Raw genomic sequence first — 114630 nt, 5'->3', positions numbered from 1 at the left:
GGTCCCGGTCCATGCCCAGTGTCTTTGCCGGCATGACCGTCGCTGCTTGCAGCGCCTGCAGCGGCGTCCAGCCGCCCTTCGCGAAGCTCCACATCTCCCAGTGCGCGGCGATGCCGTCCTGCTGGCCATGGGCGCCGATGTTCACCTGAATGCCTCGGTCCGCCAGCTTGCGCGCCTCCCGCGCTGACCACGTGTCCGCATAATCCTCCTCGGGTGCGATCTCACGTCTGGCATTGGCAGCCGCCAGGGTGCCTGGCGGGATATGGGCCTGCAGCAGTGGATGTTCCCAGACGTTCGTGTGGGCGCGCCAATAGGGGTCGCCGCCCGGACCGCCATAGGTCACGACCAGCGTCGGCGTGTAGTTGGTCTTCGTCTGCGACCACATCTGCAGCACGTCCTCGTAGAAGGTGCTGCCCGGCACGTTGTGCTCGACCGTGGCATTGCCATCCTGGATCAGGCTCATGTCCATGTTGAACAGCGAGCCGCCTTCCGGGACGACGAGCATGTTCTCGGCTTGGGCGGCGGCAACCACCATCTGGCGCTGCTCGCGCCGCGGCTGGTTGTAATTCTTCACGCTCCAAGCGCCCTGCGCCTTCAGGCGGCGGACGTGCGCCATCGCGTCGTCGAGCTTTCCGATGTCGGCAAACGCACCGGCTGCCTTGGCGCCGTAGATGATCTCTCCAGTGGAGAAGATTCGGGGCGCGAGGATCAGGCCGGCCCGCTGCAGCTCGCTTGCCGCGAAAACCTCGGACGCGGTGTTGGACGGATCGTGAATGGTCGTCGTGCCAAGTGCCAGGTTGGCCATGGTCGACCAGTTCTGCTGCGGGACGAAGCCCTTTTCGCCTTGGGGGCCATGGGCGTGGGCGTCGATGAAGCCGGGGACGATCGTCTTGCCGGAGAGGTCGACAGTCGGCGTTCCGGCCGGCACCGCGACTTGCCCGCGCGGCCCTACCGCAACGATCCGGTCGCCGCGCACGAGGATAACGCCGTCGTCGATGACTCCGCCATCCTCCCCGCGCATGGTGACGATGCGCGCGCCGGTGAGCGCGACGGTCCCGGTCGGCTTGGCCGCACGCACCGTCTGCGACAGGCTCACGCCGCTCGCCGGAGTCTTGTAGCCACCCGAATAGATGCTGCGGGTATCGGCCATGTAGAGCGTCGGGCCGATGCTCCAGTGAACGCGGTCACCGCCAGCCGAGAAGTGCATGTAGTCGCCACCGCCCACGCTCAGGCGAACGGCGGGCAGCGCCCCCTTGTCGGTGGCTGCCGTAACGTCCTGCGCGCCCGGAAGTAGCGGCATCAGGAACGCTTCATAGTTCTCGCGGAAGGCGACAGAGCGGCCGTCCGGCGAGACTTCGAAATCGCTGGTCAGGTCGCCCGAGGCGTGCACGCGGCGGCGCTCGCCGTTGAGGTCGGCGCTGACCAACTGCAGCTTGTCTTCGGCTTGCACCGTCATGAACAGCCGGTCGTTCGCGGCTCCGAACTGCGGTTTGCTTGCGTCCCGCTCGACCAGCATCGGCTTTCCGCCGCTCGCCGGAACCATGTAGATACCGGCATCGCGGCTCCACTTGTCGGAGGTCAGCCCTCCGCCGCTTCCGGCCTCGAAGGCGATGGTGCGTCCATCCGGCGAGAAATGCGGCAGGGAGTAATGGCCGGGCTCCGTCGTGGCGGCACGAGGCGAGCCGCCCTTCGCCGGCACCACCATCACTCGGCCAAGATCACCGTCCGTCCAGCTGACGAAGGTGACGGAGCGGCCATCGCGCGACCAGCTCGGCCAAGCCTCGAAGGCAAGGTCGTTTCCGCGGGTGAGCCGCCTCGGGGCGCCGCCCCCGGCCGGCCTCAGCCAGAGCTTGCCGAGGCTTTCGTACACGATCTGCCGGCCGTCCGGAGAGGTCTGGGCCCAGCGCACCATCTTGGTCTGGAAGCTGTCCGGCGCGACGTCCACCTTGGGGTGGAGCGACTCCGCCACGACCCGGTCGTCCGAGATCCTGAACGGAATCTCGCGGGCAGCTCCGCCAGCCACCGGTAGACGGCGGATCTTGCCGCCAGCCCAGAACACGATCTCGCGACTATCGGCCGTCCAGTCCATGTTCGGATAGACGCCGGTCACCGCCCAGGTCTCCTGCATGTCCTGGTCGGGCAGGTCATAGAGCTTGCGCTCGTTGCCATTCCGAAGGTCGCGAACGTAGAGCTTGGACTTGGCCCGCTCTCGCCGGACGAAGGCGAGATAGTTGCCGTCGGGTGACGGCGTCGGGCGCACCGCACCGCCGTTGCCGGCCGTCACCCGGTGGGTCTCCCCGGTGTCCAGCTCGTAGCGTTCGATCGCGAACAGCTCGCCGTTGGAGTCCTGGGCGTACTGGAAAGTGCCGCCCGGCGTGATGTTGCGGGTGAAGTAGACGTGCTTGCCATCGGGCGCGAAGGTCGGCTCGCCGAGCTCCTTCTGGTGCTTCTCGTTGACCCGCTTGACCAGCAGCACACCGCCACCGCCATCCACATGGTACAGCCACACCTCGCCCGTCCCGAGGGAGCGAGTGGTGGTGAAATGCTTCTTGGCGACGATGTAGCGGCCGTCCGGGCTCCAGCTCGGCTGGTTGAGGAGGCGGAAGTCTTCCTTGGTCAGCTGCTTCTTGTCGGAGCCGTCCGCCCGCATGATCCAGATATTGTCGCCGCCGCCACGGTCCGAGACGAACGCAATACGGGTGCCGTCGGGCGACCAGCGCGGCTGCTGTTCATAGGACAGGCCTTCCGCGATTCGGGTCGGAGTGCCACCGGCGATAGGCATGACGTAGATGTCGCCCAGCATGTCGAACGCGACGCGCGTGCCGTCCGGCGACACGTCGACGTTCATCCAGGTACCCTCGTCCGTGTTGATCGGCACCTTGCGCAGCGTCAGCCCGCGCGGATGCTCGACGTCCCACTTGGGCGCGTCCGCCTCGGCACGGGAGGCCTGCGCCGGAGCTGAGGGGGCCGTGTGCTGCGCCGCGGCCTGGCTGGGCTGATCCGTGGGGGGCGCGTCCTGGGCAGAAGCGAGGGCGCTCGAGGCAAGCAGGAGGCAGGTGAGGGGAAGCTTGGCGCGCATGCGGAACCCTGTGCTGGAGAAACGGCCAGTCGGTGGACTGCGCCGACGACCGGCAGCCACCGTGGCTCGACGAACGTGCCTGTGCAAGCGACGAAACCGCCGCGCAGCCCCTTCGCTTAGCTGGCCAGCGGCACTGCCTCGCGGAGCAGCGCATAGCTGCGCAGTCGCGCAGCATGGTCGTGGATCTGCGAGGTGACCATCAATTCGTCCGGCTTGGTGCGTGCAACGAACTCTTCGACCCTCGCGCGAATGGTGTCCACCGAGCCGATGGCCGAGCAGGAGAGCACATGCTCCAGTGTCGCCCGGGCCTGCAGCGGCAACTGCTCGAAATATCCCGCCCGAGGTGGCGGAAGGGGCGTCGGCTGACCCGCACGCAAGTTGACGAAGGCCTGCTGGATCGAGGTCGCCAAAAGTTGCGCTTCCTCATCCGTGTCCGCTGCAATGCAGTTGTAGCCGAGCATGACATACGGATGGTCCAGTTGCTCCGAGGGCTGGAACCGCTCGCGGTACACCTGGATCGCTTCCATCATCTGCGCCGGCGCGAAATGGGATGCGAAGGCGTAAGGAAGCCCAAGCATGGCCGCGAGCTGCGCCCCGAACAAGCTGGAACCGAGAATCCAGACTGGAACGCTCAGGCCCTCACCGGGAATGGCGCGCACCCGGCCGTTGGCTCCGGAAAAGTAGCCCATCAACTCGACGACATCACGGGGGAACTGGTTCTCGTGGGAGGCCAGGTTGCGCCGTAGCGCATAGGCTGTTGCCTGGTCCGTCCCCGGGGCCCTGCCGAGCCCCAGGTCAACGCGCCCGGGAAAGAGGGACTCCAGCGTGCCGAACTGCTCGGCGACGGTCAGGGGCGAATGGTTCGGCAGCATGATGCCACCGGCCCCAATCCGGATGCTGCTCGTCTGCGATCCCACGTAAGCCAGCGCCACGGCCGTTGCTGCGCTCGCGATCCCGGGCATCGAATGGTGTTCCGCCATCCAGTAGCGGCGGAAGCCGAGCTGCTCTGCCGTACGGGCCAGCTCCGCCGAATGACGCAGTGCGTCACCTGCGGTGGACCCTTCGGGAATGGGGGCGAGGTCGAGAACGGAAAGCGGAACCATCGACCCAAGCTGGGGTGTGGCTTTCCGCAAACAAGCGCTTAATCTTGCGCGTTCTGAGCCGATTGTGCGTCGGAAAGGTTCGCGTCGATCGCCTGGGCGCGCGCGGAAATTTCACTCGACGTGTCATTGAACCGCTCGTCGAAGTCGCGGCGGTCCCCGCAGCCGGCAACCAGCAAAAAGGCAACTAAGAACAACGCCAAGCGCATCAGTACGTCTTCCGATAGCGAACGCTCACATTGGTATTTCCAGATCCACCAGCCTGGCTCAGGATCGACAAGCTCCGGCTCAGGGTCACCTCCAGCTGCGTGGCGGTGAAGCCGCGGGCGTCCGTAACCACCTCCAGATAGATGTCGTCACTGATGTACTTGCCAGCAGCCAGGGCCGCGCCGCGGCCGCTCGCATCGTCCGGTCCCAGGATGCGCAGCCGGTCAAAGCCGGTCGCCGACCGCAGCTTGCCGAGCGGATTGAGCCCGCCCCCTGAACCCCGAAGGGCGTTGAGCGAAGCTGCCAGCTGCACTGCCTGAATTGCGGATAGGCTTCCGACCGAGTTGCCGAACAGGATACGGGAGACAATCTCGTCCTGCGGCAGACCAGGCGTGCTCGAAAAGGCGATCTGCGGATTGAAGGCCGAACCGGTGACATTCACCGTCACCACCACGTCCTCGATCTCCTCGGATGCCGCGATGGTGATCTGGGCACTTTCCGTGCCGCCGCCCGGAAAGCGGATGCGTCCTTCCTGCAGCTCGAAGGAACGGCCGGCGAAGCCGAGCGTGCCTCGGATGAGGTCAATGGAACCGGCGATCCGCGGATTGCTGCTGGTGCCCGTCAGGCGCAGGTCCGCACGCCACTCCGACTCGAGGCCCATGCCGCTGACGAACAGCTCGTTCGGCGCCACGATGCGCAGATCGAGGTTGACATCCCCGAACCCGGACGGTGCGGGTGGCGGAGCATCGCCCGTGACCCTCGGCCGACCCCGCGGCGGCTTGAACCGCACGCCCGTGAGTTCCGGGACTTGCGCGGAACCCTGTCGGATGATCTGGTAGCGCGTCTCGGGCAGGCGCACCGTGCCGGTCAGCGTCGGGTTTTGGTTCGCGGCCTTGATCAGCCGAACATTGCCCGTCGTGGTGACGCGCAAGTCCTCGCTGTTCGCCAGCCGCGCATTGTTGAGGGTGAGCTCGAAGTTGGCCGGGTAGCCGCTCGCGGCCGCAAGGCTGACGTACCCGCTGCCCGCGACTGTCCCGCTTCCCGCATTGGCGCTGAGTTGGTCGATCTGCAGCCGCTCGCCGGTGAAGCGGCCAGCAAGGGTCATGTTGGTCAGGCGCGTGCCATAGGTCGCATTGTCGTAGGTGAGCCCCCGGCCGCGAACGACGCCAGTGAGGCTCGGCCGCGACACACGTCCGCCGAAGTCCGCCGCGACGCCAAGCGTTCCGGTCAGCCGTTGATCTGCCAGCCCAGCCAGCGAGAAGAGCGAGTCCGCCGGCCCGATGTAGCGGATGCCGCCGCTCACCGGAGCCCCGGAGATGCGCTCGGCCCACGACCCGGCCCCGGGCCCCAGCGGCTGGATGGCAGCCTGCACCCGGCCAACGACCGTTCCGCGTGTCCGCATCACGGCACGCAGGGTGCCACTGCCTGGCTGGAGATTGGCGACCAGATTGACATTCAGGGGCCGGCTGACCGTGGCGGCGGTGGTTCGGGTGAAGTTGCGGATGGCAAGGCTCGCGTCCACGCGCGGGAGGCTGCTGCCTGCCTGCACGAAATCGATGCTGCCGGTCGCCTGTCCACCAACGCCGAGACCTGGTACCAGCGCGTTGATCAGGGATAGGTCGAGCCGATCGATGCGGCTCTGCAGGCGCAGTTCCTTGCCGTAATTGCCCGCAAGCCGGACGCTGCCCTGATCCAGCACAAGCCGTGTCGGCAGCAATTCGTAGCTGCCGTTTCGCGGAATGATCCGGGCGGGCGACTCGGTCCGGACATCGATGCCGTTCACGCGGCCACGTAGCGCGGCACGCCACAAGCTCGGCTGAAGTTCGCTGTTGAAAGCGAAACGGAAGGGCACGCCTGACGTGCCTTCAGCGATGCCGCGCGCGAAGCCTTGGCCACCGCGATGATTCACCTGCGCGCGGAAGGCCGTGAGGTCGGTGGAGCCGAACCGGGCTTGGGCCAGTTGCACGTCGGCGACGACCTCAGGTCGGTCATAAAGGATCACGCGAGCATCGACGATGGCGGCGCCCACCGCGATGTTCGCGGGTGCGGGCAGGACCGTGTTGCTGGCCCGCAAATTAACGATCGCCTGCTGAAAGCGACCGGTAGCATCGAGGCGGACCACGCCGGCCAGGCCTTGCCCGCTCGCGTCGAGGCGCCCGACGAACGGACCGGCAGCGGACTGCCGAACTCGGCCACGGACGCCGATCCCGGCCAGGGTTGCCCGCCGGATATCGATGATCAACGGACCCGCGGCAGTTTGGACCGCAACATCTGCCGTAAATGGACCGTAGTTGCTCTGTCCGCTCGCTTGGACCAGATAAGCGTTGCCGACGCTGCGGATTTCGGCGCGGAGCCCGGCGATCCCCACCCCCAAGCCGGGCCGCTGCGCCGTGACGATCGCGCGGGGGCTCGCAACCGTGCCTGCAACCTGCACGCCGACCGGGCCGTACTGGCGTGAGACGCCGCGGGCGCGAAGGTCAATCCGACCATCGGGCGAGTAGCTTCCACTCCCGTCCGTGACCCGCAGCTCCGGCGCCGTCAGGCGGAGGTTGGCGAACCGGATCACGCCGTCGGAGCCGTAGCGGACGTCGCTCGAGGCCACGAGATTTCCGCCGAGGAAGCTGCGCACACCGTCGTTGAACAGCCTGGTGGATTGGGCTCGGATGCGGCCGACGAGGCTGATGCCGCCGTCAACTTCCCGACGAAGGTCGGCGTTGGTTTCGAGGTTGAAGATGCCCACGCTGTTCACGCGGTAGTCGTTGATCCGACCCTCGATCGCGCCGGTGTACAGGCCGGTCCCGACATCGGCGAGGACGATGGCGGTGGCGTCGATCCGGTCGGAGCGGATGCGGAGATTTTCGGACAGGATGCGGGGCCAGTCGACCGCTAGATCGCCGTCCATGCGCACGTTGGTGATGGTCCCGCCCGCCACCGTGTCGAGCCCGGTGATGGCTCGCGCCCGCGCCGTAACGGGTACGGCGATGAAGTCGCGACGGAAGCGGGCAATGCCGCGCGCATCTAGGCCCTGCACGGCCATGTCGTTGAAGGCGAGGGTGGTCGCGGTCAGGCGGTAGTCTACGGTCGGCCGGCGGAGTTCGCCATTCAACGTCACCAACGCCCGCAGGTCGCGCCCCGCGAGATTCGGTGCGAGCGCGCCGGGCTTTAACAGCGCAAAGTTGAGACGCAGGTCCTGGAGGCGGTTGCGGCCGAGGTCGGCAACGCCGTTCGCCACCAGGGTGAAGGCATCGCTCCCGATGCGCCCGTTTAGCTCTGCCCGCCGGTTCTCCCAGGTGGACTGGAGCGCGACGTTGGTGATGGGGCCAAGGAGGGCGGCGGTGGGACCCTCCACCAGCCGAGCAACCCGGGTCGGCCCGCTGACACCGAAGGTGCCGTTGCGAGCCGTCAGCCGGAGCCGGGCGAAGGCGGCGTTGTCGAGATCGGCGAGCAGCCGCCCGTTCCAGCGTTGCCAGTCGCCGGCGCCGTCCACCTGGACCTTGATCGGTGCGTTCAGGCCGGCCAGCTTGGCGACGAGCCCGTTCGCTGGACCGCTGAGAAAGGCCTTCAGGGCTAGCCGGTTCTCTTCTGGCACCGCGTCGAGCTGCAGCGCCAGTCGGTCGCCGCCGGCACGGCCTTCACCGCCGATCACAGCCGCTTGAACTGCGACCTGAGCCCGCTGGTCCGCAATCCGCGCACGGCCATCGACGGAACCGACCCGCCGCTCGCCCGTGACGGCTGCTTCCAGCACCAGCCGGTCGATCTTCAGCCGCCCGATGCTGATGTCGAGATCGGGAAGCAGCGGTCCCTCGCTCGGCGGCGTTGCGCGGAATTCGGGCAAGCGGCGCAGCGTCGCGGTCGGCGCGAGCAGGCTGCGGATGTCGACGTGGTTGTTGAGGTAGTCGAACGGCCGCCAGTCGAGGCGGACGAGCGGAGCGGCGAAGAACACTCCGCGCGGGTCTGACAGGGTGAAGCCACGGATGGTCATGGCCCCGTAGAGCGAGCCTTCGATCCGGCCCACGCCGATCTTCATCCCGTTTGCGAACTCGAGACCCTCGATCCGCTCGGCCACGAAGCGGCGGCCCGGATCGGTGTTGATGGCGACGATGCCGAGCCCCACCAGCACTAGCAGGCCTAGGACAAGTCCAAGCACCCACTTCGCGATGCGCAGCGGCCAGTTGACGTGGCGGCGAACAATGACGGTCTGATCGCCGTCATCACGCGGCACTTCACCGCCAGGGACCGCGACGTCGCTCATCAGAAGGCTTGCCCGATCGAGACGTAGACGTTGATGCGGCTTTCGCCTTCGCGGCGGCCGAGCGGCGTTGCGATATCTACGCGCAGGGGGCCGAAGTTCGTGTAATAACGGGCGCCAATCCCGACGCCCGCGCGCAGGCCCTGGAAGGTCGGCAGCCGTTTCTCGTAGACCTGCCCGACGTCGACGAAACCGACGACGCCATAATCGCCGAACCGATAGCGGACCTCGGCCGAGCCCTCGACGAGGCTGATACCGCCGATGGGGTCCCCGTTGGGGTCCTTGGGACTGAGCTGCTGGTAGCCGAAGCCGCGCACCGACCCGCCGCCACCGGCGTAGAAGCGCCGCGATGGAGCAAGCTCGAACCGTTCGATGCCGAGAGTCGTGCCGACCCGCGTACGGCCCGCGAGTACCATGCTATCGCCGACCGGATAGTAGGCGCTGGCGTCGAGCTGGCTGCGCAGATACGGCTGGAAGCCGTCGCTCAAGGCCCCTTCCGGCTGCGCCAGGATCTGAGCCCGGAAGCCCCGCGTCGGATCGAGCAGGCTGTCTGTCCGGTCGAACCCGACCTGCCCACTGAGCCCGCCGATGAGAAACTTGCGCTTGTTACGCTCGCCAAGGGTGAAATCGTAATCCTCCTCGACCGTGCCCAGGATCTCCGCGCCCACCGCCCAGGTGAAGGTCTTGCGCCAGATCGGTGTGCTGTCGCGGCTGAGGCGGGCAAAGAGCCGCCCGGTCAGCGCATCGAATGCGTCCAGTCGGCTGCGGAGCGCTTCGAGGCCGACCTGGAAAGTCCGATCGCGCCTGCCCGCGTTGGAACGGCGGAAGGTAACTCCCGCGCCCTGTTGCCGGCTGCCGAGCACGGCATTGGCGATCAGCGCCCCCTCAGGTGGAAACAGGTTGCGATGGGTCCAGCTGCCCTCGAGCCGGAAGCCCTCACCAGTGCCGTAACCGGCGCTCGCCGCCAAGGTCCGCGGCGGTCCAGCGTCCTGCGTCACGACCATGGTGACATATTCGGTGCCGTCCCCAACCGCCTGCCCGGTGCGCTCCGGCTGCACCGCAACGGTGGAGAAAAGTCCCGTGGCAACGAGCGCCTGGCGGAGGTCGTCGACCTTGCGGCTGTCGTACAACTCGCCCCGCTCGAAGCGCGCAATGACGTCGACATGCTCGGCCCCGAAGGCCAGGTCGCCGGTGGTCCGGAAGCCGCCGAACCGGGCGCGGGGCCCCACGGTGATCGGGAGCGTGTAATCTCCCAGGTGGGTGTCGGGATCGAGCAAGACGTCCCGCTGTCCCACCTCGGCAAACGGGTAGCCCTCCTGCGGCAGGACGACGGCGACATTCGCTTCGGCACCCTGGATCCGCTGCGCCACGATGGGCTCGCCGATGTTCAGCGCCAGGCTCTTGTCGACAAGCCCGGGGGGCACGGTCGCATCCGCCTGCAGGGTAATCGTGCCCAGCTTGTAGCGCTCACCAGGCGCAACCAGCAGCACCGCGGTGACCGGCTGGCCGCTGGCGGCCGGAGAGCGGTCGATGCGGGTCGTGACCTGGGCATCGTACCAGCCCTCGGCATGGAGGATGCGCTCGATGAGCTTGCTGTCCTCGGTCAGCCTTGCGGACAGCTGCGCCTCGTTGGCGACGTCACCTTTGCCCTCGCGGAGCGCGGAAAGATCGCGGAACTGGGCGGCAAGATCGGCATCCGTCTGAGCGTCCGCGAGCTCCAGTCCTTCCACGCGAGTCTTGTACTCAATCTCGACCGGACCTTCGTTCGGGTCGGGCTGGGCGAACTCCACTTCGCGGACGTCGAACTGGTTGAGCGGCGGCAGCGGCTGGCTGAGTTCGGGGTCCGTGCTGGGTGCGACGGTCGGATTGGTCTCGCCCGCGATGATGCGCTGCTCGAAATCCGCGACACTTTCCAGCGGGCCTTGTAGCGCTGGGTCGTCCGCGCCGAGCGGGGGAACCTGGGTATTGAGCTCCTGGTCGGTCACGATGGGTTCGATCGCCGGCAAGCTGGCACCGGGTGGCGGAGGGGGTACCGGAACGGGCTGGGATCCCCCTGCCGTCTGAGCGAGCGCGGGGGTGGCCGAAACGAGGGTCAGCAGGGCAGAGCAGGCGAGCAGGCGACCTCGGTCGAGGGGCCGCCGCCCGCAGGACACGAGCAACTTCATCCACCACGAAACTCTTGTGGTTCCGAAACGATGCTTCGGCTTTGTTGCTGCACCGCCGGCTGTGTTCTTGCTGCAACAGCGAGTGTACGGCTGCGGCGATCGGATCTGAAGATTGAGCGCCCGCTCGCCTCTGGGCGATGACCCGCACTTCATCATCATTACCGGCGGGGCATAGTCCCTGCTGAAGGACCGGCCGGGTACCTTTCGGCTGTAGGCGTCGATGAACTTCTTGCGGGTGAATCAGTCAACATGGGCGGCGCTCCAAGGAAGCGCCGCCCACTTCCACGATGCCCTCCGACCTTAGGCCGGGCGGCGGGCGTAGATGCCGTAGCCGGCGATCACCGCATAGCAGAGCGCCGGCAGCAGCAGGGCAATGCCGAGGCTTCCGCTGACGTCCGCCAGCATTCCGGTGAGCAGCGGCACGACGGCCCCACCGAAGATGGCGATGTTGATGATCCCCGACCCATCCGCCGCGCGCGCTCCCAGCTTCTCGCAGGCGAGGCTGAAGATGGTCGGGAACATGATCGAGTTCATCAGGCCGATCGCGAGCAGGCTGTAGGCGGACACCGCGCCCTGCGTGTTGGTCGAGACGAGGATGAGCGCGATTGCGCCGCACGCCACGGTGGCAAGGATCTTGCCCGGGCTCATGATGCGCAGGAAGTAGGAGCCGATGAAGCGACCGATCATCGCGCCGCCCCAATAGTAGAAGATCATGTCGCCCGCGCCCCGCTCGGTAAGGCCCAGCACGTGCGACTGCATGAGGTAGTTCACGATCAGCGAGCCGATCGCGACCTCCGCGCCGACGTAGAGGAAGATGCAGAGCGCACCGAGGCCGAAGCGGGAGCGCCTGAGCAGCGAAAAGCCGGCCAGCGGCGAGCTCGCCTCGTGCTGCTCGCCCTTGAGGCGATTGCGGAACAGGAACACCGCGGCCGCGATGACCGCCAGCGCGACGGCAAGGCCCAGATAGGTGTTCACGATCGCCCGCGTCTCCGCCGTGCGATAGGCCTCCAGCGCGTCGCCGCTCAACTGGCTGGCGCTGAGACCGGCAAGGCTGCCGAGGATCAGGGCCGAGCCGACGATCGGGAAAACGGTCGTGCCGAGGCTGTTGAACGCCTGGGCGAAGGTCAGCCGGCTGTGCACCGTGCGCGAGGGCCCGAGCAGGCTGATCAGGGGGTTGGACACGACCTGCACCACCACGATGCCGCTGCCGAGCACGAACAGGGCAAGCAGGAACAGGCCGTAGGTCGCGGTCTGGGAGGCGGGGATGAACAGCAGGCAGCCAACCATCATGATCAGGAGACCTGCGATTGCGCCGCGCATGTAGCCGATCTTCTTGACCAGCTGCGCACCGGGGATGCCGATGACGAGGTAGGCCGTGAAGAAGCAGAACTGCACCAGCATGGCCTGGGTGTAGTTGAGCGTGAACAGCTCCTTCAGCTTGGGGAGGATCACGTCGTTGAGGCTGGTGATACCGCCGAAGATGAAGAACAGCGCAAAGACAAAGGTGCTGAGCTGGCCGGCATTCTCCGGCACCTGTTCGGTGGCGGCGCCGTCCAGAGGAGAGACCGTCGCCTCGTCGCGCGCCGCGGAAATGTTGACCATGCCTTGCCCCTATCTGCCCGAACGTCCTTGGTTAGCCGGAAAGACCCCGGTGGCAAGCCCCGTTGTAACCGGTTACCTGCGAACGCGGGGCTTCGAGCCCTCCTTCTGGGCGTTTCGACACTGACGGTGGCGACGGCCGTCGCGGTCCCCGCCGCGGCCCAGACCATCACCGCGACGCTGAGCGGGCAGGTCCGTGATGCCCAGGGTGCTGCCGTGGCGGGAGCCGTGATCACCGCCCGCAACGAGGGGACGAACCAGACCGTCACGACCCGCACGGACGCGAACGGCCAATACACTCTGCCGGGGCTGCGTCCGGCGCCTTACACCATCACTGCTACGATCGGCGAAACCACGGTCACCGACCGGGTCACCATCGCGATCGGGCAAAGTGCGACGCTCGACCTTGCGCCGGCCGCGCCCACTGCGACGCCCACGGATCAGGCCGCCGCGGCAGGCGGTGACGCCATCGTCGTGACGGGTCGCCGGCTGGTGGAGACGCGGACCAGCGAAGTCGCGACCAATGTCAGCGAGCAGCAGATTCGCCGCTTGCCGCAGACGGACCGCAACTTCTTGGCGTTCACCCAACTTGCCCCTGGCGTGAAGTACAACGACGGCGACACCACTAAGGGGTTCCAGAGCGGCGCTTCAACGGTTGCGGGCGTCAACGTGTTCATCGACGGCGTGAACCTGAAGAACACCGTCCTCGATCAAGGAGTCGCCGGCCAGCAGGACAGCCGTGGCAATCCTTTCGCCCAGTTGGCGGTGCAGGAATTCCGCGTCATCACGCAGAACTACAAGGCCGAATACGAGCAAGCGTCCGCGGCGATCGTGACCTCAGTCACCAAGTCCGGAACCAACGAGTTCCACGGCGACGCTTTCGTGTCTCATACAGGCAAGAACCTGAGTGCGAAGAGCATCTTCGACAAGCGCGCCGACCGTTCCAAGCCCGCGTTCAAGCGCACACAATATGGATTATCGCTCGGTGGGCCAATCATTCGCGACAGACTGTTCTTCTTCGGCGCTTACGAGGGTAACGATCAGGACCGTGCAAGCACGGTAACCCTTGGCACGAACGACCCCTTCTTCGTTGACCAATTCGGTGACTTGGAGGGTAACTTCATCAGCCCGTTCCGAGGCGACCTGTATTTCGGCAAGCTGACCTTCCTGCCCGACGACGCGAACACAATCGACGTGTCGGCAAGCCGCCGCAAGGAAACCGATGTCACTGGCTTCGGCTGCAACTTCAACTGCATTGCCAGCTACGAGGCGGCCGAGAACAAGCGCAACACGATCGACACCTACCTCGGCAAGTGGACGTATCGCGGCAACGGGCTGCTGAACGAGGCGTCGATCGATTACCTCAACTACAACTACAATCCGACCTCGCTGTCCCCGGAAAGCCCGACCTTCGAGTATGAAGGCATCATCATCTTCGGCGGGAAGGACGGGAGCCAGGATATCAAGCAGCGGAACCTGACGTTCCGTAACGACCTGACGATCCCCGAGGTGGAGTTTGCCGGCAGTCACACCTTCAAGGTCGGCATCAAGTACTCGCGCCAGCGCTACGAGTTCAACAAGCTCTTCAATGTGCAGCCGAAGTACGTGTTCCGGGGGCCGGACTACAGCTTCCCGCAGCAGGCGTTCCTGGGGCTCGGCGATCCGACCATCAAGGCGAAGAACAACGTCTTCGGCATCTACGCGCAGGACGACTGGGACGTCACGGACAAGCTCCAGCTCAATCTCGGCATCCGCTGGGATCGCGAGAGCAACATGTTCAACAACAACTACGTGACTCCGGCGAACGCCGCCGCGCTGCTTCGGCAGCTGCCGCAGACCGATTACTTCGATGCCGACGACTACATCACGGACGGGAACGATCGGCCCGTCTTCAACATGATCCAACCGCGCATCGGCTTCAGCTACGACTTCTTCGACAACCAGAGCACCGTGCTGTTCGGTGGTTTCGGCCGCTATTACGATCGCAACGTCTTCAACAACACGCTCGATGAGCGTTTCCGCCTCCAGTACACGATTGGGCGGTTCGAGTTCTCCGAGGATGGCAGTCCGCGCAACGGAATCCCGACGGTCGCGTGGGATCCGGCTTATCTCACTCGCGAGGGGTTGATCGCGCTGCAGGCCACCGCAATCACGGGCCTGCCTGAATTGTTCGCGGTCAAGAACAACGCCAAGCCGCCCCGGACCGACCAGTTCAGCTTGGGTGTTCGCCAGCGCCTCGGCAAGTCCTGGACCGCGTCGGTGACCGGAAGTTATATCCGCGGCAAGAACGGCTACACGCACCTGTTCGCGACGCGGCAGAATGGCGGCACCGGCAACTGCTGCGACGTCGCGCTCGCCAACTCCTTCGGCTACGCGAACGTCCTGATCGGCAGCGACAGCCTGGATACGCGTTACAAGGCGCTCTTCGTAACCTTGGACAAGCCTTATACCGTCGCGTCCGGTTGGGGCCTCAATGTCGCCTACACGCTGCAGAAGGCGGAGCAGAACGGAAACGACCTGTTCAGCCTCGATCGCGTGACGCCGGATGACTTCGGCTTCCGAGACAAGGCGGGCATCGAACGGCATACGCTGGTGATCGGCGGCCTTGTCGACCTGCCCTGGGGCTTGAAGGCGTCCACCCTCACCAAGCTGGGCAGCGGACAGGCTTACCAGACGTTCTTCACGACGGATTTCGCCGTCCAGAACAACGTCATCGGGGCGGCCTTCCCCGACAAGAACTGCCTCGGCCTGTTCGCCCGGTGCGAGGTCGACGTGACCCTGGAGAAGGAGTTCGCGCTGTTTGGGTCGCATCGCGCGACGCTTGCGCTCGACGTGTTCAACCTGTTCAACAACAAGAATTACACGTCGTTCAACAGCTTCGTGTGCTGCGGCCAGCCGCCGGAGAACTTCAACTTCGGCGAGCCGAATGCGTTGCTCACGCTGCCGCGCAGGTTGCAGCTGCGCGCCGCTTACCGGTTCTAATGCGGGAGAGCGCTGCGTCGGGGTCTATGGATCGGCGACGCAGCGCTTCCGGTTTTTTGAGAGCGTAAGAGACCAGATGTTGAAGCGAGCTCTGCTGGTCCTTGCACTGGCGCCATTGCCTGCTGCAGCCGCCGCGGAGCAGCGCACGACCATCAACCCGGTCGACATCGACTATCGATACAATTTCGAGCAGATCTACACCGACGCTTCCTACCGGACAGGCGCGGACCCGGCGATCGTCAACCATCGGGGCGTCTTCTACATGTTCGCCACACTGGCGGACGGCTACTGGCGCTCGACGGACCTCGCGCACTGGAGCTTCGTGACGCCAAGCCGCTGGCCGTTCGACAGTATCGTCGCGCCAGCCGCCTGGTCCGATGGCGAGAAGATCATCCTCCAGCCGTCGATGATGGAGCCGGAGGCCATCCTGTCCACGACCGACCCGGACAGCGGAAAGCTCGATTTCCTGGTCCGCCGGATGCCGCCGTTGCCCGGCTCCGTCGACAAGGCGCCCGAGGAGATGAAGCCCGGCGAGATCCCGCCCGGTCCGTGGGATCCGGCGTTGTTCAAGGACGACGACGGCAAGTGGTACATGTACTGGGGCTCGTCGAATGTCTTCCCGCTCTACGGCAGCGAGATTGCGTGGGAACCGGCGAAACTCATCTACAAGACGCATCCCAAGCCGATGTTGGGGATGGACCCCGAGAAGCACGGGTGGGAGCGGTTCGGACAGGACCATTGCGCCTGCTGGGAACCGGGCCGGCCCAGCCCCTCGTACATGGAAGGGGCGTGGATGACGAAGGTCGGCGGCCGCTACTACCTCCAGTACGGCGCGCCCGGGTCCGAGTTTAACGCCTACGCCAACGGAACCTACGTCTCGGACAAGCCGCTAGGCCCTTTCACTTACGCGCCTTGGAACCCGGTCGCCTATCGGCCCGGAGGGTTTGCGGAAGGGGTGGGCCATGGCTCCACCGTGCAGGACAATCACGGCAACTGGTTCAACAGCGGCACGTCCTGGATCGGCTACAATTGGGGGATGGAGCGGCGGATCGCCATCTATCCGGCGCGCTTCTACCCGGACGGGCAATTCAACGCCTCGACGCGGTTCGGTGACTGGCCGCGGCTGGTGCCGACGGGCAAGTTCACCGACCCCGACAGCCTCTTCGCGGGGTGGATGCTGCTGTCCTACCGCAAGCCGCTGAGCGCATCCTCGACGCTTGGCGAGTTCGCGGCGAACCGCGCGAGCGACGAGGACCCGCGGACCTTCTGGGTGGCGGCGAAGAACGCCTCGGGCGAGTCGCTGACCATGGACCTGGGCGGTTCCCGCGAGGTGCGGGCGGTGCAGGTCAACTTCGCTGACTACAAGGCGGGGCGCTACGCCGATGCGCCGGACATCTACACCGAGTTCGAGCTGCAACATTCGGCGGACGGGCGGGTCTGGCAGCCGCTCGCCCGCACCGAGCCGCCGCGCCGGGACCGGCCGAACGCCTACTTCGAGCTGCCCGAGCCGGTGCGTACGCGCTTCATCCGATACGTGCACGGGCACGTCGGCGCGGCGCACCTGGCGATCAGCGACCTGCGCGTGTTCGGGCGGGCTGACGGGCGGGCGCCTTCCATTCCGGCGAGCGTGACCGGCAGGCGGCACCAGGATGAGCGCGACGCCACCATCGCCTGGCGCCGGGTGCCGGGTGCGGTCGGCTACAACATCCGCTGGGGCATCCGGCCGGATCGGCTGACGCAGACCTACCAGCTGTGGGCAGGCGAGCTCGAGGGAGGCGCGGCGCTGCAGAAGGAGCTGAAGGCCCTGAACGTTGGCGTGCCCTACTGGGTCGCTGTGGAGGCGTTCAACGAGAGCGGCGTGTCCCGGCTGAGCCGCCCGGTTCGCGTGCGCTAGGAACGCAGCCAGCCGCCCGTGAAGCCCGCCCGTTCGAGGCCGAGCCGGATCGCCGGCACTTCCCGCATCACGCGCCAGACGAACTCGCTTCGGTGGTTTGCCGCCTGGAGCAGGATGGGGCCCTGGTCGATGCCGAGGTAATCGCGGGCGACCCAGCCGCGTTCCGGATCGACGCTGCCGGTTTCAGTCTGCAGGCCCTGGTAGCGGAAGCTCGGATTGAAGCTATCGCGGAATCCGTAGCGGCCGTAAAGTTGCGCGCCGTGCTCGCGCAGCATGGCCTCCGCGCAGGGGATGACGATCTCCGGCGCGAACGGCAGGGAGCCGAGCGCAGCGGTTGGTGCGAGGGTGCCATCGTCCAGTCCGTCCGGCTGACTCACCGGTCCGCGCGCGGCATAGTCGTGGAAACGCCGCTGTTCGCCCTTGAATGGCAGGGTGAAGCCGCCCGGCCCGTCGCAGGCGGTAAGGCCCCAGATGCGATCCGAATAGCCTTCCCAGCGCATTGAGTTTGCGGCGCAATAGGCACGGTTGGCGTAGGTCGCGCGGCGGCTGTTCTCGAAATAGTCGAGCCCGGCTGCTCGCATGGGCTGATCCTGGATGCCGCGGAAGTCGATCCAGATGTGGCTGTACTGGTGCCCGAAGAGCGGTGCGAAAGCGAGGTGGCGTGTCGCACCTTCGCCACGCCAGTGCTTCGGATAGGGAGCGGTCCAGGCGCTCCACAGGTTCTCCGGTACACGATGTACTGGCGCGCCAAGGGCCAGGATGTTGACCGCCATGCCTTCATTGTAGCCGGTCCAATTGGCCTTGATCAGGCCCGTTTCCGGGTGCCAGCCCATGGAGATTGGCAGGCGCCCGTCGCTGCGGAAGAAGTTCCAGTCCGCTCGGGCGTAGATGGCTTCGGCAAGGAAGCGGATCTCGCGCTCGGCGGGATGGGTGCCGTCATAGAAACGGCTTGCGAAAAGGACACCGAGCAGCAGCAGCGTGGTGTCGACGCTGGACAGCTCGATGCGCTCGAACCGCAGGCCGGTCTGCATGTCGAGGAAGTGGTAGAAGAAGCCGCGATGTCCGCTGACGCCGGTTGCCTGCGGACCCTGTGGGGCGTTCCAGAAGAAGCGCAGCGTCGTCAGGGTCAGGTCGCGCGCCGCGGCACGGCTGCACCAGCCTCGCTCGACCCCGACGCCGTAAGCGGTCAGCGCAAATCCGACCGCGGCGATGCTGGAGAAGCTTGGGGTGGGCCAACGGTCGGGCACCAGGCCGTTGGCGCGGTTCACGGTCTCCCAGAAGAAGTTGAAGGTTCGCCGCTCGAGGTCGTCATAGAAGCGCGGCAGAGTTCGGATGCGTGGGGTTGCGAGGCTGGCAGCGCAGCCGGGCAGCATGGCCGCGCCAACCGCAGCCGCGCCGCTGCCGAGGAATTCGCGGCGGTGCAGGATCACCGAGGCTCGCCGGTAGTGGCGCGGACGACCAGTTCGACAGGATGCAGCATGTGGGAGGGGGCCCCTCTGCCCTCGATCCGATCGAGCAGCGCCGTCAGCCCATGCTCGCCAAGTTGCGCGATCCGGACCTGGACGGTGGTCAGGCCGAGGTGGCGGGCCATAGGAACGTCGTCGAACCCTGCCACCCCCACGTCCTCGGGAACCTTGAGGCCAGCTTCGCGCAAGGTCTGGAGCGCACCGATGGCCATGTTGTCGTTGGCGGCGAAAACCGCGTCGAACTCCCGCCCCGCCTGCAGCAAGGCCGCGATGGCGGCACCTCCGGAGTCTTCGGAGAAGTCGCCCTGAACCGTTTCCACCAGAACGTCCGAGTAGCCATGGAGAACCCGGCAGAAGGCGTCGGCCCGCTCCTGGGCATCGGCGTTGCCGGCCGGACCCGCGATGTGCACGAGGCGCTTTCGACCGATCGCGACCAGGTGCCGGGCCACGGCTTCCGCTCCGCTGGCATTGTCGAGGGTGATGACCGGGCAGTCGTGGGCTCCGCCGCGGGTGTTCAGCAGCACCACCTCGAAGCCCTTCGGCAGGATGTCCGAAAGCTCCTGCTCGTTCAGGTGGGGAGCCATGACGATCGCGCCATCGACCCGTCCGCGCAGCGCGCTGAGTGGTGAGAAGCCGATCCGGTTGCCAGGATGGAGGCTCGACAGCAGCAGGAGGTAGCCGCGATCATTGGCAACCCGGTCCATGCCGCGGACGAGTTCGGAAAAGAACTCGCCATGGAGATCGGGCAGGACGATCCCGATGGAATGGGTCCGGGCCATGCTGAGGCTGCGAGCGGCGGCGTGGGGGACATAGCTGAGCGCCGTTACCGCCTCGATGACGCGCTCGCGGGTCGCATCGCTGACCCTCTCGAATCCGTTCAGAACGCGCGACACGGAAGCGACGGAGACCTGAGCCCGCCGGGCAACGTCGCGAATGGTGGCTTCGGCCATGGGATCCCTTCATGCGCAGCCGCTGAGCGCCTTCGCAACCGACAAAAGTCCAGTTGCTTTCATTTCCGGCCTAGGACATGTAACCGGTTACACGGTCCGTCAAGCTTGCCTGTGAGCCGGACCGCAGCAACGGGGGTGCCGACCCGATTGCGCCAAGCGAAGCGAAGGGGAGGCCATGTTCGAAACCCGTATTTCCCGCCGTGCGGCGCTGATGGGCGCTGGTGCTGTTGCAGCTTGGGCGGCAAGCCCCGCACGTGCGCTGCTTCAAGCGACCGAGCGGGTGAAGGCGCCAGCTTTTGTCGGCGACCTGATCGCGCGCATGACGCTCGAAGAGAAAGCGGGCCAGTTGAGCCTGATGGCCTCGGCCTGGGGCGGGACATCGGCAGCGTCGCTCAATCCCCCGAGTAACGGCGACTTCCCCCGCCAACTTGACGAAGCCCGGCGGGGACTCCTCACCGGTGTGTTCAATGGCAATGGCGCCCGCATGCACCGGATGCTGCAGACCGCAGCGGTGAAGGAGTCGCGGATGAAGATCCCGCTGATCTTCGGCGCGGACATCATTCACGGTCACCGCACGATCTTCCCGGTGCCGCTGGCGGAGGTTGCCAGCTTCGAGCCGGACCTAGCCCGACGCACCGCGGAAATGGCAGCCTTTGAGGCGGCGGGGACCGGAATCGACTGGAACTTCGCGCCGATGGTCGACGTCGCGCGGGACCAACGCTGGGGGCGCGGCGTCGAAGGGGGCGGCGAGGACGTCCTGCTGAACGAGCTGTTCGCCATTGCCCGGGTGAAGGGTTTCCAAGGCCGTGACCTCAAGTCCGACGCGCATATGCTTGCAACCGCGAAGCATTTCGCGGCTTACGGCGCGGCGGAAGCGGGCCTCGACTACAATACGGTGGACGTGTCCGAGCGGACGCTGCGGGAGGTCTACCTGCCGCCGTTCAAGGCCGCGTTCGACGCGGGCGCCCTGTCGGTCATGGCTTCCTTCAACGAGCTCAGCGGGATCCCCTCGACCGGGAACCCGTGGCTGATGACGCAGCTGCTGCGCGGCGAGTGGGGCTTCGAGGGCTTTGTCGTATCGGATTATACGGGCGACGAGGAGATGATCGCCCACGGCTTCGCTAAGGATGCGCGCGAGGCAACCAGGCTCGCCTTCCTTGCTGGCGTGGACATGAGCATGCAGAGCGGCTTCTACAGGACGCATCTGCCTGACCTCGTTCGAAGCGGAGAAGTGCCGCAGGCGCGGGTCGACGAATCCGTTCGCCGGGTGCTGGCCATGAAGGCAATGCTCGGCCTGTTCGAGGATCCGTTCCGTCGCATCGACGAGCGACGGGAGCAGCGCCGGTCGATGACTCGCCCGGCCCTGTCGCTGGCGCGCGAAGCAGGACGCAAGTCGATCGTGCTGCTTAAGAATGAGGGCGATCTCCTGCCGCTTCCAAGGTCTGGCAAGCGGATCGCGCTTATCGGCCCATTCGCCGCTGGGCAGCATGACCTGATCGGTCCCTGGTGCGTCTATGGCGATGACGCCAAGGCTGTCGACCTTGCGACCGGCGTTCGTGAGGCGATCGCCGACAAGAGCAGCATCATCGTTGCGGAGGGCTCCGGCATCGAGGAACCGCTGGCCGGCGGGATAGAGGCCGCGGTTGCGGCTGCTCGGCAGGCGGACATCGTGGTGCTGGCGATTGGTGAATCCCAGAACATGTCCGGCGAGGCACAGTCGCGAACCGAGATCGTGGTTCCGAGGCCGCAGCAGCAACTGGCCGAAGCCGTGGCTGCCGTCGGCAAGCCGATGGTCGTTGTCCTGAAGAATGGTAGGGCACTGGCGCTCGAAGGGGCGGTCGCCAACGCCTCTGCAATCCTTGTGACCTGGTTCCTCGGTACGGAGACCGGTCACTCGATCGCGGACGTGTTATTCGGCGCCTATTCACCCTCCGGCAGGCTGCCCGTCAGCTTCCCGCGGGAGTCGGGCCAGCAGCCCTATTATTATTCCCACAAGCCGACCGGGCGGCCCAACCCGGAAGGCAAGCTGGAGGCCTACAAGGCACGCTTTCGCGGGCTGACCAACACGGCCCTGTACCCGTTTGGCCATGGCCTGACTTACGGCAAGATCGGCTATTCCGACCTGGCGCTCAGCAGTCGCAGCATGGCGATGGCAGGCGGCGAGATCGCTGTCACCGCGCGGGTTGGCAACACGGGCACGCGCGCGGCCGAAGAGGTGGTCCAGCTCTACATTCGCGATCGTGCCGCCAGTATCACCCGACCCGTTCGCCTGCTGAAGGCCTTCCGCAAGGTCACGCTCGCGCCTGGCAGCTCGGAAGTGGTGCGTTTCGTGCTGCGGCCGGCGGACCTTGCCTTCGTCGGGCTGCAGAACAAGCCGGTGGTCGAGCCTGGCACCTTCGATGTCTGGATCGCACCTTCCGCCGAGGCCGACGGACTTCACGCGACGTTCGAACTGACCGCCTGAGCGCGAACGGGGCGCCGACCGAGCGGGCTCACCAGCATCGCGGCACACGAGAGGACTAGAAATAGCAGCGGCACGGTTGCGATCGTCGCGCGCATGCCGGCGAGCGTTCCGCTGCTCTGCTGGACGTTGGCAACGAAGCCAGCCTCACTGTAGGACCAACCGAGAATGGCCGTCGCCACTCCGATCGCGATGCGCTGGAGCAAGGCGGCTAGGCCGAACACGGTTCCTTCCACGTGCAAGCCGGTCGTCTGCTCGCCATATTCGATGGTGTTTGGCAGCAAGGCCCAGAAGACGAAGTGCAGACCGACGATCGCCGCCTGCATTCCCATCAGGAACAGTTGCATGGCGCCGGCGCGGTGCACGTCCAGCGCGGCAAACAGGCACAGGCCGACCGTTGCGGCCCCCGAGGCGACGAGCCACAGGGTGCGCAGGCCCAGGAAGCGGCCCAGGAGCATCCAGGCTGGGACGGCGGCGGCGCTGACCACGCCCATGGACGCAAGCGCCAGCTGCCCCGCGCTCTCATCCCCGACTATGTACTTGAAATAGTAGAGGACGGACTTGTTCAGCACCGTGACGGCGATGATCATCGCCATCATCGCAAGGTTGAGGAGCACGAACGCCCGGTTTCTTGCGAGGCTCATCAGCGCGTCGCGGATGGTGGCGGGCGGACGGCAAGCTCCGGACGATGCTTCGCGATACGTGGCGCCGACGAGAACCAGGATGACCGTGCCAATAAGCGCAAACAGGATTGCTGCGCCAAGGTAGGCCTGCGCCGCATCCCGGCTGCCGGTCAGCCAGCCTCCGACCGGAACCGTACTTAGCGCGACGAAGACCGCCGCGGCCGTGCCGAACAGCATGCGCACTCCGGCGACGAAGGCGCGATCGTCCGGCTCCGAACTCACCCGAGCGGACATGGCGAGATAGGGCACGTTGACCGCCGCGTAAGCAGTCCGGAACAGCAGGTGGCCCACAAACACCGTGGCCACCGCCCACCCGCCGGGAAGCGGTGGGGGCAAGTAGGCAAGCGCGAAGCTCAATCCCAGGGGCAGGCTGCCGACCACCAGCAAGGCCCTGTAGGAGCGGAAGGTCTTGCGGCGGTCCACCAGTGCGCCCGCTGCGAAGTTGGCGATGCCGTCCCAGATGGATGCGACCATGTAGGTGGTCGCCGCGAGCGCCACCGGAAGTTCCAGGGCTTCCGTGTAGTAGAACAACAGGAAGAGCATGACGCTCTGCCAGTAGAGGTTGAAGGCAAAGTCGCCGAAGGCGAACAGGATGAGGCGGGGCTTCGACGCTGTCTGGTCCGAGGCGGCCGCCATCAGCGGCGGCAGCCAAATAGTGTTTCGCTGATCGCATCGTTGGGGAGATGGTGCGGTAATCGGCGGCTCACGTCCGGTGCATAGCGAGCCATCGCCTGTGCCCGCAACACGCCAAGGAAGGTCTCGCCTATCTGAAGGAGGCAGCTTTCCCGCTCAAAGGTTTGAGACTGGTGACCCCTACGGGACTCGAACCCGTGTTTTCGCCGTGAGAGGGCGACGTCCTAGACCGCTAGACGAAGGGGCCGTTAGCGGGAGAGCGGCGCATATGGCGGGGAGGATGGCGCTAGTCAATCAGGCGATCAGCCGTTCTTCCGCCTGCAAATGCCGTTCCAGCCAGTCCTCTATCGCTGCCGCGATGCGGGGTCCGGCGTGCCCGTCGCCATAAGGCAGGGTGGGGCTGGACATCGCCGCATACGCCACCGCGTCTGTGAGAAGGCGCGTGACCTCCCCGACGATCTCCTCGCGGACGGTTCCGGCCAGGCGCATGTTGCCGGACGCAATGCCTTCCGGTCGTTCCGTCCGCTCGCGCAGAACCAGGAGCGGCACTCCGAGCGCCGGAGCCTCCTCCTGCACGCCGCCGGAATCGCTAAGGATCACCGTTGCCCTGCGCATGGCGGCGATCATCTCGCCGTGCGGCAGGGGCGGCAGCAGCGTCACCCCTGGCTCCTCGGCCAGGAAGAGGCGCACTGCGTCGGCCATGGCCGGGTTCGGGTGAAGCACCACCTCGACCTGCGCCAGCCCGGAGCGCGCGATGTCGAGCAGGGCGAGCGCGATCGGGGTCAGCTTCGTGCCCCAGTTCTCGCGGCGGTGACAGGTGACCAGCAGCTTGGGCTTGTCGGGTCGGCGATCGCTACGCTGCGGCAAGGGACCCACCACGCGCTGGAGCGCATCGATCGCAGTGTTTCCAGTCACGTGGATCTCACCGCTCAATCCCTCGCGGACGAGGTTGGCGGCGCTGGTATCGGTCGGCGCGAACAGCAGGGACGCGTATGCGTCTATGGTCACTCGGTTGTCCTCTTCCGGCCAGGGATTGGCGCGATCGAAGCTGCGCAGCCCTGCCTCGACGTGACCTAGGGGAACGCCGAGGTCGAATGCCGCCATCGCCCCGCCCAGGGCGCTGGAGGTATCGCCATGCACCAGCAGCAGGTCGCAGTTTGTCGCAAGCAGCGGAGCCACAGTTTCCGCGACGAGGCCCGCATGGGCACGCGGGTCCGGCATGCCCTGGCATTGCAGCCGATGGACCGGTTCGCCCGTCAGGCCATAGGCTGCGGGGTCAAGGTCCGGATGCTGGCCAGTGACGATCAGGGCCGGGGTCAGGCCGCGCGCGATCAGCGCGTCGGTCACGGGTGCCATCTTGATGGCTTCGGGACGCGTCCCGACGAGCGCCATGATACGCATGGGGGCTCACAAGCTCCTCAGGCGATCCGGCGTGGCGGTCTCTGGAGGTCAACGGCTCGCTTGGCAAGCGGGCGAGGCAATTGGGCCAGCCTTGTTGCATGCCGGCCACGCGGCTGAGCCAAGCCCTAGCGGAAATTGTCCGCGTAAGCCTGGATCTTCAGCTTCACCGGCGGCGCGGGAATCACATGGTAGTCGAACCCATGCTTCTGCGCATAGGCGATCGCCGCGTCCTTGGTTTCGAAGCCCAGGCGAACCTGCGTGCGGGTGTCGGCCGACCCGACCCAGCCTGTCAGCGGATCATGCTTCTGGGGTTCGGAGCTCTCAAACTCGAGCGTCCAGCCTCCCGCCTTCGCCCGTCCCGACTGGGTGGTCTTGCGGTCCTGCTCGATGATGCGCGCCCTGGTCATGCGCGGCGGAGTGGCGGATGCGGGCCGGGAAATCAAGCGGACGCGCGCTTGGTCCGGAGCGTTGGAACTGCCGACGCAGGGTCGTCCGGCCAGGGGTGTCGGGGGTAGCGGCCGCGCATTTCCTTGGCGACCTCGCGCCACGAACCGGCCCAGAAGCTCGGCAGGTCGCGACTGGTCTGGATCGGTCGACCTGCGGGCGAGGTGATGGCCAGGGTCAGCGGCACGCGGCCGTTGGCCAGCATCGGGTGGCTGTTCAGCCCATAAAGGGCCTGGGCCCGGACCTCGACAGCGGGGGCACCCTGGGCCGAGTAATCGATGGCGTGCCGGCTTCCCGCGGGCGAGGCGAACTCGGCGGGAGCAAGCTGATCCAGCCGGCGCCGCGCCTCGTAGCCGAGCAGATTGTCGAGGCTCTGACGGAGGGCCGATGGGTCGATGTCGCCCAACCGCCGCTTGCCGGCCAATAGGGGTGCCAGCCATTCGTCAAGGCGGTCGAGCAGAGCCTCGTCGGAGAGCGGCGGAACCTGTTCGTCGTGACTGGCCGCAAAGGCTGCGCGAAGCCGAAGCTGTTGGGCCGCTTCATTCCAGGGAAGAAGCCCCAAGCCATGCTCCCGTAGCCCCTCCAGCAGCGCGGCCTCGATCGCGGCGGGGTCGGGGTTCGGGTCGGGTCCGTGGGCGAGCCGGATCGCCCCGAGCCGACGGCTTCGGGTAGGAGTCACCGCGCCTGTCGCGGGGTCGAAGGCGCCGTCGTGCCGGATCGTGATCCGGTCCTCGAACAGGGCAAGGACATTGGCCTCTTCGAAGGCGGCTGCGGCGAGGATGCGAGCACCAGAAGCCGCGCCCGCGACTTCGGCGACCGCCAACCATTCAGCGCGGGCCAGCGGAGATGCCGGGTCCAGCCGGAAGCCACGCCCGCCGACGCTCTGCCAATGTTCCCCGGACGCACCCCTGCGCCGGGACACCCGGTCCGGAAAAGCAAGGGCGATGGATTGAGCAAGCAGCTCTCCCGTTCGGTCCGAGCAAAGTCGAGGACCCTCGCCGAGCGTAGCCGAGGCTTCATGAAGCGAATTCTCCTGGGGTTCCCTCGGAGGCGCATCTCGACCTCGCTCGATGCCAACGGACCGGGTGAGGCGCTTCGAGAATGCTCTTGCAGCCTCCGCCCGCGAACCCCGATCGGCCCGCCAACGCCGCCAGCGCGATTCCAGGTCCGGGTCGTTGCCGCCGAGCCCACGCTCTGTCAGCAGCACGGCGGCTTCCGCTGCAGCGGGGCCGAAGCCACGCGCGCCTGCCTCCACGAGCATGTGGGCCAGCCGCGGTTCGAGAGCGATGGAGGCGATCGCGCGGCCGTGCGCAGTGACCCGGCCGTCGGCATCGATGGCGCCAAGGGAGACCAGCCGCTGCCGAGCTTCCTCGAGCGCGGCCGATGGCGGAGCGTCAAGGAATGGAAGGGAGGCGGGATCTGCCGCTCCCCACAGCAGGCAAGTGAGGAGGAGGCTGGACAGGTCGGCCTCGAGGATCTCGGGTGGCTCGTGCGGGGGCAGGCTGGCGTTTGCCGCCACTTCCCAGAGCCGGATGGCAACCCCGGGTGCCTGGCGCGCGGCCCGGCCCGCTCGCTGAGTCACGGCGGCACGACTGGCCCGTTCCGTCACAAGGCGCGTGAGCCCTGCTCCGCGGTCGTAGCGCGGCCGGCGCGCCAGTCCGCTGTCCACCACGATGCGGACGTCCTGAAGGGTGACGCTGGTCTCCGCGATGCTGGTGGCGAGGACCAGCTTGCGGGTGCCGGGCGGCGGCGAGGCAAGGGCAGCCCGTTGCGCGCGCGGATCGATGCCCCCGTGCAGCCGATGCAGCCGGACATCCGGCGGCAGTGCGCCGAGGGCCTCAGCGGTGCGCTCGATCTCGGCCACCCCCGGAAGAAATGCGAGCAGCGAGCCTGTATGCTCGCCCAGCGCCCGCCTGCACGCCGCGGCGACCTGCGGCTCGATCCGGCTCGCCGGGTCGCGTCCGATATGACAAAGCTTGAGGGGGTAGCTCTTTCCCTCGCTTTCGATCCGGGGCGGGTCACCAAGCAAGCGGCCGAACCACTCGCCATCGAGGGTTGCGGACATCGCCACCAGCCGAAGGTCGGGCCTCAACCCGTCTGCCGCATCAAGGGTCAGCGCGAGGGCAAGGTCATTATCGAGGCTGCGCTCGTGGACTTCGTCGAACAGCACGGCGGACACGCCGCTGAGTTCCGGGTCCTTCTCGAGGCGGGACAGGTACACGCCGTGAGTCATGGCGATCACCCGCGTATCCTTGCCCACCCGACTGTCCAGCCGGGTCTGGTACCCGATGGTTGCGCCGGGAGCCTCCCCGCGCTCCGCAGCCATGAACTCGGCGGCTGCGCGCGCGGCAAGGCGGCGTGGCACGAGGAGCAGCACCTGGCCGTCGCACCATCGCTCGTCGAGCAACGCCGGCGCGACCAGGGTGGTCTTGCCCGCGCCCGGAGGAGCGATCAGCAGCGCTCTCGGCCCTGAGTCCAGCGCGGCCAGCAGGTCCGGCAGCACCGCATGGATCGGCAGGTGCGGCGGCTTCATCGATCAGGATTGTGAGGGCGATTTGGGAGCCCGGCTGACCGCCAGCGTCAGGTCATCGTCGCCGGAAAGGAAGGAGCGGACCGGCCGTCGGCTCCAGGCCTGCGCCAGTCGGACCAGCTGGATCAGCGCGGACGAGACACTCCATGCCGCCGCGAGCAGGAACGATTCCAGCAACAAGCCCGAGATCAGTCCCACGGTGATGATGAGAAGGATGATGTTGCGCCGGGCAACGATCAGGCGGAACCACGCGTCCATTGGCTCCCAGATGAACTGGTTGAAGCCGAGTTGCGACTTGAAGACGGTCTCCACCACCCGCCCGGCAACGTAGCTGCCGAGCATCGCAACCACCGCCGGCTGCACCATAGTCGTATTGCCTTCACGCAGCACCACCCCGTAGGCGAGGCACAGCCACCAGATCGGCGGGTGGATGATGTCCATCCCATGATCCAGGGTATTGCCGATCGGACTGGACCGGATCGTCACCCGCGCCAGCTTGCCGTCGACCGTGTCCAGGAACGTCATGACCCAGGCCGGCACGAGCGCGAGCGCGATCTGTCCCCGCGCGAACAGCACCGCTGCGAGCAGCATGCAGAGAAAGCCGACGGCGGTGACGATGTTCGGTGTGACCCGGGCGGCGGCCAGCAAGCGTGTCACCCAATAAGCCGGCGCAGGCCAGACGAACTTGGTAACCAGGTCTGTGACGCCCTTGTAGACGCTGTTGAACAAAGTTCGGTGCAGCGCGTCCCCGTCCACCTCGTCGAGGCTGACCCCGAACAGCGCCTCCCGCCGGCGAAGTTTCCGGTTGAAGTAGTGGAAGGTGTCGGCAGTCACGGTCTTGGCGGCGCTGTCGAGCAGGTCGCGGGTCGGCGTTCCGTCCACCGCTGCCACGGCCAGCCGCTTGCCGCTCGTACTGACGAGCGCAATGCCGGGGTTCTGCTCCAGCCACTGCAGCGTACCTTCACTGATCACCGCCGAGGCATCCGCAACGAGCCGCAGGCCGGGCATGCCTGCCACCTGCCGGCGGAGGCGCTCTGCGGGACTCAATCCGAAGATCAGCCGGTCACAGTGTCCGGTAACGAGAAGGGGCATGCAGGCTCCAGCAGGGGGCGGCTGGATACCCTAGCCGAGGCAGGCCCGCCGGTGGAAGCACCCTGCAAGTCTCCCGCATCAATAAGCGCGCGCGACCGCGAACTCCACCGCTTCGGTCAGTGCCGCCTTGGCCTTGCTCGACGGGAAGGGTGCCAACGCATCGAGCGCGCGCCGGGCATACTGCCGTGCACGCTCCAGCGTGTCGCTGATCGCCTCGCTGCTGCGGAGAAGGCGGACCGCGTGCGCGAGGTCGTCGTCGCCGACCCGGTCTCCAGCCATCGCCTCGCGCCAGAACTGGCGATCCGGTTCGCTGCCGCGTGCGTAAGCGAGGATGATCGGCAAGGTCATCTTGCCGTCGCGGAAATCGTCGCCGAGGTCCTTGCCGCTGGTCGCCTCGTCGCTGGTATAATCGATCGCGTCATCCACCAGCTGGAAGGCAATGCCCAGGTTGCGGCCATAAGCCTCCAGCGCTTCCTCGGCTTCCTCGCCCGCCTCCGCGACGACCGGCGCGATGCGGCAGGCTGCGGCGAACAGCGCCGCGGTCTTGGCCTGGATGATCCGGAGATACTTGTCCTCGTCCGTGCCGATCTGGCGCTGGGCGGTGAGCTGGTCGACCTCTCCCTCCGCGATCACGGCGGACGCGTGGCTCAGGATCCGCAAGACCTTCAGGGACCCGTCTTCGACCATCAACTCGAAGGCGCGGGAGAAGAGGAAGTCGCCGACCAGGACGCTCGCCGGATTGCCCCAGATGAGGTTCGCCGTCTGCTTGCCCCGGCGCATTCCGCTGCCGTCCACCACATCGTCGTGCAGCAGGGTCGCCGTATGGATGAACTCCACCGCCGCGGCGAGCTTGTGGTGCCGGCTGCCGGGATAGTCCAGCAGTGCGGCACTCGCGAGGGTCAGCATCGGCCGCATGCGCTTGCCGCCGCCCGCAATCAGATGACCCGCCAGAGCCGGAATGAGCGCCACCTCCGACTGCATGCGCTCTAGGATCACCGCGTTCACGGCGGCCATGTCCTGCGCGATGAGGTTCATCATCGGCTCCAGTGAGGGCGCACGATGGGGGCGGAGGGGAAGAACGGAAGCGGTCACGAGGGGCACCTAGGAGCGCGAAGGGAGAGGGGCAAGGTCCGGGATTTCCCCTATCCTGCAGGAAGGCTCAGGCGGGCCAGCAGACCGCCAAGATCCTCGCTCTCCTCCAGGATGATCCGGCCACCATAGATTTCCGCCACGTCGCGGACGATCGCCAGACCGAGCCCGGTTCCGGGCTTGCCGGTGGTGTCGAGCCGCTTGCCGCGGGTGAAGAGCTCCTGGCGCTGCTCCTCGGGAATACCGGGACCGTCATCCTCGACCAGGATGTCGATCCAGGGCGCGCTCTTCTCCACCGTGACGAATACCCGGCCGTTACCGTACTTGGCGGCATTCTCGACGAGGTTGCCGAGCATCTCGTCGAGGTCCTGCCGCTCCACCCGCGCCTCGGCCGTCTTGTCCCCGGCAATGTCGACGGTCACCTCCTCGTACATCCGGCTGACCGCCCGTTCCACGGCCTGCAGGCTCTCCCAGACGCAGGCGCGCGACTGGGCGGAGGCTCGCCGCCCGATGGCGCGCGCCCGGGCAAGGTGGTGGTCGACCTGGCGGCGCATCGTCGTCGCCTCCCGGCAGACCGTGTCGGCCAGGTCGGGCGCCTCCGCGGTCGCGGCGTTGGTGATGACGGTGAGCGGCGTCTTGAGCGCATGGGCCAGGTTGCCGGCATGACGCCGCGCTTCCTCCGCCTGCGCCTCATTGTGGGCGAGCAGCTGGTTGATCTCGTCGGCGAGCGGGCGAATTTCATTGGGCAGCCGGTCCTCGATCCGCGTCTTCGCGCCGGAGCGAATGGCGACCACCTCGCTCCGCACGCGGCGCAGGGGCCAGAGCCCGTAGACGGTCTGAAGCGCCGCCATGATGATGAGGCCGAGGCCCAGCACCGCGAAGCTCCAGAACAGGGTCGAGCGATATTCGCGGATCTGCTGATCGATAAGCTGCCGGCTTTGGGCCACCTGGAACCGCCAGCGGACCTTGGACGCGGGCAGGATCACGTCTCGCTCGACGACCCGCAGCGGCTCGCCATCAAACTCCGTGCTGTCATAGAAGTGCGGCTCGACATGGAAGTAGCTGTCGCTCACGCGTAGCCGCCGGTCCCACAGGGAACGCGACGGGAATGGCTCCGCTCCGTCACCGGAAATCTGATAATAGACGCCGCTGTACGGCTCGATGAAGCGCTGGTCTGCGGGCGGGCGGTTGAAGCGGACCTCCCCGTCAGGTCCGATTTCCGACGCGACCACCATCGAGTTCAGCACGTTCTCGAGCTGCGCGTCGAAGTTGCGGACGATGCTGCTGGTGAGAACGCGGTCGAGTGCAAAACCGCCGGCGAACAGCAAGACGCTGATCCAGATCGCCGCGACAACGATCATGCGCCGGGTCAGCGATCCAGTCCCGCCGTCCTCCACGGGCAAGGCGTGACTGACCAGGCCCGCCTGGGTCTCGGGTTCGCCGGCGTGGGCGCCACCGGCAGGGGCCGGTGCCTCCAGGTTCAAGCCGCCGGATCCTCCAGGCTGTAGCCGAGGCCGCGGATCGTGGTGATGACGTCGGCGCCCAGCTTCTTGCGGATGCGGGTCACGAACACCTCGATGGTGTTCGAATCGCGATCAAAGTCCTGGTCATAGATGTGCTCGATGAGCTCGGTGCGGCTGACGACCTTGCCCTTGTGGTGCATGAGGTAGCTCAGGAGCTTATACTCCTGCGCGGTCAGCTTGACCGGCTCGCCATCCTTGGTGACCCGGCCCGAGCGCGTGTCGAGCCGGATGTCGCCGGCGATCAGCTCCGACGAGGCATTGCCGGAGGAACGGCGGATCAGCGCACGCAGCCGGGCGATGAGCTCCTCGGTCTGGAACGGTTTGGCGAGATAATCGTCGGCGCCCGCGTCCAGGCCGGCCACCTTGTCGGACCAGCTGTCCCGCGCGGTCAACACGAGCACCGGCATCTTGCGGCCTTCGCGGCGCCAGCGGTCGAGCACGGTCAGACCGTCGACCTCCGGCAGTCCCAGGTCGAGCACCACGGCGTCATAGCTTTCGGTCGCGCCGAGATAGTGGCCGTCCTCGCCGTCCGTCGCCAGGTCGACTGCATAGCCGGCACCCTCCAGCGTGGAACGGAGCTGGCGCCCCAGATTGGGTTCGTCCTCGACGATCAGAACGCGCATGTGTGTCAGTCCTTTGCATTCAGCTTCGCCGGTTAACCCGCGCGAAGCTGAACGGTTGCTTAGACGGAACGATTGAGGAGGGGGAGAGGGCACGCTCAGGCAAGCCAGCCTGACCGGACGGCGCTCACCCTGAGCCTGTCGAAGGATGATGCCAGACGCTTCGACAGGCTCAGCGTGAGCGCATGGTAGTCACACGCTTTAACAGGCTGAGTGTGAGCGCGCGGGGGCGGTGCGTTTTCCGTGGCGCTCACCCTGAGCTTGTCGAAGGGTAGCTCGACGTTTGACACACTTACCGCGAGGGCAAGAGGAGGAGAAGACTTAGTCCCCCGACCGGCCGATGATCCGGCCCGTCGCCGCGTCCACGTCGACCCAGATCACCCGCCCGCCGCGCATGAACTTGAGGCGGTAGGTCCGCCCGTTGAATTCAGGTCCCAGATAGTCCGCCCCGCCCATGTGCGGACGTACCCGCCGCTCGATCTGCGGCAGCGGCATGGAGCGACCTTCGCGGAATGCCTCGAACGCGCGGTCCTGGTCCCGGCCGCGGTCGCGTTTGCGGTCCGCCAGCGCAGGGGTGGCGATCAGGCCGGTCGCAACGACGGCGGCAAGGAGGGTACGAAACAGGCTCATGTCGAATCTCTTGGACGGCTGTGTACCACAAGGCATTGAATGTCTTATGAACCGTGGCACATGGCTGTGTTCATGTGGCCGTGACGACACGCCTTCGGGCCGCTAGAGAGCCGGCCCATGGTGGCACCGATCCTTTCCTATGAAGACCTTGGCCTTGTTCAGGGCGAAGGCTGGCTGTTCCGGAACCTCGACATTCACATCGGCCCCCGCGACCGGCTGGCGCTGATCGGACGGAACGGCGCGGGCAAGACGACGCTGCTCAAGTGCCTGGCCGGGCAGATCGATACGGACGAGGGCCGGCGTACCATCGTCCCGGGCAAGAAGGTGGTGCTGCTGGAGCAGGACTCGAGAATGGGTGACCACCGGACGCTGGAGGACTGGGTGCTCGCCGGCGCGGACTCGCCTGCTGCCCACGACGCTGCCGCGATCGCGACGCAGCTTGGGATCGACCTCGGCCGGGAGACTGCAACGGCATCGGGTGGTGAGCGGCGGCGGGCAGCCATCGTCCGGGCGCTGGCGCAGGAGCCGGACGTGCTGATGCTCGATGAGCCCACCAACCACCTCGACCTGGCGGCGATCGACTGGCTGGAGGACTGGCTCAGCCGCTTCAACGGCGCGTTCGTGGTGATCAGTCACGACCGGACCTTCCTCACGCGCCTCACCAAGAGCTGCCTGTGGCTGGACCGGGGCACGCTGCGGCGGGCGGAGATCGGCTTTGGCGGCTTCGATGCTTGGACCGAGCGGGTCTATGACGAGGAGATACGCGCCGCCGAGAAGCTCGACGCGAAACTCAAGCTGGAGCTCCATTGGCTCCAGCGCGGCGTCACCGCCCGCCGGCGGCGAAACCAAGGGCGGCTCGCGAAGCTGAACGAGATGCGGGCTCAGCGCGCATCCATGATCGGTGGGCCGGGCGTGGCGAAGCTGGGGCTGGTCAAGGATGATACCAAGACCAAGACGGTGATCGATGCCGAAAGGGTGTGGAAGAGCTATCCTCTTCGACCCGCCCTCACCGGCGCTCACGCTGAGCCTGACGAAGCGTCTCTCCACACCCTTCGACAGGCTCAGGGTGAGCGCGAGGGGGCTGCGCTCGGCGAGCGGGACGAACGCCGCACCATCATTCGCGACTTCACCCTGCGCATCCAGCGCGGGGACCGGATCGGCATCGTCGGCGCAAACGGCGCGGGAAAAACTACGCTGTTGAAGCTGCTCACCGGCGAGATCGAGCCGGACCATGGCACGATCACGCGCGCCAAGACCCTGTCCGGCATCGTCATCGACCAGCAGCGCAAGCTCATGGCTCCCGACAAGCGCGTGCGCGACGTGCTGGCGGATGGCGGCGACTGGATTGAGGTGCGCGGGGTCAAGAAGCACATCAAGGGCTACCTCAAGGAATTCCTGTTCAGCCCCGAGCTGACCGAGGCGCCTGTGGGCTCCCTCTCCGGCGGCGAGCGCTCACGCCTGCTGCTGGCCCGCGAGTTTGCCCGCGCCTCGAACCTGCTGGTGCTGGACGAACCGACCAACGACCTCGACCTTGAGACACTCGACCTGCTGCAGGAGGTCATCGCCGACTATGAGGGCACGGTGCTGCTCGTCAGCCACGACCGCGACTTCCTCGACCGCACGGTGACGATCACGCTGGGGCTCGACGGCTCCGGCAAGGTCGACGTGGTCGCCGGCGGGTATGAGGACTGGGCGAAGCGGCGATCCTCCCCGGCCCGGGGAGGTGGTGGCCGCAGGTCGCCGGAGGGGTCAGTCACGGTGGCCGCCAACGCGCCGCCTGCCGCTGCCCGCAAGCTTTCCTACAAAGACCAGCGCGACCTCGACCGCCTGCCGGCCGAAATCGAGAAGCTCGAAGCTGCCATCGCCGCCGATGAAGCTTCGCTCGCCGACCCCGACCTTTATACCCGCGATCCCAAGAAGTTCGCAGCCCTCATGGACCACATCGCCAAGCTCCGCACCGACAAGGAAGCGGCGGAGCTGCGTTGGCTCGAGGTGGCGGAGATGGCGGAGGGACTGGGCCAGTGACCCTCTCGCGCCGCTCGGCATGATCATCCAAAAGGATTACTCCTTCCGAACTCTGAAACTCTAGCTGCCGACTAGAGTATAAGCTCCTGAGCAGTGAAGGAGCTGTCTATGTTGACTCAGGTTTCGGTGGATCAGCGCGGACCTGGCCACCTCGCATTCGACAGTCTGCATGACGTTTCTGACGCTGCTCTCGTGATCGAGAACACGATCAGCGGCGGGATCTTGCAAGTCGGCTCACTGACTGTGCGAGTATTGCGACCGGGCGAATATGGGCTGGCCTCCGAGATCATCGAGGCGCTCAACGCGTCCGGATACAAGATCTGCCGCGCGTAAAACCGGCGGGCCATCGACGATCGCGCGGGGGCTGAGTTTCCCGGGCGGTCGACCGGCCCCTGGCTTCCTGCTTCAAGGGTTCTTGAACGATAGGATTGTGCCTGCTTCAACGTCGAGGCGGTCCGCCGCAGGATCTTTCCAATAGAGGATCGCTGAGGCGCACGGGCCGCTCACGACCGTGAACGTTGTGAACATTCGCGCCGTGGCTCAAGTCCCCAGCTGATACTGCTTCAACAGGTCGTAGAGCGTCGGCCGGCTGATCCCGAGCAGCTTGGCGGCGCCGCTGATGTTGTTCTCGGTGCGGATCAGGGCCTGGTGGATCGCGCGCCGGTCAGCGATTTCGCGAGCCGCACGGAGGTTGATGAGCTGGGGCTCGTCGGGCGTGGTGCCGGGAAGGTCGAGGTCGGCGGCGCTGACCGTCTTGCCGTCGGCCATGATGACCGCGCGCTTGAGGCGGTTTTCCAACTCGCGGACGTTGCCGGGCCAGGCGTAGGCGTCGATCGCTGCCAGCGCATCGGGGGCGAGGCCGGTCACGCGCGGGTTCATCTCGCGGGCGAAGCGGTGGGCGAAGTGTCGGGCGAGGAGGACGGCGTCGCCGGGCCGCTCGGCAAGGCTCGGGATCTTCACCACGATCTCGGCGAGGCGATAGTAAAGGTCCTCGCGGAAGCGGCCGTCCGCCGTCATGGCGTCGAGGTCCTGGTGGGTGGCGCAGACGATGCGGGTGTCGACGCTGATCGGCGCCCGACCACCGATACGTTCAATGACACGTTCCTGCAAAAATCGCAGCAATTTCACCTGCAAAGGCAGCGGAATGTCGCCCACTTCGTCGAGGAACAATGTCCCGCCCTGCGCGAGTTCGATCTTGCCCGGCGTCGTCTTGACCGCCCCGGTGAAGGCACCGCGCTCGTAGCCGAACAGCTCGGCTTCGAGCAGGTTCTCCGGGATGGCGGCGCAGTTGATGGCGACGAACTGGCCCTTGGCCCGGCGACTCTTCTCGTGGACCGCGCGGGCGAGCAGTTCCTTGCCCGTGCCGCTGGCACCCAGCAGCATGACGGAGACGTCCGCCGTGGCAACGCGCTCAATGGTGCGGGCGACCTTGAGCATCTCGGGCGCGGCCGAGATGATCGAGCCGAGCACGGTCGAACCCTCACCGGTCGCGCTCTCCAGGCGGCGGTTCTCCGCCTCGATGCCGTGGAGGTGGAATGCCCGGGCGACGATCAGGCCGAGCTCGTCGATGTCCACCGGCTTGCGGTAGAAATCGTAGGCGCCGAGCGCGATGGCCTTGAGCGCGCTCTCCCGGGCGCCGTGGCCGGACGCGACGATGACCTTGGTGTCCGGTTTGATCGCGAGGATCTCGGTCAGAGTGGCGAACCCCTCGCTGGTGCCGTCGGGGTCTGGCGGCAGGCCGAGGTCTAGCGTGACGACGGCGGGCTCGTGCAAGCGCATGAGGTCGATGGCCGATGCTCGGTCGCCGGCGATCACCACCTGGTAGCCATCATACGCCCACTTGAGCTGGCGCTGCAGGCCCTCGTCATCCTCGACGATCAGCAGGACGGGGAGAGAGGCGTCGGCGGTCATGCGGATTTCCTCAGGGGTGCCGCAGTGGCGGCAGGCAGGTGGATGGTGAAACAGGTGCCCTCGCCTGGGCGGCTGTCGACGTGGAGGGTGCCGCCCATGGCCAGGATCAGGGATCGAGCTTCGTAGGCACCGATGCCGAACCCGCCGGCCTTGGTGGAGGCGAAAGGCTGGAACAGCCGCGCCCGGACGAACTCGGCATCCATGCCGGTGCCCTTGTCCGAAATCTCGATCGTCACGTGCGTTTCGCCTGGATGGACGCGGACGGTCACCGGCTCTCCCGACGGACTGGCATCGACGGCATTCTGCAGCAGATGGCCGACCGCCTGCTCGAGGCTCAGGGCGTTGGCGAGCACCTCCGCCGAAGTGTCTCCGAGCAGGCGCACCTCATGGTCGCGGCGCTTTGCCGCGATCGCCGAGGTCAGGGTTTGGCGCAGCGGCACCGGCGCGACTGCGTTCGCCGCGCCGCTGCCAGCTCCGGGCGACAGCCGAGCCAGTAGGTCGTTCATCTTGCCGACCGAGCTCTTGAGGGTGGCCACCATATCCGCGCGGAACTCGGGATTGTCAGCGTGTCGCTCCGCGTTTCGGCTGAGCAGCGAGAGCTGGCTGACCAGGTTCTTCACGTCGTGAAGAATGAAGGCGAACCGCCGGTTGAATTCCTCGAAGCGCTGAGCATTCATCAGCGCCTGCTGGCCGTGAGCCTCGGCAAGGGAGGATGCCGCCTGCCTCCCCGCGGTTCGGAGCAGATCGAAGTCCTCCCAGTCCAGCGGACGGCGGAGGTCTGGAGCGGCCAAGAGCACTAGGCCGACCATGCGCTCGTTGTGGACCAGCGGAATCCCCGCCCACAGACGCGAGTCGCCAATCAACTCCTCGGGAATCGGCAGGGCCAAGTCCCGTGACGAGCCCCAACGGTGGCGGTGCGCGTCGAACTCCAGCACCCGCGCTTCCGCCTCCAGCTGCGGCCAGACGGGTCCCAAGCCGGACGCGGGCGGGAGCTTTCCGTGCCAGTTCCAACTGCCCGCGGCTTCGGGCACGCCGCCATCGTCTGCCACGATCAGCACACCTCCGGGAGCGTCGACGATTTCGGCAAGCGCCTTGACGATGCGTTCCGACAGGGGTGGCGCGTCAGGGCCGGAGCGTCCTAGCGTTGCCGCAAACCGCAGCCACTCGGCACGATAGTCGTAGCGGTGCTCGAACAGGTGCTTGGCGAGCTTGACCTTGGTCCAGCTGCGTGCCCGGGGGCTCGGCAGAAGCACCATCGCGGCGACCGTCATCGCCGCCAGGATGGCCACGGTAATTCCGCGCGCCAAGTTCCAGTCGCTGTCCCTCAGAACGGTGGCAAGCACCGCCATGACGGCGAAGTAGGAGCAGATGGCGAGCAGGGACAAAGACTGGAACGTCGCCGCACGGGACAGCTTGACCCGCCATCCGTCGGCTTGATGCCCGCCGAGCGCGAACAGGGGTGCAGTGGCGAAGACCAGCGCTCCGCGCCACTCCATCAGACTGCCCGACAGGCGCCCGTCGACATAAGCGATGGTGTAGAGGTTGAGGTCGTAAGTCCACGTCAGCGCCAGCGCCAACATGACGAGACGGATCGATCCGCGGCTGCCGGGAGCGGCTTGTCCGTAAAGGTTGTGCACCAGCACAAGCGCGCCCGCGGCCGCGGTGATCCGCAGGATCGTCGCTGTAGTCGTAAGCGCGGCGCCAGCCTCACCCGGCGTGAGGCTCAGCAGGCCATCGGCGAGAAACTGGAGACCGAGCACCCCGCTGACCGCACCATATACCAGGCGCACGCCGTGCTGGCGCATGCCGTCTTCCTGGCTGCTCTGCGAGAGGACGTAGAGCAGCCCGATCCAGAGCAGGTTCCGGGCGGTTTCCGCTTGCGCGGACAGACCGCCGCCCGGCTGCACCGCGCTGAACCAGGCCCAGACCGCCGTCATCAGGAGCCCTGCGAGCAGCAGGCGACGACCGGCGCCGCGCGCCCCCGAACGCAACTGCCACAGGAGCAGGGTGGCAAACATCACCGCGGCGAGCGCGTGGCTCCAGAAGGTGATGAGCACGCTCACGCGGGCTGCGGTGTAAAGCCGGCCGACATGAGGCGGGTGTCGGCGAAGTTTACAAAGGAATGGTTAATTCGACCGTCATTCCCGCGAAGGAGGGAATCCATCTCCTGTGCGTTGTGCGCGTCGTGAGGTCGGGAGATGGATCCCCGCCTTCGCGGGGATGACGGCGCTTATCCCTTCTTCAGCACGTCGAGCGCCGCCACCGTCATCGCCTCCGTCGCCGTGGAGATCACCGCTTCCGCATCCGGGGCCCAGAACGGCGAGTGGAGCGAGGGCAGCTTGGCGGGGTCCCCCCTCGCCGCGTCATACTGCGCCTTTGGCGTGCCGCCGACCCAGAAGATCAGGCTTTCGACGCTTTTGTCGGCGAGCCAAAAGCGGCTGAAGTCCTCGCCGCCCATTACCGCGGGGACCTTGCGGACGCGATCTTGCCCGAACGCCTGGGTGAACAATTCCAGCGCCCGATTGCTGATCTTCTCCGTGTTGAAGGTCGAAGGCGTGTACATCTCCTCGCGCACGGTCACGACGGGCATCCGATCGTCCGGCATTCCGGCGGCGATCGCCTCCCCACGAGAGATGCGGCGGATGCCGTCCAGCAGGAGCTTGCGGACTTCCGGTGTATAGCTGCGGACCGTCAGTTGAAGTCGGGCTTCGTCCGAGATGATGTTGTGCTTGGCGCCGGCCTGGAAGCTGCCGACCGTCACGACCGCCGGATCGGCGGGGTTGTTCTCCCGGCTCACGAGCGTCTGGAGCGAGGTCACGATGCGCGAGGCGAGGACGATCGGGTCCTTGGTCGTGTGCGGGTAGGCACCGTGCCCACCGACTCCCTTCACGAGGATGTCCACACTATCGACGTTGGCGAGCGCATAGCCGGGCGTCACGCCGATTGTCCCTGCTGGTAGGGCCGCCGCGTCGTGGAACGCGAGCACCGTGCTGGGCTTGGGAAAGCGCGTGTAAAGCCCGTCGTCGAGCATCGCCTTGGCGCCTTCGCCGGTCTCCTCACCCGGTTGCAGGATCATGACGAGGGTACCGGACCACCGGTCCTTCATGGCAGCAAGGCGCTTGGCGGTGCCCAGCCACGCCGTCATGTGAGTATCGTGGCCGCACGCGTGCATCACCCCTGTCTCCACCCCCGAACGGGCAGTGGCACGGATCCTGGATGCGAAGGGCAGGCCGGTTTGCTCGACGACCGGCAGGCCATCCATGTCGGCACGGAGCATCAGCACCGGTCCAGGACCGTTCTTCATGACGGCCACGACACCCGTCTTCCCGACCTTTTCGGTTACAGTGAAGCCGAGCTTCCGCGCCTCCGCGGCGAGCTTCGCGGGGCTGCGGACTTCCTGCATCGAAAGTTCGGGATTGGCGTGAAGGTCGCGGTAGACCGCCATTAACTGGGACATGTCCCCCGCCACCGCGGAGCGGATGTCCTGCGCCATAGCTGGGGTGGACAAGAGGGCGGATGCGATAAGGAGCAGGCGCTTCATTCCGATTTCCTTACGGTGCGGGGGTCAGTTCGATGACGTCGACGAGGCTTTCGAACCGCGGATAAGGCATGACGAGACGCCACCGGCCGGGGCCGATCCGCTCGACATAGGCGGCGACGTCGCGCTCCCGGTCTGCGCCATACTGCATCGCGCGCGCCTCGTCGCCAAGCACCAGCGAGCCGAGGAAGACGGATCGAAGCTGGTCCTGAGGGAAGATAAGACCGACGGGACGCTGCGAGCCGGTCAGCTTGGCGAAACCTTGCAGGTCCCGCTCCTGCTGAACCCGGCACGTGAAATAGGGGTAGGCGACATAGTCGAGCAGTCCCTCGGACTTCGCGCCGATCTTGATCGTCCGGCAGCGGTAGCGGCCGTTCGGAAGTGCCGGGTCGGGCAGGGCGGCATCGGGCTGGAGCAGCGGGCCTTCCCGTGCGACTTCCGCACTGTGACCGCCCCGCTCCGCCGCTTGCAATGCGCGAGTCCAGGCGGTGCGCCATTCGCGCAGCCGCTCCCGATCGTCGCGGGTGACGACCTGCCGCCAGTCCCGGGTCTGGTGAGTGATGATGGTCGGCTGGAGACTGGCACAGCCCGCGAGCGGAGCAAGTGCAGCGAGGAAGAGGGCAGGACGCATCGGGGGCAGCCTATTGTGCCGTCCAGCCCCCGTCCATGCTGATATTGGCCCCAGTGATGGAGCCGGCCTCCGGGCGGCAAAGATAGAGGGCGAGACCCGCGACCTCTACCGGAGTCACGAACCGCTTGGTCGGTTGAGCAGCAAGGAGAACATCGTTCATCACCTGCTCGCGCGTGAGTCCTCGGGCCTTCATCGTATCGGGGATCTGGTTCTCGACCAGCGGGGTCCAGACATAACCGGGCGAGATGCAGTTCACCGTGACGCCGTCCTTTGCCGCCTCGAGCGCAACTGTCTTGGTGAAGCCGGCGACACCATGCTTGGCGGCGACATAGGCGCTCTTGTTAGGGCTGGCGACGAGGCTGTGCGCCGACGCCGTGTTGATGATCCGCCCCCAGCCGCGCTGGCGCATGGAGGGCAGGCAAAGCCGCGTGGTATGGAAGACAGCCGTGAGGTTGATCGCGAGGATCGCGTCCCACTTCTCCGGGGGAAAGCTCTCGACCGGCGCGACGTGCTGGATGCCCGCGTTGTTCACAAGGACGGAAGGCGACCCAAGCTCGTCCGTGCAGCGGGCGATCATGGCGTCGATCGCCTGGGGGTCGGCCAGATTGGCGTCCGAATAGGCGGCAAGATCACCGCTGAGCTCCGCCAGTTCCTTGCGGATCGTCTCAATCTCGTGCTCATCCCCAAAGCCGTTGAGCATGACGCGGGCGCCTTCGGCCGCGAGGCTCCGCGCGATGGCGAGCCCGATCCCGCTGGTGGAGCCGGTAACGAGTGCAACCTTGTCCTTGAGAAGCATGCCACTATCCTCCGTCCGTCGGCCTGTCGCGTGCCGCCGCCCGCTTTGCAACCGTTACGGTCTGCAAAGCATTTGGGTCTGCACGAGGGAGATCAGGATGCGGCTTGGCGACGGTGGCGACAGCGATAACTTCTTCGACCGGACCGGGTCGAGTGGCGGTGGGCCCGTGCTCGGCGGCGGTGGCTTGGGCCTGCTGCTGCCTCTCATCGCGAGCCGGTTCGGCATAGTCGGCATGCTGATCCTGCTGCTGGGCTATTGTGCCTTGTCGAGCCTTGGCGGGGGCGGTGGCATGCTCGGTGGCGGAAGTCCCGCGACTCAGCAGACCGCGTCAGGGCAATCCCGGCTGACGCCCGAAAGCCGCCGTCTGCTCACGGGTGTGCTGGAGTCCACCGACCAGATCTGGGGGCAGCTGTTTGCGGCATCGGGCCAGCGGTACGTCGAGCCGAAGCTGGTCGCCTACACTCGCGGCACTCAGACTGCATGCGGGATGGGGCAGGCGGCCATGGGCCCGTTCTACTGCCCGGGCGATCAAAGCATCTACATCGACCCGCAATTCTTCAATGAACTCAGCCAGCGCTTCGGTGCTCCTGGCGATTTCGCACAGGCCTATGTCATCGCGCATGAGGTCGGACATCACATCCAGAACCTCGAAGGCACTCTTGATCGTGCAAGCTCAGCCCAGTCGCGCGCCGACCAGGTGACCGGAAACCAGGTGCAGGTCGGGGTTGAACTCCAGGCCGACTGCTATGCAGGCGTCTGGGCCGCCAACGCCAAGGCGCCGGACGGAAGCCGTGCGCTGGAGCCCGGTGACGTGGAAGAGGGCATGCGCGCAGCCGAGGCCATCGGCGACGACACGCTCCAGCAGCAGACGCAGGGCCGCGTCGTGCCGGAGAGCTTCACCCATGGGACGTCCGCCCAGCGGATGGAGGCTCTTCGTCGGGGCCTCAGCACCGGCAATCCCGCTGCCTGCAACTACACGCGGGTATGACGGTCCGACCGCGCTCACCCTGAGCCTGTCGAAGGGGTGACGGGAGCCCCGCTCCGACCGGCTCGGCGTGAGCGCAGTCGGAGCTACAGCCTGACCAGCATCTTGCCGGTGTTCTTGCCGGTGAACAGGCCGAGGAACGCGTCGGGCGTGTTCTCCAGTCCGTCCACGATGGTGTCGCGCTCCTTGACCTGACCGCTGGCGACCATCTGGCCCATGTCGGCGATGAACTCGCCCATTCGGGGCATGTAGTCGGTGAAGATGAAGCCCTTGAGCATGATCCGCATCGCGATCACCCGCATGATGTAGCGGAAGGCCATGGGCTCGCCGGAGTTGTACCCGTCGATCATCCCGCAGATGGCGAAGCGAGCGTCCTTGCGGGCGTGGGCGAAGGCTGCGTCCAGGTGATCCCCGCCGACATTGTCGAAGTAGACATCGATGCCTTTGGGCGCCGCTTCGGCGAGGCTCTTCACCAGCGGGCCGGCCTTGTAATCGATCACCGCATCCGCGCCGAGCGACTTCACGAAGTCGCACTTTTCCGGGCCGCGGGCGGAGCCAATCACCGTCATGCCCTTGGCCTTGGCGATCTGGACCACGGCCGAACCGACGGCTCCGGCCGCCGCGGACACGAACACGATGTCGCCTGCCTTAGCCTGCGCCGCATCGAGCAGACCCCAATAGGCCGTGCCGCCGGTCAGGCCGAGGTTGCCAAGGAAGGCCTGCTCCCCGATCCCGGGGATGCTCGGAAGCTTGTTGAGGCCGGCCGTAGGCACGACCGCCTCTTCCCGCCAGCCCGCCATGTGCATGACAAGATCCCCGGGCGCGAAGCCGTCGGCGCGGCTCTCGACCACTTCTCCAACTGCGCCGCCCTCGAGCGGCTCGCCGACCTGGAATGGAGGAACGTAGCTCTTCACGTCGTTCATCCGACCGCGCATGTAGGGGTCAACCGAGAGCCAGCGGTTGCGAACGCGCACCTGCCCGTCGGCAAGGTCCGCCAGCGTGACCTCCTTCAGTTCGAAGTTGTCGGAAGTGGGCATGCCGTTGGGTCGGCTCTTGAGGTGCCAGGCGCGGGGCATAGACAGATCCTTTCGCGTCACTCCTTACGCAGCGGCGGCATGCAAAGAAAGCCCGGCCACCTTGCGGCAGCCGGGCCTTCCCGCTTCCTTGATGGAGCTTACTTCTTCTCGTCGTCGTACGTGCCGGAGAAGCTGCGGTCGAGCACGTGCGGGCCCTCGCCCTCGGGCCGATTGGTGGTTGTGGAACGCTCGTCCCGACGATCCTCATCCGACCGCCCGCCACCGAACAGGCCGCTGAAGATCCCGCCGCCGCCGCGATTGTCGCTGTCGCGATCCTCGCGCTCCTCGTGGAGCTGGCTGCGAATGCTGGCCGCCGTGCCGCTGAGGTAGACCTTGTCTTCGACGCGATCGAGCAGCGAACAGCTGAAGCTCCGGTGGACGCCGCCGGCAGACGGGTCGTTGCGAGTCAGGATGATCGTGTCTCCACGAACCTTATCGATCGTGCCGATATGCTCACCGGACTGATCGACCACTTCCATGTGCTCGCGTATGGCCTGGAGCATCTGGCGCTTGGTCTGCCGCTGCTGACGCCAGCCTGAGAATTCATTCTCGAACTTGCTCTGGTGCTCGCGGCGATAGTCGTCGTAATCGCGGTCGAGATCCTGGATCTGCCGCTGGCGCCACTGACTATAATGGTCGTCGACGCCCGATCCGCGGGAGCTCTGGCGCTGGCTGTCGCGATCGCCCCAGCCACCGTAATTGTAGGTCCGCTCGCCATACTCGCGATCACGGTCCTGGTCCTGGCTGAAGTCCTGCCGGCCATATTGAGAGCGGGCGAAGTCCTGGGACCCCATGCCGCTGCGGTACGTCTCACGACCGCCGCCGCCGCCCCGCCCGTAGTCGCCCGTCATTGGCCGATAGCCGTCGTCCCGTCCAGAAAAGCCGCGACCTCCGTCTTGGCTCTGGTCGCGATCGCGGTGGATGGACTGCCCGAGGGTCCCCGGATAGCCGCGATCCCGCTCGCGTCCGCCACTCCGCCCAAAGCCGCTCTCGCCGAAGCTGCCCTGCTCGTAGCCGCTGCGCCCGTACTCGCGCTGCTGGCGGCTCTGCTGGCGGTAATCGCGGTCATGGTCGTCGTCATGGCTGAACATGCCGCCGGGAGACCGGCCACTCTCGCGGCCGGACATTCCGCCGCGGCTCTGTTCGCGCCCGTACCGTTCCTCCTCGCGGCCGCGGCCCCAAGGCTCGTTGCGCGAGCCGAACATGCCCTGGTTGCGATCGGAGGGGCTATGATGCTCCTCGCGCCCACGGCTGTAGCGTTCATGGTCGGGATTGCGATCACCGCCGCGGCTCCAGTTCATGTTGTCCCGCCCGCGTGAGCGGTCGTCTTCCATCCGGCGATGGTGAGAGTCATCGTCGCCAAACCAGCTTGAGAACTCGTCACGCGCACGCTCGAAGAAACCGCGCTCGTCGCGATCATGGGGCCGCATCCCGCCACCGCCGTTCGGTCCTCCGCGCCAGTTGTGATCCTCGTCAGGCCTGCGGCCTCGATTGCCGCCGCGATCGTCATATCGGTCGTAAGCCATTCCCACTCCTCCATAGAAGTCGTCCGGGTGGGCGGGGGTAGAGCCCGTGGGACGTCAAAAGGAAACGAGCGGCTGGAGTGGTCTGTTCCGGTTCCGCAAGGCAAAGGGAGAGGCCGTCGAGGCGGATTGCAAGCAGCTTGGAGAAGCGCGTTGCAAGGGGCCAAAACCGCCGCTAAAGGGCCCGGACCGAAGGCGCGGGGCTGTAGCTCAGATGGGAGAGCGCTGCAATCGCACTGCAGAGGTCAGGGGTTCGATTCCCCTCAGCTCCACCAGCCGCGCCGGTTCATCGACATTGACCGCGGCTCTCCATTGATGAGGTCGCTTCCGTCGCATGTTTCGCCAATGTGTTGGGATGATCCTGCTCTCCTGGACTGAGATAAGCTTCAGGCCATCATCGTGTGTGAGGCAAGTGCGCGGTGCGCTCCAATGGCCTTGCAGGGGACCGATCGAATGAGCGGCAAGAAACTCAAGGTGGTCCTCGCTTACTCCGGCGGGCTCGATACTTCGATCATCCTCAAGTGGTTGCAGACGGAATATGACGCGGAGGTCATCACCTTCACGGCCGATTTGGGGCAGGAGGACGAGGTCGAGCCGGCGCGGCGCAAGGCCGAGATGCTGGGTGTCCGTCCGGAGAACATCTTCATCGAGGACCTGCGGGAGGAGTTCGTCCGGGACTTCGTGTTCCCGATGTTCCGCGCAAACACCGTCTATGAGGGTCAGTATCTGCTCGGCACCTCCATTGCCCGCCCGTTGATCGCCAAGCGGCAGATCGAAATCGCGCGGAAGCTTGGTGCCGACGCGGTCTGTCATGGCGCAACCGGCAAGGGAAACGACCAGGTTCGCTTTGAGCTCGGCTATTACGCGCTGGAGCCGAACATCCGGGTTATCGCGCCGTGGCGGGAGTGGCGGTTCGCCAGCCGCGAACAGCTGCTGCGGTTCGCGGAGGAGCACCAGATTCCGGTTACGAAAGACAAGCTTGGGGACGCGCCATTCTCCGTAGACGCCAACCTGCTGCACTCGTCTTCGGAGGGGAAGGTGCTGGAAGACCCGCGCCAGGAAGCTCCGGAGTTCGTGCACCAGCGGACGATCTCGCCGGAGGACGCGCCCGACCAGCCGACGCTGATCAGCATCGACTTCGAGAGGGGCGACCCGGTTGCAATTGACGCTCAGCGCCTGTCTCCGGCTTCGCTCCTGGAACGGCTCAATCAGCTCGGTCACGACAATGGCATCGGCCGTCTCGACCTGGTCGAGAACCGCTTCGTGGGAATGAAGTCGCGCGGGGTCTATGAAACGCCGGGAGGCACGATCCTGCTCGCAGCGCATCGGGGCATCGAGAGCATCACGCTGGACGGCGGTGCGATGCACCTCAAGGACGAACTGATGCCTCGCTATGCCACCCTCATCTACAACGGCTTCTGGTTCTCACCGGAGCGGGACATGCTGCAGGCGCTGATCGACCGTAGCCAGGAACATGTGACCGGGCGCGTGACGATGAAGCTGTACAAGGGGAACGCTACGGTGGTCGGCCGGGAGAGCGATCATTCGCTTTATGACGAGGACCTCGTCACCTTCGAGGAGGGCAGTGGCAGCTACGACCAGCGGGATGCAGCCGGCTTCATCCGGCTGAACGCCCTTCGACTGCGTATCTCGGCCGAGCGGGATCGCAAGCTCCGCGGCTAGTCGAGGCTCGCCCGCGCTGCCTCGATCTGCTCCCGCACGCGCTCGGGCGCGGTTCCGCCATAGCTGGTCCGGCTGCGCACCGAGGCTTCCACCGTCAGGACTTCGAACACGCGAGCGTCGATCCGAGGATCGATCTCCTGCAGCAACGACAGGGGGAGGTCGGCAAGATCGCAGGCCCGCTCCTCGGCTGCTTTGACCGCCTGTCCCGTGACGTGATGCGCCTCGCGGAAGGGCACGTCTGCCTCGCGCACCAACCAGTCGGCAAGGTCGGTAGCGGTCGAGAAGCCCCCCGCGGCAGCGGCGCGCATCCGCTTGGGATTGAACTGACAGGTCCCGAGCATCCCGGCCAGCGCCGCCAGGCTCAGCATCAGCAGGTCGTGAGCTTCGAAGACGGGCGCCTTGTCGTCCTGCATGTCCTTGGCATAGGCGAGCGGAAGTCCCTTCATCGTGACCATGAGCGATGTCATCGCGCCCATGATCCGGCCCGAATGGCCACGGACGAGCTCGGCGGCATCGGGATTGCGCTTCTGTGGCATGATTGACGAGCCGGTCGAGAAATCGTCGGACAGAATCAGGAACCCGAACGGTGGGCTGGCCCAGATGATCAGCTCCTCGGCGAGCCGGGACAGATGCAGGCTGCACTGAACGGCTGCCGACAGGTAATCGAGCGCGAAGTCGCGGTCCGACACGCTGTCCAGGCTGTTCGCGGTCGGGCGAGCAAAGCCGAGGGCGGAAGCCGTCTGATGCCGGTCGATCGGGAAGCCCGTCCCAGCCAAGGCGGCCGCTCCGAGCGGGCACTCGTCCATCCGCTCACGGGCCGCGAGGAAGCGGGAGCGGTCGCGGGTCAGCATCTCCAAGTAGGCGAGCAGGTGGTGCCCCAGCGTGACCGGCTGAGCGATCTGCAGGTGGGTGAAGCCTGGCATGATCGTTTCCGCATTCTCTTCGGCGACGTCGAGGAGAACGCGTCGCATGGCTTCGATCCCGCCGATCACCTCGGAGCAAGCCTCTCGCACCCATAGGCGGAAGTCAGTGGCGACCTGATCGTTGCGGGATCGAGCCGTGTGCAGGCGACCGGCGGCGGGTCCGATGATCTCAGCGAGCCGAGTTTCGATCGTCATGTGGATGTCCTCGAGCTCTAGCCGCTCGGGCACGCCGTCGCGCTCATATTCGGCGGCAATCTGGTCCAACCCGGCGAGGATGGCGCCTGCATCCGCCGTAGACAGGATGCCACAGTCGCGAAGCATGGCCGCGTGGGCCTTGGAGGCGCGAATGTCCTGGCGCCACAGTCGCTTATCGACCGAGATGGACGCGTTAATCTGCTGCATCAGCTTGGAAGGGCCTGCGCCGAAACGGCCGCCCCACACGCCGCTGCTCCGGGTGTTTTCGCTCATGCCTTGCGGCTTGCCATGCCGCCGACGGGCTGACTAGCGCTCCGCGCTTTTCCTCGCCGGGCAACGAAGAAGGAAATACTGCCGCTTGAGGTCGATGGCCTCACGCCGCATGCCCTCAAGCCGGCGCAGATCATCAAGCGCGCGCTGACGATCGTCGAGGGCTTGCTGCACCCGGGCAAGCTCTCGTTGCGCCTTCGCCAAGGCGTCCTTCCCCAGTGCTCTGTCGTCTGACCCGTCCGGAGCGTTCCGCCGCGCCGCAATTTCGGCGCGCTCCTGATTGATCCCCTGCTGCTCCTCGTAGGCGGCTGTGGCGGTGACGCTGCGCCGGCGCATCTCGTCCGTGAAGACCGGAAGCGCCGCCTCCCGATTGCAAGTCTCGATCGCGCCATCCAGCGCACGCATGTCGTCTGCGCTCATGAGCGCGGCGGCGGAAGTCAGAAGGACCAGCAGCATGACAGCGGCCAGTGTCATCTCCTGGCGCGCGTATCAACCGTCCAGGCGAACGCGCATTGGTCCAAAGCCCTATCGGAACAAAGCGCCCCACCGCCCGCTTGAACGGGCAAATGGTTAATAAGGCTCAATCCATGGCGACGAGATTTCGCGCGTCTCATCACGCGCGCTCACAATTCCTCAACGGTCCGTTCCAGCAATCGCTGGCTCATTGGAACCGACAGCGTCTCGCACCGGCTTTCCCGGACGAGGACGCGGTGGCGGCTATCGACCGGGACGCCCGCATGCTGCGGCTGGAACTTGGCTTCCTTGAAGAGCTTCGGGATGAAATTCGGCAGGAGGCGGAGGTTGTACCAACCACTCCGCGCGAGTTCATGGCCTGGTTCGAACATCTCGAGAAAGTCGGGCCGGGACAGCATGACAGCCTCTTCGAATGGATCGAGGAAGAGGCCACACTCGAGGAGCTCTGCTGGTACCTGACCCAGGAAGCCGCCGGCGAAGCGGGGTTCGATGACCTTGTGGCCATGACGCAGGTCCGCGTGCCGGAACGCGCCAAGCTGGAGCTCGCGCGCAACTACTGGGACGAGATGGGACGCGGCAATCCAAAGGGCATGCACGGTCCGATGCTGCACTTCGTGGTGGAGTCGCTCGGGCTCGACCCGCAGATCGAGACAACCGTCTGGGAAAGCCTCGCCCTCGCCAACACGATGACGGCCATGGCCACGAACCGGCGATTTGCCTGGCATTCGATCGGGGCCCTTGGAGTCGTCGAACTCACTGCGCCGGCGCGGTCCGCGGCAGTGAGCAAGGGCATGCGTCGGCTCGGCCTCGAAGCGAAGCAGCGCCGCTACTTCGACCTTCACGCCGTGCTCGACGTGAAGCATAGCGAAGAATGGAACAAGGAAGCGATCGAGCCGCTCGTTTCCGATCCGCGGGACGGCGCGCGCCGGGCGACCGCCATGGCGGAAGGCGCGCTGATGCGGCTCAAGGCCGGAGAGCGCTGCTTCGAACGCTATCGTCGCGAGCTCTGGTAAAGGGGCAGGGGGGGGGAACATGGACGACGGCACTTCGAGGGACGACCGCCACCAGGCGCTGGTTGCACTTCTAAAGACACTCGACGATGTCGGGTACAGCTTCACGGCAATCACGCCGGCCAGCCACGCGCGCATCCTGGGTCGGCGTGGGAACGAGCCCGCACGGGATCTTCGTGACGTGTTCGGGTGGAGCCTTCCATTCAAGCCTGACCTTCTGCCGGAGCCAATTCACCGTTGCCTGCAGGAAGCCGAGCTACTGGAAGAGGACGGCGGGCTGTGCCGCAGCCGCGTGCGGGTCGCGGAGCTGGGCGGCCGGTTGTTCCTCCACTCCGCCTTTCCGACCACCGAAGATAACTCGGTGTTCTTTGGCCCCGATACCTATCGGTTCGTGCGCTTCCTCGAGCAGACGCTCGACGGCCGTGCTGTCCGGCAGCTGGTCGACATGGGCGCCGGCAGTGGGGTCGGCGGCGTGAGCGCTTCTGCCCTGGTGGAAGCCGAGCAGGTCACGCTGGTCGACACCAATCCCCTCGCCAACGTCTTCGCCGCCGCCAACGCGGAAATAGCGGGCGTTGACCTGAGCATTGTAGCCGCCCGCAGTCTCGAGTCGGTCGAAGGTCCAATCGACTGCGTGATCGCGAATCCACCGTTCATCATCGACGATCTTGGTCGCACCTATCGGGACGGGGGGCATGCACTTGGCACCGCGGTCGCTGCGCGATGGGCCCGCGAGGCCATGCAGCGGCTTGAGGTGGGAGGAACCCTGCTACTCTACACGGGCTCTCCCGTTGTCGGAGGCGACGACTTGCTGTTGCAGACCTTGTCCGCAGACGCAGACGAGTTCGACTGCACGCTCCGCTACGAAGAGATCGATCCGGATATCTTCGGGGAAGAGCTGGAAAAGCCCGCCTACGCGGACGCGGGTGTGGAGCGTATTGCAGCAGTCGGAGCGCTCGTCACGCGTAGCTAGTGCGTCGTGAGCAGCGCCACGGGCGATGACGACAGCAACGTCCGAGTCACGCCGCCGAAGAGATACTCACCGATGCGGCTGTGGCTGTAGCTTCCGAGCACGAGCGTGGATGCGCCGAACTCGTGCACCTCGCCTAGAAGTGCGGTTGCAACCATGTCCTGCTGCATGGCGGTGCAGCGAAGCTCTGCATGGATCCCGTGCCGGCTGAGGAACTCGACCAGCCTCGTGCTCGGGAAGCTGTCCGGCTTCTCCGCCTGCTCATCAACCGTGATCACCCGCACGTCCGAAGCCTTGGCCAGAAGGCTCAGGGACGCACGCACGGCATTGGCCGCTTCGTAACTGCCGTCCCAGGCGATCAGCACGGGTCCGCACGGGTCATAGGGCACCGTCCCGTCGCCGGGGATCAGAAGCGGCGTTCGCGAGCGGTGCAGGAGATCGCCGAGGAGCGCGAGTCCCGCCTGATAGTGGCGGTGGTCCGAGGAGCTCCGTCCCGTCACGATGATGTCCGTCAGTGCCGCATGGCTGATCACCGAATTGGCCACATGGCCGGTCACATGAGCATAATCCCAGCTCACGTCCTCATGCGACAGCGCAGTCTCGAACAATTGCCTCAGCTCATTCTCTCGCTGGGCGATCGCGCCGAGGACGTCGGACATCACGAAGACTCCGCCGAAGCTGTCGAACGCCACATAGGCTTCGATCGGCGTGACCTGCAGGCAGGAGAGGTGGGCGTTGCAGCAGCGGGCAATCGAAAGGGCCGCCTGGAGAGGGGCTTTGAGGCTGGATTCCTCCTGCACGTGAAGGAGAATGGTCTTCATGCTTCAATCTCCGAAGCTGGATATGGCAGCGCGGAGTATAGGGCCCGCCCGGTCGCGGCGAATTGATCTAGGTTCGCGATGGTCACTTCGGCGATGCGGGTCATGGCCTCGTGCGTGAAGAAGCCCTGGTGTCCGGTGATGAGCACGTTCGGGAAGGTCAGCAGCCGGGCGAACAGGTCGTCGGCGAGTGTCTGGTCCGAGCGATCCTCGAAGAACAGGCTGGCCTCTTCCTCATAGACGTCGATACCGAGACCGCCGAGCTTTTCCTGTTTCAAGGCGGCGATGACGGCCCGCGTGTCCAGCACTGCACCCCGGCTCGTGTTGATCAGGATTGCTCCTGGCTTCATTCGTTCGATGGCCCGATCATCGATCATATGGCGAGTAGTCGGCGTTAGTGGACAGTGCAGCGTCACCACGTCGGACCGGGCGAGTAAGTCTGGCAGCGCAACCATGGGCACTCCGAGCGCGATCGCTTCGGCGGACGGGTCGGGATCCGAGCCAAGCACGGCCATTCCGAAGCCATGCCCGATGCGGGCCGTTGCGGTTCCGATTTCCCCGAGACCTACAACGCCGAGCGTCTTGCCCTGGAGGTTGAAGCCCATGAGCCCTTCCAAGGAAAAATTGCACTCACGAACGCGATTGTAGGCGCGGTGGATCTTTCGATTGAGGGCGAGCAGCAGCGCGAAGCCATGTTCCGCCACGGCCGCAGGCGAGTAGGAGGGGACTCGCGCAACCTCGATGCCAGCGGCTCGAGCAGCCGCCAAGTCCACGTTGTTGAATCCGGAGCAACGCAAGGCGATCAGCCGCACTCCCAGACCTGCCAGGATCTCGATGGCCGCCGCGTCGGCTCGGTCATTCACGAATAGGCAGATGGCGTCCGAGCCTGCGGCGAGGACGGCGGTGCCGGTGTCCAGGGCAGGCTCGAGATAAATGAATTGATGGCCGCTCGTGTTTGCCGCCTCGAGGAACTCTCGATCATAACGCTTCGCACTGAACACAGCGACACGCATGCAATCACCTCCGGCGGGACACTCTTACCAGCCAGGACGAAGAGCGTCAGGAGTTCCCGGGCCTTATCGGCTGCAATCCAAAAAAGAAGGCCCCGCAGTCTCCTGCAGGGCCTTCTGGCTCTTGATGCAAAGCAGCGACTTAGTCGTCGTTGTTGCCGCCGGTCAGGAACGCGGGTGCGAACTCGGGCGCAGGGCCGTTGTCGTCACGATCGCTGCGCTCGCGGCGCGGACCGCGATCACCGCGATCACCGCGGGGTCCACGATCACCACCGTCACGACGGGGACCGCGGTCGCGGTCTCCGCCGCCCCGACGACGATCGCCGTCCCGGCCGCCGCGGTCTCCGCGGTCTCCGCGATCACCGCGCGGACCCCGATCCTCGCGGGGAGGACGGGTGTCCTCCAGCTCGGCGCCGGTTTCCTGATCGACGACGCGCATCGACAGGCGGACCTTGCCGCGCTGGTCGACTTCGAGAAGCTTGACCTTGACCTCCTGGCCTTCGGACAGGACGTCCCGGACGTTCTCGACCCGCTCGTTCTTGATTTCGGACACGTGCACCAGCCCGTCCTTGCCGGGCATGAAGGTGACGAACGCGCCGAAGTCGACGATGCTGGCGACCTTGCCGGTGTAAATTGTGCCGACTTCCGGCTCCGCGACGATGCCGCGGATCCAGTTGCGGGCAGCCTCGATCTGCGACAGGTCCGACGAGCTGATCTTGATCACGCCCTCGTCGTCGATGTCGACCTTGGCGCCGGTCGTCGCGACGATCTCGCGGATGACCTTGCCACCCGTGCCGATCACTTCGCGGATCTTGTCCTTGGGGATCGACATGGTCTCGATGCGAGGCGCGTGAGCCGAAAGCTCACCACGCGTCGAGGAAAGGGCCTTCGCCATTTCGCCGAGGATGTGCGCGCGGCCGTCCTTCGCCTGAGCGAGGGCGACCTTCATGATCTCCTCGGTGATGCCCGCGACCTTGATGTCCATCTGCAGCGCAGTGACGCCATTCTCGGTGCCGGCGACCTTGAAGTCCATGTCGCCGAGGTGATCCTCGTCGCCAAGGATGTCGCTGATGACCGCGAAGTCATTGCCTTCCAGGATCAGGCCCATGGCGATGCCCGCTACCGGAGCCTTCAGCGGAACGCCGGCATCCATCATGGCCAGCGAGCCGCCGCATACGGTCGCCATCGACGAGGAGCCGTTGCTCTCCGTGATGTCGGACAGGACGCGGATCGTGTAGGGGAATTCCTCCACGCTCGGCAGCATCGGGTGCAGCGCACGCCATGCCAGCTTGCCGTGTCCAACCTCGCGGCGGCCCGGCGCGCCGAAACGGCCCACTTCACCGACCGAGTAAGGCGGGAAGTTATAGTGCAGCATGAAGCGCTGGTAGGAGAGCCCTTCCAGGCCGTCGATCATCTGCTCGGCGTCCTTGGTGCCGAGCGTCGTGGTCACGATCGCCTGCGTCTCGCCACGGGTGAACAGCGCGGAGCCATGGGTGCGCGGCAGGAAGCCTACCATGGATTCGATCGGGCGCACCGTCTTGGTGTCGCGGCCGTCGATGCGGCGGCCTTCCTTCAGGATCGCACCACGGACGACGTCCGCTTCCAGCTTCTTCACCAGCTTCAGCGTGGCGAGATACTGGGCCGGATCGGACTCCTCGAGATCCTTGAAGGCTTCGCGGGCCTTGGCCCGGGCCTCGTTGATCGCAGTCTGGCGCTCCTGCTTGCTGGTCAGCTTGTAGGCGGCTTCCAGATCCGCGCCGATGACGTCGCGGAGCTTCGCGAGAGTGGCCGACTTGTCGTCGATCAGGTTCAGCTCCCAGGGCTCCTTGGCGGCCTGCTCGGCGAGCTGGATGATCGCGTCGCAGACCTTCTGGCTGGCCCGGTGCGCGAACATGACGGCGCCGAGCATCTGCTCTTCCGTCAGTTCCTTCGCCTCGGATTCCACCATCATCACGGCGTTCGGAGTGCCGGCGACAACCAGGTCGAGCGCGCTCTCCTTGATCTGCTCCGGCGACGGGTTGAGCACATACTCACCGTCGATGAAGCCGACTCGGGCTGCGCCGATCGGACCCATGAAGGGAACGCCCGAGATGGTGAGGGCGGCCGAAGCAGCGATCATCGCCACGATGTCCGGCTCGTTCTCGCCGTCGTAGGACATGACGTGCGCGATCACGAGGACCTCGTTGTAGAAGCCCTCCGGGAACAGCGGGCGGATCGGGCGGTCGATCAGGCGGGAGACCAGCGTCTCCTTCTCGGTCGCGCCACGCTCACGCTTGAAGAAGCCACCCGGAATACGGCCGGCGGCCGAGAACTTTTCCTGGTAGTGGACGGTGAGCGGGAAGAAATCCTGGCCCGGCTTCACGTTCTTGGCGGCGGTCACGGCGCAGAGCACGACGGTTTCGCCGAGGGTGGCAAGGACGGCTCCGTCCGCCTGACGGGCGATGCGCCCGGTTTCGAGCTTCAGCGTCTTGCCGCCGAGATCGATTTCTACAGTCTTGATGTCAAACATACTTGTTCCTTCACCCGGCGGGCGGATCCCGGCGGGGCAGCTAGTTCGCGGGCTGTCCGGCTCGCGGGCGGTCGGGGCACTTGGTCTGGCCCCATGAGCACCTCGCCGGATTGCGGGATGCCCGGATAGTCAAAGGGCGCCGCGAGGGCGCCCTTCGGTGTTACTTGCGGAGACCCAGCTTCGCGATGAGCGCGGTGTAGGCCGGGGTGTCCTTGCGCTTCAGATAGTCCAGCAGCGAGCGCCGCTTGTTCACCATCATCAGCAGACCACGGCGGGAATGGTTGTCCTTCGCGTGGGTCTTGAAGTGCTCGGTCAGCGTGTTGATGCGGTCGGTGAGGATCGCGATCTGGACCTCGGGCGAACCGGTGTCCTTGGCGTCACGGGCATGCTCCTGGATGAGCGCCTGCTTGCGCTCTGCAGTAATCGACATCGTTCCACTCCTTGTTTCTAGATGTTGAACCCGCGGACGACCTTGCAGACGCCTTCCGAGACCTCCACCAGAGCCACGGGACGACCAGCGTCGGTGGCAAGGTAGGGACCCGGGCTTACGGGTAAGCCGAACAGGACCTGGCCGTGTTGGAGCCTCCGGCACTGTTCGGGATCGATGGGGAGGGCCGGGATGTCGTCCAGCCCCGCGATGAGCGGGAGTACCGCCCCATCAAGCCGCCGCGACTTAGCGGCTTCGTTCAGAAAGTCCAGCGAAATCGCTTGTTCGAGGGTGAATGGTCCGGCCTTGGTGCGCCGCAGCATGGTGACGTGGCCGACCGTGCCGAGGACCCAGGCAATGTCTCGCGCAAGAGACCGGATGTATGTGCCTTTGCTGACGGTCGCTGAGAGGGTCACATCACTAAGGCCGTTCGCCTCGAGCGAAGTCGAGAGGCCTTGCGGAGCGGAGCCGAGGCCTTCCTCGCCCTCGCTCGAATTGGGTCCGCGACTTCGCCCGGACTGAACGGAAAGGGAATGCACGACGATCCTGCGGCTCTTCAGCGCCACGTCCTCGCCTGCCCGAGCGAGGTCGTATGCCCTTCGCCCATCCACCTTCAGCGCAGAATAGGCGGGCGGCATCTGTTCGATCTCACCCGTGAACTGCGGCAACACGCCCAGGACCTGCTCCATCGAAGGCCGCACGTCGCTGCGCGCGATGACCTCACTCTCAGCGTCCAGCGTGCTGGTTTCCTCGCCGAAGCGAATGGTGAAGTCGTAGGCTTTGGTGGCGTCCAGCATCCGTCCGCACAGTTTGGTTGCCTCGCCAAGGGCAATGGGAAGGACTCCGCTTGCCAGCGGATCAAGGGTCCCGCCATGTCCGACCTTGGTCTTGGATAGGCCCGCTTCCCTCACGGCCCGCTTGACGGCGCCGACCGCCTGCGTGGACCCGAGGCCGACCGGCTTGTCCAGGATGATCCAGCCGCTCAGCGGTAGCGAGCCATGGACGAGCGGGGATCCGGAAGTCATAAGCGCGCCGATAGGACCGCTAAGCCGGCTGGCAAAGGAAAAGCGTTGCTGAACATCGTGGACCTTGCTGGGAGGGCGCCGTCCTGATCCGCGTCACGGTTCCTCCGCTGCTCCTGCGGCTCACCACGCGAGAGTATATTCCGCTGGCGCTGTGGCTCGCGACCTGGGCGCTGCTCGGATTGCACCTGGGTCATGCCGACGCGGTTCGGCTGCTCGCGGCCAACGCGTTCCTCACCGCCGCGCGCTCGATCGCAACCATGGAAGCGATGCAGGTGCTCGCCGGGCATACTGGCAGCCCGAAGGCGGTTCGGCGCGCATCCAAGCGACTGGCATGGCGGATCGACCTGACGTCCCTTGCCGGCACCGCGGCCCTCCTTGCTCTGCTCGCCGCCTTCCTCTGGTGGCGAGACATGGCGGCGGCCGCGCTGATGGTCGGGCTGGTCAGCATCGGGCTGCCGGCCCGCCACCCCGGCTCCCTGCTGATCGCCTGGAAGGATCGGACCGTCGCGTGGAAGATGGGTGCCGCCATCACCGGCCTGGCCGCTGCTGCCCTGGTCTATCTGTTGGGAGGAGGGATCGTCGGAGCCGCCCTGGCGCTTGCTGCACGCGAGTGGGGCGGCCTGGCGGCAACAGCGCTGTTCGCGCCCCGCCGCACCCCGCGAGATCCACTGCCAGAGGAGCCGCTTACCTTCGCCGACTTCGCGAGCCGGACCGAAGCGAGCAGCCGGCGGCGGTTGACATATCGCATCGGCAAGAGCGCGCTGGTCGCGATGTTCGGTCCCTTCGGCAACATCATCGCGCGAACCGGAAGAGGGGCCCACCTGGACCGGAGGATCGCGCGCTTCGTGCCCCGCCATCGTGGCAGCATGGCCCTGCTCGCGCTCGGCACGGTGGTTGGCGCTGTGATGCTTTTGCTGGTCACCACCGAACCCGCCGCACTTCTCGGCGCGGCAGCCCTGGCTCGGATCGGCGCGTCGGCGGGCAGTGCCCTCCTGTGGTGGAACTATGCGCGGTCGTCGGTCGGCGAAGAGGACGATGACGACGAGTAGGGCAGGTCGAGACTGAGCTGCCGGGCCTCGCTCTCTCGTAGCCGGGCGAAGAAGTGGCGACGGCACAAGGCGATGTAGCGATCGTTGCCGCCGATCTCCGTCTGCTCGCCGGAAGTGACGGCGTGTCCTTCTTCATCGACCCGTAGGTTCATCGTCGCCTTGCGACCGCATTCGCAGACCGCCTTCAGTTCCACCAGCACGTCGGCGAGCGCCAGCAATGCGGCACTTCCGGGGAACAGCTCCCCCTGGAAGTCGGTCCGCAGGCCGTAGCAGAGCACCGGCAGGTCTCCATCGTCGCACAGGCGGCATAGCTGCAGGACTTGCTCGCGGGTCAGGAACTGCGCCTCGTCGACTAGCACGCAATGCAGGTCGCGCTTGGCCGCTTCTTCGCCCACAGCGCTGAGCAGGTTGGTGTCCGCATGGTAGGCATGCGCATTGGCGCCGATCTCGAGCCGGGACGCGATCCGGCCGTAGCCCGACCGCTCGTCATGAGCGGCGGTCCACAGCATGGTCTGCATGCCGCGCTCCCGATAGTTGAAGTCCGCCTGCAGCAGCGTGGTCGATTTTCCCGCGTTCATCGCGGCGTAGTAGAAGTAGAGCTTGGCCAACGCGTCCCCCGAAGCGCTGTCTTAGACGGCGGGTGCGTTACCGAGCAATCACCGGCCGTGCTCCAGGTCCCGCACGATGTACTCGCGCAGGCGCTGAGCGGGCGCGGAAAGGGTGGCTGCCGCAATCAAGGCCATCTCGGTGTCGGCAAGGTTTGGCAGGCCGTTATCCCCCTCGTTCAGGATGACGAGATCGTGGGGAACCATGTCGAGCGGGAGTACGGCAATGCCGAGACCCGCCCGGAGCGCCGCATGGTTCCCGGAGAGCGACTGGCAGGAATAAGCGATACGCCACGGCCGCCCGATCGCATCGAGCGCGGAGGTCGCACGCTTGCGGTGCAGGCACGGACGCGGCGAGCAGATGAGGGGAAGCGGCTCGTCGCCCACCGCCGCGTCATGGTGGGCCGCGACCCATACCAATGGCTCGCGCCAGACGCGCGTGCCCTGGTCGGGGCCGGACGGTTCACGCTTGATCAGCGCCAGATCCAAGCCGCCCCCGTGAAACCGGTCGAGCAGCTCGAGGGTCAGCTCGCAGGTGACCTCCAGCGCGACCCGGGGGAAGGTGCGCGTGAAGCTGGCAAGGATCGCTGGCAGCCGGGTGGTTGCGAAATCCTCCGGAGCGCCGAGCCGGACCATCCCGGCCATTTCCGGCTCGCGTGCCCGCGCGGCGAGCTCCTCGTTCAGCGCCAGGATGCGGCGGGCGCTCTCCAGGATAGCCTCGCCTTCTCCGGTCAGGCTGAGGTGACGGGGACCACGGTCCAGCAGGCGCGCACCCAGCCGCTCTTCGAGACGCTTCACCTGCAGCGATATCGCGGATTGCCCACGCAGCAGCCGCTGCGCTGCGGCCGAGAAGCCGCCCGTATCAACAACCGTCACAAACGCGCGAAGCAGCTCGGAATCGATCGTCGGGGTGCCAGGCATTATTGCGCTCCGCAATGACTGGCATCAAAACTATCAAATTCTAGTATGCACGTCGATGCTCCATAAGGCCTCTGAAGTTGAGATCAGGAGCGACCACATGACCCTCGAGAATCTGTCGTTCACCCGCCAATCCACCCAACAGCTCACCGCCGTGCCGGTCAGTGTGGCCTACGGCGATGGGATCGGTCCGGAAATCATGGAGGCAAGCCTGCGAGTCCTGGCGGCGGCGGGTGCCCGCCTCGACATCGAGGAGGTCTCGCTGGGCGAGCAGGTCTACCTCGCGGGGCACGGCGCCGGGATCCCGCCGGAAAGCTGGGACAGCCTGAGGCGCACCAAGGTCTTCTACAAGGCACCGATCACGACCCCGCAGGGGGGCGGGTTCAAGAGTCTCAACGTCACGGTTCGCAAGAGCCTGGGACTGTTCGCCAACGTCCGGCCCTGCCGCGGCCTGGCTCCTGCGATTGCGACCAAGCATCCCGACATGGATCTCGTGATCATCCGGGAGAATGAAGAGGACCTCTACGCCGGTATCGAGCATCGCCAGACTGACGATGTCTATCAATGCCTCAAACTGATCACCCGACCCGGCTGCGAGAAGATCGTTCGATACGCCTTCGACTACGCCCGCGCGCACGGCCGCCGGAAGGTCAGCTGCTTCACCAAGGACAACATCATGAAGCTGACGGATGGCCTGTTCCATCGCGTCTTCGATGAGGTCCGGACCGAGTATCCGGAGATCGAAAGCGACCACTGGATTGTCGACATCGGTGCGGCGCGTCTCGCGACCGTTCCCGAGCAGTTCGACGTTGTGGTCATGCCTAACCTCTACGGCGACATCCTGTCCGACGTTGCGCTTGAACTCACCGGATCCGTCGGGCTCGGTGCAAGCAGCAACATCGGCGCGCATGGCGCCATGTTCGAGGCGATCCACGGCTCCGCACCAACACTTGCGGGACAGGACAAGGCCAACCCGACGGGTCTGCTCATCGCTGGCGCCATGATGCTGGACCACGTCGGGCAGGGCGACGTTGCCGCCCGGGTTCGCAATGCCTGGTTGCGGACGCTGGAGGACGGCGTTCACACCGCGGATGTTCACGGGGAGGCGAGCGTGGGCCCTGCGGTGGGCACCCGCGCCTTTGCCGACGCGGTCATTGCTCGCCTCGGTGAGGAACCCCGCCGCTTCAAGCCGGTCCGAGCGTCTAGCGCAGTCGTTCCGGTGTATGCGCCCAAGCCTGCGCCAAAGGCGGACAAGCAGATGGTGGGCGTCGATGTCTTCGTCCACTTCGATGGAACGACCGACGCGCTTGTGCAGCGAGTGGAAGCGGCTGCTGGCAATCCGCTGCTGCGCTTGCAGATGATCACCAATCGGGGGGTCAAGGTCTGGCCGAACGGCTTGCCGGAAACCTCTTGCACGGACCACTGGCGCTGCCGCTTCATCTGCAGGGAGGGCGCGTGCTTCAATCGTGTGATGATGCTCGAGCTACTTCGGCACCTGCACTATGCGGGGGTCGACTTCGTCAAGACGGAGGGGCTGTATACCTTCGACGGCGAACCGGGATTCAGCCTGGGGCAGGGGCAGTAGCCTCGGATCAGACCGGCCATTCGTCCTTGAGGATTGCGAACAGTACCGTATCCCGGACATGACCGGTCCACGTGATCCGGTCCGCGCGCATGACGCCTTCACGCACGGCACCAAGCTTCTTCATTGCGGCTTGCGAACGAAGGTTGCGCTTGTCCACGCGGAACTCCACCCGCCGGAATCCCGCTTCGAATGCCCGCGCCAACATCATATCCTTGGCCCGGCGATTGAAACCGCTGCCGCGCAAGCTTGGGCGGTAATAGGTACCGCCGATTTCCAGCACTCCCCGGGCTTCGTCTATGCCTAAGAAACTGGACATACCCGCTAGTTCCTCACCCTCGAACAGCACGAACACGCAGTTCGCGGGGCCGGCTGCAAGCTTGTCGATGCTCGTGTCGAAATGGTCCGGGTCGAAGGGTGTCGAGTAGATCGCCCAGATCTCGCCATCCTCGGCGCACGCGGCCTTGAGACCGGCCCGATGCTCTTCCGTGAAGGGGACAGCCCGGCAGCCGTCACCTGTCATCGCATCGCAGAGCGCCGTCATTCCTCGCCGAGGTCCTGCGCGACCTTAGGGCTGCGCAGGATGGAGTCGATGTGCGTTCCCTCGTCAAAGCTTTCGTCCGCGATGAACTTCAGCCTGGCCGCGTACTTCATGCGAACCCGAGTTGCGACTTCCCGCTGGAGGTAGGCGGTATTGGTCCGCAGAGCCTTGAGCACGACCTCTTCGTCCTGCCCGAGTAGCGGCTTCACGAACACGGTAGCGTGGCGCAGGTCGGGGGACATACGTACTTCGGTGACGCTGACGAGGTGGCTCTGCAGCGTCTCATCATGCACGTCTCCGCGCTGCAGGATCTCGCTCAGCACGTGGCGCACCTGCTCGCCCACCCGCAGCAGGCGGACGGAGCGGCCTTCCTGACTTTCCTGTTTCCTCATCTCGCTCTCCGCGCCAGCGGCGCGGGAGTGGATCCCGCGCATTCGTTACTGTCGCTCCGCGCGGGCCGTTCGCTGCCACCTGTGACGCGCGTAAGCCGCACTCGCTGTGCTCCGTTCAGCTTACGCTCGATTCACAGCGTGCGGGCGCGTTCCTCCACCTCGAACACCTCGAGGCTGTCGCCCGGCTTGATGTCGTTGGTGTCGGCCAGCAGCACGCCGCATTCCAGACCTGCCACGACCTGCGCAACGTCGTCCTTGAAACGACGAAGGGAGGCAATCGTCGTCTTGGACACGATGACATCCTGACGAGTGAGGCGGGCATTGAGGCCCTTACGGATGACGCCCTCCAGCACCAGCAGACCCGCGGCCTTGTCCTTCTTCCCGGCGGGGAACACCTCGCGAACCTCGGCGCGGCCAACGACAGTCTCGATGATCTCCGGACCCAGCTCTCCAGCCATGGCGCCCTTGGCCCAGTCGGTCAGGTGATAGATGACGTCATAGTAGCGCAGCTCGACCTTGTTGCGCTCCGCCACCTCGCGGGCCTTGGCGTTCGGACGGACGTTGAAGCCGATGATCGGCGCGCCCGTGGAGCTGGCCAGCGTGACATCGCTCTCCGTGATCGCGCCCACGCCCGAGTGAAGGATGCGAACCTTGATCTCGTCGGTGGACAGCCGATTCAACGCGTTGACGATCGCCTCGGTCGAACCCTGCACGTCGGCCTTGACCACAAGCGGGAACTCGATGGTTGTCGAGGCGCGGTTGGCGAACATGTTCTCGAGGCTGAGCGGCGCGGCCGTCGTGCGCTTCCGGTCCAGTACGCCCTGGCGATAGGCCGCGACCTCGCGCGCACGGGCTTCGTTTTCGACAACGCTGAGCTGATCGCCGGCTGACGGTACGGACGCGAGGCCAAGAACCTCGACCGGCATCGACGGACCGGCCTCCTTCACCTGGCGGCCATGATCGTCGATCATCGCCCGGACCTTGCCACTCGCGGCGCCGACCACGAACACGTCCCCGACCCGCAGCGTTCCGCGCTGCACGAGCACGGTTGCGAGCGGACCGCGGCCCTTGTCGAGCTTGGCCTCGATCACCGTACCCTCTGCCGCACGTTCCGGATTGGCCTTGAGTTCCAGGATCTCGGCCTGCAGGGCAATGGCGTCCAGCAATCCGTCGAGGTTGGTTCCCTTCAGCGCCGACACTTCAACGTCCTGCACGTCGCCGCCGAGTTGCTCGACCACGATCTCGTGTTGCAGCAATTCCTCGCGAACCCGCTGCGGCTTGGCCTCGGGCTTGTCGATCTTGTTGATCGCAACGATCATCGGCACGCCCGCAGCCTTGGTGTGATTGATCGCCTCGATCGTCTGCGGGCGCAATCCGTCGTCCGCAGCGACCACAAGAACGACAATATCGGTAACATTTGCGCCGCGAGCGCGCATTTCGGTGAAAGCTTCGTGGCCTGGTGTGTCGAGGAACGTGACTCTGTCGCCCGATGGCACCTTCACCTGGTAGGCGCCGATGTGCTGGGTGATGCCACCGGCCTCACCCGAAACCACATTCGCACCGCGGATCGCGTCGAGCAGCGACGTCTTGCCATGGTCGACGTGACCCATGATGGTCACGACGGGAGGACGGGGCTTCAAGCTCTCAGGCGCATCCACGTCGATGGTCGTGTCTATATCGACATCGCTCTCGCTCACGCGCTTGATGTTGTGGCCGAATTCGGTGACCAGCAGCTCGGCGGTGTCCTGGTCGATCGTCTGGTTGACCGTGACCATGACGCCCATCTTGAAGAGCGCCTTGACGAGATCGGCAGCCTTCTCCGCCATGCGGTTGGCGAGCTCACCCACCGTAATGCTCTCTGGCACCACCACGTCGCGCACCTGCTTCTCACGCGGGCCGCTCATCTGGTGAGCGCGCTTCTCCTTCTCGCGGGCGCGCTTCAGCGCGGCGAGGGAACGGGCGCGGCTGCCCTCGTCATCCGATAGAGCGCGAGTGACGGTGAGCTTGCCGGAGTGACGGCGGTCGTCCCCGCGTCCACGGGCCGGACGGGCCGGTTCGGGCCTGCGCGGCGGAGCGGCGGGCTCCGGTCGACGCACGGGCGTGAACTGCTGCCCCGAGGGTCGCGCGGACGTGGGCGCAGCGGCGGGCGCGGGTTCAGCCGGTTGTTCGGTCGGACGAGCATCTACCGCCGCTTCCTCGGCAGCGCGCTGACGAGCCTCTTCCTCGGCCCTCCGTGCGGCCTCTTCTTCGGCGCGGCGATTGTCCTCCGCGCGGCGGCGCTCTTCCTCCGACTGGTTCTGCTTGGCCTGCTCCTCGCGGCGGCGCGCTTCCTCGAGCGAAGCCATGCGCGCTTCCTCAGCCTCGCGCAGCAGTCGAGCCTGCATCTCCTTGCGAGCGGTGATGTCGTCCACCGGACGGCGCGCGGGAGCCGCCGCCGGACGTGCGGGAGCGGCAGCCGGTGCGGGCGTGGGCGCTGCAGCCGCGGGAGCTGCCGCCTCGGCTTGGGCCGGCGCCTCGCCAGGCTTGCCGAGGATGCGGCGCTTCTTGACCTCGACCACGACCGTGTTCGAGCGCCCATGGCTGAAGCTCTGCTTGACCTTGCCGGTCTCGACCGTGCGCTTGATGCCCAGCGGTGGCCGGGTGCCCAGCTTCGGCTTGTCGGTCTGGTCGCTCATTCTGTTCCTTCGTTCGTCAAGTCAGCCGAGCCGGTGGCCAGGGCAGCGTCGCCGCCCTCTAGCCCACGTCCCACTCCAATGAAAGCGCGCCACCGTGACAGCGCGTGCAAGACACGCGCTGCGGCGGCTGGGTCGATCAGCGCGACATGTACCACATTCTCGCGCCCGAGTGCCATGGACAAGATGGTGCGTTCGACCGGAATTTCCAGCCCGCGCGAGAGGCCACGCTCTTCCGCGCCGCCCACTCGCCAAGCCTGGTCCAGCCTCCTGCGACCGTCCAAACCCGCATCGGCGGCGTGAAGCAGCAGGCGCACCTTGCCCATGCGTGCAGCCTGTTCAACCCGGTCAGCCCCGTTGATCAGGTTGCCGGAGCGGGCTTCCATGCCGAGCCGATCAAGGACTGCCTGCCGAAGAGCGGCTTCGATCTTCTCGCCGAGGTCGGAAGGGACGGTCAGTTCCCCGGTCTTGAACGCCCGCGAGAGCGCGCCTTTGAGCTTGCCCTTGACGATGGCGGAGTCGAGCTCCGGCCGGGGAACGCCGATCCAGGCTCCGCGGCCGGGCGCCTTGGCACGCACGTCGGGGAGCACCTGGCCGTCCGGACCCAGTGCGAGGCGGATGAGCTCATCACGGGAGCCCGTCCGTCGCGACAGGACGCAGGTGCGCTCAGGTGTCTGGGCATTTCCACCACCCGATCGCGTAGAGCGCAATCGAGATGCGTCAAAGACCGGAGCCGAGACATGTGCCTCGGCTTCATTCGGCTGTGGTCCTCGACTGCGCTCGGACCGAACGGCCTTGGGTGGCCTTACCGACGGATCATTGCGAGGATTCCGCATCGGCGGCCTCCTCGGTCTGGGGCTCGTCCTCGAACCAATGGGCACGCGCGGCCATGATGATCTCGTTGCCCTGCTCTTCGGTGAGGCCGTATTCGGCAAGGATGCCGCCCTTGTCCTCGGTCCGCTGCGGCGCATTCTCTGCCCGACGGCGCGGCTCGGGCCGCTTCTTCTGGATGAGCTCGTCGGTGGCGAGGTCCGCAAGGTCGTCCAACGTGCGGACGCCGGCCTTGCCGAGCGTGACCAGCATCGCTTCGGTCAGGTGCGGCAGCTCGGCCAGCGCATCATCGACACCCAGCGCCCGGCGCTCCTCGCGCGAGGCGGCCTCGCGCCGCTCCAGTGCTTCGCCAGCGCGGCTCTGCAGCTCGGAGGCAATGTCCTCATCGAGCCCCTCGATCGAGGCAATCTCGTCCGCATCGACGTAAGCAACTTCCTCCAGGCTGGTGAAGCCCTCGGCGACCAGCAGCTGCGCCAGCGTCTCGTCCACGTCCAGCTCGTTCTGGAACATCTCGGACCGCTCGATGAACTCGCGCTGCCGTTTCTCGCTGGCGTCAGCCTCGGTCAGGATGTCGATCTGCGAGTTGGTGAGCTGCGAGGCGAGGCGCACGTTCTGGCCGCGACGGCCGATCGCGAGCGACAGCTGGTCATCGGGAACCACCACCTCGATCCGGCTCTCTTCCTCGTCAATCACCACGCGGCTGACCGTCGCCGGCTGAAGCGCGTTGACCACGAAGGTCGCCGTGTCCTCGCTCCAGGGAATGATGTCGATCTTCTCGCCCTGCAGTTCCTGCACGACTGCCTGCACGCGGCTGCCCTTCATGCCGACGCAGGCGCCGACCGGGTCGATCGAGCTGTCGCGACTGATCACGCCGATCTTCGCGCGGCTGCCCGGGTCGCGGGCGGCGGCCTTGATCTCGATGATGCCGTCGTAGATTTCCGGCACTTCCTGCGCGAACAGCTTCTTCATGAAATCAGGGGCAGCGCGCGACAGGAAGATCTGCGGCCCGCGGGTCTCGCGAGCAACCCGCAGGATGAGCGACCGGACACGGTCGCCGACGCGGACCATCTCGCGCGGAATCTGCTGGTCGCGGCGGATGACTCCCTCGGCCCGGCCCAGGTCGACCACCACGTGCCCAAACTCGACGCGCTTGACGACACCGGTGATGACCTCTCCGACGCGGTCCTTGAATTCCTCGTACTGCCGCTCGCGCTCGGCATCGCGGACCTTCTGAAAGATGACCTGCTTGGCAGCCTGTGCCGCGATGCGGCCGAATTCGATCGGGGGCAGGGGGTCGACGATGAAGTCACCGACCGAGGCGCCGGGCTGCAGCTTCTGCGCGCCCTTTACGTCGACCTGCTTGAAATAGTCCTCAACCTCTTCGACCACCTCGAGCACGCGCCACAGCCGGAGGTCGCCGGTGGTTCCGTCGAGCTTGGCGCGGATGTCGTTCTCGGCACCATAGCGGGCGCGGGCGGCGCGCTGGATGGCGTCCTCCATCGCCTCAATTACGATGCCCCGATCGATCAGCTTCTCGCGGGCAACGCTGTCGGCAATGGCGAGCAGCTCGGCCTTGTTGGCGGTCGGTGCTGCGGGCGCGGCAGTGGCCATTTCAGTCAGTCCTCTACAGTCAGGATGGAATCGGCGCCTTCGGTGCTGATCGGCGCGGTGGCGTGGATGAGCTTGTCGGTCAACAGGAGCTTGGCCGACTGGATTGCGGAATAGGGGATCTCACGGACGCCCTTCGGCGAGGCGATGCGCACGGTATCGCCCTCTATGCCGGCGATGGTGCCGGACACCTGCTTGGCGCCCTCAACCTCGTGAGCGAGCTTGAGACGCGCCTCGTGGCCGGTCCAGTCGGCATAATCCTGTCGCCTCGTCAGAGGCCGGTCGATGCCGGGCGAAGAGACTTCCAGCCGATAGCCGCCCTGGATCGGATCCTCGCCCTCTGACTCCAGCCGATCGAGCAAGTCGGACAAGCGACGGGACAGGGCTTCACAATCGGTGAGGTCTAGTTGGCGCGTGTCCGGCCGTTCGGCCATGACCTGCAGCGTCGGGTCCGACTTGCCGCCGATCATCGCCACGCGCACGAGATCGTAGCCGAGGGCCTTTGCCTCGGTCTCGATCATCTGTGTGAGCGCGGTCAGGTCCATGGGCCCTCATTCGAAACGTCCAAGCCCCCTCGTGCCGCCCGGAAGTCCGAAGCAGCCTCGCCAGCATCAGCGATGTGAGGAGGAACCGTGCATATAGGCCAGTGGCCAGCATCACGCAACCGCGCGCAAAGCCTCGTTCTCGGCGCGAATGCGGATGAATAGCACGACCGCATTCAGCAGACTGAAGACGAGCGCCACCTGCCACAGCCCGAAGACGAGCGGCAGCACGGCGATCTCTCCGATCACCACAAGGTAATTGGGGTGGCTTACGAAGCGGAATGGCCCGCCCTTCACCAGCGGCGCGCCGGGCAGCACGATGATCCGCGTCGTCCAGCGCGGCCCAAGAGTTCTCAGCACCCAGACGCGCCCGAGCTGCAGCAAGATGAATAGGAGCAGGAAGGCCCAGTGGATCGGACGACCGGGCGCCAGCCAGAACAGAGTTCCCAACCACATTGCATGCACTGCGACAATCAAGGGATAGTGCCCAGGCGCATGCTCCCGGGCTCCCAGTGACAGAAGCCGGCGCGTGTTCTGCCGAGCGAGCACGAGCTCGGACAAGCGTTGCAGCGTGACAAAGGCGAGAATGGCAATCGGTGGCCACATCATGCGGAGCGCTCCAGCAGCAGGGTCGCGCAGGTGAACCCCGGCCCGAAAGCCGTCATCAGCGTGCGCTCCGGCGCCCCTCGTGCAAGCAGCCGCTCCAGCACGAACAGCACGGTCGGAGCGCTCATGTTGCCGAAGTCGCGCAACACCTCGCGCTCAAGATCGAGGCTACCTGATCCCAGGTCCATTGCGGTTTCGATAGCCTCGACGACCTTCGCACCGCCTGGATGCGAGCACAAACGGCCAATGTCTGAACGTCGGATCCCATAGCTCTCCAGCATCCCGTCAAGCGCGCTTGCGAGTTGTTCCGTGACGAAGGGCGGGATGGCTCGATCGAATACCACCGCAAAGCCTGGATCCTCGACGCGCCAGCCCATGATGCCCAGCGTGTCTGGCCAGAGTTTCTCGGCCGCATCGACGATGGTGCCAATGCCCTCACCGTCCCCTCCGACCACAGCCGATGCGGCTCCGTCTCCGAACAGCGCGGTAGCCACAAGGGCGGCTGGATCGTCGCTGTCGAGCCGGATGGAGATGGAGCAGGTCTCCACGCAGACGAACAGCCACCGGCTTCCGGGTTCGGACCCCGCGAGGCGGGCCGCCGTTGCGAGTCCCGTCACGCCACCCGCGCATCCCAGTCCGAACAGGGGAACCCGCTGGACATCGTCCCTCAAGCCGAGCTTGCCACTGCACCGCGCCTCCAGGCTTGGCGTCGCGATGCCGGTCGTCGAGACCGAAACCACGCCGTCAATCTCCGCGGGGTCGCAGCCGGCGGCGGCAATCGCCTTCTCGGCGACTTCGATGAACAAGGCCTCGGAAGCTTGCAGATACAGCTGGTTGCGGGACTCCCATCCATGGTCCTCCGCGTACCATTCCACCGGAGCGACAATGGCCCGGCGATCGATGCCCGCGTTGTCGAACACACCCGCCAGCCGGTCGAATAACGGCTTGCGGCGGAAGAACTGGCGGGCCGTGGCCTTGGCGTCCGCTTGAGTAACGGCATAAGGCGGTATTGCGGTTGCGAGGCTCAAAAGTGGAACAGGACGCAAGGAAAATCTTTCAAACGGGCGGCGCCCCCACGCTCTATTGCAGAAGGTGAATAGCGAACCATGCGAATTCAAGGACTAACCGGACTCGCCACACTCCTGCTTGCAAACAGCGCGTGCAGCGCGGCTCCGGGGAACGCTCCCGCGGCCGTTGCGAACCAGCCCTTCAGGAGCGAGGTTGTAGCAGACTTCGAGGCGCCCTGGGCAATGACCTTTCTGCCGGGTAGCGGTCGCCCGCTGACCAGCCAGGCGCTGGTGACGGAGAAGGCTGGCAAGCTCTGGCTGGTGGACGTCGCAAGCGGTCAGCGACAGGAAGTGATGGGAGTTCCGACCAACATCCGCGTCGAGGGGCAGGGCGGTCTCGGGGACGTAGTCGTAGCGCCTGACTTCGCCGGGAGCCAGAGGGTCTACCTGAGCTATGTCGAGCCGGAAGGCGAACTCAGCGGAGCGGTAGTCGGCACTGGGAGGCTGATCCTCGGGCAAGAGGCGCCGCGGCTCGAAGACTTCCGGGTCATCTGGCGGCAGCAGCCGAAGGTGACTGGCGGAGGTCACTTTTCCCACCGGATCGCCTTTGGACCGGACGGGAAGCTCTACATCAGCTCGGGCGAGCGGCAGAAGTTTGACCCTGCGCAGGATCCGAATGCGAACCTCGGCCGCATCGTGCGGCTGAACGCAGATGGCACGGTTCCTGGCGACAATCCGTGGTCGTCTCGCGGCGGTGTGGGTGCGCAGGCCTGGACGATGGGCAACCGCAATGTGCTCGGCCTTGCTTTCGGCCCCGATGGACGGCTCTGGGGCGCGGAAATGGGGCCGGCGGGGGGCGACGAGCTCAACCATCTCGAGCGGGGATCCAACTACGGGTACCCGATCGTCTCGGACGGCGATCATTACGACGGGCGCGTGATCCCGGACCACTCAACCCGGCCGGAGTTCAACGGACCGGAGATCGTCTGGACGCCGGTGATCTCTCCTTCCAGCATGATCTTTTATTCCGGTGACGATTTCCCGGCCTGGCGTGGCAACGCGCTGATTGGGGGGCTGTCGGCCCAAGGGATCGTGCGGGTCGCAATCGACGGCAACACGGCGCGCGAAGTGGAACGCCTTCCCATGAGCGCACGCATCCGTGAGGTGGAGCAGGGGCCCGACGGCGAGCTCTACGTGCTCGAAGACGAGCGCGACGGAAGCCAGGGCCGGCTGCTCCGGCTTACGCCGGGCGCTCAGACGCGGCGATAGCGGAGGTAGTAGGGCCGTCGTCCTTCACGGCGGCTCTTGGCCCCATAGCGGGTTTCGATCCACCCGCCGACGGGTTCCAGAAAGTCCCTGGGCTTCTCGGCAAGCCACTCGAACTGGTGCTGGTGGCGTTGCATGACCATCAGCGTCCACTCCAGGTAGACAGGGTGGTCGGTGGCGATCCGCATTTCGCCGCCGGGCCGGACTTTGCTTGCGAACAGGTCGAGCGGTCGGTCATTGGCCATCCGGCGCTTGGCATGCCGGGCCTTGGGCCACGGGTCGGGATGGAGCAGGTAGAGCATTAACAAGCTTGCGTCCGGCACCCGGCGCAGCACCTCCAGCGCATCGCCCATGTGCAGGCGGACGTTTCGCAGCGCCCGTTCCCGGACATGCCCCAACGCGGTCGCGACGCCGTTCAGGAACGGCTCTGCTCCCACGAAGCCATGGTCCGGCAGCAAGTCGGCGCGATACGCAAGGTGCTCGCCTGAACCGAAGCCGATCTCGAAGTGCAACGGTCGAGCGTCGCCGAACAGGGATCGAGACGTGATCTCGCCCTCATCCGGAACCGCGATCTGGGGAAGGAGCGTGTCGAGCAGCTCTTGCTGCCCCTTGCGCAGCTTGTGCCCACTGGATCGGCCGTAAAGACGGTTGAGCGTGAGAGGGTCGCCGGACTTGAACGCGGTCATGACGGGGCGCCCTAGGCTTTGGGTCAGTGTTCAGCAACCCGCGGCACACTTTGACGATCCTCGCGTTTCCTTGCCTGAGAAGACAGGGAGAAGCGTGTCCATGTACGGCAGGAATCCTCGCAGCACCGCACAGATTGGCGGTCATCCGCTGCACCCCATGCTGATCCCATTCCCCATCGTCAGTTTCGTCGGAGCGTTCGTCGCTGACCTCATGTTCCTGTGGACCGGTGAGGGCGGCTGGGCGACGGCCGCCAACTGGCTGTTGGGGATCGGGCTCGGGACGGCGGTGCTGGCGGCGATCACCGGACTGACCGACTATATGGGAGACGATCGGATCCGGCGCCTTGGAGCGGCGCTACAGCACATGATCGCGAACGTGGCAGTGGTGGTGATCGAGATCATCAACCTGGTGCTGAGGCTCAGCGGGGACGAGGGTTTCATCGGGAGCCTCGGCGTGTGGCTGTCGGGCGCTGCGACCTTGATCCTGCTGTACTCGGGCTGGCTCGGCGGGGAGCTGGTCTATCGCCACCGCGTCGGCGTTCAGGAGACGCGGGACGACTTCAGCGGCTACGATGATGGTCACCCAGAAGCCGGCGGACACATTGCTCGCGGCCCCGCGCGGGAAGAGCGCTAGTCAGCGACGGCAGGGCTTGCTTTTGTAAGCAAAGCGGTGACGGGCGTAGCTCTCCCCGTTCCAGCGAACGACGGGGAAGCAGAAGCCCGGACCCCCAAGGCTGATGTCAGGCCAGCCGCCGAGGAGAGCATTGGCACCTCCGATCAGAGATCGAAGGTGCCTTAGCATAATCAGGCGGCCAAAGCGTCCTTCAGCTCTGAGACGAGGTCCGTCTTCTCCCAGGGGAAGAGGTCACCCTCCGCCTTGCGGCCGAAGTGACCATAAGCCGCAGTCGGGCCGTAGATCGGCTTGTTAAGCCCAAGATGCGTCCGGATGCCGCGCGGGGTCAGCCCACCCAGCTTCCCGATCTTGCCGATCGCTGCTTCCAGCTGGTCATCTGCAACCGTGCCCGTGCCATGGGTGTCGACATAGAGCGAGAGCGGCTGGGGAACGCCGATGGCATAGCTCAGCTGAATGGTGCAGCGCTTGGCAAGACCGGCCGCGACGATGTTCTTGGCGAGGTAGCGCGCGGCGTAGGCAGCCGAGCGATCGACCTTGGTCGGGTCCTTGCCACTGAAGGCACCGCCGCCGTGCGGGGCTGCCCCGCCGTAAGTGTCGACGATGATCTTCCGCCCGGTCAGGCCCGCGTCACCGTCGGGCCCGCCAATCTCGAACGCGCCGGTCGGGTTGATGTGGTAGACCGTGGCATCGGAAAGCAGGTTGGCCGGAAGCACGTCCGCCACCACGGATTTCACGTAGGACTTGAGTTCAGCTTCCTTGTCGCCCTGGTCGTAGCCCTTGGCATGCTGGGTCGAAACCACGATGGCCGTCGCAGCGACCGGAACGCCATTTTCGTAGCGCAGCGTGACTTGGCTCTTGGCGTCAGGCTCCAGAAACGGAGCCTTGCCGGAATGTCGGTCGGCCGAAAGCCGCTCCAGGATCTTGTGGCTGTAGTAGAGGGTCGCGGGAAGGTAGTCGGGCGTTTCGTCCGTCGCGTAGCCGAACATGATGCCTTGATCCCCGGCGCCTTCATCCTTGTTGCCGCTTGCGTCCACGCCCTGCGCGATGTGGGCGGACTGGCCGTGCAGATGGTTCTCAAAGCTGGCGGTTTGCCAGTGGAAGCCCTCCTGCTCATAGCCGATGCGCTGAACGACGTGGCGGACAGCCTGCTCGATCTCGTCGCGCGTGCCCGGTGCCCAGCCGTGCGTGTCGGGAAACTGTGCTTCGTCGTAGGTTCCCTTGCACCGGATTTCACCACCGATAACGATGCGCTGGGTCGTCACGAGGGTCTCGCAGGCGACACGTGCTTCCGGGTCCTTGGACAGGAAGAGATCGACGATCGCATCGCTGATCTGGTCCGCGACCTTGTCCGGGTGGCCTTCGGAAACTGACTCGGAGGTGAAGAGGTAAGAGCTGCGCACGCTAAGTTCCTGATTTTGTGTCCAACAATCGGACATAAGGATATAAGGAAATCTTTATATCTCGGCCCTGTAGCGCCGCCGAGCGTCCAGAACAATGGCCGTGATGAGGAGGCCGAACGCCAGCAGCATCGGCAGCCAGTTGCCGAGGCGCGCGAACGGAGTTGCCTCGGCCGAGGGCGGCAGGCGCGCGTCGATCACCCCGGCGGTGCCCAGCGGAAGGGACGCCAGCAGCTTGCCGCGGGCGTCGATGAGAGCGCTGATCCCCGTCGGCGTCGAACGGACGACCGGCAGCCCTTCCTCGGCCGCGCGGAGGCGCGCCTGGGCCAGATGTTGCGGTGGGCCCCAGGCGCCAAACCACGCGTCGTTCGACGGGTTGAAGATGAATCGGGGCCGCTCGCGCGGGTCGACAACCTGGCCAGAGAAGATGATCTCGTAGCAGACCTGCAAGCCAACCTTGCCCCAGCCGGGCAGATCGAAGCTCCGCGGGCCGGGGCCGGGGTTGAAGTCGACGTCGCCGGGCACCAAGCGCGACAGGCCGATGGCCGACAGGAGCGGGCGCATCGGCAGGTACTCGCCGTACGGAACGAGGTGGGACTTGTCGTATCGGCCACGCACGGTCCCCGCACCGTCCAGGGCGAACACGCTGTTCGCCGCACCGGTGACCCGGCGGCCGTCCGGCGAATGGACCGCGATGCCCCCTGTCAGCAGATATTCGCCCGGACCGATGACGCTGGCGGCCCGGGTGCGCTCGAATCGCGCGAACGCCTGGTGCTCGCCAGTGCGGGCGTCTTCCAATGGTTCGGTAATTGCCGCCTCGGGCCAGAAAATCAGGCGTGGGCGCTCGCCGCCTGCGCGGGAGGATAGTCCGGCAAGGCGCCGCGCCGCTTCCTCGCTCGCTCCGGGCCGATACTTGTCCTGCTGTCCAATGTTCGGTTGAATGATGCGGATTGCGGCACCCTCAGCCCGCCCGTTCGGCGGCCCGAAGTTCGTGAGGTACCCCGACTCCTCGGCCGGCGGAAGGATGAGCAGCAGCAGGGCAGGGATCAGCAGGGCGGCACCGCGCCTCCAGCGCCGGTGGGCGAGCAGGAAGAGGCCGCCACCGAGAAGCACCACAAGAGCCGACAAGGCGTAGGTTCCAGCGAAGCGGGCGCTATTCAGCCAAGCCGTTTCGACCAGAACCACGCCCACCGGGTTCCAGGCAAATCCCGTGAAAACCAAGGCCCGCAGATATTCGGTTACGGCCCAGCCGCCCGCCAGCGAAAGCACGAGAGCCATGCGACTGCGCTGGCCGAAACGCCAGGCCAACCCCGTCGCCATGGCCGGATATATGGCAAGGTACAGGCTCAGCAGCACCACGGCGATCCAGCCCAGCCAGGCGGGCATGGCAGCCTGGTAGGTGAAGGCTGTCGCAATCCAGTTAAGACCAAGCACGAATTGGCCGACGCCGAAACTCCAGCCGACGAACAGGGCAGCCTTCAGGGAGCGGGTGCGGCCGATCAGTTCCGCGAGCGCAGCGAAGGCGAGCGGCATCAGCGGCCACATGCCTACGGGCTGGAAGGCGAACGCCGAGATCAGGCCGAGCAGAAGCGCGAGAGCGGCATTCAGGCGGCCGCGAGACCCGCGCGAATGTTCCCAATGTTCACGCTCGTGCGCGTGCGTCCCCTCTGGCGCAGGCCCGTTGGCAGCGCGCGTCAAGGGCTCAGGATGGCTAAGGTCGCTGCGCTGCACCGTGTTCCTATGCGCCTAAGGGGGCCGTGTAGGACAGTCGTTTCATCCCGCTCACTCGACAGGCTCCGAGCCGTCCGGCGCATGAAGGCGCAGCCGCGTCATGCGCCGGGCGTCGGCGTCCACGCATTCCAGACGCCAACCACTGGGATGGGCAATCGATTCTCCAGGCTGTAGGATGCGTCCAGCCAGCACGAAAGCTAGCCCGCCAAGCGTGTCCACATCGTCGTCTTCGGCGATCAGGCTGCCGTCGACGGTCTTGGCGACGTCCTCCAGCTCCACCCGGGCATCGGCCTCCCAGATGCCATCCTCCAGAGGCACGAGCATCTGCTCCTCTTCTTCATCATGCTCGTCCTCGATCTCGCCGACGATCTCCTCGACGACATCCTCGATCGTGACCAGGCCTTCGGTGCCGCCGAACTCATCGACGACGATAGCCAGGTGAACGCGGGCCGCGCGCATGCGGGCGAGCAGGTCGAGAACGCCCATGGACTCCGGCACGAACAAGGGGGTCCGCAGCAGGTCGTCGATGGTCCGGCTCCGGCTCTCGTCCGTCAGGGCCATGAAGACGTCCTTGATGTGGACCATGCCGATCACCTCGTCGAGGCTCTCGCCGGTCACTGGGAGCCGGCTGTGGCCTGCATCGGCAAAGGCGTGGACCAGGCCATCGAAGGTGATCGTGTGCGCGACAGAGATGATCTCGCCCCGGGGAACGCAGATGTCGCCGGCGGTCTGGTCACCGAAGTGCAGCAGGTTGCGGAGCATCTGCCGCTCGTGGGTGGTGAGGTCGCCCTGCGCAACGGCGCTACCCTCCGCTTCGTCGATGGCTTCCTCGATCTGGTCGCGAAGCGTCTGCTCGCCGTCGTCTCCGAATAGCAGGTGCCGCATGCCCCGCCACAATCGGGAGCCGTTTTCGGGTTGGGTCGCCATCAGGCGGCATCCTCGTAAGGATTGGCGATGCCGATCCGGGCGAGCGCACGGGTTTCGCGCGCTTCCATGTCGGTCGCTGCATCGTCGTCGTGGTGGTCGTAGCCGAGCAGGTGGAGGGTGCCGTGAACCATCAGGTGCGCGGCATGATGCTCGAGCGGGAGGGCTTTCTCCTCGGCCTCGCGGGCGCAAACGCCGCGCGCGAGGACGATGTCGCCGAGCATCAGCTCGGGGCCTTCCGCATCCGCCTCCTCCAACTCCTCGCTTTCGGCGAGCGGGAAGGAGAGAACATTCGTCGGCTTGTCCTTGCCCCGCCATTGAGAGTTAAGCGCCCGCACCTCCGCATCGCTGGTAAGGCGAACGGACAATTCGACCATGCGCGCCGTGTCGATCAGTTCGGGGAAGCAGCTTTCGGCGATTGCGGCCTGGGCGGCGGCTTCGGCAAGCGCCTCCCAGTTGGTGCTACTATCCCAATCCTCGTCGGCCTCGAGGGCAATCTCCAGCATCATGAGCCGGGACCCTCGTAAGCCTCGACGATCTTGCCAACCAGGGGATGGCGAACAACGTCGGCTGCGCCGAATCGGACCGTCGCGATACGGGGAATGCCCTCAAGCTTGCCGACGGCATCGGCGAGACCGCTCTCGACACCGCGCGGGAGATCGGTCTGGTTGGGATCACCGCAGATGACCATGCGCGCGCGCATGCCGAAGCGGGTGAGGAACATCTTCATCTGCTGCGGCGTGGTGTTCTGCGCCTCGTCCAGGATAATGAAGGCGTCGTTCAAGGTGCGTCCACGCATGAACGCGATGGGCGCGATCTCGATCTCACCGCTGGCGATGCGCCGCTCGACCTGTTCGGTGGGGAGCATGTCGTAGAGCGCATCATAGAGAGGGCGAAGGTAAGGGTCGACCTTCTCCTTCATGTCGCCGGGGAGGAAGCCGAGCCGCTCGCCAGCCTCGACCGCCGGCCGCGAGAGGATCAGGCGATCGACCTGGCCGCCGATCAGCATGGCGACAGCTTGAGCGACCGCGAGATAGGTCTTGCCGGTGCCGGCCGGGCCGAGCGCGAAGATCATGTCCTCGGACGCCAGCGCTTCCATGTAGGTCGTCTGCACCGTGGAGCGCGGAACGATGGTCTTCTTGCGCGTGCGGATCATGACCCTCGGCGGGGCGGAGACCTCGTCCGTGATGATGTCGTCGAAGCGGCGCTGCGCGGCCATGCCGATGACGCTCTCGACGGCGGCCATGTCCACGTCGTGGCCCTGGTCCAAGCGATTGTAGAGGCCGACCAGCACGTCGCGGGCGCGGGCTGCACTGTCCGGCTCGCCCTCGATCTGGACGCGATTTCCGCGCGCGGCGATGTTGACACCGAGCCGGTCCTCGATCGCCACTAGGTGACGGTCATATTCGCCGAACAGCGGTCCAAGCAGGTATGGCTGCTCGAACTCGATCTCCAGGCGGGCGCGGTCGGGTAGGGCGGCGAGGTCGCGCTTCGGCATCAGGCGGCCTCCGCCCGGACGAGCAGGTCGCCAAACAGGCTGTTCGGCCCGGAGCCCGTGATCGCCACATCCAGCAGGCTGCCGATTGGGGCGTCCGTTTCGACCACCACCGACTGCAGCCATGGTGACTTGCCGATCATCTGGCCGGACTTGCGGCCGACCCGATCGATGAGGATGCGAATGGTCTTGCCAACGGTTGCGCAATTGAAGGCACTGCTGTGCTCGGCAATGCGGGCCTGGAGCCGCTGCAGGCGCTCATCCATGACAGGTGCGGGAATTTGGTTCTCCATCGTTGCCGCGGGCGTTCCCGGCCGCGGCGAATATTTGAAGCTGAAGGCCGACGCGTAACGCACATGGTCGACGATTTGCAGCGTGGCCTCGAAGTCCGCGTCGGTTTCGCCGGGAAAGCCCACGATGAAATCGCCGGAGATGGCAATATCCGGGCGAACGGCGCGGACGCGTTCGATTGTGCGAAGATAACTCTCCACCGTATGGTGGCGGTTCATGGACTTGAGGATGGCGTCGGACCCGGATTGCACGGGCAGGTGCAGGTAGGGCATGAGTTCCTCGACCTCCGCATGTGCGGTGATCAGGTCCTCGTCCATGTTGATGGGGTGGCTGGTCGTGTAGCGGATGCGCTCCACCCCATCGATGCGGGCAAGGCTGCGGATGAGGGTGGCGAGGCCACCGAAGCTGGCATCGGTCCAGCCGTTGACGTTCTGGCCGAGCAGCGTGATCTCTCGCGCGCCGCCCTCCACAAGCTGCTGCGCCTCGGCCAGGATGTCCCTGGCAGGCCGGCTGATCTCAGCGCCGCGGGTGTAGGGGACCACGCAATAGGTACAGAATTTGTCGCAGCCTTCCTGGACGGACAGGAAGGCCGAAACGCCGGTACGGCGGCGCCGCGGCAGGGCATCGAACTTGCTGATCGCCGGCATGTCCGTGTCCACGGCGGGTCGCCCTGCCGCGGCCTGCCGGATCATCTGCGGGAGCCGATGGTAGGCCTGCGGGCCCACGACCATGTCGATCATCTTCGAACGGGAGCGGGCTTCCTCGCCCTCGGCCTGAGCGACGCACCCGGCGAGCGCGACCAGCGGCTTGCTCCCGTCATCCCGGCGGAGGCGACCGACGTCGGAGTAGGCCTTCTCGACGGCTTTCTCACGGATATGACAGGTATTGAGCACTACGAGGTCGGCGTCGTCCTTGTCGCCCACGGCGCGCATGCCCTGCGCGGCAAGCAGCTCGGCCATGCGCTCGCCGTCATAGACATTCATCTGGCAGCCGAACGACTTGATTCGGAAAGTCTGGGGGGAGGTCATTGGCACGGCCCTATACGGCAGCCGGGGCGACGCCGCTAGGCGCGAGCGCGTCCGCAATGGCATCATGGGTCAAGCGGGCAAGTTGCTTGCGATCCGTGAGTTGCGGGACGGTCGGCAACAGGTGGAGCGTGACGGTTGCGGTGCCGCGTCGACCGAGCAGCCGGAGGAAGTTGGCCTTGCCACTCTCGCCGGGCGGCCACCCGAACTCGCGCGCCGCCGGGCCGTAATCGATTGCAACAGGCCGGATCGCAACGTGGGGGGGAGGCGGGGCGAAGGCCGAGAGCAGGGGCGGGCGGAAGGTCAGTAACTGCCTGCCGTCGCTGACGGTGCCCTCGGGAAAGAGGGCCAATGGCATCGGGCCCTCGAGAGCGCGCAACATGGCGGCAGTCTGCTCCGCGATCCCGCGCTTGTGGTCCCGGTTCACGAAGACCGTGCGGTTCTGCTCGCAGAGCCAGTGCATTACGGGATGGCCGCGCAAATCGTCCTTGGCGACGAAGGCACAGCCGCTGGCGGCGGCAAGGATCGGGATGTCCAGCCAGCTGACATGGTTGGCAACGATCAAGGTGTGCGGGGCGATCGGCTCTCCCGATTGGCGCACCCGGATACCGGAAAGCCAGGCAACTCCTGCGAGGAACCGGCGTGGCCAGTGAGACGAGCCGCCAAGGCGGCTCACGAGGTGAAGAGGAACGCACAAGGCAAGCCACAGCACGATGGCCTGCAGCCGGAAGAAAGCGAGCAGGGGAGAATGTGGCCTAGCGGCTGCGGTCGAGAGCGACGCCGTAAAGCTCCATGCGATGGTCGACCAGGCGGAAGCCGAGGCGCTCGGCGACCTTCTTCTTCAGGTTCTCGAGCTCTTCGTCATGGAATTCGATGACCTGTCCGGTTTCGACGTCGATAAGATGATCATGATGATCGTCCGTCACCGCTTCGTAGCGGGATCGGCCGTCCCCGAACTCGTGCCGCTCGAGGATGCCGGCTTCCTCGAACAGGCGAACCGTCCGATAAACCGTTGCAATGGAGATCTTGGGGTCCACGGCCGAGGCCCGCTCATGCAGTGTCTCGACATCGGGATGATCTTCGGCTTCCGAGATGATGCGCGCAATGGTCTTGCGCTGCTCGGTGATCCGCAGCCCTTTCTCGGCGCAGAGGGCTTCGATGTCGATGGTGCGATGCATGGGCACGAAGGTAGGGCGCTGTTCAGCCGAGGTCAAAGAGGAAGATGCGGCGCGGAGGCGCTTCCGGGCTCGGAGCTGTCAGCCATCTTCCCGATCGGGAGAGCCGACGTGCCGAGCCCGGGATTTGCAATGCTTCTACGAGCGGGCCCGGCCGCCCGTGCGCTTCCGCTTTGTTCCGAGGCCAATCGACTTGGCCAGCGTGCGGCGCTGCTCCGCATAGTTCGGAGCAACCATCGGGTAATCGGCCGATAGACCCCATTTCTGCCGGTATTGATCCGGCGTCATGTTGTAGTGGGTCATGAGATGCCGCTTCAGCATCTTCAGCTTTTTCCCGTCTTCCAGGCAGACGATATAATCCGGCTTCACCGACGAGCGGATCGGAACCTTGGGCTCCGGCTTGGCTTCGGGTGCAGCAGGTTGAGCACCAAGACCAGACAGTGCGGAATGCACATTCTGGATCAGTTGGGGAAGGTCGTTGACCGCTACGCTATTGTTGCTGACGTGAGCGGCAACGATGTCGGCCGTCAGCGTAATCAGGGTTTCCTGAGAATTTTCGTTGTCATTCATTGAAGTTGTCCCGAGCAAAAGTAGCGGGGTTGGTGACACAACTCCCCCACCACTTCGCTCTAGAACTGCAACAGTGCCGGTGCAAGCTCCAGCGGTCAGCCGGCCGTATTCGACACAATGGAGCGTGCCATGGTCAACGCATCATGAAATTGGCCGTCGGCCCCCCGATAATATTTCGGGCGGCGTCCTTCGACGATGAAAAGATGACGGGAATAAAGGGACACTGCGGGATTGCTTTCACGGACCTCAAGATGGAGACGGTGCAGTCCCGCTTCCCGGCCTTGACGGATGAACTGCGTCAACAAGGCGCTGCCCACGCCGCGTCCGCGCCCATCCGGATGGACGGCAAGCAGCAGCAGCTCTGCTTCAGCTGCAACCTGGCGGGTCAACGCGAAGCCGACGGCCTTTCCCTCGTGTTTCGCGAGCGTGAGTTCAACCCCGCTCATCGGAAGGATCCCAGCGCATTGGGCTCGCGTCCAGGCTTCGCCAAAGGACGGCTCGAAAGCGGCCGCCATGACCTGCATGACGTCGTCGAGGTCCTCGCCGCTGGCTCTCGTCAGCCCGATCGATATGGAGGACTCTACCGTCCTCATGCGGCGGCTCTGGGTCGCGCATCGGGGGCGCGAGCATAGGCCGGCTGAGGGCGGAGCGACCGGAGGTGATCCGGCACGGCCATTGCCACGGATGCACTGGGCAGGAGATCGATGGCCTCGCCATAGCCGCGTGCTTCGACCAGCGCCCTGGCACCCGACCCGACCACGAGGTGTGTCTGGATGGCTGTTGCAGCGCGCTGCGGAGGCAAGTTCATCAAGGGCCCTGAGACGCCTGACGGATCACGATTGAACTCCTGTACGAACAGCTCTCCATGACCTCCGTTGACCGCGGTTGCGACCGGACCGGTGCCCGGCGCAGCGGCAGCGAGCAGGGCCAGTGACGACATGCCGTGCAACTCGGCGCTCCACCCGATCGCCAGCCCCTGGGCAGCGGCAATCCCGACCCGAAGGCCCGTGAAGCTGCCGGGACCACAACCGACAAGGATGACCTCGGCCGTGCGCCCCTGGAGCAGGTCCTCGATCATCGGGACAAGGCGTTCCGCGTGCCCGCGCCCAATCACCTCGTCGCGTGAGTCGACGAGCGCGCCCCCTGCGTCGAACAGGGCGGCCGTGCAGGCGGCGGTGGACGTGTCCAGCGCGAGGATCATCGGCTCTCCCAGCGGACGAAGTCGATAGTGGTGCACAGGTTGAAGGCCGGGGCAAGGCCCGCGTTCACTTGTGGCGGCGGCCTAGATGGCCTCGACCGATTCCACCTCGGGCACGTAGTGACGGATCAGGCCTTCGATGCCGCGCTTCAGGGTAATCGTGGAGGAGGGGCAACCCGAGCAGGCCCCCTGCATCTGCAGGTAAAGCGTGCGGTCCTTGTAGCCACGATAGATGATGTCGCCGCCATCTTGGGCGACGGCCGGCCTTACGCGGGTTTCGATCAGTTCCTTGATCTGGTCGATGATGTCAGCATCCTCGGGATCCTCCGCGAACGCCGGTGCGTCGGCGATGTGAATGCCCTCGGCGGTGCCGGCGCGGAACAGCGGTGCTCCGCTGGAGAAATGGTCGAGCAGGATTTGAAGAACGTCGACCTCCAGGCCACGCCAGTCGACGTTCGGCTGAGCGGTCACGCTGATGAAGTCACGCCCGAAGAAAACTCCTTCGACCTCGCCCGTGGCGAACAGCGCTTCGGCGAGCGGGGAGGCGGTGGCGGTCTCCGCCGACGGGAAGTCGCGGCTGCCCGCTTCCATGACGGTGGTGCCCGGCAGGAACTTGCGGGTGGACGGGTTTGGGGTCGGTTCGACTTCGATCAGCATGCGCGGCATGTGGCGCCGCCGCAGCGAAGACTCAAGGGCTGAGCGGCGGCAGGCCTGCGACGATCCATAAGGTGAGGGCTCCCGCAATCGCCACGCTGATGACCAGCCGGCCTGCATCGGCTGGTACCATGCCCTCCGTTCCTGCGGGCAGCGCGGCCGTGCCCCGGATCATGGCACCAACCAGGCGCTTTCCGCGGAGCCGATAGAAGATGATGGCAGCGACATGCAGCGCGACGAGGGCGAGCAGCACGTTGAACAGCGCCTCGTGCAGGTCGTGGGCGGCCTCCGCCGTATCGAAGCTGACAAACCGATTAAGCGGCGCAGAGATGATGCCGTCCTCATCGGACAGGAGGAGCCCGAGGCCGACCTGGACCAGCACCAGAGACAGGAGCGCGATGACGCTCAGCGCACCCAGCGGCGTATGGCCAACAGCCCGCCAGCTGCCGGGCTCGCGCAAGTAGTGCAGCAACGTGCCCGGACCGCGGACGAAGGAAGAGAAGCGCGCGGTGGAACTGCCGAGGAACCCCCATGTAATGCGGAACAGCAGGAGAAACAGCACGGCGTAGCCGGACCACAGGTGCCAGGCGATGGCGTCATTCTCTGCCGACCACCAGCTGAAAACGATCAGGACGACCAGGCTCCAGTGCACCAACCGTACCGGCCAGTCCCAGACGGGCACCGCCAGCGCAGTATCCGCAACCTGTACCTCAGTCTTCGAGGCGGAATCGGTCATGGCAGCTCTTGCAAGTCTTGCCGAGATTCGCGTGAGCGGCCTTGATGGCGTTCACGTCGCTGCCTGCTGCAACCTGGTTGAACTGCGCCGCCGCGCGGCGGAACTCGGCCATGCCAGCGGCAAATTCCCGCGGCTGCTGCCAGATCTCGGCGCGAGCCTCGGTCTTGCCTACATCCGGACCCGTGCCGGCCGGGAACCAGCTTTCGGCCTTTGGAGCGAGCTCATCGATGGTGGCGGCAGCCTCTCGAACAGCCTGGAGGTTGTTCGTGTCCAGCCCCTGCTTGGCCTGGCGCATCGCCTTGCCGATCCGCTCGTAATTGTCGTGTCGCTCCTTCATCAACGCGAGGGCCTGCTCCTTCTGGAGCGGTGTCGCGTTCGACTGCTTGATCGCATTCTCGACTGCGGCGGTCGCCTCGTTTCCACTGCTGTTCGCGTCCGCCAACGCCTGGTTGGAGTCCCCTTCCTGACTGCAGGCAGCAAGGGCGGTCATGGCGGCAACGAGCAACAGCTTCTTCATGGTGGCTCCTGATTGAGGACGGTGTGAACCATCCGGACTCGCCTAGGTTGCCAAGTCAGGCCGGCGGCGTCCAGCTATCGTCGATCATCTTGATGAGCGCGGAAAAGTCCTTGGCAGCGCCGCCACGCTCGACGAAGCGCTGGTAGAGCTCCTCCGCCTCGCCCCCCATGGGCGTGTAGGCGCCGACCGATTGGGCGGCCTCCATTGCCAGCTTCAAGTCCTTCAACATTAGTGCGGCCGCGAAGCCGCCGTCGTAGTTGCGGTCTGCCGGTGTCTCCGGACCGACCCCTGGCAAGGGGCAGTAGGAGGTCATGGACCAGCTCTGGCCCGATGCCTTGGAAGAAATGTCGAAGAAGACCTGCGGGTCGAGCCCTAGCTTCTGGGCGAGGACAAACGCCTCGCATGTGCCTGCCATGGTGACGCCGAGCAGCATGTTGTTGACGATCTTGGCCGCCTGGCCCGCGCCGCTGTCCCCGGCATGGATGACCGCCTTGCCCATCTGCTCGAGATAGGAGCGAGCACGTTCGAAGCCGTCCGTGTTTCCGCCGACCATGAAGGTGAGGGTGCCCGCTTCCGCCGCCGCAATGCCGCCGGAGACGGGCGCGTCGACCATGGTGTAGCCCTGCTGCTGGGCCTCCGCCTCGATCTTGCGAGCGGTGTCGACGTCGATGGTCGAGCAGTCGATCAGGATCGCACTGGCTGGGGCCTTGCCGAAGACGGAGGAGCGGAAGACCTCAGCGACATGCTTGCCCGCCGGGAGCATGGCGATGACGGCGTCGGCGTCCTGCACCGCAGCAGCGGCGTCCTCAGCGCGAGAGCAGCCACGTTCCTCGGCCTTGGTGAGGGCGGTTTCTGAAAGATCGAAGGCGCGGACCTCATTCCCAGCCTTCGCCAGGTTCGCGGCCATCCCGCCGCCCATGTTTCCGAGTCCGATGAACGCTACGCGTGGCATAGTACCTCCGTGATGCTGGACCTGGTCCGGCATCTTCCTTTTCTGCCGAAGTGAAAGAAGGAAGGCTGACCCCGGGTCAAGCCCGGGGTGCCGGATGTTCTATCTGCCCTTCCACTGCCCAGGCCGCTTGTCGACGAATGCAGCCATGCCTTCCTTCTGGTCCTCGGTTCCGAACAGCCCGTGGAACAGGCGGCGTTCGAAGCGGATGCCTTGGGCCAGGCTCTGTTCGAAGGCGCCATTCACCATTTCCTTGACAGCGATGGCGGCGAGCGGGGGCATTGCAGCGATATCGGCCGCGGTCTTGAGCGCTTCGTTGAGCAGGCTCGCGGCGGGCACGATGCGGGCCACCAGACCGGTCTTTTCGGCCTCCTCGGCACCCATCATCCGGCCGGTCAGGCACATCTCCATCGCCTTCGCCTTGCCGATCGCAAGGGTCAGCCGCTGTGAGCCGCCCATGCCGGGAGTGACGCCAAGCTTGATCTCGGGCTGTCCGAACCTGGCCGTGTCCGCCGCGATGATGAAGTCGGCCATCATCGCCACCTCGCACCCGCCGCCGAGCGCGAAGCCGCTCACGGCCGCGATCCAGGGTTTGCGGGTGGCGGTGACTTTCTCCCAGCCGGCGAAGAAGTCGCTGGCGTACATGTCGGCGAAGTTCTGGCTCGACATCTCCTTGATGTCGGCGCCCGCGGCAAAGGCCTTCTCGGAGCCGGTCAGGACCAGGCAGCGCTGAGAGACGTCCGCGTCATAGGCGGCAAAGGCAGCGATGAGCTCGCGTAGAACTTCGCTGTTGAGGGCGTTCAGCGCCTGCGGGCGGTCGAGCGTCACGAGCGTGACGGCCTCGCGCTGTTCGACGAGGATGGTGTTGAAGGTGGTCATTGTGTCTCCAGCAGGGAGGTCAGCTCTAGCGCACGGTTCGACAGGCTCAACGTGAGCGCAGATGGCGCGCTCACGCCCGTCCTGAGTTGCTTTGAAGGAGCTTGTCGAAGAATGCTCAACGGGAAACGTCCGGAAACGCCGTCCACTCCTCGCCGGGCGGTAGGGGCGCGAAAAGCTGGTCGAGCGTCTCATCGAGCACCGCTTCCGGCACGGCCGGCATCCAGCGGGGCGCGTTGTCCTTGTCGATCAGCAGCGCGCGAACACCCTCGATGAAGTCGTGGGTCTGCACGACGTGGCTGGCGAGCGCATATTCGGCGCGCATCTCGTCCTCGAAGGACGCGCGCGCCGCCCCTTCGGCGAGCAGGCGCAGCGAGACCTTGCAGGACAAGGGGCTCTTGGATTTGAGCGTGGCAAGCTCCGTCTGCGCCCAGTCCGTTTCTTCAGCTTCGAGAGCCGCGACCACGTCCTCGAGTTGGTCGGACGCGAACAGCTTGGCGATGGCAGGAAGGTTCTTCTCGATCCGGGCTTCTGGCGTGGTGCCTCCGAAGGCGCCGACCGCACCCGCGGCGCGGCCCGGCGTCTTGGCGAGCCGGTCCAGCAAGTCGGGCAGGCTCGCCTGTTCGACATAGTGGGTCGCAAGGCCGAGATACTTGCACTCGGCCCCGTCCAGGCGCGCACCGGTCAGCGCCATGAATTGGCCCACGCGGCCGGGCAGGCGCGAGAGGTACCAGCCCCCACCGACGTCGGGGAATAGGCCGATGCCTGTCTCCGGCATGGCCAGTCGAGTGTTTTCCGTCGCGACCCGGACCTGGCAGGGCAGGGAGATACCGACCCCGCCGCCCATCGTGATGCCGTCCATGATGGCGACGGTCGGCTTGTCGTAAGTGAATAGTAGGTGATTGAGGCGGTATTCCGCATGGAAGAAGGCACGCGCGTCGGCACCATCGGCCGCTCCGCTGCGGGCGAGCATCACCACATCACCGCCGGCGCAGAAGCCGCGGCCCTCGGCATGATCGATGACCACGGCCTGGATGGCCTCGTCCGTGCGCCAGGCGAGCAGCGCTTCGCTCATTGCCTCGCACATCTCGCGGGTGAGCGCATGGATCGCCTTGGGCCGATTCAGCCGGATCCGGCCGAGCCCGCCGTCGCGGGTGATGAGGACGTCGGAGGTCATCAAGCCACATCACTCCCGCGCAGGTGGGGGGGCAACTCCGAACCGCCTTGCGAGATCATCAGGTTGGGAGATGGATCCCCGCCTTTGCGGGAATGACGGCGAAAGTGGATCATTGCCTCAGCATCTCGCGAGCGGTGATGACGCGCATGATCTGGTTGGTGCCTTCCAGGATCGAGTGGACGCGGAGGTCGCGCCAGAAACGCTCGATCGGATAGTCTTGCAGGTAGCCGTAGCCTCCGTGCAGCTGCAGCGCGCGGTCGACCACCGAGGAGCCAGTATCCGTTGCGAGGCGCTTGGCCATGGCCGCGAACTTGGTCTTGTCGGGCGCGTTGGCGGTGACTTTGGCAGCGGCGACGTAGAGCAGCCAGCGGGCGGCCTGCAGTTCCGTCTCCATATCGGCGAGAGTGAATTGCGTGTTCTGGAAGTCGGCGAGCTGCTGCCCGAACTGGCTGCGTGTTTTGGTGTAGCCGATCGCCTCGTCCAAGCAGCGCTGCGCACCGCCGAGCGAGCAGGCGCCGATGTTGAGGCGGCCGCCATCCAGGCCCATCATCGCGATGCGGAAGCCTTCGCCCTCCGCGCCGACGCGGTTTGCCACGGGCACGCGGACCTCGTCGAAGTTGACCTGGGCCGTAGGTTGCGAATGCCAGCCCAGCTTCTTCTCCTGCGCGCCAAAGCTGACGCCGGGCATGTCTTTCTCGATCACCAGCGCGGTGATGCCTTTTGGGCCCTCGGCACCGGTGCGGACCATCGTGACATAGATGTCGTTCTCGCCGCCGCCGGAGATGAACGCCTTGGAGCCGCTGACTACATAATGGTCGCCGTCCAGAACCGCCTTGGTCTTGAGAGCTGCGGCGTCTGATCCGCTCGACGGTTCGGTGAGGCAATAGCTGCCCATTCGCTCCATCGGGATCATAGACGGAAGATACTTCTGCTTGACGGAGTCCGACCCGAACCGGTCAATCATCCACGCCGCCATGTTGTGGATCGAGATGAACGCGCTGGTGGAGGGGCAGCCGTAGGCCATGGCTTCCATGATCAGTGCGGCCTCGAGCCGGCCGAGCCCAATGCCGCCGCTTTCCTCCGACACGTAGATGGCGCCAAAGCCGAGCTCCGCCGCTTTGCGGATCGTGTCCTTGGGGAAGATGTGCTTCTCGTCCCACTCGCCCGCGTTGGGCGTGATTTCGGCAGCGGTAAACTGCCGCGCCATCTCCTGAATCTGGAGTTGGTCGTCGGTAAGCTCGAATTGATGCATGAGCGCGCGTTAGCGAGACTGCGTCCGGGTTTCCAGTGACTATGATAGGGGAGGCGCAATGGCGACACGCGGAACAGCTCAGGACGATAAAGCTCGGCTGATCTTCGTCTACAACGCCGACAGCGGGATGATGAGAGCCGCGCTCGACGCCTTGCACAAGCTCGTCTCGCCGGAGACCTATGAGTGCTCCTTATGCGCGATCACCCACGGCGCCGTGTCCATGCGGGCCGAGTGGAAGGTCTATATCCGTCGGCTGCCTTACCGACCGGAGTTCCTGCATCGGGACGAGTTTCGAGAGCAGTTCCCGGATGTATCCAATGCGCTGCCTGCAATCCTGCTCAAGCGACCTGCGGAGGCGCCGCGCGTGCTCGTCGGCCCTGAACAGATGAGCCGCAAGCAGGAGGTCAGGGACCTGATCCTGATGCTGGATCATGCGCTCGAGCGAGAGACGGGACAGCGCGTGTAGGTGAGGTCGACCGGACCCTGCTCACTTGCCGATTCCGTCCGGCGAAGCTGTTCGCCGCTCCTTTGCAGCGTGATCGTCCGCTGCCAGCTCATGCCCTCGCCGGTGAAATCGAATACCCCCGTGAAGCCGTTCGCGGACGAGGGCTGCCGTTCACGCAAGGTGCCGACGGATTCATAGAAGCGAAGGGTTCGCCCGTCGATGACCAGCAGTCCCTTGGCGTCGCCGCGAGTCGAGGTACAGTCCGCCGCGACCAAGCCCCAGCGACCCTGGTACGTTCGCGGAATGGCCAGGTCCGCGACCGCGGGAGGCGGCGCCACGGCATTCCCGGGTAACGTTTCGACCGTGTTGCCGACGGCGATTTCTGCCGGCAGCGTCTCGGGCGTGATCTGTTCGGCCCCGGGCTGGACCGGATTACCGGCTTGCTGCGATGTGCGTGCAGTGCCGCCGGGAGCCGCCTCGGCGCCGGCTTCACGCGCTTCGGTGCGATCGGTCGTTGGACGGCAGCCAGCGACCACGAGGAGACCCACTGCGCACAGGGCTGCGAAAGCTTTATTCATGATGCACCAACGCTTCTGCCTCGATCTCGACCCGCCATTCGTCGCGAAGGAGCGCGTTCACGACTACCATGGTGGCAGCCGGACGAACCACGCGAAAAACCTCCCCGTGAACCGCGCCGATGGCATTCGCGTCCCGCGGGTCGGTGATGAACATGCGGGTGCGCACCACGTGCTCGGCCGAGCCGCCGAGATCCTCGACGGCTCGCAGGATGATGTCGAAGCATCGCCGTGCCTGCACGGCCGCGTCGCCGGGCGTGGAAGAGCCATCATCCTCGACCGGCGCCGTGCCCGACACGATGATGCGATCGCCGACGCGGACAGCACGCGAGAAGCCGTAGAGTGTCTCATACGGAGAGGAGCCAGAGGTTCGCTGCTTATTCACCTCGAACTCCCTAACCGCATCAACCCATCGTTGGGATGATGAAGGCGTTAGCTGCGTCTCCCACGCCGCCATCCGGCCAGCGCTGGGTCACGACCTTGGTCTTGGTCCAGAACCTCAGCCCCTCCTGCCCATACTGACCGATGTCGCCGAAACCGGAGCGCTTCCAGCCGCCGAAGCTGTGGTAGCTGACCGGCACGGGGATCGGCACGTTGACGCCTACCATCCCGACATTGACGCGGCTGACGAACTCGCGCGCGGCGTGTCCGTTGCGGGTGAAGATGGCGACACCGTTTCCATAATCGTGATCGCTGGGCAGGCGGACCGCTTCCTCAAATTCGCGGGCGCGGACCATCTGCAGCACCGGGCCGAAGATTTCCTCCTGGTAAGAGCGGAACGTCGGCTTCACGTGATCAAAGAAGGTCGGGCCGATAAAGAAGCCTTCCTCATTGCCCTGCAGCGTGAAGCCGCGGCCATCCACCACCAACTCGCCGCCTTCGTCGACGCACATCTGGATGTAGCCCTCGACCCGCTCCTTGTGGGCCTTGGTGACCACCGGGCCATAATGAGCGTCGGGGTCGGTCGACACGCCGACGCGGAGTGCCTCGATGGCAGGGATGAGCTTCTCGCGCAGTCGATCCGCGGTTTCGTCGCCAACCGGCACAACGACCGGCAGCGCCATGCAACGCTCGCCGGCCGAGCCGAAGGCGGCTCCGGTCAAGTCGGTGACGACCTGGTCGAGGTCGGCGTCGGGCATGACGATGCCGTGGTTCTTGGCCCCGCCGAACGCCTGCACGCGCTTCCCGTTCGCGGTGCCGCGCGAGTAAATGTACTGGGCGATGTCGGACGAGCCCACGAAGCTGATGGCGGCGATGTCGCGGTGGTCGAGGATGGCGTCGACCATTTCCTTGTCGCCATGCACGACGTTGAGGATGCCGTCGGGCAGACCGGCTTCCTGCATCAGTTCGGCCAGCCGCACCGGAACGGTTGGATCGCGCTCGGACGGCTTGAGGATGAAGGCGTTGCCGCAGGCGATGGCCATGCCGAACATCCACATCGGGATCATCGCGGGGAAGTTGAACGGCGTGATGCCCGCGCCGATGCCGAGCGGCTGGCGCATGGAATAGACGTCGATACCCGGACCGGCGCCCTGTGTGTACTCGCCCTTCAGCGCTTGCGGAATGCCGCAGGTATATTCAATGACCTCTAGGCCGCGCTGGATGTCGCCTTTGGCGTCCGCGATGACCTTGCCGTGTTCGCTCGACAGGGTCCGCGCAAGGTCGTCCATGTTCTGCTCGATCAATTCCTTGAAGCGGAACATGACCCTCGCCCGGCGCTGCGGATTGGTGGCGGCCCAGGCGGGCTGTGCGGCCTTGGCGGCGTCAACCGCGCGCTGGAGGTCGGCAGAGGTGCCGAGGCAGACGGTGGCCTGCACCTGTCCTTCGCTCGGATTGAAGATGTCGCCCTGCCGCTCTCCGCTCGCAAAGCTGCTGCCGCCGATGAAATGGTCGATCTGACGCATGGTGATGGTCCCGCTTGAGTCTGTCGCGGAGCGCTCTAGCCAGCGAAGGCTGGGAATGCCAGTTGATCGGGCCTCGTCAAGAACATGTTTCGACAGGGCAACGTAAGCGCTTTTCATCGCGGTAACTACTTGCGCTCACCCGGAGCTTGTCGAAGGGTGCTCTCAAACAGCTCGGAGTAACCATGCGTCACCTCCTTCTTGCCTCCGCCATGCTCCTCCCGACCACTGCGGCGGCCCAGCAATCGCCAAAGCCGGAGGTCCTGCTGAACCAGGTTGTTTCCGAAGTCAGCCAGCAGCGAATCCATCGTGATATCGAAAAGCTGGTCAGCTTCGGCACCCGCCATACTTTGTCGTCGCAGACTGATCCCAAGCGGGGTATCGGGGCCTCGGTGCGCTGGGCCGACGCGGAGATGAAAAGGCTTGGCCTCACGACCCTTCAGATCTGCGATACCGTGACGGGTCGGCGAGTCCCTACTCCGACCAAGGTCTGCAATGCGGTGGCGATTCAGCGCGGGACGGAGCGGTTGAACGATGTGGTGATCATCACCGGGCACATCGACTCACGCGTGACGGACGTCATGGATTTCACCAAGGACGCACCGGGAGCGAACGACGATGGATCCGGCACGGCGGCGGTGCTGGAGGCGGCGCGGGTGCTGAGCAAGCGCAAGTTCCCCGGGACCATCGTCTACGCAGCGCTGAGCGGGGAGGAGCAGGGGCTGCTCGGCGGGAAGATCCTGGCGGACTATGCCAAGGCGCAGGGCTGGAACGTCGTCGCCAACCTCAACAACGACATCATTGGAAACAGCTGCGGATCGGACGGGGTGTGCAACGACAGGCAAGTGCGCGTCTTTTCCGAAGGGCCGCGCTGGCAAGGGCGAGAGGAACTGGCGGCGCAGCAGCGCAGTCTTGGCGGCGAGAACGATGCGCCCTCCCGCAACCTGTCGCGGTTTCTCGACTCTCTTGCCGAACGGCTGCCCGCGATTGGGCTCGACGTCATGCAGGTGTGGCGCAATGACCGCTTCGGACGTGGCGGTGATCACACAGAGTTCCTCAACGCCGGCTACCCGGCGGTCCGCTTCTCGGTCGCTGTGGAAAATTACAACCACCAGCACCAGGATCTTCGGACCGAGAACGGAGTCGAGTACGGCGACACCATAGACAAGATGGACTTTCCCTACCTGACCAAGGTCGTGAAGCTGAACGTCTCCGCCCTGGCCGCCCTGGCGAGCGCTCCACCGCCGCCAGAGCCGACGGTTGAGGGAGCGGTGAGTACGAATACTATGGTTAGCTGGCTTCCGGCGGAGGGTGCCAAAACCGTGGTGGTTCGGTGGCGACGAACCGATAGCAACCAGTGGCAGCACGCGATGTCTGGTGAAGGCGGATGCACGAGAGGCAATGACGGAATCTGCCGCGGCTTCGTAAGCCTGCGCGGTATCCGCGTCGATGACTGGGTGTTCGGCGTCTCTTCAGTTAGCGCGAACGGCTTCGAGAGCCCCGTCGCCTCGGCCGTGCCTGGCGGTGCGTTCAAGCCTTACATCGCGCCACCGCCTGCGCCGGCTCAGCGATAAGCGTCACCCCGGCCTTGAGCGGGGCCTGCCTTCTTCAACGATGATGCAAGGAAAGGCGGACGCCGGGTCAAGCCCGGCATGACGAAGTGAAAGCAAGGAGCCACGACACCGACCGCCCGGCCGAGCAACGCCCGCGGCTCGCCATCGGCCTGCGCCTGCTCACGGCCGTCCTGCTTGCCCTGATGTTTGCGGGTGTGAAGCTTGCTGCCGAGCAGGGCGTGCATGTGATCGAAAGCTTGTTCTACCGACAGATCGGCTCGGCGCTCTGCGCGCTCGGGCTGGTTGCCGTGGGCCCCGGCTTCCCCTCGTTGCGCACGCGGCGCGTGGGGGCGCATGTCGGGCGGATGGCCCTGGGCGTCACCGCCATGGGGCTAAACTTCGTGGCCGTGGCCCTCCTTCCGCTGGCTGAGGCGACGGCGATTGGTTTCACGGTCCCGATCTTCTCCACGGTGCTGGCCGCGCTCGTGCTGGGTGAGCCGACGGGCAAGTGGAGATGGGGCGCCGTTGCGGCCGGGTTCGTCGGCGTGCTGCTCATTGTACAGCCAGGCTCGGGCGAAGTGCCTCTGGTGGGCGCGGCGGTCGCGATCGTGGCCGCCCTCCTGACCGCGTCGGTAACGATCGTCATCCGCCGTCTCGGTGCGACGGAGCGTGCGTCCACCACGGTCTTCTGGTTCGCGGTCAGTTCGCTGGTGCCGCTCGGCCTGCTCATGGTTCACTTCGGCCAGGCGCACGATGCCGGCACGTGGGCGGTCCTCGCCGGCATGGCGCTGGCTGGCGGCCTGGCACAGCTGACGCTGACGGGCGCGCTACGCCTGGCGCCGGTCGCACTTGTCATGCCGATGGATTACACTAGCCTGCTGTGGGCCACCCTGCTCGGTCTGTGGCTGTTTGCGGAATGGCCGACGCCATGGGTGTGGATCGGGGCGCCCGTGATTATTCTTAGCGGGCTGGTCATCGTTTGGCGGGAGCATCGTCTGGCCAGAAATTTGAACAAAGCCGCTCAAGCTGAGTAGGGGCTGCAAGCCCCGTGTCGAAGCACCTTTCGATATGCCGCTTCGCGGCTACTCAGGGTGAGCGCTAAGGAACGAGATGCCGAAGAAGGTTGTCACTCCCGGACTGCCCACCCGCCAGCAAATCCTCGAGTTCATCCAGAACTCGGGCCAGCCCGCCGGCAAGCGCGAGATCGCGCGGGCATTCGGATTGTCCGGCCACGAGAAGATTCTCCTTAAGGCGCTGCTCAAGGACATGGCCGACGAGGGGCTGATCGACTCGTCGCCCGGCCGCGCCTTCCACAAGGCGGGTGGGGTGCCTAAGGTCACGGTGCTGCGGGTAGTCGCAGTCGAGGACGGACCTGTCGCAGTGCCCGACAACTGGCAGGGGGAAGGCCCGCCGCCCAAGCTGCGGGTCATCGAGAAGGGCCGCCGCTCCGCGCTGGGGCTGAACGACCGGATCCTCGCTCGCACCGAAGAGCGCGGCCAGGGCCTTGTCGCGCACCTCATGAAAAAGCTGCAGCGCTCGGCCGACCTCATCCTGGGGGTTGTGCACCAGGAAGGCGAGGGGGGGCGCTACTGGCTCCGCCCGGTGGACAAGAAGGAGCGGCGGGAACTGCCGATCAGTGAGCTCGGTGACGCGCAGGTCGGCGACCTCGTTCTTTGCGATCCGTCCGGCCGGCCCCCGCGGGTGTCGGCCCGGGTGGACGCGATCCTCGGCGACCCGTTCGCTCCTCGCAGCTTCAGCCTGATCGCAATCCACAAGCACGGACTTCCGCACGAATTCGGCCAGGAGACGATCGAGGAAGCGGGTCGGGTCTCAAACCAGAAGCTCGGCGAGGACCGGGAGGACCTGCGCCACCTGCCGATTGTCGCGATCGATCCAGCCGACGCGCGGGACCACGATGACGCCATCTGGGCCGAGCCAAGGGAGGACGGCGGCTGGAACGCCATCGTCGCGATCGCGGACGTCAGCTTCTACGTTCGGCCCGGGAGCAAGCTCGACCGGGAGGCCCGTCGGCGAGGGAACAGCGTCTACTTCCCGGACAGGGTCGTGCCGATGCTGCCGCACGAGCTGTCGTCCGACATCTGCTCGCTCAAGGAAGGGGAGGACCGCGCTGCCCTGGCATGCCATCTGCAGGTGGCGCCGGATGGGTCGCTGAAGAGCTGGCGATTCAGCCGGGCCGTGATTCGGGTTGCGGCGAACATCGCCTATGAGGACGCCCAGGCGGCCATCGACGCCAGCAAGGAGGACCGGACGGAAGTTGCCTCCTCGCCCTGTTCCATGCCGGAGATCGAAGGAGCTGTCTCCCAGGAGTTGGTGACCACCGCTCTCAAGCCCCTATGGGCTTGCTGGTCGGCGCTGCTGGCTGCCCGCAATCGCCGCGAGCCGCTGGAGCTCGATCTCCCAGAGCGCCAGGTCGTTCTCGACGAAAAGGGCCGCATCGCCTCGGTGGCTCTCCGCGAGCGGCTCGACGCGCACCGCCTCGTCGAAGACTTCATGATCGCGGCCAACGTGGCGGCGGCGAAAGCGCTCGAGCACAAGAAAGCGCCTGTCATGTATCGCGTCCACGAGGCGCCGGGCCGGGAGAAGCTGGTAGCGCTCAAGGATTATCTTGCGACCTTCGATATGGAGTTCGCACTCGGGCAGGTGATCAAGCCGGCCACGTTCAACCGGATCATCGACCGGGTGGGGGACAGCGATGCGCGCCCCGAAATCATGGAGCAGCTGCTTCGGACGCAGACGCAGGCGCGCTACTCGCCCGAACCCCTCGGACACTTCGGTCTGGCGCTCGGCAGCTATGCGCACTTCACGTCGCCGATCCGCCGCTATGCCGACCTGCTCGTCCACCGTGCGTTGGTGAGCAGCTATCGGTTGGGCGATGGTGGGCTACCACCCGAGGATGCGGAGCGCTTCACCGAGATCGGCGAAGGCATCTCCATGCTCGAACGGCGGGCGATGGAGGCGGAGCGGGAAACCATCGACCGCTACGTGGCGGCCTATCTGGCGGACCATGTCGGCGAGCTGGTCGACTGCCGGATCACGGGCGTCCAGCCGTTCGGCTTCTTCGCGACGGTCGAGAGTCTTGGCGGCGACGGACTGGTTCTAGCGAAGGAGCTTGGCAACGAATATTTCCGCTACGACGAAGCTTCACGATCGCTCGTCGGAGAGGATACGGAGGAGACCTACCGGGTCGGTCAGCGCCTGAAGCTCCGCCTCGCCGAGGCAAACCCGGTCAGCGGAGGGCTTCGGTTCGAGTTGCCAGAGGGCAGCTACGCGACGCCGCCGCGACGCGACCGGATGCGGCGGCCGCCCACTGGAAAGCGTGGCCGACCCGCCAACATCCGCCACCAAGGCCGGCGGCGCTGAGAGGAGAAGCGAGCATGTCGAGGAACCGCATCGCGATCATCGTGGGCTCCATCCGTGAGGGATCGCTGAACCGGAAAGTCGCGCGGGCCATCTGCGGATCGGTCCCGGAGAGCTTGAGCTGCCACATCGTCGAGATTGCCGACCTGCCGCTTTACGACCCCGACCTCGACAACGACCCGCAGCCGGAGCCGTGGGTGCGATTCCGTCGCGAGATCGCGGATGCGGACGGGGTTCTGTTCGTGACCCCCGAATACAACCGGTCGATCCCTGGTGCCCTCAAGAACGCCATCGATGTGGGCTCGCGACCGTACGGTCAGAGCGTGTTCGCCAAAAAGCCGGCGGCAATCGTGACCGCTTCGCCGGGTGCACTCGGCGGGTTCGGGTGCAACCACCATCTGCGGCAGTGTTGCGTGTTTCTCGACATGCCCACCATGCAGCAGCCCGAGGCTTATCTGGGCCACGTTTCCGACGAGAAGTTCAAGGAGGACGGCTCGGTTAGCGACGAGGGATTGTCGAAGCTGCTCGTCAGCCTCGGGCAGGCGTTTGCGGGCTGGGTGGACCTTATCCGTGCAGGGCGGGCGGCGCTTGCACCCGACCCCAGCGGAAGCGGCCGCTAGAGCCGCGGCAGAGTGACGCCGCGCTGACCCATATATTTGCCCGCGCGGTCGGCGTAGCTGATCTCGCACGGCTCGTTCCCTTGCAGGAACAGGAACTGGCAGGCACCTTCGTTGGCGTAGATCTTCGCCGGGAGCGGCGTGGTGTTCGAGAACTCCAGCGTGACGTGACCCTCCCACCCGGGCTCGAGCGGGGTGACGTTCACGATGATTCCGCAGCGCGCGTAGGTGGACTTGCCGAGGCAAATGACAAGAACGTCGCGAGGAATGCGGAAATATTCGACGGTGCGGGCGAGGGCGAAGCTGTTGGGGGGGATGATGCAGGTGTCAACTTTGCGATCAACGAAACTGTTGGATGCGAAGTCCTTGGGGTCCACGGTCGCAGAGTCGACGTTGGTGAAGATCTTGAATTCGTCCGATACCCGCGCGTCGTAGCCGTAGCTCGACAGCCCGTAGCTGATGCACCCATCCCGGCGCTGCGCCTCCACGAACGGTTCGATCATGCCGTGGTTGAGCGCGTGTTCACGAATCCAGCGGTCGGAGAGGATACTCATGGCTGGCTGGCGTAGCCTGACGAACGGCTGTCGAGCAAAGGCCTGGCGATCTTTTCTGTGGATGATGACGGAGCCGGAAAAAGGACGATTGCTGCGGGCGGGCTACGCCATCCGCCCACATAGTTGTCCACAGCCGTGGCGGATGTAACACATGGTAAGCGGCGAGGCTTGAGCGTAGACGCTTCTTCATGGCTGAAATCCTCCGACATCCGGGCGCCGCCGAAGCGCCGGAGAGCCCGACTCTCCCGCAGAACATCGAGGCGGAAGCGGCCCTGCTGGGCGCGCTGATGCTCGACAACCGGCTGGTCGAGGACGTGCAGCTCAAGCTCCGGTCGGATCACTTCTTCGAGCCGCTGCACGGACGAATTTACGACGCCATCCTGCGGATGACCGACCGCAACATGGTCGCGAACCCGGTGACTCTCCGCCCGCTGTTCGACGCGGATGAGGCCATGAAGGAGGTGGGCGGCCCGTCTTACCTCGCGCAGCTGACGGGCTCCGGCGCCGCGATCATCGGTGCGCGCGACTTCGCCCAGCAGATCTATGACCTGGCGCTGCTGCGGTCGCTGGTCAGCGTGGGCCGGGAGATGGTCGAAAGCGCGCTCGACACGTCCGAGGACGTGCTTCCGCTGGAGCAGATCGAGCGGGCCGAGACCGAGCTGTACAAGGTCGCCGAGCAGGGCGGCGGCGAGGGCAAGGTGAAGGCGTTCGCCGAGGCGACGCGGCTGGCGCTGGAAACGGCGGAGAAGGCGCTGAACTCCGGCGGCCACCTCAGCGGCATCACGACGGGCCTCGACAGCGTGAACGCCAAGATCGGCGGCATGCACAAGTCCGACCTGATGATACTCGCCGGCCGTCCGGGCATGGGCAAGACCTCGCTTGCGACCAACATCGCCTTCTCGGCCGCCCAGCGCTACCTGCGCGACATCGAGGACGGGATCGAGCCGGCGAAGTCGGCCGGCGCGGCGACGGCCTTCTTCAGCCTGGAAATGAGCGCCGACCAGCTGGCCACCCGTGTGCTGGCGGAACAGTCGGGGATCAGTTCCGAGAACCTGCGCATGGGCAAGATCAGCCAGCAGGAGTTCCGCAACCTGGCGCGGGCCGCGGCCGAGCTGCAGGCGTTGCCGCTCTATATCGACGATACGCCCGGCCTAACCATCGCCGGCCTTCGGGCCCGCGCGCGGCGTTTGAAGCGGCAGAAGGGCATCGGCTTCATCGTCATCGACTACCTGCAGCTGCTGCAGGGCAGCGGCAAGGGCAGCAACGACAATCGCGTGCAGGAGATTTCCGAGATCAGCCGCGGCCTCAAGCAGCTGGCCAAGGAGCTGGACTGCCCGGTGCTTGCGCTGTCCCAGCTCAGCCGCGCCGTCGAGCAAAGGGAGGACAAGCGTCCACAGCTCAGCGACCTGCGCGAATCGGGCTCGATCGAGCAGGACGCCGACATGGTCTGGTTCGTCTTCCGCGAAGATTATTACGTCATGGCCAAGGAGCCCAAGCGCCCGGTTGAAGGCGACGACACCAAGGTCTGGGAAGCGCACGAGATGTGGCAGCGCGACGTGGAGCGCGTCTACGGACTTGCGGAGCTGATTGTCGCCAAGCAGCGCCACGGCGCGACCGGGAAGGTCAGGCTGAAGTTCGATGCGCGCGTGACCAAGTTCAGCGACCTGGCCGACGAGAACTACCTGCCGGAGATGCACGGCTAGTCCGACCCGGGGCGGGGCAGCGGGCCGGCCGAGGCATCCGCCCTCCGCCGGCCCGCCTTGCGGCGGAGTCGCTGCCGTCGTTCATCCATTCGCCGACGCACGAAGCGCTTCGTCGAAGCACCCCGCACTTCATCCCCGAAGACCATATCGGGCCGTCGAACCGTGAGTGCCAACGCAATCCGACAAGGGCATCTCGTCCTGGCTCGCATGCAAGCGAGTGGAGGATGAACACCATGGCTACCATCAAGCTTGCACCCCTGTGCGCAGCAGTCGCGATCACTGCCTCGGGTGTGTTCCTGATCGCATCGCCAAGCGCCGCCGCGGATCGGCCGGTGGTCATTGAAGGATCTCCGCCGGAAGGCGCGATCGTCCAGCGGGTCACCTACGGCGACCTGAACCTTGCTTCCCGCGACGGTGAGAAGCTTCTCTACCGGCGGGTCGGACGGGCGGTCGGTCAGGTCTGCAACAAGGCCAACCCCGGCGCTCCCTACACGGACCTGTGGACGTGTCGCGGGATGTCCTGGGAATCCGCACGCCCGCAGATTGCAACGGCCCTCGACCGGGCGCGCGCAATGGCGGCCCGTGGAGAGTCGCCCGTGATCGCCGGCGCCGTGCTCGTCGCCGTCAAGAACTGACCGCGTTCCCTTCTGCTCCCGACCTGCCGGGAGCACTTTTCCGCCTAGTCTTCGAGCATGTTAGGGTCGCGCAGCCCTTCGCCGATGCTGGCCCTTGCCAGTTCCGCCTCGCTGCTTGTGACCGGATAGGCGCAATAATCCGCCGCATAAAATGCACTCGGGCGATGGTTGCCCGACAGACCCACTCCGCCGAAGGGCGCGTTGCTGGGGGCGCCGTTCGTCGGCTTGTTCCAGTTGATCACGCCCGCCCGGACCTGTGACCAGAAGCGCTCGTACTGTTCGGGGCTGCCACCCACCAGGCTGGCGGCGAGGCCGAAGCGGGTGTTGTTCGCCTCTGCGATGGCAGTCTCGAAGTCGGGCACCCGGATGAGCTGAAGCACCGGGCCGAACAGTTCTTCGTCGGGCAGCCCGTCGATGCCGGTCACGTCTATCACCGCCGGCGTCACGAAGGGCTTGCGCTCGTCCGGCCGGTCCAGGCGGCGGATGACCTTCCCGCCCTTCATCATGAGCCCCAGGAATTGTTCCTGCAGGTGATCGGCCGCGCCATTGTCGATGACGGGTCCCATGAAGGGTGCCGGGGTGTCATGCGGCGCGCCGACGATGATCCGGTCGATCATCTTGAGGATGGCCGCGACCACGTCATCCGCTTGCCCGTCCTGGACGATGAGGCGCCGGGCAGCCGTGCAACGCTGGCCAGCCGAAAGGAAAGCGGATTGCAGGGCAATGGTCGCTGCCGCGGGGATATCCTTGGCGTTCCAGATGACGAGCGGGTTGTTGCCGCCCAGCTCCAGCGCGAGGATCTTGTGCGGCATGTCGGCGAACTGGCGATGCAAGGCCTGGCCGGCGCGCGCGGAGCCGGTGAACAGCAGGCCGTCGATGCCATCCTGTCCTGCCAGTGCGCGGCCTTCATTCGGGCCGCCGATGAGGAGGCGGACCACTCCCTCGGGAACGCCGGCTTCGCGATAGCAATCGACCAGCAGTGCGCCGGTGGCGGGCGTCTTCTCCGATGGCTTGAACACGACCGCGTTGCCCGCAATCAGGGCAGGCACAATGTGCCCGTTCGGCAGATGGGCCGGGAAGTTGTACGGGCCGAGCACTGCGAGGACGCCGTGAGGCTTGTGCCGGACCGCGATCTTGCTGCCGAGCGCAGCCTCCATTTTCCGCTGGGGAGTCCGCTCCGAATAAGCGGTGACGGAGATCTCCACCTTGTTGATCACCGCGCCGACTTCCGTCCGCGCTTCCCACAAGGGCTTGCCCGTTTCGCGGGCGATCAGGTCGGCGAACTCCGCCTCCCGGCCGCGCACGACGTTGGCGAAGCGGCGGAGTGTTTCCATGCGGTAGGACGTGGATTGGCTCGCCCACTCCGGCCAGGCTGCCCGGGCAGCTGCGACCTCGAACGCGGCGTCCCCGATCTCACCCGACCAGAGTTCCGCGCCGGTCGCCGGCTCGGTCGAAATCAGCCTGTTCGTCATGTATCCTCCCGCTTGGGTGCGCGCCTGTCACCATGGTTCTGATAGAGGGTCAAGGTGGGCCGAGGGGCGTCAGGCCTCACGCATCGCCTCGCCCATCCGGCGAATGGCGGTGATCTTGTCTTCGAAGCGGCTCCAGTCGTCCTGCTCGGCAATGGGAGCCCAGATGGCCTCAACCTCTTCGATATGCATGGAGCATGGCTCCGGGTCGGACCAATAGGGGTGGGTAGGCACTCGGGCTCTGCCGGCCAGCGCTTGCCGCAGCTTGTCGAACGCCTCGCTGGTGTAGGGTTCGCCCTCCGGAGCCCGCCCGCCACGCCAGTCGAAGAACAGGCGGTCGATCCCGACAGCGCGGGACTGGAGCGCCGAGAGGATGGCTCCTCCGAGCAAGCGGTCGTCCTCCGTGCCGAGGGTCTCAATGCCGAGGCGGCGGACAAAGGCTTCGATGAGGGCGGCTTCGAACCTCTTGCCCCAGTCCTCGAGGATGGCGGACAGCGGAGCGGCTTCGCACAGGAAGGTCAGGCAGCCGCCGAGTTGCGCGAGATCCCACTGGATCGCCTCGGGCTGGCGGCCGAAGGCGTAGAGGCCGGTCTGGTCGAAGTAGGCGGCGGTGAAGGCGGGGTCCCACTCCGGCGAGAAGCGCCATGGGCCATAGTCGAAGCTCTCGCCCGAGATGGCGATATTGTCGCTGTTGAGCACGCCGTGCACGAAGCCGGCGGCCATGTAGGAGGCAGCGAGGCGGGCGGTGGCGCTCGCGACTTGGTCGAACAGGCGCTCGGCATTCTCCGCGTCGCTGTCCGTTGGCTCTTCGCCATAGAGATGCTGCAGGCAATAGCGGTTGAGCTTCGCGATGTTCCCCGCTTCGTCGAAGTAGGCGAGGCGCTGAAAGGTGCCGATGCGGATGTGTCCGTAGCCGAGCCGGGTGAGCACCGCCGAGCGGGTCGGGGAGGGCTCGTCGCCGCGGGTGAGGGCTTCGCCTGTCTCGAACACGGCGAAGGTCTTGGAGGTGTTGACGCCAAGCGCCTCCAGCATCTCGGTCGCCAGGACCTCGCGGACCGCGCCCTTGAGGGTCAGGCGGCCGTCGCCGAAGCGGCTGTAGGGGGTCTGCCCCGAGCCCTTGGTCGCAAGGTCGAGCAGGCGGTTGGACTCGTCCCGCAGCTGCGCGAAGAGGAAGCCGCGGCCGTCGCCGATCTCCGGATTGTACGAGCGGAACTGGTGGCCGTGGTAGCGCAGTGCGAGCGGCCGCGGGAGGTTGTCCGGCAGCGCCTCGAACCGGTGGAAGTGGGCTTCCCAGTCGGTGTCGGACAGGCCGATGCGGTCGGCCCAGCGCTGGTTGAGGAAGCGCGGCACGGCGCGCGGGAAACGCGCGGGCTCGACCGGGTCGTAGAAGGCGTCCCCCAGTTCGAGGATCCGCGGATCGGGCCGATAGGCTTGCTTTGTTGCCATGGGGTCCAGATAGGAGGGGTGGGAAGCAGGGGAAGAGCGCGTGGCCCAGTACGAAGACCGTTTCTACAACAGTGTTGACGGCCTGAGGCTCCATTACCGCGATTATGCGGGCCCGACCGACCAGCCGCCGATCCTGTGCCTGCCGGGCCTCACCCGCAACGCGCGCGACTTCGAGGATGTGGCGGCGCGGCTGGCGGGGGAATGGCGGGTGCTGTGCCTGGAGTTCCGCGGTCGGGGCCTCAGCGAGAAGGATCCGGACCCGAAGCGCTACATGCCCAAGACCTATGCGGCCGATGTGCTGAAGCTGCTCGACCAGCTGGGCATCGCGACGGCGGTGTTCTTCGGGACGTCGCTGGGTGGGCTGGTCACCATGTTGCTCGCCTATACGGACGAAGAGCGGATTGCGGGCGCGCTGATCAACGACGTGGGGCCGGAGGTCGATCCGGCAGGGATCGAGCGAATCCGGACCTATGTCGGCAAGCCGGTGAACTGGCGCAGCTGGGCAGAGGCGGAGGCCGCGATGGGGGACCGGCTGCGCGAGGTTTACCCGAACTGGGGAGAGGGCGATCTCCAGACCTTCCTGCGGCGGACGTGCCGGCAGGAGGCGGACGGCTCGATCGTGCTCGACTACGACATGGCGATTGCGCTGCCCTTCTCGGAAGCGAACGAGGGCACCCAGCCAGACTTGTGGCCGCTGCTCGACGGGCTGAAGGGCAAGCCGGTGACGCTGCTGCGGGGCGAGTTGAGCGACCTGCTCGCGCAGGATGTCGCAGAGCGGACTGTGCGCACGTTGGGCGATCAGGCCGAGCTGGTGACGGTTCCAGGCGTGGGACACGCGCCGACGCTGGACGAACCGGAGGCTGTGGCGGCGATCGACCGGCTGCTGGCCCGGGTGCGCCAGCGGGAGGCATGAAAAAAGGGGCGACCGAAGCCGCCCCTTACAGTCGTTGTGGTGAAGCCGCCGCTTAGAAGCGGACGCCGACACCCACCACGGTCTGAAAGCCGTCAACGCCCAGCTCGTAGTTCGAGTAGCGCTGCTCGACCTTGGCGAAGCCGTTCCGGTTGAAACCGAACTCGATGCCTGCACCGACGCGGTAGCCGTCGAGCTTCAGGCCGTCGAAGACCTTCAGGTTGGTGTAGCCGGCGAGGCCATACACCAGGAAGTTCGGGCTCGGCTTCGCACCGACGCGCGCAGTCAGAGCGATCTCCCGGTCGGTGTCCTTGCTGTCCTGCAGCTCGACCGAGCCGCCGACGACTGCGCCGCCGAGGTCAGCGTCGTAGCCCGCTTCCACGCCGTAGGTGAAGGTCTCGGTGCCGAAGACGTCATCGTCGGCAAAGCCCAGGTTCACGCCGACGCGCGGGCCGGTGAAAGTGGTGCCGGTTTCGGCGGTGGTGTCCTGGGCTGCGGCCGGAGTCGCGGCGACGAGCGCGGCAGCGGCCGCGACCATGATCATACGCATGTACGAAGTTCCATTTCTGTTCTGTTTATCTTCCGGCAAGAGCTGCCGGAGGCGGGGCCGCTAGTCCAAGATCAGCGGGGCAGCAAAGGATTTCGCATCCGCAACGGTGCTACAAAGCCATGCTGTTGCAGTGCAGCAACAGATCAGGCTGTGACCCGCCGGAGCTTGTCCAGGACGGGCGCGTCCTGCTCTTCCTGCGCGATGGTGGAGGTGAACTTGCCGTTGCGGTCGAAAAGCAACACCGCGGCGCCGTGGTCGACCGTGTAGCCGTCCGGCTGATCCGGTTGCGGCACCTTGGCGTGGTAGATGGCATGCTGCTTCGCGACCTGCGCCACCTGTTTCGGGGTGCCGGTTAGGCCGATGATCGGGGTGTCGAACAGCTTGGTGTAGGCGCCCACCGCTTCGGGAGTGTCGCGGCCCGGATCGACCGAGACGAACACGATGCGAAAGCTGTCGTTGCCCTTGCCGAGTTGCTGCCGGAGCTGGGCCAGCCGCGCCAGCGTGTTCGGGCAGACGTCAGGGCAATTCGTGAAGCCGAAGAACATGGCGTAGGGCTTGCCGGCTAGCTGCGTGCTCGAGAACGGTTTCCCGTCGGCCCCGGTCAGCGTGAAGGGCCCGCCCAGCGTGAACCCCGGCAAGCCGGGCTCCACTCTAGCGCTGGGGTCCGTGGCGGGCCGCAGCAGCAGGAAGGCGAGCACCACGGCCGCGACCCCGACGAGGGCCCAGACGATCAGCCGGACCGTTTTCAAGGGGCTGCGAGTTGCCTCAGTGTCCGTGGTGTCCATGGTCCTCCGATGCGGCAGTCATTTGGATGGGAACACTCGTCCGGACCAGGCCCGCGCGCTCGAACCGCAGGGTCAGGGGCAGCTTCTGCCCCGCGCGGAGCGGAGCCCGGAGCCCCGTGAGCATGACGTGCAGCCCGCCCGGCTTCATGGTGATGCGCTGGCTCGCCGCGATCGGAAGGCTTGCGACGCCTCGCATGCGCATGACGCCGCCGGCCATGGTCGTAGAATGGACGCTGGCGCTGCCGGCAACCGGAGTGCTGATGGCCAGGAGGCGGTCGCTGCCCGGGCCACCATTGTGGAGCGACAGGTAGACCGCTGCGGATTTCTGCGGAGCCACCGTGGGCCTCGCCCAGCCCGACACACGGATCGTGGGCGCCTTCGCAACGGCCGGTGTCCCGATCAGCACGGCGGCCAGCACGAGTGGGAGGTTCCTCATGTCGCGCTATCTAAGCCGTCCGGCGCGCCTGCCAAGGGTCAACCCGGGCGCGAGAGGACGAAGGCGGCCGCCCCGGCGCAGCAGGCGGCGGGGATCAATGACCAGGGCAGGCTGAGCGCGACGAAGCCCAAGATGCTGCTGAAGATCAGCGCTACCGCCGCCGCGCGCTTGCCGGTGCGGCTGATCGCCCCTCGCTCCCGCCATCCCCGAACGTGAGGGCCGAGCCGCGGATGCTCGACCAGCCACCGTTCCAGCCGGGGGCTGCTGCGGGAGAAGCAGAAGGCCGCAAGGATCCAGAACGGCACGGTGGGCAGCAGGGGCAGGACGATGCCGACAGCGCCGATGCCAAACGCCAGCCAGCCACCGAGGAGATAGAGCGGGCGGCGCATGCGGCCTCGCTACAGGTGATTGCCTGCGTTGACAAAGGCGCGTGCCGCCCCGAACGCCGCCGCGATGCTGGACGCGCCCTCCGAACCGATCGTCATCACGGGTCGCGCCCTGCCGGAGCCCGCTGCCGACCGCCTGCTGAGCGTGGTCACCGTCACCGAGGAGGAGCTGGCCCACGCACCCTCGCGGCAGCTGGACGAGATCGTCCGGACGGTCGGCGGCGTGCACCTGTTTCGGCGGTCGGACGCACGATCCTCTCACCCGACCAGCCAGGGAGTGACTTTGCGCGGACTGGCCGGGAATGGCGCTAGCCGAGTGCTGGTGCTGCTGGACGGCGTCCCGCAAGCGGACCCGTTCGGCGGCTGGATTGCCTGGACGGCGCTGGACCCGCTGTCCCTGGCGCAGGTGCGGGTCACGCGCGGCGGCGGCAGTGTTGCTCAGGGACCTGGGGCGCTTGCCGGAACGATCGAGCTGACCAGTGCCGCGGACCCGGGGATTGCGGGAGCGCTGGACGTCGGCAGCCGCGCGGCGGTGGATGCCCGGGCGGCGTGGAGGGGACTGGCCGGGGGTGGCCTGTTGTCCCTCTCCGCTTCCGCAGCGCGCGGGGACGGGTTCATCCCCATCGTCAAGGAGGATCGGGGCCCAGCCGACCGCCGGGCACCCTACCGCAACGCGTCGGGGCGGCTGCGATGGAGCGGTCCTGTTGGTCCCGCTACCGAGTTGCAGGTGAACTTTAGCGGCTTCCGCGACGAACGGGAGCGTGGGCTTTCATTCACGGCGAGCCGGACCGAGGGCCTGGACGCCTCCGTCCGCCTTGTGGGACGCGGGCGCTGGGGCTGGTCTGTGCTCGGCTATGGCCAGTTGCGTGACTTCGAGAGCGGCTTCGCGGGGACGGACGCGGACCGCACCGAGGCGCGCCGCACGGCCCTGCAGTACGACGTGCCTGGACGGGCGGTCGGATGGAGCGCCGAACTGCGCCCGCCAGCTCCTGCCGGTTTAGAGTGGCGGGTCGGGTTGGACGGACGACGGGCGACCGGGCGGTCCGAGGAGCTTGGGAGCTATGTCGCGACGGTTGCGACCCGCGACCGCAAGTCCGGTGGTCGAACCTTCAACGCCGGCCTGTTTGCCGAAGCCACGGTGACTCAGGGAGCGCTGACCCTGAGCGGGGCGGGGCGGGTGGACCGCTGGCGGATTGCTGACGGAAACTACCTCGAGCAGCTGCTGACGACGGGAGCGACCGTTGCGGACCAGCAGTTCCCGGATCGGTTCGGTTGGCGACCGACCGCGCGCGCCGCGGCGGGTCTGACGCTGGGACAGGGGTGGAGCGTGCGTTCTGCCGGGTATCTCGGCTGGCGCCTGCCGACGCTGAACGAGCTGTTCCGTCCGTTCCGCGCCGGAAGCGATGCGACGGCTGCGAATGCCTTTCTGGACTCCGAGCGGCTGTCGGGGATCGAAGCAGGGCTGCGCTGGGAAGGGAGCGGCGCACGGCTGGAACTCACGCTGTTCCGCAATCGGCTGCGGGACGCGATCGCGAATGTGACCCTGGGGGAGGGTCCGGGCGTGTTTCCCGGGGTGGGCTTCGTGCCTGCAGGGGGCGCTTACCGGCAGCGGCAGAACCTGGATGCGATCCGGAGCCAAGGCATCGAGGCCGAAGGCGAGGTTCGGCGGGGGCCGTGGACCGGTCGCGTGAGCGCCAGCTTGGCCGATATGGAGGTGTCGGCCAGTGGAGTTGCTGCGCCGCTAGATGGACTGCGCCCCGCGCAGGCGCCCCGGTGGACCACAACAGCGAGCCTCGGCTGGCAGGAACAGGAGCGCTGGGCGACGTTGCAGGCCCGCTATGTCGGCCAGCAATATGAGGATGATCTTGGCAGCGTGCGGCTTCCGGCCGCGCTGACCTTCGACGCGTCGGCGGGGCTCCCGCTGACCCGTCGGCTTGGCCTGACCTTCCGCGCGGAGAACTTGCTCGACAAGGAGGTCGCTGCGACCATCAGCGGGAGCGGCGTGGTGGAACGGGCAACGCCACGGACGCTATGGCTCGGGCTGGTTCTGAGGCCCTAGTCCTCGGGCGCGACCGTAACGGCGATCCCGTCTAGCGCGTCCGAGACCTTGATCTGGCATGACAGACGGCTGTTCGGCCGGCGCGCTCCGGAACTGTCGAGCAGATCGTCTTCGTCGGCGCTAATCGGCGGCAGGGCGGGAAGCCAATCCTCGTCCACGTAGACGTGGCAGGTCGCACAGCTGCAGCAACCGCCGCAGAGCGCCAGGATCTCCTCGATGCCGCCGGCACGCAGGTTCTCCATGAGCGAGCGGCCGTTCTGAGCGGTGAGGTCCTTCGTGCGGCCATCGCGGGTGGTGACGGTGACGATCGGCATCAGCTCTCCAGCAGGCTCTTCAAGGGTCGGTCCGGGTCGGCGAGGAGCGCGGCGTCCACCTCGACACCGCTCTCGATCAGGCCGCGGCCTTGCACATAATCGCGGACATTGTTGATGCAGTCGAGCGCGATCACGCGGCCGGCGCGGCGGTAGATGACGGCGAACTTGCGCGTGGCCGGATCGCCGCGGACGAGGACCTCGTCATGGTCGTTGCTGAGGCCGACGGTCTGCAGGCGGAGGTCGTATTGGTTCGACCAGAACCAGGGGACGGCGCGGTACGGCTGGGGCTGGCCGGTGAGGGCTCGGGCAATGGTGGTGGCCATGTCGCTCGCGTTCTGCACGGATTCGATGCGGATGGGGCGGGCGGGGCCGAAGGGATTGTGGTGGAGCGCGCAGTCGCCGGCCGCCCAGACGTGGGGCAAGGTAGTGCGGCAATGCTCATCGACCAGGACGCCGTCCGCGCCTTCCGCACCGGCTTGGAGCAACGGGTCGACATTGGGGAGGATGCCGATGCCCGCGATGACCAGGTCATGCTGGTTGTGGTCAATCGAGGAGGTGTTCAGGTGAATGTCGACGCCATGGGCCCGGTGCTCCGCCTCTAGAAAGCGCGATAGGGGCTCGGCGGCGCAGCGAGCGAGGACGCGGTCGGCGGCTTCGGCGAGGGTGACCTGCTTGCCGAGGCTAGTCAGGACCGCCGCCGCTTCAAGGCCGATGTAGCCGCCGCCGATGATGAGGATGCGGGTGGCGGAGGGGAGTTCGGCCCGTAGGGTATCAACGTCGGCGAGGCTGCGGATGACGTGGGCGCCGGCGACGCGCTTCGGGCGGCCGCCGGCGGTCCAGACCAGGTTCCCGTAGGAGATTGTGGCACCGGAGGCGCAGCCGATCGTGCGTGCTCCAGGGTCGATGGAAACGACGCGCTCGCCGGGTATGAGAGTGACGTCGCGCTCCGCCCTGAAGTTGCACGGGCGGAAGAGGATGTCGGCGGCGCTCTTCTTGCCGGCGAGATAGTCTTTGCTGAGCGGCGGGCGCTCGTAGGGCAGCTCTTCCTCCTCGCCGAGCAGGCCGATGCTGCCGGTATTGCCGAGCTGTCGGAGGTGGATCGCCGTGGTTGCGCCAGCGTGACCGGTGCCGACGATCAGGACGTCGAAGTGCCTCAGTTCAGCGCCTCGACGATGGTCACGTTGGCGATGCCGCCGCCTTCGCACATGGTCTGCAGGCCGTAGCGCTTGCTGCGGGCGCGGAGGGCGTGGACGAGGGTCGCCATGAGCTTGGTGCCGCTGGCCCCGAGCGGGTGGCCGAGCGCGATGGCGCCGCCGTTGACGTTGAGGCGCTCCGGATCGCCGCCGATCTCCCGCAGCCAGGCCAGCGGAACGGGGGCGAAGGCCTCGTTGACTTCGTAGAGGTCGATGTCCTCGATCTTGCGGCCGGAGCGTTCGAGGGCGCGTCGGGTGGCGGGGATCGGCTCCATCAGCATGATGACGGGATCGCCGGCGGTGACCGTCAGGTGGTCGACCCGGGCGATGGGCCTAAGGCCATGTTCCTTCAGGGCTTTTTCGCTGACGACCAGCACTCCGGAGGCGCCGTCGCAGATCTGGCTCGCGTTGCCGGCGGTGATCACGCCATCGGGTTTCAGGGTCTTGAGGCTGGCGAGCCCCTCCATCGAGGCGTCGGTGCGAATGCCCTCGTCGCGGGTGTGGAGAGTCTCGTTGAGTGACAAATCCGTGACCTTCAGCGGCACGATCTCGTCGGAAAACGCACCGGAATCCGTCGCGGCTGCCGCTTTTTGGTGGCTTTGCAGCGCAAAGGCGTCGAGCTCCTCGCGGGTCATCTGGTAGTTCTGGGCGATCATCTCCGCGCCGGTGAACTGGCTGAACTCGGTAACGCCGTAACGGTCCTTGATCGACTGGGGCCAGGGCCCGATTCCGATGCCCGCCTGCATCGGCAGGATGACCGGGAGACCCATGGGCACGCGAGTCATGCTTTCGACTCCGGCGGCGATCACCACGTCCTGCGTGCCGCTCATCACGGCCTGGGCGGCGAAGTGAAGCGACTGCTGGGAGGAGCCGCACTGGCGGTCGATGGAGACGGCGGGGACGCTGTCGGGGAGCTTCGAGGCCATGACCATGTTGCGGCCGATGTGGAAGCTCTGCTCGCCGACCTGGCCGACGCAGCCGGCGATGACGTCCTCGACCGCGGCCGGATCGATGCCGCTGCGCTCGACCAGGGCGTTCAGCACCTGCGCGCCGAGGTCGGCGGGATGCCAGTCCTTGAGCGCGCCTCCGCGCTTGCCCCCGGCGGTTCGAACGGCCTCGACGATATAGGCAGCGGACATGGTCACCTCATGAAACTGGGTCGGTGGTGAGATAGAGAAGGGCGGGCCGAGTGCCTAGCCTCGGACCTCCGCGATGCGATTGACCCCGGTCAGGATCATGGCGGTGCGCAGTTCGTCGCGGAAGGTGGCGAGGAGGCGGTTGACGCCTTCCTCCCCACCTGCGGCCAATGCGTAAGCCCAGGCGCGGCCGATCAGGCAGGCGTCGGCCCCGCGGGTGAGTGCCTTGAGCACATCGAGGCCCGAGCGCACGCCGCCATCCATGAGCACGGGAATGCGCCGATCCACGGCGGCGGCGATGGCCGGGAGTGCGGCGATGCTGGAAGCGGCGGAGTCGAGCTGGCGGCCGCCGTGGTTGGAGATGACGATGGCGTCGGCGCCTTCGGCGACTGCGGTGCGGGCGTCGTCGGGATCGAGGATGCCCTTGATCACGATGGGTCCGCGCCAGTGCTGGCGGATGAAGGCGAGGTCCGCCCACGTGACGGACGGATCGAAGTTCTGCTGGATCCAGGTCCACATGCCGGGGATCGAGTCCGCGCCTTCGCAGGCGCCTTCGAGGTTGCCGAACAGCAGGGGCTTGCCGCCCATCTGAACGTCGCGGAGCCAGCCCGGGTGAGTGAGGCCCTGCCAGACGCGGCGGAGGTTGCTGGCAACGCCGGGCCGTTCGTTGAGACCGGAGCGGATGTCGCGGTAGCGGGTGCCGGGCACGGGGAGGTCGACGGTGAGCACCAGCACCGGGCAGCCGAGCGCTCCGACTTTCAGCAGGAGGTCGCGCATGAAGCCACGGTCGCGGATCATGTAGAGCTGGAACCAGGGCGGCCCGCCGGCATCACGCGTGACTTCGGTCGCGCTGCAGACGCCGACGGTGGAGAGGACGAACGGGAGTCCTGCGGAGCGTGCGGCGCGGGCGGCCTGAACCTCTCCGCGGCGGGCGAGCATACCGGCAAAGCCCACCGGACCGAGGAGCAAGGGCATGCTGAGGTCATGGCCGAGCAGGTGCGTGCCCGTGTCGACGTGCGACATGTCACGCAGGACGCGCTGGCGCAGCGTGACCGCCCGCATGTCGGCGACATTGCGGCGCAGGGTCTCCTCCGCATAGGAGCCACCATCGACATAATCGAACAGGAGGCGCGGCAGGCGGCGCCGGGCCAGTTCACGATAGTCGTCGACCGACGCGGCGAGCGAAAGCTTCATCGCCTTCGTTATTGCCGCGCGGCCGACCGGCAACAAGCCTCAGCTGAGCGGCAGGTCCGCTTCCTCGTGCACGGCAGGCTCCTCACCCGCGCGCAGAAGCGGTTCGGCCTCGTCCAGCGAGCACTGGATGATGTCGATCATGCGATCGATCTGCTCGTGCGTGATGACCAGCGGCGGGCACATGACAATAGTGTCCCGAATGCCACGGACCATGAGGCCGTTGGCGATGCACGCATCGCGCACCATCGGCCCGGCGGTGCCTTCCTTGCCGCCGAACCGGGCGCCCGTCTGCTTGTTGGAGACGATCTCGACAGCGCCGAGCAGGCCGCAGCTGCGCACTTCGCCGACCAGCGGATGGCCCTTCAGCCGCTGCAGCGCCTGGGCGAGGTAGGGGCCGGTGTCGGTGCGGGTGCGCTCGACCAGGCCCTCGCGCTCGATGATCTCGATGTTCTTGAGCGCCACGGCGGCGGCGACGGGGTGACCGGAGTAAGTGAAGCCATGGACGAAGTCGCCGCCGGTCTTGAGGACGGAGACGATCTCCTCCGAGACGGCGACGGCGCTGATCGGCAGGTATCCGCTCGACAGGCCCTTCGCCATCGCGATCATGTCGGGCTTCACGCCAACGGTCTGGTGACCCCACCAGTTGCCGGTGCGGCCGAAGCCGCAGATCACTTCGTCGCAGATGAGCAGGATGCCGTGCTTGCGGCAGATGCGCTCGACCTCGGGCCAGTAGCTGGCGGGCGGGATGATGACGCCCCCGGCGCCCTGGATCGGTTCCCCGATGAAGGCGGCGACGCGCTCGGGCCCGATGCGCTCGATTTCCTCTTCGATGGCGCGGGCGCAGAGCAGGCCGAACTCCTCCGGATCATGCTCGCGGCCTTCGCCGAACCAGTAGGGCTGACGGACGTGGTGGATGTCGGGGATGGGCAGGTCGCCCTGCGCGTGCATCGCCTTCATGCCGCCGAGGCTGACGCCCGCCACGGTCGAGCCGTGATAGGCATTGTGGCGGCTGATCATGACCTTGCGCTCGGGCTGGCCCTTCACCGCCCAATAATGGCGGACCATGCGCAGGATGGTGTCGTTCGCCTCCGATCCCGAGGTGTTGAAGAAGACGTGCGGCAGGCGGTTCTCGGTCAGCTCCGCGATCTTGGTCGCCAGCAGCACGGCGGGCGGGGTCACCGTCTTGAAGAAGGTGTTGTAATAGGGGAGCTCGCGCATCTGGCTTGCAGCGACGTCGGCCAGCTCGTCGCGGCCGTAGCCGACGTTGACGCACCACAGGCCCGCCATCCCGTCGAGCAACTGGTTGCCGTCGCCGTCCTGGATCGTGCAGCGATCGAGCGCGGCCGTGATGATCCGGCTGCCGCCCAGGTCCTCGATCAGCTGGTAATCCTGCTGGGCGGGAAGGTGGTGAGCCACGTCCAGGCGGCGAAGCTCGGCGATGTCGTAGTTGCGGCGCGGCGCGGTCATGCGGCGTGTTCCTTTGCGGTGAGGGGCTCGCCGCGGAGCGCGCGGCCAAGCAGGTGGAAGAAGGTCTGGCTGTCGGGGTCGGAGGCGTCCCATTCGGGGTGCCACTGGACGGCGAGCAGAGGGGCGCCCTGGAGATCGGCGGAATAGGCTTCGACCAGGCCGTCGGGCGCGGTGGCCTCGACGCGCAGGCCGGGCGCGAGCTGGCCGATGCCCTGGTAGTGAACGCTGTTCACGTGAAGCTCGGGCTTGCGGAACGCCGCTGCGAGCATCCCACCGCCCTTCAGGAAGACCCGGTGCTTGTGGTCGAACATGGCGTCGAAGTCAGCCCCGGCGGGTGCATGATGGCGGATCAGCTCGTCATTCTCGCTGGTGTCGCGGCGCAGTGTGCCGCCCAATGCGACATTGATCTCCTGGAAGCCGCGGCAAATGCCGAACACCGGCTTGCGGCGTTCCGCCATGGCTTCGACGAGGGACAGCGCGATCTCGTCGCGGCCGGGGTCGTAGGGGCCGCTGCCCTCGCCGTCGCCATAGCGGTGGCTTTCCACGTTAGAGGGACTGCCGGTCAGCAGGATGCCGTCGAGGCGGGGGGCTACTTCGGCCGCGCTCATCAGGTCGGGCAGCGAGGGGACCAGCAGCGCGGCCACGTCGGCATGGGTCATGGCGGAGCGGACATAGCGCTCCATCACCACCTGGGCCGGCTCAACGCCGACATGGCGGTTGCAGCAGATGATGCCGAGGACGGGACGGGCCATGGACCTCTCAGTGCTTGAACATGACGTGGCGGGGAGTGGTGTAATGTTCCAGGCAGTAGATGGACAGGTCCGAGCCGTAGCCCGAGGACTTCACCCCGCCGTGCGGCATCTCGGTGGCGTTGACGCTGTGCGTGTTGATCCAGGTGACGCCATACTGGAGCCTGGAAGCGATGCGGCCGGCCTTGCCGATGTCGCGGGTCCAGATGGACGAGGCGAGGCCATATTCGCTGTCGTTGGCCCAGTCGATCACCTGCGGGACCTCGTCGAAGCGGGTGACGGAGACGACCGGTCCGAAGACTTCGCGCTGGACGATCTCGTCGGTCTGCTGGGCCCCGGCAATGAGGGTCGGCTGGAAGAAGAAGCCGGGCCCGTCGCCCGCCTTGCCGCCGGTCACGAGCTGCGCGCGGGAGTCCGTCACGGCGCGGCGGACGAAGCCTTCGACACGGTCGCGCTGGCGGGCGGTGATGAGGGGCCCGAGCGCAGTGTCCGCGTCGCGTGGGTCGCCCATGCGGAGGCGCTGCAGGCGCTCGGCAATGGCGTTGACCAGCGGTTCCTCTATGCCGGCCTGGGCATAGACGCGCGAGGCGGCGGTGCAATCCTGGCCGGCGTTGTAATAGCCGGCATCCACGATCGCCTCGGCCGCGGCGTCCACGTCGGCGTCGTCGAGGACGATGACCGGGGCCTTGCCGCCGAGTTCGAAATGGGTGCGCTTGATGGTGGGGGCGCAGGCCTCCATCACCTTGCGGCCGGTCGCAATGTCTCCGGTGAGCGAGACCATGCGGACGAGGCGGTGGGAGACGAGGGTCGCGCCCACCTCCGAGCCGTTGCCCGTGACGAGGTTGAACACGCCTTCGGGAAGGTATTCGGCGCAGATCTCCGCGAGCTTCAGCGCGGTGAGCGGGGTGTGCTCGGAAGGTTTGAGGACGACCGTGTTGCCGGCGGCGATGGCGGGCGCGACCTTCCAGGCGGCCATCATCAGGGGGTAGTTCCAGGGCGCGATGCCCGCGACCACGCCCAAGGGATCGCGGCGGAGCATGCTGGTATGGTTCGGCTTGTACTCGCCGGCGGGAATTCCGCCCATCGTGCGCAGGGCGCCGGCGAAGAAGCGGAACACGTCAACCGTGTTGCCGACGTCCACGGCCTTGGCGGTGCCGAGCGGCTTGCCGCAGTTGCGCATTTCCAGCTCGGCGAGTTCGTCGGTCATGCTCTCGATGCGGTCGGCGATCTTGAGCATGCGCCAGGAGCGCTCTTTCGGGGTCATGGCGGACCAGAGCGGAAAGGCGCGGTGGGCCGCCTGGACCGCGGCGTCCACCTGCTGCCGGCTTGCGCCCGGAAGCTGGGCGATCAGCTGGCCGTTGCTGGGGTCGTTGACGGTCTCCGCATCGCCGTCGCCGCTGGCGGACTGACCGTTGATGAAGAGGCCTGCGATGTCGGTCATGGCGCCTGATTGCTCCAGGTTTGGCTGTGGCTTGGACGGTACACAGGACGGGAAAGAAGTCGGAAACGCATAATGAAAGCTGCGACCTATCGGTCCAGCCGATGGCTCACGCCGCCGCTTCGAACGGCAGGTCGAGGGCTTCGGCGACGGCCTGGTGGCGGATCTTGCCGTCCGACACGTTGAGGCCGTTGGCGAGGTGCGGGTCCTGGCGCATCGCTTCGGTCGCGCCCAGGTT

At 66.1% G+C, this 114630-nt stretch carries 99 protein-coding genes, 2 tRNA genes and 1 pseudogene (1 of these 102 only partly in view); 23 read left to right on the top strand and 79 right to left on the bottom strand.

Annotated features, from left to right (window positions below; all coding sequences use genetic code 11):
* From JT720_RS00505 to JT720_RS00480, 6 genes are all read right to left on the bottom strand, one after another.
* On the bottom strand, positions 1 to 3079 hold the 5' portion of the coding sequence (locus JT720_RS00505; protein WP_205478476.1) for an amidohydrolase family protein. It extends 242 nt beyond the left edge of the window; only the first 3079 of its 3321 coding nucleotides appear in the window; it begins with the start codon at positions 3077 to 3079; the stop codon falls past the left edge of the window.
* A gap of 116 nt (positions 3080 to 3195) precedes the next feature.
* Positions 3196 to 4182 (bottom strand): LLM class flavin-dependent oxidoreductase, encoded by a 987-nt coding sequence (locus JT720_RS00500; protein WP_205478474.1) that lies wholly within the window; start codon positions 4180 to 4182, stop codon positions 3196 to 3198.
* 38 nt (positions 4183 to 4220) lie between these two features.
* Positions 4221 to 4388, bottom strand: a complete 168-nt coding sequence (locus tag JT720_RS00495; RefSeq protein WP_205478472.1) for a hypothetical protein — start codon at positions 4386 to 4388, stop codon at positions 4221 to 4223.
* Positions 4388 to 8638 carry a translocation/assembly module TamB domain-containing protein gene (locus tag JT720_RS00490; protein WP_205478470.1) on the bottom strand — a complete coding sequence of 1417 codons (4251 nt, stop codon included), beginning with the start codon at positions 8636 to 8638 and terminating at the stop codon, positions 4388 to 4390. The genes JT720_RS00495 and JT720_RS00490 overlap by 1 nt, the downstream gene beginning before the upstream one ends.
* Positions 8638 to 10620, bottom strand: a complete 1983-nt coding sequence (locus JT720_RS00485) for an autotransporter assembly complex protein TamA (RefSeq protein WP_336511915.1) — start codon at positions 10618 to 10620, stop codon at positions 8638 to 8640. The genes JT720_RS00490 and JT720_RS00485 overlap by 1 nt, the downstream gene beginning before the upstream one ends.
* Before the next feature lie 480 nt (positions 10621 to 11100).
* Positions 11101 to 12402, bottom strand: a complete 1302-nt coding sequence (locus tag JT720_RS00480; protein ID WP_205478464.1) for a sugar MFS transporter — start codon at positions 12400 to 12402, stop codon at positions 11101 to 11103.
* Positions 12403 to 12528: 126 nt separating this feature from the next.
* Here JT720_RS00480 and JT720_RS00475 point away from each other — a divergent pair, with 126 nt between their 5' ends.
* Positions 12529 to 15381 (top strand): TonB-dependent receptor, encoded by a 2853-nt coding sequence (locus tag JT720_RS00475; RefSeq protein WP_336511914.1) that lies wholly within the window; start codon positions 12529 to 12531, stop codon positions 15379 to 15381.
* Between the two features lie 76 nt (positions 15382 to 15457).
* A complete protein-coding gene (locus JT720_RS00470) occupies positions 15458 to 17275 on the top strand; it encodes a family 43 glycosylhydrolase (protein ID WP_205478461.1) in 1818 nt (605 codons plus the stop codon).
* Here JT720_RS00470 and JT720_RS00465 read toward each other — a convergent pair.
* Together JT720_RS00465 and JT720_RS00460 are read right to left on the bottom strand one after the other, a co-directional pair.
* On the bottom strand, positions 17272 to 18702 hold the full coding sequence (locus JT720_RS00465; protein WP_419555386.1) for a glucoamylase family protein: 1431 nt from the start codon (positions 18700 to 18702) through the stop codon (positions 17272 to 17274). The genes JT720_RS00470 and JT720_RS00465 overlap by 4 nt on opposite strands.
* Positions 18702 to 19691: a LacI family DNA-binding transcriptional regulator gene (locus JT720_RS00460; RefSeq protein WP_205478459.1), complete on the bottom strand. Its 990-nt coding sequence runs from the start codon at positions 19689 to 19691 to the stop codon at positions 18702 to 18704. The genes JT720_RS00465 and JT720_RS00460 overlap by 1 nt, the downstream gene beginning before the upstream one ends.
* Before the next feature lie 175 nt (positions 19692 to 19866).
* On the opposite strand from JT720_RS00460, the gene JT720_RS00455 reads away from it, so the two are divergent.
* A complete protein-coding gene (locus JT720_RS00455) occupies positions 19867 to 22155 on the top strand; it encodes a glycoside hydrolase family 3 N-terminal domain-containing protein (protein WP_205478458.1) in 2289 nt (762 codons plus the stop codon).
* Here JT720_RS00455 and JT720_RS00450 read toward each other — a convergent pair.
* From JT720_RS00450 to JT720_RS00405, 10 genes are all read right to left on the bottom strand, one after another.
* Positions 22128 to 23471, bottom strand: a complete 1344-nt coding sequence (locus tag JT720_RS00450) for an MFS transporter (protein WP_205478457.1) — start codon at positions 23469 to 23471, stop codon at positions 22128 to 22130. The two genes, JT720_RS00455 and JT720_RS00450, sit on opposite strands and share 28 nt — an antisense overlap.
* A gap of 168 nt (positions 23472 to 23639) precedes the next feature.
* Positions 23640 to 23715, bottom strand: a tRNA-Glu gene (locus JT720_RS00445).
* A 47-nt stretch (positions 23716 to 23762) separates the two neighbouring features.
* Positions 23763 to 24869 carry a non-hydrolyzing UDP-N-acetylglucosamine 2-epimerase gene (gene wecB / locus JT720_RS00440; protein ID WP_205478455.1) on the bottom strand — a complete coding sequence of 369 codons (1107 nt, stop codon included), beginning with the start codon at positions 24867 to 24869 and terminating at the stop codon, positions 23763 to 23765.
* 125 nt (positions 24870 to 24994) lie between these two features.
* Positions 24995 to 25276 carry an ETC complex I subunit gene (locus JT720_RS00435; RefSeq protein ID WP_205478453.1) on the bottom strand — a complete coding sequence of 94 codons (282 nt, stop codon included), beginning with the start codon at positions 25274 to 25276 and terminating at the stop codon, positions 24995 to 24997.
* 32 nt (positions 25277 to 25308) lie between these two features.
* Positions 25309 to 27846 (bottom strand): ATP-dependent helicase HrpB, encoded by a 2538-nt coding sequence (gene hrpB / locus JT720_RS00430; RefSeq protein WP_205478451.1) that lies wholly within the window; start codon positions 27844 to 27846, stop codon positions 25309 to 25311.
* Between the two features lie 3 nt (positions 27847 to 27849).
* Entirely contained in the window at positions 27850 to 28935 is a 1086-nt protein-coding gene (locus tag JT720_RS00425; RefSeq protein WP_205478449.1) for a CDP-alcohol phosphatidyltransferase family protein, read from the bottom strand.
* A 78-nt stretch (positions 28936 to 29013) separates the two neighbouring features.
* A complete protein-coding gene (locus JT720_RS00420; protein ID WP_205480090.1) occupies positions 29014 to 29973 on the bottom strand; it encodes a polyprenyl synthetase family protein in 960 nt (319 codons plus the stop codon).
* Positions 29974 to 30077: 104 nt separating this feature from the next.
* Entirely contained in the window at positions 30078 to 31385 is a 1308-nt protein-coding gene (locus JT720_RS00415) for a sensor histidine kinase (protein WP_205480088.1), read from the bottom strand.
* A gap of 119 nt (positions 31386 to 31504) precedes the next feature.
* On the bottom strand, positions 31505 to 32170 hold the full coding sequence (locus tag JT720_RS00410; protein ID WP_205478448.1) for a response regulator transcription factor: 666 nt from the start codon (positions 32168 to 32170) through the stop codon (positions 31505 to 31507).
* Between the two features lie 318 nt (positions 32171 to 32488).
* Entirely contained in the window at positions 32489 to 32797 is a 309-nt protein-coding gene (locus JT720_RS00405; RefSeq protein WP_205478446.1) for a hypothetical protein, read from the bottom strand.
* Between the two features lie 117 nt (positions 32798 to 32914).
* Between JT720_RS00405 and JT720_RS00400 the strand changes: the two genes are divergently transcribed.
* The gene (locus tag JT720_RS00400) at positions 32915 to 34822 is read left to right on the top strand and encodes an ABC-F family ATP-binding cassette domain-containing protein (protein WP_205478445.1); all 1908 of its coding nucleotides are present in this window, start codon (positions 32915 to 32917) and stop codon (positions 34820 to 34822) included.
* Between the two features lie 108 nt (positions 34823 to 34930).
* On the top strand, positions 34931 to 35155 hold the full coding sequence (locus JT720_RS00395) for a hypothetical protein (RefSeq protein ID WP_205478442.1): 225 nt from the start codon (positions 34931 to 34933) through the stop codon (positions 35153 to 35155).
* A 207-nt stretch (positions 35156 to 35362) separates the two neighbouring features.
* Here the strand turns inward: JT720_RS00395 and prsR are convergent, their stop codons facing one another.
* From prsR to JT720_RS00370, 5 genes are all read right to left on the bottom strand, one after another.
* A complete protein-coding gene (prsR, locus tag JT720_RS00390; protein WP_205478440.1) occupies positions 35363 to 36733 on the bottom strand; it encodes a PEP-CTERM-box response regulator transcription factor in 1371 nt (456 codons plus the stop codon).
* Positions 36730 to 38796, bottom strand: coding sequence for an XrtA/PEP-CTERM system histidine kinase PrsK (gene prsK / locus JT720_RS00385; protein WP_336511911.1), 2067 nt, complete (start codon positions 38794 to 38796; stop codon positions 36730 to 36732). Before prsK ends, prsR begins: the two co-directional genes overlap by 4 nt.
* Positions 38797 to 38963: 167 nt before the next feature.
* Positions 38964 to 40274: an amidohydrolase gene (locus JT720_RS00380; protein ID WP_205478437.1), complete on the bottom strand. Its 1311-nt coding sequence runs from the start codon at positions 40272 to 40274 to the stop codon at positions 38964 to 38966.
* A gap of 10 nt (positions 40275 to 40284) precedes the next feature.
* Positions 40285 to 40902, bottom strand: coding sequence for a DUF4893 domain-containing protein (locus JT720_RS00375; RefSeq protein WP_205478430.1), 618 nt, complete (start codon positions 40900 to 40902; stop codon positions 40285 to 40287).
* Between the two features lie 10 nt (positions 40903 to 40912).
* Complete coding sequence (locus JT720_RS00370; protein ID WP_205478429.1) at positions 40913 to 41698, bottom strand: 3-hydroxybutyrate dehydrogenase; 786 nt, start codon at positions 41696 to 41698, stop codon at positions 40913 to 40915.
* A gap of 97 nt (positions 41699 to 41795) precedes the next feature.
* Between JT720_RS00370 and ypfJ the strand changes: the two genes are divergently transcribed.
* Positions 41796 to 42686, top strand: a complete 891-nt coding sequence (ypfJ, locus tag JT720_RS00365; RefSeq protein ID WP_205478428.1) for a KPN_02809 family neutral zinc metallopeptidase — start codon at positions 41796 to 41798, stop codon at positions 42684 to 42686.
* A gap of 83 nt (positions 42687 to 42769) precedes the next feature.
* On the opposite strand, the gene JT720_RS00360 is transcribed toward ypfJ, so the two are convergent.
* Both JT720_RS00360 and JT720_RS00355 read right to left on the bottom strand, forming a co-directional pair.
* Positions 42770 to 43759 (bottom strand): NADP-dependent oxidoreductase, encoded by a 990-nt coding sequence (locus JT720_RS00360; RefSeq protein WP_205478427.1) that lies wholly within the window; start codon positions 43757 to 43759, stop codon positions 42770 to 42772.
* A 98-nt stretch (positions 43760 to 43857) separates the two neighbouring features.
* Entirely contained in the window at positions 43858 to 45285 is a 1428-nt protein-coding gene (locus JT720_RS00355) for a DUF2171 domain-containing protein (protein WP_205478423.1), read from the bottom strand.
* Between the two features lie 196 nt (positions 45286 to 45481).
* Here JT720_RS00355 and JT720_RS00350 point away from each other — a divergent pair.
* Positions 45482 to 45557 (top strand) — tRNA-Ala (locus tag JT720_RS00350).
* A gap of 178 nt (positions 45558 to 45735) precedes the next feature.
* Positions 45736 to 46965 (top strand): argininosuccinate synthase, encoded by a 1230-nt coding sequence (locus JT720_RS00345; RefSeq protein WP_205478421.1) that lies wholly within the window; start codon positions 45736 to 45738, stop codon positions 46963 to 46965.
* On the opposite strand, the gene argH is transcribed toward JT720_RS00345, so the two are convergent.
* Positions 46962 to 48329, bottom strand: coding sequence for an argininosuccinate lyase (gene argH / locus JT720_RS00340; protein ID WP_205480084.1), 1368 nt, complete (start codon positions 48327 to 48329; stop codon positions 46962 to 46964). The two genes, JT720_RS00345 and argH, sit on opposite strands and share 4 nt — an antisense overlap.
* Before the next feature lie 60 nt (positions 48330 to 48389).
* Complete coding sequence (locus JT720_RS00335) at positions 48390 to 48827, bottom strand: hypothetical protein (protein ID WP_205478420.1); 438 nt, start codon at positions 48825 to 48827, stop codon at positions 48390 to 48392.
* A gap of 113 nt (positions 48828 to 48940) precedes the next feature.
* Between JT720_RS00335 and JT720_RS00330 the strand changes: the two genes are divergently transcribed.
* Positions 48941 to 49840 (top strand): iron-containing redox enzyme family protein, encoded by a 900-nt coding sequence (locus JT720_RS00330; RefSeq protein ID WP_205478418.1) that lies wholly within the window; start codon positions 48941 to 48943, stop codon positions 49838 to 49840.
* Positions 49841 to 49859: 19 nt separating this feature from the next.
* A complete protein-coding gene (locus JT720_RS00325; protein WP_205478417.1) occupies positions 49860 to 50807 on the top strand; it encodes a methyltransferase in 948 nt (315 codons plus the stop codon).
* On the opposite strand, the gene JT720_RS00320 is transcribed toward JT720_RS00325, so the two are convergent.
* The 5 genes from JT720_RS00320 to truB form a co-directional block, all read right to left on the bottom strand.
* Positions 50804 to 51625, bottom strand: a complete 822-nt coding sequence (locus tag JT720_RS00320; protein ID WP_205478415.1) for a universal stress protein — start codon at positions 51623 to 51625, stop codon at positions 50804 to 50806. The genes JT720_RS00325 and JT720_RS00320 overlap by 4 nt on opposite strands.
* The gene (locus tag JT720_RS00315; RefSeq protein WP_205478414.1) at positions 51622 to 52635 is read right to left on the bottom strand and encodes a 2-hydroxyacid dehydrogenase; all 1014 of its coding nucleotides are present in this window, start codon (positions 52633 to 52635) and stop codon (positions 51622 to 51624) included. Before JT720_RS00315 ends, JT720_RS00320 begins: the two co-directional genes overlap by 4 nt.
* Before the next feature lie 139 nt (positions 52636 to 52774).
* Positions 52775 to 55141: a polyribonucleotide nucleotidyltransferase gene (gene pnp, locus JT720_RS00310; RefSeq protein WP_205478413.1), complete on the bottom strand. Its 2367-nt coding sequence runs from the start codon at positions 55139 to 55141 to the stop codon at positions 52775 to 52777.
* Positions 55142 to 55301: 160 nt separating this feature from the next.
* Positions 55302 to 55571: a 30S ribosomal protein S15 gene (gene rpsO, locus JT720_RS00305; RefSeq protein ID WP_192587563.1), complete on the bottom strand. Its 270-nt coding sequence runs from the start codon at positions 55569 to 55571 to the stop codon at positions 55302 to 55304.
* Positions 55572 to 55588: 17 nt separating this feature from the next.
* On the bottom strand, positions 55589 to 56593 hold the full coding sequence (gene truB, locus JT720_RS00300) for a tRNA pseudouridine(55) synthase TruB (RefSeq protein WP_205478411.1): 1005 nt from the start codon (positions 56591 to 56593) through the stop codon (positions 55589 to 55591).
* A 179-nt stretch (positions 56594 to 56772) separates the two neighbouring features.
* Here truB and JT720_RS00295 point away from each other — a divergent pair, with 179 nt between their 5' ends.
* The gene (locus JT720_RS00295; RefSeq protein ID WP_205478410.1) at positions 56773 to 57642 is read left to right on the top strand and encodes a hypothetical protein; all 870 of its coding nucleotides are present in this window, start codon (positions 56773 to 56775) and stop codon (positions 57640 to 57642) included.
* Here the strand turns inward: JT720_RS00295 and JT720_RS00290 are convergent.
* A complete protein-coding gene (locus JT720_RS00290) occupies positions 57597 to 58250 on the bottom strand; it encodes a thymidine kinase (RefSeq protein ID WP_205478409.1) in 654 nt (217 codons plus the stop codon). The two genes, JT720_RS00295 and JT720_RS00290, sit on opposite strands and share 46 nt — an antisense overlap.
* A gap of 48 nt (positions 58251 to 58298) precedes the next feature.
* Positions 58299 to 59168, bottom strand: a complete 870-nt coding sequence (locus tag JT720_RS00285; RefSeq protein WP_205478408.1) for a LysR substrate-binding domain-containing protein — start codon at positions 59166 to 59168, stop codon at positions 58299 to 58301.
* Between the two features lie 97 nt (positions 59169 to 59265).
* Here JT720_RS00285 and JT720_RS00280 point away from each other — a divergent pair, with 97 nt between their 5' ends.
* A complete protein-coding gene (locus JT720_RS00280; RefSeq protein WP_205478407.1) occupies positions 59266 to 60750 on the top strand; it encodes an NADP-dependent isocitrate dehydrogenase in 1485 nt (494 codons plus the stop codon).
* A gap of 7 nt (positions 60751 to 60757) precedes the next feature.
* Here JT720_RS00280 and JT720_RS00275 read toward each other — a convergent pair whose 3' ends face one another.
* From JT720_RS00275 to JT720_RS00240, 8 genes are all read right to left on the bottom strand, one after another.
* Positions 60758 to 61291, bottom strand: a complete 534-nt coding sequence (locus tag JT720_RS00275) for a GNAT family N-acetyltransferase (RefSeq protein WP_205478405.1) — start codon at positions 61289 to 61291, stop codon at positions 60758 to 60760.
* Entirely contained in the window at positions 61288 to 61680 is a 393-nt protein-coding gene (gene rbfA, locus JT720_RS00270; protein WP_205478403.1) for a 30S ribosome-binding factor RbfA, read from the bottom strand. The genes JT720_RS00275 and rbfA overlap by 4 nt, the downstream gene beginning before the upstream one ends.
* A 131-nt stretch (positions 61681 to 61811) precedes the next feature.
* A complete protein-coding gene (infB, locus tag JT720_RS00265) occupies positions 61812 to 64355 on the bottom strand; it encodes a translation initiation factor IF-2 (protein WP_205478402.1) in 2544 nt (847 codons plus the stop codon).
* On the bottom strand, positions 64352 to 65062 hold the full coding sequence (locus tag JT720_RS00260; RefSeq protein WP_237219593.1) for a DUF448 domain-containing protein: 711 nt from the start codon (positions 65060 to 65062) through the stop codon (positions 64352 to 64354). Before JT720_RS00260 ends, infB begins: the two co-directional genes overlap by 4 nt.
* A gap of 106 nt (positions 65063 to 65168) precedes the next feature.
* Positions 65169 to 66794, bottom strand: coding sequence for a transcription termination factor NusA (gene nusA / locus JT720_RS00255; protein ID WP_205478399.1), 1626 nt, complete (start codon positions 66792 to 66794; stop codon positions 65169 to 65171).
* 5 nt (positions 66795 to 66799) lie between these two features.
* Positions 66800 to 67336, bottom strand: a complete 537-nt coding sequence (rimP, locus tag JT720_RS00250) for a ribosome maturation protein RimP (RefSeq protein ID WP_205478397.1) — start codon at positions 67334 to 67336, stop codon at positions 66800 to 66802.
* 111 nt (positions 67337 to 67447) lie between these two features.
* Entirely contained in the window at positions 67448 to 67942 is a 495-nt protein-coding gene (locus JT720_RS00245; protein WP_237219592.1) for an isoprenylcysteine carboxyl methyltransferase family protein, read from the bottom strand.
* Complete coding sequence (locus tag JT720_RS00240) at positions 67939 to 68967, bottom strand: type III polyketide synthase (protein ID WP_237219591.1); 1029 nt, start codon at positions 68965 to 68967, stop codon at positions 67939 to 67941. Before JT720_RS00240 ends, JT720_RS00245 begins: the two co-directional genes overlap by 4 nt.
* 78 nt (positions 68968 to 69045) lie before the next feature.
* Between JT720_RS00240 and JT720_RS00235 the strand changes: the two genes are divergently transcribed.
* Positions 69046 to 70215, top strand: a complete 1170-nt coding sequence (locus JT720_RS00235) for a PQQ-dependent sugar dehydrogenase (RefSeq protein ID WP_205478393.1) — start codon at positions 69046 to 69048, stop codon at positions 70213 to 70215.
* Here the strand turns inward: JT720_RS00235 and trmB are convergent.
* Positions 70200 to 70898, bottom strand: coding sequence for a tRNA (guanine(46)-N(7))-methyltransferase TrmB (gene trmB, locus JT720_RS00230; RefSeq protein ID WP_205478391.1), 699 nt, complete (start codon positions 70896 to 70898; stop codon positions 70200 to 70202). The genes JT720_RS00235 and trmB overlap by 16 nt on opposite strands.
* Before the next feature lie 100 nt (positions 70899 to 70998).
* Between trmB and JT720_RS00225 the strand changes: the two genes are divergently transcribed.
* Positions 70999 to 71532 carry a DUF2231 domain-containing protein gene (locus JT720_RS00225; protein WP_205478389.1) on the top strand — a complete coding sequence of 178 codons (534 nt, stop codon included), beginning with the start codon at positions 70999 to 71001 and terminating at the stop codon, positions 71530 to 71532.
* 170 nt (positions 71533 to 71702) lie between these two features.
* Here JT720_RS00225 and metK read toward each other — a convergent pair whose 3' ends face one another.
* The 18 genes from metK to JT720_RS00135 all read right to left on the bottom strand — a co-directional run bounded on the left by metK (position 71703) and on the right by JT720_RS00135 (position 87499).
* Positions 71703 to 72932, bottom strand: coding sequence for a methionine adenosyltransferase (gene metK / locus JT720_RS00220; RefSeq protein ID WP_336511910.1), 1230 nt, complete (start codon positions 72930 to 72932; stop codon positions 71703 to 71705).
* Positions 72933 to 72986: 54 nt separating this feature from the next.
* Positions 72987 to 74537, bottom strand: a complete 1551-nt coding sequence (gene lnt, locus JT720_RS00215) for an apolipoprotein N-acyltransferase (protein ID WP_419555385.1) — start codon at positions 74535 to 74537, stop codon at positions 72987 to 72989.
* Positions 74538 to 74711: 174 nt separating this feature from the next.
* Positions 74712 to 75587, bottom strand: coding sequence for a hemolysin family protein (locus tag JT720_RS00210; RefSeq protein WP_205478385.1), 876 nt, complete (start codon positions 75585 to 75587; stop codon positions 74712 to 74714).
* Positions 75587 to 76090 carry an rRNA maturation RNase YbeY gene (gene ybeY, locus JT720_RS00205; RefSeq protein WP_205480080.1) on the bottom strand — a complete coding sequence of 168 codons (504 nt, stop codon included), beginning with the start codon at positions 76088 to 76090 and terminating at the stop codon, positions 75587 to 75589. The genes JT720_RS00210 and ybeY overlap by 1 nt, the downstream gene beginning before the upstream one ends.
* A complete protein-coding gene (locus JT720_RS00200; RefSeq protein ID WP_205478383.1) occupies positions 76090 to 77082 on the bottom strand; it encodes a PhoH family protein in 993 nt (330 codons plus the stop codon). Before JT720_RS00200 ends, ybeY begins: the two co-directional genes overlap by 1 nt.
* Entirely contained in the window at positions 77082 to 78398 is a 1317-nt protein-coding gene (miaB, locus tag JT720_RS00195; RefSeq protein ID WP_205478382.1) for a tRNA (N6-isopentenyl adenosine(37)-C2)-methylthiotransferase MiaB, read from the bottom strand. Before miaB ends, JT720_RS00200 begins: the two co-directional genes overlap by 1 nt.
* Before the next feature lie 10 nt (positions 78399 to 78408).
* Positions 78409 to 79071, bottom strand: a complete 663-nt coding sequence (locus tag JT720_RS00190; protein WP_205478381.1) for a 1-acyl-sn-glycerol-3-phosphate acyltransferase — start codon at positions 79069 to 79071, stop codon at positions 78409 to 78411.
* A gap of 79 nt (positions 79072 to 79150) precedes the next feature.
* Complete coding sequence (locus JT720_RS00185) at positions 79151 to 79573, bottom strand: Fur family transcriptional regulator (protein WP_205478380.1); 423 nt, start codon at positions 79571 to 79573, stop codon at positions 79151 to 79153.
* A 135-nt stretch (positions 79574 to 79708) separates the two neighbouring features.
* Entirely contained in the window at positions 79709 to 80140 is a 432-nt protein-coding gene (locus tag JT720_RS00180) for a Ros/MucR family transcriptional regulator (protein WP_205478379.1), read from the bottom strand.
* A 95-nt stretch (positions 80141 to 80235) separates the two neighbouring features.
* Positions 80236 to 80733, bottom strand: a complete 498-nt coding sequence (gene rimI, locus JT720_RS00175) for a ribosomal protein S18-alanine N-acetyltransferase (RefSeq protein WP_205478378.1) — start codon at positions 80731 to 80733, stop codon at positions 80236 to 80238.
* Complete coding sequence (gene tsaB / locus JT720_RS00170) at positions 80730 to 81341, bottom strand: tRNA (adenosine(37)-N6)-threonylcarbamoyltransferase complex dimerization subunit type 1 TsaB (RefSeq protein WP_205478375.1); 612 nt, start codon at positions 81339 to 81341, stop codon at positions 80730 to 80732. The genes rimI and tsaB overlap by 4 nt, the downstream gene beginning before the upstream one ends.
* Before the next feature lie 81 nt (positions 81342 to 81422).
* On the bottom strand, positions 81423 to 81995 hold the full coding sequence (locus tag JT720_RS00165; protein ID WP_205478368.1) for a NifU family protein: 573 nt from the start codon (positions 81993 to 81995) through the stop codon (positions 81423 to 81425).
* Positions 81996 to 82026: 31 nt separating this feature from the next.
* On the bottom strand, positions 82027 to 82728 hold the full coding sequence (locus JT720_RS00160) for a cytochrome b/b6 domain-containing protein (RefSeq protein ID WP_205478366.1): 702 nt from the start codon (positions 82726 to 82728) through the stop codon (positions 82027 to 82029).
* Positions 82703 to 83245 (bottom strand): c-type cytochrome, encoded by a 543-nt coding sequence (locus JT720_RS00155; RefSeq protein ID WP_205478364.1) that lies wholly within the window; start codon positions 83243 to 83245, stop codon positions 82703 to 82705. Before JT720_RS00155 ends, JT720_RS00160 begins: the two co-directional genes overlap by 26 nt.
* A 55-nt stretch (positions 83246 to 83300) precedes the next feature.
* On the bottom strand, positions 83301 to 84230 hold the full coding sequence (gene mmsB / locus JT720_RS00150; RefSeq protein WP_205478362.1) for a 3-hydroxyisobutyrate dehydrogenase: 930 nt from the start codon (positions 84228 to 84230) through the stop codon (positions 83301 to 83303).
* Between the two features lie 66 nt (positions 84231 to 84296).
* The gene (locus JT720_RS00145; protein WP_205478360.1) at positions 84297 to 85073 is read right to left on the bottom strand and encodes an enoyl-CoA hydratase; all 777 of its coding nucleotides are present in this window, start codon (positions 85071 to 85073) and stop codon (positions 84297 to 84299) included.
* A gap of 115 nt (positions 85074 to 85188) precedes the next feature.
* Positions 85189 to 86247 carry an enoyl-CoA hydratase/isomerase family protein gene (locus JT720_RS00140; RefSeq protein ID WP_205478358.1) on the bottom strand — a complete coding sequence of 353 codons (1059 nt, stop codon included), beginning with the start codon at positions 86245 to 86247 and terminating at the stop codon, positions 85189 to 85191.
* Positions 86248 to 86356: 109 nt separating this feature from the next.
* Entirely contained in the window at positions 86357 to 87499 is a 1143-nt protein-coding gene (locus JT720_RS00135) for an acyl-CoA dehydrogenase family protein (RefSeq protein ID WP_205478356.1), read from the bottom strand.
* Positions 87500 to 87557: 58 nt separating this feature from the next.
* Here JT720_RS00135 and JT720_RS00130 point away from each other — a divergent pair, with 58 nt between their 5' ends.
* A complete protein-coding gene (locus tag JT720_RS00130) occupies positions 87558 to 87965 on the top strand; it encodes a hypothetical protein (protein WP_205478354.1) in 408 nt (135 codons plus the stop codon).
* Here the strand turns inward: JT720_RS00130 and JT720_RS00125 are convergent.
* Genes JT720_RS00125 through JT720_RS00115 form a run of 3 tightly spaced genes read right to left on the bottom strand, consistent with a single transcriptional unit; the run spans position 87929 to position 90423 of the window.
* Complete coding sequence (locus tag JT720_RS00125) at positions 87929 to 88522, bottom strand: hypothetical protein (protein ID WP_205478352.1); 594 nt, start codon at positions 88520 to 88522, stop codon at positions 87929 to 87931. The genes JT720_RS00130 and JT720_RS00125 overlap by 37 nt on opposite strands.
* Positions 88515 to 88904: a RidA family protein gene (locus JT720_RS00120; RefSeq protein ID WP_336511909.1), complete on the bottom strand. Its 390-nt coding sequence runs from the start codon at positions 88902 to 88904 to the stop codon at positions 88515 to 88517. The genes JT720_RS00125 and JT720_RS00120 overlap by 8 nt, the downstream gene beginning before the upstream one ends.
* Positions 88905 to 88923: 19 nt before the next feature.
* The gene (locus tag JT720_RS00115; RefSeq protein WP_205478348.1) at positions 88924 to 90423 is read right to left on the bottom strand and encodes a CoA-acylating methylmalonate-semialdehyde dehydrogenase; all 1500 of its coding nucleotides are present in this window, start codon (positions 90421 to 90423) and stop codon (positions 88924 to 88926) included.
* A gap of 182 nt (positions 90424 to 90605) precedes the next feature.
* Between JT720_RS00115 and JT720_RS00110 the strand changes: the two genes are divergently transcribed.
* The 4 genes from JT720_RS00110 (at position 90606) to JT720_RS00095 (ending at position 95971) form a co-directional block, all read left to right on the top strand.
* Positions 90606 to 91994 carry a M28 family peptidase gene (locus JT720_RS00110; RefSeq protein ID WP_205478346.1) on the top strand — a complete coding sequence of 463 codons (1389 nt, stop codon included), beginning with the start codon at positions 90606 to 90608 and terminating at the stop codon, positions 91992 to 91994.
* An 86-nt stretch (positions 91995 to 92080) separates the two neighbouring features.
* Entirely contained in the window at positions 92081 to 93007 is a 927-nt protein-coding gene (locus tag JT720_RS00105) for a DMT family transporter (RefSeq protein ID WP_336511908.1), read from the top strand.
* 76 nt (positions 93008 to 93083) lie between these two features.
* Positions 93084 to 95354: a ribonuclease R gene (gene rnr, locus JT720_RS00100; protein ID WP_205478344.1), complete on the top strand. Its 2271-nt coding sequence runs from the start codon at positions 93084 to 93086 to the stop codon at positions 95352 to 95354.
* A 14-nt stretch (positions 95355 to 95368) separates the two neighbouring features.
* The gene (locus JT720_RS00095; RefSeq protein ID WP_205478338.1) at positions 95369 to 95971 is read left to right on the top strand and encodes an NADPH-dependent FMN reductase; all 603 of its coding nucleotides are present in this window, start codon (positions 95369 to 95371) and stop codon (positions 95969 to 95971) included.
* On the opposite strand, the gene dcd is transcribed toward JT720_RS00095, so the two are convergent.
* Complete coding sequence (gene dcd, locus JT720_RS00090; protein WP_205478336.1) at positions 95968 to 96522, bottom strand: dCTP deaminase; 555 nt, start codon at positions 96520 to 96522, stop codon at positions 95968 to 95970. The two genes, JT720_RS00095 and dcd, sit on opposite strands and share 4 nt — an antisense overlap.
* A 188-nt stretch (positions 96523 to 96710) precedes the next feature.
* Between dcd and JT720_RS00085 the strand changes: the two genes are divergently transcribed.
* Both JT720_RS00085 and JT720_RS00080 read left to right on the top strand, forming a co-directional pair.
* Complete coding sequence (locus JT720_RS00085; RefSeq protein WP_205478335.1) at positions 96711 to 98225, top strand: replicative DNA helicase; 1515 nt, start codon at positions 96711 to 96713, stop codon at positions 98223 to 98225.
* Positions 98226 to 98458: 233 nt separating this feature from the next.
* Positions 98459 to 98860: a UrcA family protein gene (locus JT720_RS00080; protein WP_205478334.1), complete on the top strand. Its 402-nt coding sequence runs from the start codon at positions 98459 to 98461 to the stop codon at positions 98858 to 98860.
* A gap of 44 nt (positions 98861 to 98904) precedes the next feature.
* Here the strand turns inward: JT720_RS00080 and astD are convergent, their stop codons facing one another.
* Together astD and JT720_RS00070 are read right to left on the bottom strand one after the other, a co-directional pair.
* Positions 98905 to 100332 carry a succinylglutamate-semialdehyde dehydrogenase gene (gene astD / locus JT720_RS00075; RefSeq protein WP_205478333.1) on the bottom strand — a complete coding sequence of 476 codons (1428 nt, stop codon included), beginning with the start codon at positions 100330 to 100332 and terminating at the stop codon, positions 98905 to 98907.
* Positions 100333 to 100401: 69 nt separating this feature from the next.
* Positions 100402 to 101775: a protein adenylyltransferase SelO family protein gene (locus JT720_RS00070; RefSeq protein ID WP_205478332.1), complete on the bottom strand. Its 1374-nt coding sequence runs from the start codon at positions 101773 to 101775 to the stop codon at positions 100402 to 100404.
* Positions 101776 to 101815: 40 nt separating this feature from the next.
* Between JT720_RS00070 and JT720_RS00065 the strand changes: the two genes are divergently transcribed.
* On the top strand, positions 101816 to 102688 hold the full coding sequence (locus JT720_RS00065; protein WP_205478331.1) for an alpha/beta fold hydrolase: 873 nt from the start codon (positions 101816 to 101818) through the stop codon (positions 102686 to 102688).
* A 52-nt stretch (positions 102689 to 102740) separates the two neighbouring features.
* Here the strand turns inward: JT720_RS00065 and JT720_RS00060 are convergent, their stop codons facing one another.
* From JT720_RS00060 to JT720_RS00045, 4 genes are all read right to left on the bottom strand, one after another.
* On the bottom strand, positions 102741 to 103235 hold the full coding sequence (locus JT720_RS00060) for an outer membrane beta-barrel protein (protein ID WP_205478330.1): 495 nt from the start codon (positions 103233 to 103235) through the stop codon (positions 102741 to 102743).
* A 143-nt stretch (positions 103236 to 103378) separates the two neighbouring features.
* Entirely contained in the window at positions 103379 to 104020 is a 642-nt protein-coding gene (locus JT720_RS00055; RefSeq protein ID WP_205478328.1) for an SCO family protein, read from the bottom strand.
* Positions 104001 to 104456: a copper chaperone PCu(A)C gene (locus tag JT720_RS00050; RefSeq protein ID WP_205478323.1), complete on the bottom strand. Its 456-nt coding sequence runs from the start codon at positions 104454 to 104456 to the stop codon at positions 104001 to 104003. The genes JT720_RS00055 and JT720_RS00050 overlap by 20 nt, the downstream gene beginning before the upstream one ends.
* 38 nt (positions 104457 to 104494) lie before the next feature.
* Entirely contained in the window at positions 104495 to 104845 is a 351-nt protein-coding gene (locus JT720_RS00045) for a YbaN family protein (RefSeq protein WP_205478321.1), read from the bottom strand.
* 19 nt (positions 104846 to 104864) lie between these two features.
* Between JT720_RS00045 and JT720_RS00040 the strand changes: the two genes are divergently transcribed.
* Positions 104865 to 106901, top strand: coding sequence for a TonB-dependent receptor (locus JT720_RS00040; protein WP_237220034.1), 2037 nt, complete (start codon positions 104865 to 104867; stop codon positions 106899 to 106901).
* Here JT720_RS00040 and JT720_RS00035 read toward each other — a convergent pair.
* The 8 genes and pseudogenes from JT720_RS00035 to JT720_RS13680 all read right to left on the bottom strand — a co-directional run.
* On the bottom strand, positions 106898 to 107215 hold the full coding sequence (locus tag JT720_RS00035) for a 2Fe-2S iron-sulfur cluster-binding protein (protein WP_205478319.1): 318 nt from the start codon (positions 107213 to 107215) through the stop codon (positions 106898 to 106900). The two genes, JT720_RS00040 and JT720_RS00035, sit on opposite strands and share 4 nt — an antisense overlap.
* Positions 107215 to 108420 (bottom strand): NAD(P)/FAD-dependent oxidoreductase, encoded by a 1206-nt coding sequence (locus JT720_RS00030; RefSeq protein WP_336511907.1) that lies wholly within the window; start codon positions 108418 to 108420, stop codon positions 107215 to 107217. Before JT720_RS00030 ends, JT720_RS00035 begins: the two co-directional genes overlap by 1 nt.
* Positions 108369 to 109547: an acetyl-CoA C-acetyltransferase gene (locus JT720_RS00025; protein ID WP_205478317.1), complete on the bottom strand. Its 1179-nt coding sequence runs from the start codon at positions 109545 to 109547 to the stop codon at positions 108369 to 108371. The genes JT720_RS00030 and JT720_RS00025 overlap by 52 nt, the downstream gene beginning before the upstream one ends.
* A 54-nt stretch (positions 109548 to 109601) precedes the next feature.
* Positions 109602 to 110738, bottom strand: a complete 1137-nt coding sequence (locus tag JT720_RS00020) for an L-lactate dehydrogenase (protein WP_205478315.1) — start codon at positions 110736 to 110738, stop codon at positions 109602 to 109604.
* A gap of 39 nt (positions 110739 to 110777) precedes the next feature.
* Positions 110778 to 112205 (bottom strand): aspartate aminotransferase family protein, encoded by a 1428-nt coding sequence (locus JT720_RS00015; RefSeq protein ID WP_205478314.1) that lies wholly within the window; start codon positions 112203 to 112205, stop codon positions 110778 to 110780.
* Positions 112202 to 112957 carry a gamma-glutamyl-gamma-aminobutyrate hydrolase family protein gene (locus JT720_RS00010; RefSeq protein WP_205478312.1) on the bottom strand — a complete coding sequence of 252 codons (756 nt, stop codon included), beginning with the start codon at positions 112955 to 112957 and terminating at the stop codon, positions 112202 to 112204. Before JT720_RS00010 ends, JT720_RS00015 begins: the two co-directional genes overlap by 4 nt.
* A 7-nt stretch (positions 112958 to 112964) precedes the next feature.
* A complete protein-coding gene (locus JT720_RS00005) occupies positions 112965 to 114395 on the bottom strand; it encodes a gamma-aminobutyraldehyde dehydrogenase (RefSeq protein WP_205478310.1) in 1431 nt (476 codons plus the stop codon).
* A 106-nt stretch (positions 114396 to 114501) separates the two neighbouring features.
* Positions 114502 to 114630 (bottom strand): annotated as a pseudogene (locus JT720_RS13680) (alanine dehydrogenase); the annotation flags it as partial.

The sequence above is a fragment of the Sphingomonas arenae genome (genome assembly GCF_016924655.1).
In the GTDB taxonomy this organism is placed as follows: domain Bacteria; phylum Pseudomonadota; class Alphaproteobacteria; order Sphingomonadales; family Sphingomonadaceae; genus Sphingomicrobium; species Sphingomicrobium arenae.
This window is presented reverse-complemented; position numbering and strand designations above follow the sequence as displayed.

Coding starts and splice junctions, on each gene's coding strand:
- JT720_RS00500 (WP_205478474.1), bottom strand. CDS start 4,182: ATGGTTCCGCTTTCCGTTCTCGACCTCGCCCCCATTCCCGAAGGGTCC.
- JT720_RS00495 (WP_205478472.1), bottom strand. CDS start 4,388: ATGCGCTTGGCGTTGTTCTTAGTTGCCTTTTTGCTGGTTGCCGGCTGC.
- JT720_RS00490 (WP_205478470.1), bottom strand. CDS start 8,638: ATGAGCGACGTCGCGGTCCCTGGCGGTGAAGTGCCGCGTGATGACGGC.
- JT720_RS00480 (WP_205478464.1), bottom strand. CDS start 12,402: ATGGTCAACATTTCCGCGGCGCGCGACGAGGCGACGGTCTCTCCTCTG.
- JT720_RS00470 (WP_205478461.1), top strand. CDS start 15,458: ATGTTGAAGCGAGCTCTGCTGGTCCTTGCACTGGCGCCATTGCCTGCT.
- JT720_RS00460 (WP_205478459.1), bottom strand. CDS start 19,691: ATGGCCGAAGCCACCATTCGCGACGTTGCCCGGCGGGCTCAGGTCTCC.
- JT720_RS00455 (WP_205478458.1), top strand. CDS start 19,867: ATGTTCGAAACCCGTATTTCCCGCCGTGCGGCGCTGATGGGCGCTGGT.
- JT720_RS00450 (WP_205478457.1), bottom strand. CDS start 23,471: ATGGCGGCCGCCTCGGACCAGACAGCGTCGAAGCCCCGCCTCATCCTG.
- wecB (WP_205478455.1), bottom strand. CDS start 24,869: ATGCGTATCATGGCGCTCGTCGGGACGCGTCCCGAAGCCATCAAGATG.
- JT720_RS00435 (WP_205478453.1), bottom strand. CDS start 25,276: ATGACCAGGGCGCGCATCATCGAGCAGGACCGCAAGACCACCCAGTCG.
- hrpB (WP_205478451.1), bottom strand. CDS start 27,846: ATGAAGCCGCCGCACCTGCCGATCCATGCGGTGCTGCCGGACCTGCTG.
- JT720_RS00425 (WP_205478449.1), bottom strand. CDS start 28,935: ATGCCCCTTCTCGTTACCGGACACTGTGACCGGCTGATCTTCGGATTG.
- JT720_RS00420 (WP_205480090.1), bottom strand. CDS start 29,973: ATGATGAACCTCATCGCGCAGGACATGGCCGCCGTGAACGCGGTGATC.
- JT720_RS00415 (WP_205480088.1), bottom strand. CDS start 31,385: ATGATCGTTGTCGCGGCGATCTGGATCAGCGTCTTGCTGTTCGCCGGC.
- JT720_RS00410 (WP_205478448.1), bottom strand. CDS start 32,170: ATGCGCGTTCTGATCGTCGAGGACGAACCCAATCTGGGGCGCCAGCTC.
- JT720_RS00405 (WP_205478446.1), bottom strand. CDS start 32,797: ATGAGCCTGTTTCGTACCCTCCTTGCCGCCGTCGTTGCGACCGGCCTG.
- JT720_RS00400 (WP_205478445.1), top strand. CDS start 32,915: ATGGTGGCACCGATCCTTTCCTATGAAGACCTTGGCCTTGTTCAGGGC.
- JT720_RS00395 (WP_205478442.1), top strand. CDS start 34,931: ATGTTGACTCAGGTTTCGGTGGATCAGCGCGGACCTGGCCACCTCGCA.
- prsR (WP_205478440.1), bottom strand. CDS start 36,733: ATGACCGCCGACGCCTCTCTCCCCGTCCTGCTGATCGTCGAGGATGAC.
- JT720_RS00380 (WP_205478437.1), bottom strand. CDS start 40,274: ATGAAGCGCCTGCTCCTTATCGCATCCGCCCTCTTGTCCACCCCAGCT.
- JT720_RS00375 (WP_205478430.1), bottom strand. CDS start 40,902: ATGCGTCCTGCCCTCTTCCTCGCTGCACTTGCTCCGCTCGCGGGCTGT.
- JT720_RS00370 (WP_205478429.1), bottom strand. CDS start 41,698: ATGCTTCTCAAGGACAAGGTTGCACTCGTTACCGGCTCCACCAGCGGG.
- ypfJ (WP_205478428.1), top strand. CDS start 41,796: ATGCGGCTTGGCGACGGTGGCGACAGCGATAACTTCTTCGACCGGACC.
- JT720_RS00360 (WP_205478427.1), bottom strand. CDS start 43,759: ATGCCCCGCGCCTGGCACCTCAAGAGCCGACCCAACGGCATGCCCACT.
- JT720_RS00355 (WP_205478423.1), bottom strand. CDS start 45,285: ATGGCTTACGACCGATATGACGATCGCGGCGGCAATCGAGGCCGCAGG.
- JT720_RS00345 (WP_205478421.1), top strand. CDS start 45,736: ATGAGCGGCAAGAAACTCAAGGTGGTCCTCGCTTACTCCGGCGGGCTC.
- JT720_RS00335 (WP_205478420.1), bottom strand. CDS start 48,827: ATGACACTGGCCGCTGTCATGCTGCTGGTCCTTCTGACTTCCGCCGCC.
- JT720_RS00330 (WP_205478418.1), top strand. CDS start 48,941: ATGGCGACGAGATTTCGCGCGTCTCATCACGCGCGCTCACAATTCCTC.
- JT720_RS00325 (WP_205478417.1), top strand. CDS start 49,860: ATGGACGACGGCACTTCGAGGGACGACCGCCACCAGGCGCTGGTTGCA.
- JT720_RS00320 (WP_205478415.1), bottom strand. CDS start 51,625: ATGAAGACCATTCTCCTTCACGTGCAGGAGGAATCCAGCCTCAAAGCC.
- JT720_RS00315 (WP_205478414.1), bottom strand. CDS start 52,635: ATGCGTGTCGCTGTGTTCAGTGCGAAGCGTTATGATCGAGAGTTCCTC.
- pnp (WP_205478413.1), bottom strand. CDS start 55,141: ATGTTTGACATCAAGACTGTAGAAATCGATCTCGGCGGCAAGACGCTG.
- rpsO (WP_192587563.1), bottom strand. CDS start 55,571: ATGTCGATTACTGCAGAGCGCAAGCAGGCGCTCATCCAGGAGCATGCC.
- truB (WP_205478411.1), bottom strand. CDS start 56,593: ATGACTTCCGGATCCCCGCTCGTCCATGGCTCGCTACCGCTGAGCGGC.
- JT720_RS00285 (WP_205478408.1), bottom strand. CDS start 59,168: ATGCCTGGCACCCCGACGATCGATTCCGAGCTGCTTCGCGCGTTTGTG.
- JT720_RS00280 (WP_205478407.1), top strand. CDS start 59,266: ATGACCCTCGAGAATCTGTCGTTCACCCGCCAATCCACCCAACAGCTC.
- JT720_RS00275 (WP_205478405.1), bottom strand. CDS start 61,291: ATGACGGCGCTCTGCGATGCGATGACAGGTGACGGCTGCCGGGCTGTC.
- rbfA (WP_205478403.1), bottom strand. CDS start 61,680: ATGAGGAAACAGGAAAGTCAGGAAGGCCGCTCCGTCCGCCTGCTGCGG.
- infB (WP_205478402.1), bottom strand. CDS start 64,355: ATGAGCGACCAGACCGACAAGCCGAAGCTGGGCACCCGGCCACCGCTG.
- nusA (WP_205478399.1), bottom strand. CDS start 66,794: ATGGCCACTGCCGCGCCCGCAGCACCGACCGCCAACAAGGCCGAGCTG.
- rimP (WP_205478397.1), bottom strand. CDS start 67,336: ATGGACCTGACCGCGCTCACACAGATGATCGAGACCGAGGCAAAGGCC.
- JT720_RS00245 (WP_237219592.1), bottom strand. CDS start 67,942: ATGATGTGGCCACCGATTGCCATTCTCGCCTTTGTCACGCTGCAACGC.
- JT720_RS00235 (WP_205478393.1), top strand. CDS start 69,046: ATGCGAATTCAAGGACTAACCGGACTCGCCACACTCCTGCTTGCAAAC.
- trmB (WP_205478391.1), bottom strand. CDS start 70,898: ATGACCGCGTTCAAGTCCGGCGACCCTCTCACGCTCAACCGTCTTTAC.
- JT720_RS00225 (WP_205478389.1), top strand. CDS start 70,999: ATGTACGGCAGGAATCCTCGCAGCACCGCACAGATTGGCGGTCATCCG.
- JT720_RS00210 (WP_205478385.1), bottom strand. CDS start 75,587: ATGGCGACCCAACCCGAAAACGGCTCCCGATTGTGGCGGGGCATGCGG.
- ybeY (WP_205480080.1), bottom strand. CDS start 76,090: ATGCTGGAGATTGCCCTCGAGGCCGACGAGGATTGGGATAGTAGCACC.
- JT720_RS00200 (WP_205478383.1), bottom strand. CDS start 77,082: ATGCCGAAGCGCGACCTCGCCGCCCTACCCGACCGCGCCCGCCTGGAG.
- miaB (WP_205478382.1), bottom strand. CDS start 78,398: ATGACCTCCCCCCAGACTTTCCGAATCAAGTCGTTCGGCTGCCAGATG.
- JT720_RS00185 (WP_205478380.1), bottom strand. CDS start 79,573: ATGCATCGCACCATCGACATCGAAGCCCTCTGCGCCGAGAAAGGGCTG.
- JT720_RS00180 (WP_205478379.1), bottom strand. CDS start 80,140: ATGAATGACAACGAAAATTCTCAGGAAACCCTGATTACGCTGACGGCC.
- rimI (WP_205478378.1), bottom strand. CDS start 80,733: ATGAGGACGGTAGAGTCCTCCATATCGATCGGGCTGACGAGAGCCAGC.
- tsaB (WP_205478375.1), bottom strand. CDS start 81,341: ATGATCCTCGCGCTGGACACGTCCACCGCCGCCTGCACGGCCGCCCTG.
- JT720_RS00165 (WP_205478368.1), bottom strand. CDS start 81,995: ATGCTGATCGAAGTCGAACCGACCCCAAACCCGTCCACCCGCAAGTTC.
- JT720_RS00160 (WP_205478366.1), bottom strand. CDS start 82,728: ATGACCGATTCCGCCTCGAAGACTGAGGTACAGGTTGCGGATACTGCG.
- JT720_RS00155 (WP_205478364.1), bottom strand. CDS start 83,245: ATGAAGAAGCTGTTGCTCGTTGCCGCCATGACCGCCCTTGCTGCCTGC.
- mmsB (WP_205478362.1), bottom strand. CDS start 84,230: ATGCCGGACCAGGTCCAGCATCACGGAGGTACTATGCCACGCGTAGCG.
- JT720_RS00145 (WP_205478360.1), bottom strand. CDS start 85,073: ATGACCACCTTCAACACCATCCTCGTCGAACAGCGCGAGGCCGTCACG.
- JT720_RS00140 (WP_205478358.1), bottom strand. CDS start 86,247: ATGACCTCCGACGTCCTCATCACCCGCGACGGCGGGCTCGGCCGGATC.
- JT720_RS00135 (WP_205478356.1), bottom strand. CDS start 87,499: ATGCATCAATTCGAGCTTACCGACGACCAACTCCAGATTCAGGAGATG.
- JT720_RS00130 (WP_205478354.1), top strand. CDS start 87,558: ATGGCGACACGCGGAACAGCTCAGGACGATAAAGCTCGGCTGATCTTC.
- JT720_RS00125 (WP_205478352.1), bottom strand. CDS start 88,522: ATGAATAAAGCTTTCGCAGCCCTGTGCGCAGTGGGTCTCCTCGTGGTC.
- JT720_RS00115 (WP_205478348.1), bottom strand. CDS start 90,423: ATGCGTCAGATCGACCATTTCATCGGCGGCAGCAGCTTTGCGAGCGGA.
- JT720_RS00110 (WP_205478346.1), top strand. CDS start 90,606: ATGCGTCACCTCCTTCTTGCCTCCGCCATGCTCCTCCCGACCACTGCG.
- rnr (WP_205478344.1), top strand. CDS start 93,084: ATGCCGAAGAAGGTTGTCACTCCCGGACTGCCCACCCGCCAGCAAATC.
- JT720_RS00095 (WP_205478338.1), top strand. CDS start 95,369: ATGTCGAGGAACCGCATCGCGATCATCGTGGGCTCCATCCGTGAGGGA.
- dcd (WP_205478336.1), bottom strand. CDS start 96,522: ATGAGTATCCTCTCCGACCGCTGGATTCGTGAACACGCGCTCAACCAC.
- JT720_RS00085 (WP_205478335.1), top strand. CDS start 96,711: ATGGCTGAAATCCTCCGACATCCGGGCGCCGCCGAAGCGCCGGAGAGC.
- JT720_RS00080 (WP_205478334.1), top strand. CDS start 98,459: ATGGCTACCATCAAGCTTGCACCCCTGTGCGCAGCAGTCGCGATCACT.
- astD (WP_205478333.1), bottom strand. CDS start 100,332: ATGACGAACAGGCTGATTTCGACCGAGCCGGCGACCGGCGCGGAACTC.
- JT720_RS00070 (WP_205478332.1), bottom strand. CDS start 101,775: ATGGCAACAAAGCAAGCCTATCGGCCCGATCCGCGGATCCTCGAACTG.
- JT720_RS00060 (WP_205478330.1), bottom strand. CDS start 103,235: ATGCGTATGATCATGGTCGCGGCCGCTGCCGCGCTCGTCGCCGCGACT.
- JT720_RS00055 (WP_205478328.1), bottom strand. CDS start 104,020: ATGGACACCACGGACACTGAGGCAACTCGCAGCCCCTTGAAAACGGTC.
- JT720_RS00050 (WP_205478323.1), bottom strand. CDS start 104,456: ATGAGGAACCTCCCACTCGTGCTGGCCGCCGTGCTGATCGGGACACCG.
- JT720_RS00045 (WP_205478321.1), bottom strand. CDS start 104,845: ATGCGCCGCCCGCTCTATCTCCTCGGTGGCTGGCTGGCGTTTGGCATC.
- JT720_RS00035 (WP_205478319.1), bottom strand. CDS start 107,215: ATGCCGATCGTCACCGTCACCACCCGCGATGGCCGCACGAAGGACCTC.
- JT720_RS00025 (WP_205478317.1), bottom strand. CDS start 109,547: ATGTCCGCTGCCTATATCGTCGAGGCCGTTCGAACCGCCGGGGGCAAG.
- JT720_RS00020 (WP_205478315.1), bottom strand. CDS start 110,738: ATGAAGCTTTCGCTCGCCGCGTCGGTCGACGACTATCGTGAACTGGCC.
- JT720_RS00015 (WP_205478314.1), bottom strand. CDS start 112,205: ATGACCGCGCCGCGCCGCAACTACGACATCGCCGAGCTTCGCCGCCTG.
- JT720_RS00010 (WP_205478312.1), bottom strand. CDS start 112,957: ATGGCCCGTCCCGTCCTCGGCATCATCTGCTGCAACCGCCATGTCGGC.
- JT720_RS00005 (WP_205478310.1), bottom strand. CDS start 114,395: ATGACCGACATCGCAGGCCTCTTCATCAACGGTCAGTCCGCCAGCGGC.